This window comes from Streptosporangium oxazolinicum (genome assembly GCF_039537505.1).
Lineage (GTDB): Bacteria > Actinomycetota > Actinomycetes > Streptosporangiales > Streptosporangiaceae > Streptosporangium > Streptosporangium oxazolinicum.
Genome location: NZ_BAABAQ010000020.1, coordinates 1 through 109,323 on the forward strand (window position 1 = coordinate 1; position 109,323 = coordinate 109,323).

The 109,323-nt window shown below is 70.4% G+C and carries 130 protein-coding genes and 1 pseudogene (1 of these 131 only partly in view); 83 read left to right on the forward strand and 48 right to left on the reverse strand.

All coding sequences use genetic code 11. From position 1 onward, the window contains the following. A pseudogene (locus ABD817_RS36775) lies at nt 1-1,190 on the forward strand (hypothetical protein); the annotation flags it as partial. A gap of 4 nt (nt 1,191-1,194) precedes the next feature. Here ABD817_RS36775 and ABD817_RS36780 read toward each other — a convergent pair. The 15 genes from ABD817_RS36780 to ABD817_RS36850 form a co-directional block, all read right to left on the reverse strand. After that, on the reverse strand, nt 1,195-1,773 hold the full coding sequence (locus ABD817_RS36780) for a hypothetical protein (protein ID WP_344923055.1): 579 nt from the start codon (nt 1,771-1,773) through the stop codon (nt 1,195-1,197). A gap of 49 nt (nt 1,774-1,822) precedes the next feature. Then, on the reverse strand, nt 1,823-2,266 hold the full coding sequence (locus ABD817_RS36785) for a hypothetical protein (protein WP_344923056.1): 444 nt from the start codon (nt 2,264-2,266) through the stop codon (nt 1,823-1,825). A gap of 73 nt (nt 2,267-2,339) precedes the next feature. Further along, nucleotides 2,340-3,359 carry a tyrosine-type recombinase/integrase gene (locus ABD817_RS36790; RefSeq protein WP_344923057.1) on the reverse strand — a complete coding sequence of 340 codons (1,020 nt, stop codon included), beginning with the start codon at nt 3,357-3,359 and terminating at the stop codon, nt 2,340-2,342. Then, the gene (locus ABD817_RS36795) at nt 3,356-4,027 is read right to left on the reverse strand and encodes a hypothetical protein (RefSeq protein ID WP_344923058.1); all 672 of its coding nucleotides are present in this window, start codon (nt 4,025-4,027) and stop codon (nt 3,356-3,358) included. Before ABD817_RS36795 ends, ABD817_RS36790 begins: the two co-directional genes overlap by 4 nt. Further along, complete coding sequence (locus ABD817_RS36800) at nt 4,027-4,662, reverse strand: hypothetical protein (RefSeq protein ID WP_344923059.1); 636 nt, start codon at nt 4,660-4,662, stop codon at nt 4,027-4,029. Before ABD817_RS36800 ends, ABD817_RS36795 begins: the two co-directional genes overlap by 1 nt. Beyond that, nucleotides 4,659-4,898, reverse strand: a complete 240-nt coding sequence (locus ABD817_RS36805; protein WP_344923060.1) for a hypothetical protein — start codon at nt 4,896-4,898, stop codon at nt 4,659-4,661. Before ABD817_RS36805 ends, ABD817_RS36800 begins: the two co-directional genes overlap by 4 nt. Then, entirely contained in the window at nt 4,895-5,158 is a 264-nt protein-coding gene (locus tag ABD817_RS36810) for a hypothetical protein (protein ID WP_344923061.1), read from the reverse strand. The genes ABD817_RS36805 and ABD817_RS36810 overlap by 4 nt, the downstream gene beginning before the upstream one ends. After that, a complete protein-coding gene (locus ABD817_RS36815; RefSeq protein ID WP_344923062.1) occupies nt 5,155-5,850 on the reverse strand; it encodes a DNA translocase FtsK in 696 nt (231 codons plus the stop codon). Before ABD817_RS36815 ends, ABD817_RS36810 begins: the two co-directional genes overlap by 4 nt. Then, nucleotides 5,847-6,233, reverse strand: coding sequence for a hypothetical protein (locus ABD817_RS36820; protein WP_344923063.1), 387 nt, complete (start codon nt 6,231-6,233; stop codon nt 5,847-5,849). The genes ABD817_RS36815 and ABD817_RS36820 overlap by 4 nt, the downstream gene beginning before the upstream one ends. Further along, on the reverse strand, nt 6,230-6,724 hold the full coding sequence (locus ABD817_RS36825; RefSeq protein WP_344923064.1) for a hypothetical protein: 495 nt from the start codon (nt 6,722-6,724) through the stop codon (nt 6,230-6,232). Before ABD817_RS36825 ends, ABD817_RS36820 begins: the two co-directional genes overlap by 4 nt. Nucleotides 6,725-6,792: 68 nt before the next feature. Next, a complete protein-coding gene (locus tag ABD817_RS36830; protein WP_344923065.1) occupies nt 6,793-7,296 on the reverse strand; it encodes a hypothetical protein in 504 nt (167 codons plus the stop codon). A gap of 59 nt (nt 7,297-7,355) precedes the next feature. Next, nucleotides 7,356-7,478 carry a hypothetical protein gene (locus tag ABD817_RS36835; RefSeq protein WP_344923066.1) on the reverse strand — a complete coding sequence of 41 codons (123 nt, stop codon included), beginning with the start codon at nt 7,476-7,478 and terminating at the stop codon, nt 7,356-7,358. Beyond that, nucleotides 7,475-7,849, reverse strand: coding sequence for a hypothetical protein (locus ABD817_RS36840; RefSeq protein WP_344923067.1), 375 nt, complete (start codon nt 7,847-7,849; stop codon nt 7,475-7,477). The genes ABD817_RS36835 and ABD817_RS36840 overlap by 4 nt, the downstream gene beginning before the upstream one ends. A 2-nt stretch (nt 7,850-7,851) precedes the next feature. Next, on the reverse strand, nt 7,852-8,184 hold the full coding sequence (locus ABD817_RS39710; protein ID WP_425583450.1) for a DUF6907 domain-containing protein: 333 nt from the start codon (nt 8,182-8,184) through the stop codon (nt 7,852-7,854). Continuing rightward, complete coding sequence (locus ABD817_RS36850) at nt 8,177-8,725, reverse strand: hypothetical protein (protein ID WP_344923069.1); 549 nt, start codon at nt 8,723-8,725, stop codon at nt 8,177-8,179. Before ABD817_RS36850 ends, ABD817_RS39710 begins: the two co-directional genes overlap by 8 nt. Before the next feature lie 401 nt (nt 8,726-9,126). Here ABD817_RS36850 and ABD817_RS36855 point away from each other — a divergent pair, with 401 nt between their 5' ends. The 18 genes from ABD817_RS36855 to ABD817_RS36940 all read left to right on the forward strand — a co-directional run bounded on the left by ABD817_RS36855 (nt 9,127) and on the right by ABD817_RS36940 (nt 20,254). After that, nucleotides 9,127-10,392 carry a DUF6884 domain-containing protein gene (locus ABD817_RS36855; protein ID WP_344923070.1) on the forward strand — a complete coding sequence of 422 codons (1,266 nt, stop codon included), beginning with the start codon at nt 9,127-9,129 and terminating at the stop codon, nt 10,390-10,392. 69 nt (nt 10,393-10,461) lie between these two features. Beyond that, nucleotides 10,462-10,902, forward strand: coding sequence for a hypothetical protein (locus ABD817_RS36860; protein ID WP_344923071.1), 441 nt, complete (start codon nt 10,462-10,464; stop codon nt 10,900-10,902). A 170-nt stretch (nt 10,903-11,072) separates the two neighbouring features. After that, entirely contained in the window at nt 11,073-11,612 is a 540-nt protein-coding gene (locus ABD817_RS36865) for a hypothetical protein (protein WP_344923072.1), read from the forward strand. After that, a complete protein-coding gene (locus ABD817_RS36870; RefSeq protein ID WP_344923073.1) occupies nt 11,612-11,995 on the forward strand; it encodes a hypothetical protein in 384 nt (127 codons plus the stop codon). Before ABD817_RS36865 ends, ABD817_RS36870 begins: the two co-directional genes overlap by 1 nt. After that, the gene (locus ABD817_RS36875; RefSeq protein ID WP_344923074.1) at nt 11,992-12,591 is read left to right on the forward strand and encodes a hypothetical protein; all 600 of its coding nucleotides are present in this window, start codon (nt 11,992-11,994) and stop codon (nt 12,589-12,591) included. Before ABD817_RS36870 ends, ABD817_RS36875 begins: the two co-directional genes overlap by 4 nt. Further along, nucleotides 12,591-12,989, forward strand: coding sequence for a hypothetical protein (locus ABD817_RS36880; protein WP_344923075.1), 399 nt, complete (start codon nt 12,591-12,593; stop codon nt 12,987-12,989). The genes ABD817_RS36875 and ABD817_RS36880 overlap by 1 nt, the downstream gene beginning before the upstream one ends. Nucleotides 12,990-13,073: 84 nt before the next feature. After that, nucleotides 13,074-13,367, forward strand: a complete 294-nt coding sequence (locus ABD817_RS36885; RefSeq protein WP_344923076.1) for a hypothetical protein — start codon at nt 13,074-13,076, stop codon at nt 13,365-13,367. After that, the gene (locus ABD817_RS36890) at nt 13,364-13,783 is read left to right on the forward strand and encodes a hypothetical protein (protein WP_344923077.1); all 420 of its coding nucleotides are present in this window, start codon (nt 13,364-13,366) and stop codon (nt 13,781-13,783) included. Before ABD817_RS36885 ends, ABD817_RS36890 begins: the two co-directional genes overlap by 4 nt. Further along, nucleotides 13,780-14,400 carry a hypothetical protein gene (locus ABD817_RS36895; protein ID WP_344923078.1) on the forward strand — a complete coding sequence of 207 codons (621 nt, stop codon included), beginning with the start codon at nt 13,780-13,782 and terminating at the stop codon, nt 14,398-14,400. The genes ABD817_RS36890 and ABD817_RS36895 overlap by 4 nt, the downstream gene beginning before the upstream one ends. After that, complete coding sequence (locus tag ABD817_RS36900; protein ID WP_344923079.1) at nt 14,397-15,053, forward strand: hypothetical protein; 657 nt, start codon at nt 14,397-14,399, stop codon at nt 15,051-15,053. Before ABD817_RS36895 ends, ABD817_RS36900 begins: the two co-directional genes overlap by 4 nt. A gap of 47 nt (nt 15,054-15,100) precedes the next feature. Beyond that, nucleotides 15,101-15,679 (forward strand): hypothetical protein, encoded by a 579-nt coding sequence (locus ABD817_RS36905; RefSeq protein ID WP_344923080.1) that lies wholly within the window; start codon nt 15,101-15,103, stop codon nt 15,677-15,679. A 127-nt stretch (nt 15,680-15,806) separates the two neighbouring features. After that, complete coding sequence (locus ABD817_RS36910; protein ID WP_344923081.1) at nt 15,807-16,250, forward strand: hypothetical protein; 444 nt, start codon at nt 15,807-15,809, stop codon at nt 16,248-16,250. After that, on the forward strand, nt 16,247-17,203 hold the full coding sequence (locus ABD817_RS36915) for a hypothetical protein (protein ID WP_344923082.1): 957 nt from the start codon (nt 16,247-16,249) through the stop codon (nt 17,201-17,203). Before ABD817_RS36910 ends, ABD817_RS36915 begins: the two co-directional genes overlap by 4 nt. Further along, the gene (locus tag ABD817_RS36920) at nt 17,200-18,240 is read left to right on the forward strand and encodes a hypothetical protein (protein WP_344923083.1); all 1,041 of its coding nucleotides are present in this window, start codon (nt 17,200-17,202) and stop codon (nt 18,238-18,240) included. The genes ABD817_RS36915 and ABD817_RS36920 overlap by 4 nt, the downstream gene beginning before the upstream one ends. Next, on the forward strand, nt 18,237-18,578 hold the full coding sequence (locus ABD817_RS36925) for a DUF6221 family protein (RefSeq protein ID WP_344923084.1): 342 nt from the start codon (nt 18,237-18,239) through the stop codon (nt 18,576-18,578). Before ABD817_RS36920 ends, ABD817_RS36925 begins: the two co-directional genes overlap by 4 nt. Beyond that, complete coding sequence (locus ABD817_RS36930; RefSeq protein WP_344923085.1) at nt 18,575-19,072, forward strand: hypothetical protein; 498 nt, start codon at nt 18,575-18,577, stop codon at nt 19,070-19,072. Before ABD817_RS36925 ends, ABD817_RS36930 begins: the two co-directional genes overlap by 4 nt. Nucleotides 19,073-19,100: 28 nt before the next feature. Continuing rightward, complete coding sequence (locus tag ABD817_RS36935) at nt 19,101-19,676, forward strand: hypothetical protein (protein ID WP_344923086.1); 576 nt, start codon at nt 19,101-19,103, stop codon at nt 19,674-19,676. Nucleotides 19,677-19,681: 5 nt separating this feature from the next. Further along, the gene (locus ABD817_RS36940) at nt 19,682-20,254 is read left to right on the forward strand and encodes a hypothetical protein (RefSeq protein WP_344923087.1); all 573 of its coding nucleotides are present in this window, start codon (nt 19,682-19,684) and stop codon (nt 20,252-20,254) included. Here ABD817_RS36940 and ABD817_RS36945 read toward each other — a convergent pair. The 10 genes from ABD817_RS36945 to ABD817_RS36990 form a co-directional block, all read right to left on the reverse strand. Next, the gene (locus tag ABD817_RS36945) at nt 20,242-20,490 is read right to left on the reverse strand and encodes a hypothetical protein (RefSeq protein WP_344923088.1); all 249 of its coding nucleotides are present in this window, start codon (nt 20,488-20,490) and stop codon (nt 20,242-20,244) included. The genes ABD817_RS36940 and ABD817_RS36945 overlap by 13 nt on opposite strands. Nucleotides 20,491-20,564: 74 nt before the next feature. Then, entirely contained in the window at nt 20,565-21,248 is a 684-nt protein-coding gene (locus tag ABD817_RS36950) for a GntR family transcriptional regulator (RefSeq protein WP_344923089.1), read from the reverse strand. Between the two features lie 293 nt (nt 21,249-21,541). Beyond that, complete coding sequence (locus ABD817_RS36955; protein ID WP_344923090.1) at nt 21,542-21,859, reverse strand: hypothetical protein; 318 nt, start codon at nt 21,857-21,859, stop codon at nt 21,542-21,544. Nucleotides 21,860-21,876: 17 nt separating this feature from the next. Continuing rightward, nucleotides 21,877-22,605: a hypothetical protein gene (locus ABD817_RS36960; RefSeq protein ID WP_344923091.1), complete on the reverse strand. Its 729-nt coding sequence runs from the start codon at nt 22,603-22,605 to the stop codon at nt 21,877-21,879. A 162-nt stretch (nt 22,606-22,767) separates the two neighbouring features. Further along, nucleotides 22,768-23,355 (reverse strand): hypothetical protein, encoded by a 588-nt coding sequence (locus tag ABD817_RS36965; protein ID WP_344923092.1) that lies wholly within the window; start codon nt 23,353-23,355, stop codon nt 22,768-22,770. 699 nt (nt 23,356-24,054) lie between these two features. Beyond that, the gene (locus tag ABD817_RS36970; RefSeq protein ID WP_344923093.1) at nt 24,055-24,960 is read right to left on the reverse strand and encodes a phosphotransferase family protein; all 906 of its coding nucleotides are present in this window, start codon (nt 24,958-24,960) and stop codon (nt 24,055-24,057) included. 136 nt (nt 24,961-25,096) lie between these two features. Then, nucleotides 25,097-25,711, reverse strand: a complete 615-nt coding sequence (locus ABD817_RS36975; RefSeq protein WP_344923094.1) for a hypothetical protein — start codon at nt 25,709-25,711, stop codon at nt 25,097-25,099. Then, on the reverse strand, nt 25,708-26,064 hold the full coding sequence (locus tag ABD817_RS36980; RefSeq protein ID WP_344923095.1) for a hypothetical protein: 357 nt from the start codon (nt 26,062-26,064) through the stop codon (nt 25,708-25,710). The genes ABD817_RS36975 and ABD817_RS36980 overlap by 4 nt, the downstream gene beginning before the upstream one ends. A gap of 157 nt (nt 26,065-26,221) precedes the next feature. Then, on the reverse strand, nt 26,222-26,674 hold the full coding sequence (locus tag ABD817_RS36985; RefSeq protein ID WP_344923096.1) for a hypothetical protein: 453 nt from the start codon (nt 26,672-26,674) through the stop codon (nt 26,222-26,224). A gap of 98 nt (nt 26,675-26,772) precedes the next feature. After that, a complete protein-coding gene (locus ABD817_RS36990; protein ID WP_344923097.1) occupies nt 26,773-27,954 on the reverse strand; it encodes a helix-turn-helix domain-containing protein in 1,182 nt (393 codons plus the stop codon). A gap of 371 nt (nt 27,955-28,325) precedes the next feature. Here ABD817_RS36990 and ABD817_RS36995 point away from each other — a divergent pair, with 371 nt between their 5' ends. From ABD817_RS36995 to ABD817_RS37125, 27 genes are all read left to right on the forward strand, one after another. Further along, complete coding sequence (locus ABD817_RS36995; protein ID WP_344923098.1) at nt 28,326-29,141, forward strand: 3'-5' exonuclease; 816 nt, start codon at nt 28,326-28,328, stop codon at nt 29,139-29,141. Between the two features lie 76 nt (nt 29,142-29,217). Then, nucleotides 29,218-29,523, forward strand: coding sequence for a hypothetical protein (locus ABD817_RS37000; protein WP_344923099.1), 306 nt, complete (start codon nt 29,218-29,220; stop codon nt 29,521-29,523). A gap of 370 nt (nt 29,524-29,893) precedes the next feature. Beyond that, nucleotides 29,894-31,138, forward strand: coding sequence for a hypothetical protein (locus tag ABD817_RS37005; protein ID WP_344923100.1), 1,245 nt, complete (start codon nt 29,894-29,896; stop codon nt 31,136-31,138). An 84-nt stretch (nt 31,139-31,222) separates the two neighbouring features. Beyond that, nucleotides 31,223-31,723 carry a hypothetical protein gene (locus ABD817_RS37010; protein WP_344923101.1) on the forward strand — a complete coding sequence of 167 codons (501 nt, stop codon included), beginning with the start codon at nt 31,223-31,225 and terminating at the stop codon, nt 31,721-31,723. A 70-nt stretch (nt 31,724-31,793) separates the two neighbouring features. Continuing rightward, the gene (locus tag ABD817_RS37015; protein WP_344923102.1) at nt 31,794-32,513 is read left to right on the forward strand and encodes a hypothetical protein; all 720 of its coding nucleotides are present in this window, start codon (nt 31,794-31,796) and stop codon (nt 32,511-32,513) included. A 271-nt stretch (nt 32,514-32,784) separates the two neighbouring features. Further along, nucleotides 32,785-33,096, forward strand: a complete 312-nt coding sequence (locus ABD817_RS37020) for a hypothetical protein (RefSeq protein WP_344923103.1) — start codon at nt 32,785-32,787, stop codon at nt 33,094-33,096. After that, nucleotides 33,093-33,344: a hypothetical protein gene (locus ABD817_RS37025; protein ID WP_344923104.1), complete on the forward strand. Its 252-nt coding sequence runs from the start codon at nt 33,093-33,095 to the stop codon at nt 33,342-33,344. Before ABD817_RS37020 ends, ABD817_RS37025 begins: the two co-directional genes overlap by 4 nt. Further along, nucleotides 33,341-34,045, forward strand: a complete 705-nt coding sequence (locus tag ABD817_RS37030; protein WP_344923105.1) for a hypothetical protein — start codon at nt 33,341-33,343, stop codon at nt 34,043-34,045. The genes ABD817_RS37025 and ABD817_RS37030 overlap by 4 nt, the downstream gene beginning before the upstream one ends. Next, entirely contained in the window at nt 34,039-34,329 is a 291-nt protein-coding gene (locus ABD817_RS37035; RefSeq protein ID WP_344923106.1) for a hypothetical protein, read from the forward strand. Before ABD817_RS37030 ends, ABD817_RS37035 begins: the two co-directional genes overlap by 7 nt. Before the next feature lie 54 nt (nt 34,330-34,383). Next, complete coding sequence (locus tag ABD817_RS37040; protein WP_344923107.1) at nt 34,384-34,770, forward strand: hypothetical protein; 387 nt, start codon at nt 34,384-34,386, stop codon at nt 34,768-34,770. Then, a complete protein-coding gene (locus tag ABD817_RS37045; RefSeq protein ID WP_344923108.1) occupies nt 34,770-35,921 on the forward strand; it encodes a glutathionylspermidine synthase family protein in 1,152 nt (383 codons plus the stop codon). The genes ABD817_RS37040 and ABD817_RS37045 overlap by 1 nt, the downstream gene beginning before the upstream one ends. A 67-nt stretch (nt 35,922-35,988) precedes the next feature. Next, complete coding sequence (locus ABD817_RS37050) at nt 35,989-36,120, forward strand: hypothetical protein (RefSeq protein WP_344923109.1); 132 nt, start codon at nt 35,989-35,991, stop codon at nt 36,118-36,120. A 39-nt stretch (nt 36,121-36,159) separates the two neighbouring features. Beyond that, the gene (locus ABD817_RS37055; RefSeq protein WP_344923110.1) at nt 36,160-36,705 is read left to right on the forward strand and encodes a hypothetical protein; all 546 of its coding nucleotides are present in this window, start codon (nt 36,160-36,162) and stop codon (nt 36,703-36,705) included. Then, complete coding sequence (locus ABD817_RS37060) at nt 36,702-37,661, forward strand: DUF4326 domain-containing protein (protein ID WP_344923111.1); 960 nt, start codon at nt 36,702-36,704, stop codon at nt 37,659-37,661. The genes ABD817_RS37055 and ABD817_RS37060 overlap by 4 nt, the downstream gene beginning before the upstream one ends. 114 nt (nt 37,662-37,775) lie before the next feature. Then, complete coding sequence (locus ABD817_RS37065; protein ID WP_344923113.1) at nt 37,776-38,204, forward strand: RusA family crossover junction endodeoxyribonuclease; 429 nt, start codon at nt 37,776-37,778, stop codon at nt 38,202-38,204. 135 nt (nt 38,205-38,339) lie between these two features. Next, complete coding sequence (locus ABD817_RS37070) at nt 38,340-39,452, forward strand: hypothetical protein (RefSeq protein WP_344923114.1); 1,113 nt, start codon at nt 38,340-38,342, stop codon at nt 39,450-39,452. Nucleotides 39,453-39,565: 113 nt separating this feature from the next. Continuing rightward, a complete protein-coding gene (locus tag ABD817_RS37075; RefSeq protein ID WP_344923115.1) occupies nt 39,566-39,706 on the forward strand; it encodes a hypothetical protein in 141 nt (46 codons plus the stop codon). Further along, nucleotides 39,703-41,466: a hypothetical protein gene (locus ABD817_RS37080; protein WP_344923116.1), complete on the forward strand. Its 1,764-nt coding sequence runs from the start codon at nt 39,703-39,705 to the stop codon at nt 41,464-41,466. Before ABD817_RS37075 ends, ABD817_RS37080 begins: the two co-directional genes overlap by 4 nt. A gap of 265 nt (nt 41,467-41,731) precedes the next feature. Further along, nucleotides 41,732-42,013, forward strand: coding sequence for a hypothetical protein (locus tag ABD817_RS37085; protein ID WP_344923118.1), 282 nt, complete (start codon nt 41,732-41,734; stop codon nt 42,011-42,013). An 85-nt stretch (nt 42,014-42,098) separates the two neighbouring features. Beyond that, nucleotides 42,099-42,278, forward strand: coding sequence for a hypothetical protein (locus ABD817_RS37090; RefSeq protein ID WP_344923119.1), 180 nt, complete (start codon nt 42,099-42,101; stop codon nt 42,276-42,278). Continuing rightward, complete coding sequence (locus ABD817_RS37095; protein WP_344923120.1) at nt 42,275-44,620, forward strand: phage portal protein; 2,346 nt, start codon at nt 42,275-42,277, stop codon at nt 44,618-44,620. The genes ABD817_RS37090 and ABD817_RS37095 overlap by 4 nt, the downstream gene beginning before the upstream one ends. 76 nt (nt 44,621-44,696) lie before the next feature. Beyond that, nucleotides 44,697-45,251 carry a hypothetical protein gene (locus ABD817_RS37100; RefSeq protein WP_344923121.1) on the forward strand — a complete coding sequence of 185 codons (555 nt, stop codon included), beginning with the start codon at nt 44,697-44,699 and terminating at the stop codon, nt 45,249-45,251. Next, entirely contained in the window at nt 45,221-45,454 is a 234-nt protein-coding gene (locus tag ABD817_RS37105) for a hypothetical protein (RefSeq protein WP_344923122.1), read from the forward strand. The genes ABD817_RS37100 and ABD817_RS37105 overlap by 31 nt, the downstream gene beginning before the upstream one ends. Nucleotides 45,455-45,519: 65 nt before the next feature. Then, complete coding sequence (locus ABD817_RS37110) at nt 45,520-45,690, forward strand: hypothetical protein (protein WP_344923123.1); 171 nt, start codon at nt 45,520-45,522, stop codon at nt 45,688-45,690. A gap of 218 nt (nt 45,691-45,908) precedes the next feature. Continuing rightward, complete coding sequence (locus ABD817_RS37115; RefSeq protein WP_344923124.1) at nt 45,909-54,677, forward strand: hypothetical protein; 8,769 nt, start codon at nt 45,909-45,911, stop codon at nt 54,675-54,677. Then, nucleotides 54,677-54,886, forward strand: coding sequence for a ribosome modulation factor (locus ABD817_RS37120; RefSeq protein WP_344923125.1), 210 nt, complete (start codon nt 54,677-54,679; stop codon nt 54,884-54,886). The genes ABD817_RS37115 and ABD817_RS37120 overlap by 1 nt, the downstream gene beginning before the upstream one ends. After that, a complete protein-coding gene (locus tag ABD817_RS37125; RefSeq protein ID WP_344923126.1) occupies nt 54,883-55,134 on the forward strand; it encodes a hypothetical protein in 252 nt (83 codons plus the stop codon). Before ABD817_RS37120 ends, ABD817_RS37125 begins: the two co-directional genes overlap by 4 nt. Nucleotides 55,135-55,183: 49 nt before the next feature. Here the strand turns inward: ABD817_RS37125 and ABD817_RS37130 are convergent, their stop codons facing one another. Next, nucleotides 55,184-55,594 carry a hypothetical protein gene (locus tag ABD817_RS37130; RefSeq protein WP_344923127.1) on the reverse strand — a complete coding sequence of 137 codons (411 nt, stop codon included), beginning with the start codon at nt 55,592-55,594 and terminating at the stop codon, nt 55,184-55,186. Between the two features lie 312 nt (nt 55,595-55,906). Here ABD817_RS37130 and ABD817_RS37135 point away from each other — a divergent pair, with 312 nt between their 5' ends. The 5 genes from ABD817_RS37135 (at nt 55,907) to ABD817_RS37155 (ending at nt 60,211) form a co-directional block, all read left to right on the forward strand. Beyond that, the gene (locus ABD817_RS37135) at nt 55,907-56,374 is read left to right on the forward strand and encodes an IPT/TIG domain-containing protein (RefSeq protein ID WP_344923128.1); all 468 of its coding nucleotides are present in this window, start codon (nt 55,907-55,909) and stop codon (nt 56,372-56,374) included. Continuing rightward, entirely contained in the window at nt 56,371-57,807 is a 1,437-nt protein-coding gene (locus tag ABD817_RS37140) for a hypothetical protein (protein WP_344923129.1), read from the forward strand. The genes ABD817_RS37135 and ABD817_RS37140 overlap by 4 nt, the downstream gene beginning before the upstream one ends. Beyond that, a complete protein-coding gene (locus ABD817_RS37145; RefSeq protein ID WP_344923130.1) occupies nt 57,804-57,974 on the forward strand; it encodes a hypothetical protein in 171 nt (56 codons plus the stop codon). The genes ABD817_RS37140 and ABD817_RS37145 overlap by 4 nt, the downstream gene beginning before the upstream one ends. 129 nt (nt 57,975-58,103) lie before the next feature. After that, nucleotides 58,104-59,867, forward strand: a complete 1,764-nt coding sequence (locus ABD817_RS37150) for a 2'-5' RNA ligase family protein (RefSeq protein WP_344923131.1) — start codon at nt 58,104-58,106, stop codon at nt 59,865-59,867. Beyond that, on the forward strand, nt 59,864-60,211 hold the full coding sequence (locus ABD817_RS37155; RefSeq protein WP_344923132.1) for a hypothetical protein: 348 nt from the start codon (nt 59,864-59,866) through the stop codon (nt 60,209-60,211). The genes ABD817_RS37150 and ABD817_RS37155 overlap by 4 nt, the downstream gene beginning before the upstream one ends. Here ABD817_RS37155 and ABD817_RS37160 read toward each other — a convergent pair. After that, the gene (locus ABD817_RS37160; protein WP_344923133.1) at nt 60,208-60,792 is read right to left on the reverse strand and encodes a hypothetical protein; all 585 of its coding nucleotides are present in this window, start codon (nt 60,790-60,792) and stop codon (nt 60,208-60,210) included. The two genes, ABD817_RS37155 and ABD817_RS37160, sit on opposite strands and share 4 nt — an antisense overlap. Nucleotides 60,793-61,023: 231 nt before the next feature. On the opposite strand from ABD817_RS37160, the gene ABD817_RS37165 reads away from it, so the two are divergent. From ABD817_RS37165 to ABD817_RS37180, 4 genes are all read left to right on the forward strand, one after another. Further along, nucleotides 61,024-62,349, forward strand: coding sequence for a phage major capsid protein (locus ABD817_RS37165; protein WP_344923134.1), 1,326 nt, complete (start codon nt 61,024-61,026; stop codon nt 62,347-62,349). Between the two features lie 90 nt (nt 62,350-62,439). Continuing rightward, on the forward strand, nt 62,440-63,027 hold the full coding sequence (locus ABD817_RS37170) for a thermonuclease family protein (RefSeq protein ID WP_344923135.1): 588 nt from the start codon (nt 62,440-62,442) through the stop codon (nt 63,025-63,027). A 45-nt stretch (nt 63,028-63,072) separates the two neighbouring features. Then, the gene (locus ABD817_RS37175) at nt 63,073-63,552 is read left to right on the forward strand and encodes a hypothetical protein (protein WP_344923136.1); all 480 of its coding nucleotides are present in this window, start codon (nt 63,073-63,075) and stop codon (nt 63,550-63,552) included. Next, nucleotides 63,539-64,027, forward strand: a complete 489-nt coding sequence (locus ABD817_RS37180; protein ID WP_344923137.1) for a helix-turn-helix domain-containing protein — start codon at nt 63,539-63,541, stop codon at nt 64,025-64,027. The genes ABD817_RS37175 and ABD817_RS37180 overlap by 14 nt, the downstream gene beginning before the upstream one ends. Here the strand turns inward: ABD817_RS37180 and ABD817_RS37185 are convergent. From ABD817_RS37185 to ABD817_RS37210, 6 genes are read right to left on the reverse strand one after another with little or no spacing between them, the layout of a single operon-like run. Continuing rightward, nucleotides 64,024-64,281: a hypothetical protein gene (locus ABD817_RS37185; RefSeq protein WP_344923138.1), complete on the reverse strand. Its 258-nt coding sequence runs from the start codon at nt 64,279-64,281 to the stop codon at nt 64,024-64,026. The two genes, ABD817_RS37180 and ABD817_RS37185, sit on opposite strands and share 4 nt — an antisense overlap. Beyond that, nucleotides 64,281-64,871: a hypothetical protein gene (locus ABD817_RS37190; protein ID WP_344923139.1), complete on the reverse strand. Its 591-nt coding sequence runs from the start codon at nt 64,869-64,871 to the stop codon at nt 64,281-64,283. Before ABD817_RS37190 ends, ABD817_RS37185 begins: the two co-directional genes overlap by 1 nt. Next, on the reverse strand, nt 64,868-65,305 hold the full coding sequence (locus tag ABD817_RS37195) for a hypothetical protein (protein ID WP_344923140.1): 438 nt from the start codon (nt 65,303-65,305) through the stop codon (nt 64,868-64,870). The genes ABD817_RS37190 and ABD817_RS37195 overlap by 4 nt, the downstream gene beginning before the upstream one ends. Before the next feature lie 32 nt (nt 65,306-65,337). Continuing rightward, nucleotides 65,338-66,306 (reverse strand): phosphatase domain-containing protein, encoded by a 969-nt coding sequence (locus ABD817_RS37200; RefSeq protein ID WP_344923141.1) that lies wholly within the window; start codon nt 66,304-66,306, stop codon nt 65,338-65,340. A gap of 3 nt (nt 66,307-66,309) precedes the next feature. Continuing rightward, on the reverse strand, nt 66,310-66,999 hold the full coding sequence (locus ABD817_RS37205) for a nucleotidyltransferase domain-containing protein (RefSeq protein WP_344923142.1): 690 nt from the start codon (nt 66,997-66,999) through the stop codon (nt 66,310-66,312). Continuing rightward, entirely contained in the window at nt 66,996-68,183 is a 1,188-nt protein-coding gene (locus ABD817_RS37210) for an RNA ligase (RefSeq protein ID WP_344923143.1), read from the reverse strand. Before ABD817_RS37210 ends, ABD817_RS37205 begins: the two co-directional genes overlap by 4 nt. A gap of 200 nt (nt 68,184-68,383) precedes the next feature. Here ABD817_RS37210 and ABD817_RS37215 point away from each other — a divergent pair, with 200 nt between their 5' ends. The 3 genes from ABD817_RS37215 (at nt 68,384) to ABD817_RS37225 (ending at nt 69,927) form a co-directional block, all read left to right on the forward strand. Next, on the forward strand, nt 68,384-68,893 hold the full coding sequence (locus tag ABD817_RS37215; RefSeq protein WP_344923144.1) for a hypothetical protein: 510 nt from the start codon (nt 68,384-68,386) through the stop codon (nt 68,891-68,893). Between the two features lie 108 nt (nt 68,894-69,001). After that, nucleotides 69,002-69,607 (forward strand): hypothetical protein, encoded by a 606-nt coding sequence (locus ABD817_RS37220; RefSeq protein ID WP_344923145.1) that lies wholly within the window; start codon nt 69,002-69,004, stop codon nt 69,605-69,607. Further along, entirely contained in the window at nt 69,598-69,927 is a 330-nt protein-coding gene (locus tag ABD817_RS37225; RefSeq protein WP_344923146.1) for a hypothetical protein, read from the forward strand. The genes ABD817_RS37220 and ABD817_RS37225 overlap by 10 nt, the downstream gene beginning before the upstream one ends. A gap of 71 nt (nt 69,928-69,998) precedes the next feature. Here ABD817_RS37225 and ABD817_RS37230 read toward each other — a convergent pair whose 3' ends face one another. The 5 genes from ABD817_RS37230 to ABD817_RS37250 are packed head-to-tail and all read right to left on the reverse strand — an operon-like array spanning nt 69,999 to nt 73,046. Further along, a complete protein-coding gene (locus ABD817_RS37230; protein ID WP_344923147.1) occupies nt 69,999-70,919 on the reverse strand; it encodes a hypothetical protein in 921 nt (306 codons plus the stop codon). 50 nt (nt 70,920-70,969) lie between these two features. Next, entirely contained in the window at nt 70,970-71,686 is a 717-nt protein-coding gene (locus ABD817_RS37235) for a hypothetical protein (RefSeq protein ID WP_344923148.1), read from the reverse strand. 12 nt (nt 71,687-71,698) lie between these two features. Continuing rightward, on the reverse strand, nt 71,699-72,064 hold the full coding sequence (locus ABD817_RS37240; protein WP_344923149.1) for a hypothetical protein: 366 nt from the start codon (nt 72,062-72,064) through the stop codon (nt 71,699-71,701). Next, on the reverse strand, nt 72,061-72,432 hold the full coding sequence (locus ABD817_RS37245; RefSeq protein ID WP_344923150.1) for a hypothetical protein: 372 nt from the start codon (nt 72,430-72,432) through the stop codon (nt 72,061-72,063). Before ABD817_RS37245 ends, ABD817_RS37240 begins: the two co-directional genes overlap by 4 nt. 44 nt (nt 72,433-72,476) lie before the next feature. Further along, the gene (locus tag ABD817_RS37250) at nt 72,477-73,046 is read right to left on the reverse strand and encodes a hypothetical protein (protein WP_344923151.1); all 570 of its coding nucleotides are present in this window, start codon (nt 73,044-73,046) and stop codon (nt 72,477-72,479) included. A gap of 232 nt (nt 73,047-73,278) precedes the next feature. On the opposite strand from ABD817_RS37250, the gene ABD817_RS37255 reads away from it, so the two are divergent. Next, nucleotides 73,279-74,403: a ParA family protein gene (locus ABD817_RS37255; RefSeq protein WP_344923152.1), complete on the forward strand. Its 1,125-nt coding sequence runs from the start codon at nt 73,279-73,281 to the stop codon at nt 74,401-74,403. A gap of 65 nt (nt 74,404-74,468) precedes the next feature. After that, a complete protein-coding gene (locus tag ABD817_RS37260; RefSeq protein WP_344923153.1) occupies nt 74,469-75,266 on the forward strand; it encodes a hypothetical protein in 798 nt (265 codons plus the stop codon). A 63-nt stretch (nt 75,267-75,329) separates the two neighbouring features. On the opposite strand, the gene ABD817_RS37265 is transcribed toward ABD817_RS37260, so the two are convergent. The 5 genes from ABD817_RS37265 to ABD817_RS37285 all read right to left on the reverse strand — a co-directional run bounded on the left by ABD817_RS37265 (nt 75,330) and on the right by ABD817_RS37285 (nt 80,114). Next, on the reverse strand, nt 75,330-76,769 hold the full coding sequence (locus tag ABD817_RS37265; RefSeq protein WP_344923154.1) for a hypothetical protein: 1,440 nt from the start codon (nt 76,767-76,769) through the stop codon (nt 75,330-75,332). A gap of 114 nt (nt 76,770-76,883) precedes the next feature. Further along, nucleotides 76,884-79,226, reverse strand: coding sequence for a hypothetical protein (locus ABD817_RS37270; RefSeq protein WP_344923155.1), 2,343 nt, complete (start codon nt 79,224-79,226; stop codon nt 76,884-76,886). 45 nt (nt 79,227-79,271) lie between these two features. Next, nucleotides 79,272-79,568 carry a DUF7739 domain-containing protein gene (locus tag ABD817_RS37275; protein ID WP_344923156.1) on the reverse strand — a complete coding sequence of 99 codons (297 nt, stop codon included), beginning with the start codon at nt 79,566-79,568 and terminating at the stop codon, nt 79,272-79,274. An 18-nt stretch (nt 79,569-79,586) separates the two neighbouring features. Further along, a complete protein-coding gene (locus tag ABD817_RS37280) occupies nt 79,587-79,745 on the reverse strand; it encodes a hypothetical protein (RefSeq protein ID WP_344923157.1) in 159 nt (52 codons plus the stop codon). An 18-nt stretch (nt 79,746-79,763) separates the two neighbouring features. Continuing rightward, on the reverse strand, nt 79,764-80,114 hold the full coding sequence (locus ABD817_RS37285) for a hypothetical protein (RefSeq protein WP_344923159.1): 351 nt from the start codon (nt 80,112-80,114) through the stop codon (nt 79,764-79,766). A gap of 176 nt (nt 80,115-80,290) precedes the next feature. On the opposite strand from ABD817_RS37285, the gene ABD817_RS37290 reads away from it, so the two are divergent. Next, entirely contained in the window at nt 80,291-80,962 is a 672-nt protein-coding gene (locus ABD817_RS37290; protein ID WP_344923160.1) for a GntR family transcriptional regulator, read from the forward strand. A gap of 197 nt (nt 80,963-81,159) precedes the next feature. On the opposite strand, the gene ABD817_RS37295 is transcribed toward ABD817_RS37290, so the two are convergent. The 3 genes from ABD817_RS37295 to ABD817_RS37305 all read right to left on the reverse strand — a co-directional run bounded on the left by ABD817_RS37295 (nt 81,160) and on the right by ABD817_RS37305 (nt 84,519). Beyond that, entirely contained in the window at nt 81,160-81,684 is a 525-nt protein-coding gene (locus ABD817_RS37295) for a hypothetical protein (protein WP_344923161.1), read from the reverse strand. Between the two features lie 35 nt (nt 81,685-81,719). Next, complete coding sequence (locus tag ABD817_RS37300; protein ID WP_344923162.1) at nt 81,720-81,974, reverse strand: hypothetical protein; 255 nt, start codon at nt 81,972-81,974, stop codon at nt 81,720-81,722. Between the two features lie 76 nt (nt 81,975-82,050). Beyond that, nucleotides 82,051-84,519, reverse strand: coding sequence for a hypothetical protein (locus tag ABD817_RS37305; RefSeq protein ID WP_344923163.1), 2,469 nt, complete (start codon nt 84,517-84,519; stop codon nt 82,051-82,053). Between the two features lie 507 nt (nt 84,520-85,026). On the opposite strand from ABD817_RS37305, the gene ABD817_RS37310 reads away from it, so the two are divergent. Genes ABD817_RS37310 through ABD817_RS37320 form a run of 3 tightly spaced genes read left to right on the forward strand, consistent with a single transcriptional unit; the run spans nt 85,027 to nt 86,063 of the window. Then, nucleotides 85,027-85,335, forward strand: a complete 309-nt coding sequence (locus tag ABD817_RS37310) for a hypothetical protein (protein ID WP_344923164.1) — start codon at nt 85,027-85,029, stop codon at nt 85,333-85,335. 57 nt (nt 85,336-85,392) lie between these two features. Then, nucleotides 85,393-85,626, forward strand: a complete 234-nt coding sequence (locus ABD817_RS37315; protein ID WP_344923165.1) for a hypothetical protein — start codon at nt 85,393-85,395, stop codon at nt 85,624-85,626. Continuing rightward, nucleotides 85,626-86,063, forward strand: coding sequence for a hypothetical protein (locus ABD817_RS37320; protein WP_344923166.1), 438 nt, complete (start codon nt 85,626-85,628; stop codon nt 86,061-86,063). The genes ABD817_RS37315 and ABD817_RS37320 overlap by 1 nt, the downstream gene beginning before the upstream one ends. A gap of 54 nt (nt 86,064-86,117) precedes the next feature. Here the strand turns inward: ABD817_RS37320 and ABD817_RS37325 are convergent, their stop codons facing one another. Beyond that, nucleotides 86,118-86,672, reverse strand: coding sequence for an HNH endonuclease signature motif containing protein (locus tag ABD817_RS37325; RefSeq protein ID WP_344923167.1), 555 nt, complete (start codon nt 86,670-86,672; stop codon nt 86,118-86,120). A gap of 156 nt (nt 86,673-86,828) precedes the next feature. Here ABD817_RS37325 and ABD817_RS37330 point away from each other — a divergent pair, with 156 nt between their 5' ends. The 10 genes from ABD817_RS37330 to ABD817_RS37375 all read left to right on the forward strand — a co-directional run bounded on the left by ABD817_RS37330 (nt 86,829) and on the right by ABD817_RS37375 (nt 102,662). Then, the gene (locus tag ABD817_RS37330) at nt 86,829-87,416 is read left to right on the forward strand and encodes a phage tail tube protein (protein ID WP_344923168.1); all 588 of its coding nucleotides are present in this window, start codon (nt 86,829-86,831) and stop codon (nt 87,414-87,416) included. A gap of 85 nt (nt 87,417-87,501) precedes the next feature. Next, a complete protein-coding gene (locus tag ABD817_RS37335; protein WP_344923169.1) occupies nt 87,502-88,185 on the forward strand; it encodes a hypothetical protein in 684 nt (227 codons plus the stop codon). A gap of 14 nt (nt 88,186-88,199) precedes the next feature. After that, nucleotides 88,200-88,361, forward strand: coding sequence for a hypothetical protein (locus tag ABD817_RS37340; RefSeq protein WP_344923170.1), 162 nt, complete (start codon nt 88,200-88,202; stop codon nt 88,359-88,361). 72 nt (nt 88,362-88,433) lie between these two features. Next, nucleotides 88,434-93,629: a hypothetical protein gene (locus tag ABD817_RS37345; protein ID WP_344923171.1), complete on the forward strand. Its 5,196-nt coding sequence runs from the start codon at nt 88,434-88,436 to the stop codon at nt 93,627-93,629. Nucleotides 93,630-93,637: 8 nt separating this feature from the next. After that, entirely contained in the window at nt 93,638-95,884 is a 2,247-nt protein-coding gene (locus ABD817_RS37350) for a fibronectin type III domain-containing protein (protein ID WP_344923172.1), read from the forward strand. A gap of 58 nt (nt 95,885-95,942) precedes the next feature. After that, nucleotides 95,943-98,762 carry a fibronectin type III domain-containing protein gene (locus ABD817_RS37355; protein ID WP_344923173.1) on the forward strand — a complete coding sequence of 940 codons (2,820 nt, stop codon included), beginning with the start codon at nt 95,943-95,945 and terminating at the stop codon, nt 98,760-98,762. 74 nt (nt 98,763-98,836) lie between these two features. Then, nucleotides 98,837-101,374 (forward strand): fibronectin type III domain-containing protein, encoded by a 2,538-nt coding sequence (locus ABD817_RS37360; RefSeq protein WP_344923174.1) that lies wholly within the window; start codon nt 98,837-98,839, stop codon nt 101,372-101,374. A gap of 10 nt (nt 101,375-101,384) precedes the next feature. Then, complete coding sequence (locus ABD817_RS37365) at nt 101,385-101,810, forward strand: hypothetical protein (protein WP_344923175.1); 426 nt, start codon at nt 101,385-101,387, stop codon at nt 101,808-101,810. 70 nt (nt 101,811-101,880) lie between these two features. After that, nucleotides 101,881-102,210 carry a hypothetical protein gene (locus tag ABD817_RS37370; RefSeq protein WP_344923176.1) on the forward strand — a complete coding sequence of 110 codons (330 nt, stop codon included), beginning with the start codon at nt 101,881-101,883 and terminating at the stop codon, nt 102,208-102,210. Between the two features lie 80 nt (nt 102,211-102,290). Continuing rightward, on the forward strand, nt 102,291-102,662 hold the full coding sequence (locus ABD817_RS37375) for a hypothetical protein (protein ID WP_344923177.1): 372 nt from the start codon (nt 102,291-102,293) through the stop codon (nt 102,660-102,662). A 162-nt stretch (nt 102,663-102,824) separates the two neighbouring features. On the opposite strand, the gene ABD817_RS37380 is transcribed toward ABD817_RS37375, so the two are convergent. Then, nucleotides 102,825-103,367 carry a hypothetical protein gene (locus ABD817_RS37380; protein WP_344923178.1) on the reverse strand — a complete coding sequence of 181 codons (543 nt, stop codon included), beginning with the start codon at nt 103,365-103,367 and terminating at the stop codon, nt 102,825-102,827. Between the two features lie 316 nt (nt 103,368-103,683). Between ABD817_RS37380 and ABD817_RS37385 the strand changes: the two genes are divergently transcribed. From ABD817_RS37385 to ABD817_RS37425, 9 genes are all read left to right on the forward strand, one after another. Further along, nucleotides 103,684-104,880 (forward strand): ERF family protein, encoded by a 1,197-nt coding sequence (locus tag ABD817_RS37385; RefSeq protein ID WP_344923179.1) that lies wholly within the window; start codon nt 103,684-103,686, stop codon nt 104,878-104,880. Continuing rightward, nucleotides 104,877-105,434, forward strand: coding sequence for a hypothetical protein (locus ABD817_RS37390; RefSeq protein ID WP_344923180.1), 558 nt, complete (start codon nt 104,877-104,879; stop codon nt 105,432-105,434). The genes ABD817_RS37385 and ABD817_RS37390 overlap by 4 nt, the downstream gene beginning before the upstream one ends. Continuing rightward, a complete protein-coding gene (locus ABD817_RS37395; protein ID WP_344923181.1) occupies nt 105,431-105,724 on the forward strand; it encodes a WhiB family transcriptional regulator in 294 nt (97 codons plus the stop codon). The genes ABD817_RS37390 and ABD817_RS37395 overlap by 4 nt, the downstream gene beginning before the upstream one ends. Beyond that, nucleotides 105,721-106,095: a hypothetical protein gene (locus ABD817_RS37400; protein ID WP_344923182.1), complete on the forward strand. Its 375-nt coding sequence runs from the start codon at nt 105,721-105,723 to the stop codon at nt 106,093-106,095. The genes ABD817_RS37395 and ABD817_RS37400 overlap by 4 nt, the downstream gene beginning before the upstream one ends. A gap of 440 nt (nt 106,096-106,535) precedes the next feature. After that, nucleotides 106,536-106,769, forward strand: coding sequence for a hypothetical protein (locus tag ABD817_RS37405; protein WP_344923183.1), 234 nt, complete (start codon nt 106,536-106,538; stop codon nt 106,767-106,769). After that, nucleotides 106,766-107,896 carry a hypothetical protein gene (locus tag ABD817_RS37410; RefSeq protein WP_344923184.1) on the forward strand — a complete coding sequence of 377 codons (1,131 nt, stop codon included), beginning with the start codon at nt 106,766-106,768 and terminating at the stop codon, nt 107,894-107,896. Before ABD817_RS37405 ends, ABD817_RS37410 begins: the two co-directional genes overlap by 4 nt. Further along, nucleotides 107,893-108,750: a P-loop NTPase family protein gene (locus ABD817_RS37415; RefSeq protein WP_344923185.1), complete on the forward strand. Its 858-nt coding sequence runs from the start codon at nt 107,893-107,895 to the stop codon at nt 108,748-108,750. Before ABD817_RS37410 ends, ABD817_RS37415 begins: the two co-directional genes overlap by 4 nt. Before the next feature lie 5 nt (nt 108,751-108,755). Beyond that, nucleotides 108,756-109,310, forward strand: a complete 555-nt coding sequence (locus ABD817_RS37420; protein WP_344923186.1) for a helix-turn-helix domain-containing protein — start codon at nt 108,756-108,758, stop codon at nt 109,308-109,310. Further along, a protein-coding gene (locus tag ABD817_RS37425) for a hypothetical protein (protein ID WP_344923187.1) crosses the window boundary here: on the forward strand, nt 109,307-109,323 show its 5' end (the start). It continues 361 nt past the right edge of the window; 17 of the gene's 378 nt are visible here — the first part of the coding sequence; its start codon is at nt 109,307-109,309; the stop codon falls past the right edge of the window. The genes ABD817_RS37420 and ABD817_RS37425 overlap by 4 nt, the downstream gene beginning before the upstream one ends.

Here is a 109,323-nt window from a genome sequence, read left to right on the forward strand (position 1 = left end):
TCTACGACCTCATCCGAGACGCCCCCGCCCACGCCGCCAACCTCACCAACCTCATCGCCCAGGAACAGGCGACCCTGGCCGCGATCGCCGCCACCCACAGCGCCCGCACCACCCCCGCCCCCACGCCCTCCCCCCACACCGCCACCCCAGCACGACGCGTCCTGCGCCGCGTCGCGCAATCGGCCAGCGCCATCCTGCCCGCCTGGCTCGCAACCCACCTCCTGCCCGACACCACCGCAGTCGGCACCACCACGGCGGCAGCCGGAAGCGTCAGCGCCGGCGGAGTCGGCGCCGCTGCAGTCACCGGAGGCGGAGCAGCCGCCGCCAGCGGAAGCGGAGTCGCCCTCACCGGGGGAGGACTGTCCCTCGGCTCGATCGGCACCGCCAGCCTCTCCGGCATCGGCCCCACCGCAATCATCGCGAAAGTCGCCACCGCGGCAGGGACGTCCTTCGCCACCACCACGACCGCAGCTGCCGCCGCCGTCGGACTCGTGGCCGGCCCCGTGGTTCCCCCAGTGGCCGAAGCCCTCGAACCGGTGACCCCGTTCACCATCCCGCTCTTCCTCTACGAGCGCCCCACCCCCACCCCGACTCTCAGCGTGGAGCCGACGCCTGCGCCGATGGCCACGCACACGACGCCCCCCACCGCCCCCACCGCAACCCCTCACCACCGGCCTGCGCCCGCCCACACCGCAGCAGCCAACCCGCCACAAGCGCCGGCACCGACCGAGGCCCCGGCCAAGCCCGCCCCTGAACCTGCCCCCTCGGCCGCCGCCCCGCAACCAACCCTGGCGACGTCCGAAGCCCCACCCCCCGAGCCCACCCAGGCCCCCGCCGAACCGCCCGCCGTGGTCTCCGCCGAACCGACACCGGAGCCCTCCCCACCGGTAGATCCCCTCCTGAGCGAACCACCCCTCCCTGAACCAACACCGGAACCGGACTCAACCAGCCCAGCACCGGAACCCACCGGCACCGGCTCTGCCGAACCCACCCCGACACCGACCCCGACGCCTGACCCCCTGGACGGCATCGCCGACATCACCACCAGCCCCGCCAGCCAGGTCACCGGCCTCATCCGCGTCACCCCCGCCTGGACCATCCCCCACGTCCCCGACCGCAGCAGGCCGTACCAGCTCGCCGACTACCTGGCCAACCCACCCGTCCCGTGGATGGGACCGGCGTTGCTGTAACGCGCTACTTCTCCAGTTGCTCGATGATCGGGCCCACCACCGCGTTGAGCTTCTTCACGAGCGCGGCCACCGCGACCCGTGCGGCCTGCTCGGCCCACGGGCCCGGCTCGGCCGGCACCGGAGGCAACCCGCCCGCGTCCAGTGTGAACAGCGCCTGCGACGTGGTCAGAAGGTAGGGGGAGCGCGTCAGCTCCTCCTCACCCGGCCCGCGCAGAGTGCCGCTGTAGGACACCGCGCTCCAGCTCCGCCAGAACCCGCGCTCACCGCGCCACGCCCGCTCATCCCTGGCGAGCGCCGCTGGCCACTCCGTCGCCAAGGTGACCTCCGCGGTGAGCGACCCGTCCCACCCGGAGGCATGCACCCGGGAGCCGAGCACCCGCCCACAAGGCTGGACGTAGCCCGGGGTCATGATCGGCTCATTCGCGATGCTCCACGCGATCCCCGCGAACCTGACCGGATCGGAGGTCCCCCACCCGTCGGCGAACATCTCCTCGTTCCGCCGCAGATAATTGCCGTACCGGCTGATCTTGCCGTTGCTGGCGTGGTCCCCGTCGTGCTCCTCGTCGATCCTGAAAGCGATCACCACAATGTCCTCTCGCTCGAACCATCCGTCCCGCGCGGGCGCGCGGAACCTACCGCGAGGGCTTCGGCCGGCCGAGCGCCTCGATCACCTGATCGCCCGCGGCCCACGACTTGTCCATCAGGGCGAACGTCGTGTCCATGCGCTCCAGCCCGGCCTGGACGATCTGATGCCCCTCAGCGATGCCCGCCTCCGAGACCTGGTCGAAGTCCGCCTTGGCCTGCTCCAGCTTCCGGTGCGCCGCGGCGATCTTCTCGGCATCGCCGTCCTTCTGGGCCCGCGTCAGCTGGCCGCGCATCGAGGAGATCTTCCGGTACGCCTTCCGGCTCGCCTCGGCGAGCTGGGTCACCCGGGCGCTCGCCACGACACCTTCAGCAGTGGTGACAGTGATGTGCTCGGCGATCTCCCGGTGAGCCGCGTCCGCAGCCTCCCGTAAGACGTCGAGCTCACGGTCTCCGGGACGGTACCCGCCAGGGGGTGAGGGGTCTTTCGTCACAGGATGTCCTCCCAGCCAGGCGCATTCGAACACCTGTCCCGACGTATGTATACGGGTACGGTTTTGCGTCCCCTCAGCGTGGCAGACGCGCCGCCGCCGGGGTGGTCAAACGGTCCACCGCCTCACGCCGCTTCGCGTGCGGGCGCCGGTCGTAGCGGGCCGTCGTCGTGGGGGAGGCGTGGCCCACGAGCGCCTGCGCGGTAGCCAGGTCCACCCCCGCGTCCAGCAGCTCTCCGATGAACGTCCGCCGGAAGTCGTGCGGCGTCGGTGTCGCCTTGGCCCCCGTCTCCCGCAGCCGCCGGTTCAACATCTTGCGGATGGCCTGGCCGCTCATGTGCCGCACCCGGCCGCCGTTCATCCAGATATGCCCGCCCCGCCTGAGCGGTGCGAACAGGCCGCCCGGCGCCCGGCCGCGCACCTCCAGCCACGCCGCCATCCGCCGGTTGGCCTCCACCGTCAGATACACGACCCGCTCCTTGTTGCCCTTCCCGCGGATCCGTAGCGAGCGAGCGCCGCCGTCGTAGCCCGCCAGCGTCGCCCCGGCGAGCTCCTCACGCCGCGCCCCCGTGGAAAACAGCGCGCCGAGCAGCGCCCCGTCACGAAACCCCAGCAGGGTCGGGTCGTCATCACACGCGGCAAACAGCGCGCCGATCACCTCCGGCTGCACGTGAGCACCCGCAGGCTCCCGCGCCCCCTTCACGTCCCGCACGTCCGCAGCCCGCTGATACTCCTCCGCCGTCATCAACTCCAGCCGCCACGCCTCCTGCAGCACCCGCCGCAGCGCCGCCAGGTGCTGGTTGGTGTAGGTCAGCGACAGCTCCAACTCGACCAGCCGAGCCCGAATCCGCGAGGTGTGCTCGTACCGCAGCAGATGCCACGGGAAGTCCGCGCCGCTCACCGTCGCGTCGCCCAGCTTGACGCCCTGGATGAGCCGGGCGATCCGATCCAGCGCCGAACCCATCTTCCGCCGGGAATCGCCCACCTTGAGCTGATCGAGGTAGGTGCCGTACGGGTTCCGGATCGGATCCACCCGGACGGTGAGCAGCAGCTCGTCACCGGGCCCCGACAACACCGCAGGCAAGTTCTCACTCACAGCCTGGCCGCCGCCACGCTGATCACGCTGAACCCCTCCACCGCAGGCTGGAAGCACAGGAACCCGACGGCCGCCGCGACGGCTGCCGCCCGGTCCCGCCTGCCTGGAGTCGGTCGCAGTGCCCCGCCGAGCAGGTACAGGTGAAGGCCCGCAGGCCCCTGCACCGCAGCGTCGTCGTCGAGCGGCCCCGCCAGGACCAACCCCACCCGGTCGCTGTACTCGTTCACCGCGCGCACGAAGACGTCCGGCAGCGGCTCCGGCGTGCCGAAGCGCACCATGACCTCCATCAACGGCGTCGGCCGCGACGCCCAAGGCTCCGTCTCCTGCGCCTCCCCGATCAGCTCCCAGAAGCACTCCGAGCACCCCGAGCGCGCATCCCGCTCGTGCGGGCACGCCCAGAACCCCGCCGGACCGCCGGGCGCCCGCCGCGCCGCGATCTCCAGGAGCTCCTCCGCCGTCATGTCCCTGAGGTCACGCGGGAGGACGTCGCGCGGCAGGCTGTTCTGCCAGCCCATCAGATCGCGCGCGGTCACCTCCTCGGCGTCCCGACCGAACACGGCCCGGCACACCACGTCGAGGTCGCTCGCCCGCCGCCGCGGCCGTCGTGCCCTCCTGCGCGCGGCCTCCTCATCCAGGTCCCTCGGGTGCCACTTCCAGCCGCTGTTCATCAGACGCTCTCCCCGTGGTAGGTGACGAGCGGTCCGTCGTCGATCTGCCGACGCCGCTCCAGTTCCTTGGCCCACCCCTCGTCGGAGTTGCGGACTCTCACGGCTTCGGCGAGCGCCGCATCGAGCGCGTCCTGGGCGGCCTGCTCCCGGAGCCGGGTGTACTTCCCCTCCAACTCGGCGAGGCGGGCCAGGCCCTCGGCGTCGGCGACGAACGGAGCGACCTGCGGAGACAGGACGCTGTAGTCCAGCGGAGACTCATACCAGCCGAGCAGCTTGTACGTCTTCCCCTTCGCCCGGCGCCCGACCTCCAGGCGGGCGTTCCTCAGATCCCGCAGGCTCTGCCACGCGGCCTGCTGCTCGCCGGTCAGGGCGTCGTACCAGCGGTCACGCTCAAGCGGCTTCGCCGGGATCGGCGAGGGCAGCAGGACCTTGAGCCGCTGGATCTCCGCGGTCAGGGGAGCCCGCACGGCCGTGGACAGCGCCACGTACAGCGCGTCCATCTCGGCCAGCTCCTCCGCGGTGAGGTAGTGCTCGTGCCCGGCCGGGACGCGCTCCAGCGGCAGGCAGAAGCTCCGCACCGAATGCTCAGCGGCGGCGGCCCACTCCTTGCGGGTGGACCAGGCGTGACGGCTCACCGCTCCACCCCCCATTGCGGAAGGGCGCCGGGCGGGCGGGGCGGCAGCGTGTACCCCTTCGGTAGGCGCCGACGCATCTCGGCGACCAGCTCCCGCAGCGCCGCGTTGATCATCGCGACCTGCTCATCACTGCGGTCGTCGGTCAGGTCGTCCAGCGCCCAGCCCGATTCGATCGTCCCGATGATGACGTCGGCCGCCGCGGCGCGGGCCCGCCGCTTCGCATCCCGCCGGTTCACGGCCGACCCACGAGCGGGATGTACGGGCACCCTGGGAAGCAGTTCTCCGGCAAGTGGCCCTCGAACGGCTGTCCGGCCAGCGCGGCCCTGGCGTCGTAGTGGCCGCCAGCGAAGATGGCGTCCAGCTCGGGGCCGACCCAGAAGTGCCCGCCGCCGTGCCCCTCCTCGGCGGCCCACCCGGACGGGATGGTTTTGCTGCACGGCAAGCCGTTGGGGCTCGGCACGGGGCAGGGCATGGTGCCGTCGCTGATGAGGCTCATGATGGGGATCCTGCCTCGGCGCCGGGCCTTGTGTCCGTGCCGAACTGGGCGCTGGTGATGCCGAGCTTCTCCAGCACGCCGGGCAAGTCCTCAACCTTCACCAGGACGTCCCGAAAGCGCGGCTCCTGGGGCGGGCCGACGATGCCACACCGCTCCAGCAGATCCAGCAGTCTCTCGGCTCTCGCCCACCCGACCCGCGCCTTCCGCTGGATCAGCGATATCGATCCCTTCTGCGCTTCGACCACCGCCCTGGCCGCCGAGATCAGCAGGTGCCGGTCATCGCCGATCTCGGCCAGCAGGTCGTAGGGGATCTCCGCGGCGCGCTTCTCGACCAGGGCCAGCCACTCCTCAGGCAGGTCCTTGGCCGCGCGGGGCGAGTTGATCGAGGGGAAGTAACCGGCAGCGAGCCGCCTCAGGGGCGGCGGAAGGTAGCGGGCAAGCCACCGCAGCTGAGCGCTCTGCCGTTCGAGAACGGCGAACTGTCGGCGCAGCTCGACGAGGAGGTCTTCGTGGCGCTGCCGCTCGTAGGTGAGCGTGCTCTCCACCTCAGCGACCCGGTCGGCGGCTTCCCGCTCGGCCTGGGCGATGCGCGGAGCGGCGATCTCCTGCGCGCGGTCCTCGATGTGGGCGTTGAGGTCGGCGGTGACCATGCGGAGCGAATCCACGAGGTCGTGCGCGAGGGTGTCGGTCATCGATCGGTCACCTCGCCCGGACGGTCCACGGCGTGCCTGCCGCTGATCGTGAACCTCACCTGAAGAAAGGCGTCCGCAGGCGAACGCCCGAGGAGCGTCCGGTGAACCTCAGGGCCGATGACGACCTCGGGCGCCTTCGCGTGCAGCCAGCCGAGCGCCTCGACGGCGGAGATCGCGTCCTCGGCGACCTCGTACAGGGCGCGGCGCGCGGTCGTCGGTCCCGCCTCGACGTCCTCGGCGCTGGGCAAGGCGTAGCCGACGACCTCGGCCGAGCCGCCGAGCGTGGCCGTCCAGGTGACACCCCTCAGGATGCCCTCCAGCGCGCCGAGGAGATCACGCACCTCGGACGGCATTCCCCAGGTGATGGTGTCGAACTGGGTCATCGGGTGAATCCGTCCTTCCCGGGGTTCACGGGGGTGGCCGCCGAGAGCTGCGCGACGTGGACGAGCTCGCGGTTCTCAGGCACCTGCTGCCAGGGCCCACCGAGGTTGGAAAGGATGGGCATCATGCGCGCGTTGGGCCGGTGCAGCCACACGTGCTCGTCGTCCTCGTACTCGTGGACGATCCACACGCCGTCGCGCCCCTGCCAGGTCACGGTTTCACCATCGGCCGGGTAGAACGGGGCGACGGGCAGGGCCAGCCTGACGCGGATGCTCTCGAACCACGCCACGGGGTCGGCCGGCGGCGACACCATCCCGCCGAGCACCCGCTGGTGCGCCTGCTCCACGGTGTAGTCCATGGCGTCCAGGTGGGCGCGGTCCTCCAGGACGATGGCCACGGCCAGCTGCTCGCCCGTTGACCACGCGCCGGACGGGTGTCCCTCGTTGTGCTGCCGCGCCCAGAGGCACCGCCGCAAGACGTCATCGGGAGTCAAGGGATCGGTCCTTCCTTCTCGGCGGTGCAGGTCGTTGAGGGCTTGCGCCCATTGGGGCTGGTCGGTAGTCACTCGTCTTCGTCCTCTCCGTCCTCCAGCTCGTACAGGCCCTGGCCGAGGTCCCTCAGGTGCCCGGCCTCGGCGAGCGTGCGAAGGTCGGCTTTCACCCGCTGGGGGGTCGGCCACCAGTCGAGCCTGGCGTAGAACTCCGCCGCGTGCTTCGCGTCCCAGGTGCCGCCCTCCTCACGGATGGCGGCCAGGAGCTGCCCTCGCTTGCCGAGCACCGGGGCGACCTCGCGGACGACGACGGTTCCGGCGTAGTCGCTGTAGCCGGAGGGGCTGGTTTCCTTCTGGATGTCGCCGCTGACGATTTCGATGATCGCGCGTTCGCCGAAGAAGTCACGGCCCTGGGTGAGCGCGTCGTAGACGACGTCGGAGGCGTCCGTACCGCGAACTTCGACGCGAAGCGTGATAGGCGGGACCGATGTCTGCAGGCGGCGTTGCGCCTCCGCCCTGATCTCCTTCATCGGGGTCCCCGCCTTGTAGGCCGCGATGACCTCGGCGTCGCTCATCTGTCTCTGCGAGGCGGGAGCTTCTGGCTCCTGCGCCCGAACGAGGCGGGGCTTGTCGTTCATTGGGAATCACTCCGGGGAAGGACGAAGACCTCCAACCGGCCCAGGGGGCAGGTGGAGGAGTGCGGGGGATCCATCGGGAACAGCCGGTACTGCTCGGGGCAGCGGCATTCCTCGCTCATGCAGTGGCCTCTTTCTTTTGCCCCTGGGCGTCGAGGTGCTCCTTCGTCTCTGTTCCGGTTTGCGTGGTCACGAGGGCCGGGCAGGTGTGGCCGGTGAGATCCTCCTCGTTCCTCGTGGTCACCTGTCCGGCGTGGCGCGAGTGGTTGTTCACCCGAACCCTAGGAACGCACCCGCACGGGTACCGGGTGATGTAGACGCCATACCTCCCTGACTGGACGAGTTCCTCGGCGCGGTCCGCGACGAGCCGCCGGTGCGCGGGGTCGTGGATCGCGGCGGACGTGATGCCCATGTCGGTTCCGGCGACGATCGAACGTCGCGGAACACCCAGAGCCGCGATGGTGTCCTTGATGTGCTTGGTCGCGGGGTTCACTGTCAGTCCTCCGCTTTCTTGTCGGTGGCGAGGGCTGCGGCCTCGCGCAGCCTGACGGAGAGGATGACGGTGGGGCCGGGGCCGTCGGGCTCCAGGGCATCGAGCACGTCAGCCATGACGACCGCCTCCTGCGGCGACAGGCGAGCGCTCTCGGCGCTCGTGAGGAGCCCCACCGCGACGGCGGGTTTGCCGATCTTCGCTGGCTCGTCCACGCGACTCACGCTGATGAGGACGACGGGGCGCCCGATCGCCACGCTCTCGCTCCGATGGATGCGGAAGTAGTCATCGTGCTCGTGGCCACTGACACACCATGGCGGGCAAGGACTATCACTCATCGTGGTCGCGGCCTTCCTGTGAGGGGTGTTCGCCGCGCTCGACCATGCGGTCGCGGAGCGCGCGGCAGGCGGTGGAGATCGCCTCGTCGTAACGGGTGAGGAGCGCCGCCAGGTCCAGACCCAGGGTTCGCTGGATCACCTCGGTGAGGATGTCTCGCCGGTCGGCGAACAGCGGGTTGGGGTCAGAGGGGAAGCCGTCCGCCTTGATCTGGTCGCGCCAGATGAGCGCGGACGTCTCGACGTAGAGGTTCTCGGCCTCGCCGATCGTGGCGATCGTCTGCTGGCCGCCCGTGGAGGAGGGGATAACGACGGGGGAGCCGTCCGGCATGGTGATCTCGCCGTAGTGGCCCCAGTCGAGGGCGGCGCGCCCCCTGCTGCTGACGTGCCACTCGTCGTAGTTCGCCCCCTGGGCGAAGAGCAACCCCCGGGAGGAGAGCCAGTTGCGGGTGTTGCCCTTCACCCAGCTGACGTCACCGTCGGCGGAGACGGATTCGAGGGCGGCGCGCTGCGCGTCGCTCAGCTTCCGGGGTTTGTCACTCATCGTGGTCGCGGCCTTCCTGTGAGGGCTGGTGGGATCATCCTACGGTAAATAGGTTCTGGGAAGTGCGCTTCCCGTTACCTATTTCCGTGAGATCGAGGAGCCGCCTGCCGGACCCTGCCGGACCCTGCCGGACCCTGCCGGACCCTGCCGGACCCTGCCGGACGCTGACGAACCCCTGCGAACCCTCCCGGAACCTCGCGGACGCCCCAAACTCCGGATGGATCCGGATGACCCGGAGCTGCTCCGGATCGTCCGGGATGGGGTGGGACGGATCCGGATGGATTTCCGGACGGTTATCCGGATGATCTTGAAGCCGCCAAATCGTTGCCAACATTAGAGAACAACGCTAGTATCTGTGGTGTGGGGCGGTGAGCGGCGCCACCCCCAACGGAAGGACCCCCATGCACAACGACAGCCCCCTGCACGCGGAACCCACCACGGTCGTCATCGTGCCGTGCGGCGGCAAGAAGCTCGACGTCCCCGCACCCGCCGGGGAGCTCTACACCGGCTCCTACCACCGCGCCGCGCGCCGCGCCGCCGACGCCCTCACCACGAACGGCGGCCGAGTGCTGATCCTGTCCGCCCTGCACGGCCTCGTCCCCCTCGACCAGATGCTGGCCCCGTACGAGCTGCGCGCCGGACAGCCCGGCACCGTCTCCGCCGAGACGCTCCGCGCGCAGGCCGCCGCCCTCGGCATCGACGCATACGCACACATCACGGTCCTCGGCGGCCGGGCCTACGTCGAGCTCGCCGCCCAGGTGTGGCCGACCCTGACCGCGCCGCTCGCAGGAACACGCGGCATCGGCGAGCAGATGGCCCGCCTCGCCGCCATCTACAAACCCACCCCCGCCGCCCCCTCCGGCATCGACCACCAGGCCGCCCACCAGAAGCTCCAGACCCGCCGCGCCGAGCAGGCCGACCGCGAAACCCGCCGCCGCGCCGCGTACGTCGTCGCCGACACCCTCCGCATAGACCACCACGGCCGCGCCTCCGCCCGCTTCACCTTCCCCCAGAGCACAGGCAAGACCCGCACCGCCGCCCGCGCCGCAGCCGCCCACCGCTTCGCCGCCGCCTACAACATCGCAACCGACCAGCTCGACCCCGCCACCCTGGAAGCCTCCGGCACCCCCGAGCAGGTCGCGCGCTTCGCCTCCGCGCTGCCCCGCCTCATCGAGCTCGCCGAGGGGTACGCCACCCTCGCGGGCCGCACATACGGCCGGTGGGAGCGCCACTCCTCCGCCCAGCCCCACCTCGAAGGAGTGGACGCCACCGAGCGCCGCGCCCTGACCCGCCGGTTCCGCGCCGAGTCGTTCGACGTCGTGGTGTCCGCCCTCCTCAACCCGACCCGCCCGGTGCCGCAGCCCGACGAGGCGGCGCCGATGTGGGAGCAGGCCGACACCGTCGCCGCCGCGATCACCTCGTACGGATGGTTCGACATCACCAGCGAAGCCGACCCCGCCGAAGTCACTCACCTGCTGGAGACGGCCCTGATCGACGCCGCCCCCGCCCCTGGTGCGCCGGTTCCGGTCGCGCTGAACGGTGTGCGCCTGCTCGCTCCCCGGCCCGCTCACCGCACGACGACGCACCGGACCTCCCGCCCCGCGCGACGAACCACCACCCGACCCGCGCCGAAGCCCGACCAACTCCACCTCTTCGCGGCGGCATAACCCACGCCTGCACCTGACCAACCCCGCCCGCCCCACCCCCCCGGGGCGGGCCCCACAGGAAGGACCCCGATGACCTCCCGCCCCCTCCCCGTCGCCATCAAGCTCATCACCGAGCAACGCAACTGGACCTACAACACCCCCGGCGCAGCTCGCCCCACCGCCACCGCCCACCTCGCCGTCTGGGCTCCCACCCACCCCTTCGGCCACCTCGCAGTCGTCGCCGACACCCACACCGGTCTCACCATCACCAACGGAATAGAACACATCTGGAACGCCCTCACCCCCCGCTACAGCACCCACCTCACCCTCATGGAGTACTGGGCACCCGGCACCGGCGCAGACCCGGCCGAGCACCTCGACGAGGCATGGATCCGCAACGGCCAACCCCACTGGCACCGCATCTGGCCCACCCCACCCAGCAACCCCCACCACGCCGAACTCGAACAGTGGATCCACGGCACCACCGGCATCGAAGTCCTCGAAACCGCGCGCCGCCTCACCAACCCCTGACCCCTCTCACCAGACATGATTTCTCTCCGTTTTCGGAGTTATCGGAGGGGATCACGCGTGCGCGCGGGAGGGTTCGCGACATGCTGGTCGCTGCAGGGCACGTGATGACCGTGCCCTGCGGCTGCTCCCCTCTCTTCCCTGTTCGCTGATCAGAAAGGAGCCCTTCGGCGATGTCTGCTTTGCCGGCGCATGTTCACAGTGCCGACCTGTCCGGGCCGAACGACAGGAACGTCCCGGTGTCGTTGTTCGTGGTGTGGGCTGATCGCCCCTACCGGCTGTGTCCCGTCTGCGGGGAGGGTGTGCAGGTGGAGACCGGCTGCCCCGCGGTGATGGACCCGTCCACGGGGGAGGCGGAGAGCCTGGACCAGAAGCACGGGTGCGGGGAGTGGTTGATCACCCGGTGGATCGGAGTGGATTCCCTCGAGGGAATTCCTGAGGCGGCGGAGCAGCTGGCGGCCGAGCACGCGGACGACGTGGCCAAGGGCCGCGCCGAGGCCGAGGCCGAGCTCGGCGACGAGCTGCGCGAGGCGATGGCCCGGCTCGCTGAACCCCTGGACGAAGGGGAGACGATCGCGGACCGGGAGGCGGAGATCACCACCGGCCGCGATGACATGCCGGGCATCTACAAGGAGGACGGGCAGTGGGTGGCGTGGGCGTACGACGTCCGCGACGAAGAAGTCATGATCACCGTGCGGCAGGAGGACCTGTGATGGGTGGCGTGTTGGAGCAGACCCCGGAGATGCGGCCGTACTTCGTGGAGATCCGGGGGGAGGGCTTCTACCTGTACACGCCGGAGCTCGGGCGGCTCGTCGTGGACAGGCCGACCTGGAGTATCCCGGCCGGTGACGCGCCGATGGTGCTCGCCGCCCTGGAGCAGGTGCGGGGGCACCTGGCGGAGGTCGCGGGCGCCGACGACGACGAGGACGCCGACGGCGAGTTCACCGTGACCGCCCGCGGGGACCGGCTCGTCGTGGACGGGCCCGGCGTCCTGTACGCCAACGAGACGGTCGAGGCCGGGGCGAAGACCACGGTGGAGATCGAGTACCGGCACCTGGACGCCCTGTACGACGCGTTGGAACTGGAGCCCGTGTGAACAGCAACGACAGCGCCCGTCTCATCTCTGAGAGCTCGTCTCGTCTGGCCCGGGTGCTGGGTCTCGGCCCCCGCGAGGTCACCGACGAGGTGCGTGCGGTGGAAGCCGCCTTGCAAGAGAAGGAGGGCTTCGACCACGGGGTGGCGTTCGGGGAGTTGCTCCTGATCGCTCTCGGCAACCTGGTGAAGGAACGCGCCTCCGCTGCCCCTGCCGCGCCTGGGGGGGACATGATGTGCCTGGTTCGTGAGCCCGACGCGGATGCCGTGGAACCGCACGGCGGATTGGATTGGCTCGCCTACGTTCGTCGGGAACGCGACGACCAGCTCGTGATGCGAAGTGCCGGCACCACGTGGCAGGTCGCGCTCGGCAACACCCGGGAAGTGCTCGCCGAGCTGAGCGAGCCGTGGACGCTCACCCTGAGCGGCATGGTCAGAGAGATCGCCACCGGCGAGCCCCGGAGTCTCCAAGCGGGGTTCACGACGCTGGCCGGGGTTGAGGCCGCCGCCGCCGCGGTGACGTGGCACGGGGTCCGTGACGCCGCGCGGCAGGAGCTGGACGCTCGCCTGGAGCAGAACCTGGCCGGCGGGGGGCAGTGATGCACCGGTTGGAGCGGGAAGCCGACCGGGCCCGCCGCTGGCGGCAGGGAGCGATCTACGTGCAGCTGTCCGGGGCGTTCACCTCGGTGATGACCTGGTTCAACACGCACGAGGTGCGCCTGGTCTGGGCGGCGCTCGGCGCCCTCGCCGGTGCGGCTGTCTCCTGGTGGGCGGCCCGCCGGTGGGCTGCTCGCACCCGCTGGTACGCCGCCACCCCGGACTGGGCGGAGCGGATCGACGAGGCGCCCACCGTCCGCCTGTTCCCCGCCCTGGATGAGTGGTTCAACGCACAGACCCGCACCTGGGGTGGTGTGGCGCGGATCGTGGCGGTCCCGTTCGTGCTGCTGGTGCTCGTGCTCATCTTCGGCGACACCATCCCCACCATCTACCAGCCGTGACTGTCTGACCTGCGGAAACGGACGCAGACGCAAGCGTCATCATGCTTCTAGGGTTCCTCTCCCCACACCGGAGAGGAACCCTCCTTGTCTTCCCCCGACACCCCCGGCAGCCTGCCGTGCACGTTCTACATCGTGCCGTTCCTACCGGGCGCCCGCCGTACCCTGCGCCGGATCCTGCTGACGGCCAAGGCCCACCGCCTCGACACCGTCGTGGAGCACGACCACGGCCTGCTGTTCCGCATGGTCGTGGTCACCGCGACCGGCCGGGCCGCGGACCTGCGCCGCTTCCAACGACGCGTCGGCCGAGCCCTGAACAAGCGGGAGGCCCAGCAGTCCAGCAGCTTCCTCGCCCGGCTCATCCTGCGGGGTGCCCGGTGAGCGACGGAACCCGGGAAGCCCGTACCGCGGCGCGCTGGTGGGCCGACAAGCTCGCCCAGGGCGCCGCCGGCTCCATGGGTGAGGTGCGCCCCGACGCGCTCCTGCGCTCCACCCGCAAGCTCTTCCCCCCGCCCGGCCCGGAGCAGGTCGAGGCATTCCGGGCGGCGGTGGAGGGCGCGATCCTCGGCTGGTGCCTCGGCGAGAAGTGGGCGGCGGCCGTCGCCCTGCACGTGGCCACCGACTACGGGCCGGACCTGATCCTCGCCGCCGCGCTGGCAAACGCGGGTATCGCTGACCGTAGCCCGGTGGGGCCGCTGCCGATCAAGACCCGCATGTGGGTGCGCCCCGGCCAGGTCCAGGTCTCCTACGGCTACGGAGGGGCGATCACCGCGCTGGAACTCGAGGCCGCGCCGTGAGCGGCCCCACCGCCCCCGCCGGCGGCGGTTCCATGCCGCCGTACGAGCCGGGCCCCGACGCCGAGCTCATCGACCCGACCCCACCTCAGGGCATCACCTTGTCCGTCGCGCCGCCCGGCACCCCGCTCAGTGGCACGACCGCGTGGAAGGACATCGGCTACTTCCTCCCCGACGAGGTCAGCTTCTCCAACTCCTGGGAGGCAGCCCGCCCCCCGGCCGGGCTGCCTGACTTCCGCCTCCTGTCTGAGCTGCCCGACGGCCAGGGCGAGGAGCCGGCCACCGCACCCCGGGTGTGGACCAGCGAGCCCCGCACCATCCACTGCGACTTCAAGGCCTCACCAGGGGCGGACGCCAACCTGCGGGCGTTGATCAGCCCGCCCCGCATCATCCTCACCATCCCCCTGACCGCGTTGAAAAACCGCGAGCACTCCTCCTGGGGCCTCTACCGGTGGTGGCTCGGCCGCTCCCACTCCGACCCGTTCCAGATCACGGGGTTCAACCCGGCCGTGTGGGAGAACCACGTGCGCTCCTCCTGGCGCCTGCACCTGTGGTGGTTCCGCCGCACCCACCCCGCCGCGCGCCGCGTGAAGACCACCTACCACCGGAGACGCCGATGACCAGCCCCGAGCACAACCACACCACCGACCCGGAGCCGATCGACGACCTGATCGCGTCATTCCGGGAGAAGCTCGACGAGCGCGGACGCCTGGCCCGCGAGGTGCTCAAGGACCCTGGCCACCCGCTGGCCCAGCAACTCCTGCCGGACCCCCGCTACCTGTACAAGACCCGGGCTGTCGGGGGGTTCCTCGCAGGCGCGCCGTTCGAGATGCTGCGCGCCCTGGCCGCGACCTACGCTCTCCTCGACCTGCTGGACGCCGCCCGCCGTCGGCGAGACGCCATCTGGGAGGGTGTGGCGGCGCGCGCAAGCGGCTCGACGCAGGAGCAGCCCCCGCTGCCGGACGGCCCGAACTCGGAGCTCATCCCCGGCCTGGAGGCGGCGGTGCGCGTCCTGGCCGCCCAGTACGACGACCCGGAGCCCGCCATCCGGAAGTGGCTGGAGACAGCCGCCGACCAGTGGAAGACCACCGGCACCATCCCGCCGTCGCGCCTTTCCGAACTCGTCGATGAGGTGTGGATCAGCCTCCTGGACCAGGAGATGAGCATGAGCCCGCCGGAGGACCCGATCCGCCACGTCGTCCGGGCGACGGTCGAGTTCAGCGCTGAGTTGTTCAACGGGGAGACCGTCTCCATCACGCGGAACGTGCGGTGACGGCCCCCGCCGTGGGCAGGGGCGAACGAGACAAGGAATCGCTTGCCGTGATCTGCGCCTTCGGGTCGCGCGAAGCCGAGCAGGTGCGCCGCCGCGCCGGCCTGACCCCGGGCAACAGCGTCCTGGTCTTCTCCCAGGAGTCGGCCCAAGGCCTCTGCTCTTCGGAGTTCCGGGTGATCGAGACGCCCCGCTTCCGGCGCCGCCCCGATGCCTTCAGCGTCCGGCTGCTGCTGCAGATGAGCAGTACCCGGCTGGTACGCATCCCTTACGAGGACGTGATGACCGGCCGGTACCGCACCCAGTTGGAAGCCGACCGGGCCGCGGTGTTCGTCCGGGCGCGCCTGGAGGAGGCCGAGCGTCTGGTCGGTACCCGCCGTGGCCGGGTCCACGCGGTCGCCTGCGACGCCTTTCTCCAGGACGGGGGGGTGGAGAACTGCACCTGTGGTGGCGCAGACCGGGCCCGGATCCGGTTCCGTGACGAGGGGGAGCTGCTCGACGAGCTCGTCAAGCACCTGCACCACGTTGGCAAGCCCGGCGAGCTCGGCGAGCTGGTCTGGTATCAGCTCCGCTTCCTGGCCGCCCCGTTCGCCACCCACCCCGAATGGAGCCTGCTGTGGCGCCCCTGAACCCCGGAACGGGTGATCTGACCGTGAGTAACCAAAACCGGGGGTGGTGGGGGTCTCGGCCCGGGAATCCTGGCACCCACACCCCCAATCCAGTGACAGACCGTGACAGCGCGGGGTGGGTGAGCTGATGCCCCTCCCCTTCCACCAAGGCGTCAGCGCGAGCAGCACGTTCATCGTCGTGGACGAAACCGTCCGGTACGGCCCCGCAGGGCTGGACCCGATCGTCGCGGCCTACCGGCAGGTGGTCGAGGACGGTAGGCAAGCGCTCCTCGACCACCTGCTGAAACCAGAGCCGGACCTGCCGAGGATCACGAACACCTCGCGGCCCGTCTACGCCCACCGGGACGAGCTGATCGATGCGGGATGGACCATCCTGGCCGACGAGCCGCGCCTGGTCGCGGCCTGGGATGCGGAGGTCACCGACACCTACCGCATCATCCGCGACCATGTCAGCGCCCTGCGGCTGCTCTACCAGACGGGGCTGGTCGGCGCCCCGGCCGAGGCCCTCGCCCCGACCCTCTCCACCCCGCAAGTCGCCAGGGCCCCGCTCGAAGGAGTGCTCGTCCCATGACGTCCCTGCATGACCTCATCGACAACCTCGAAGCGAATCAGCGCATCGCTGACCTCGGCGCGAAAGCGGCCGCGTTTACCGTCGTCCACGACCACCCCGTCCTTGAGCTGATCCGCGACCGCAGGCGCGCCGCCCAGTACGCCGACCCGGTCCCGTCCGGCGCCGCGGTGCAGCAGACCATCACCCTGGCTGAGGCGCACGCCCTGCGCGAGCACCTGGAGAAGATGCGCGAGCAGCACGAGCAGCGGGAGTGGCAGCGGCCGTGGCTGCGAGTGGAGATGCCCACGATTCCCGAATCGGCCATCGCCCCGGGCAGCCTCCTGGGCGCCGTGTACGGCGTCCAGATCACGATCGAGAACCCGCACCCGGTGATCGCCGAGACCCGGGGCGGGGACGGCCTGGTCGGCCGGAACGCGATCCTCACCCGGCTCCTGCCGGTCAACACCCACCTGCACAAGCACCTCGCGCGTGTCCTCACGCCGTGGTCCGCCGCTGACCGTGCGGCGGTCCGGGCCGCGAAGGAGAGCCTGGCGCGCCTCCTCGGCGAGCCGCACATCCTCGCTGACCTCGGCGCCGAGGACCTCCTCCCCGATGAGGCGCCCGTGGGGAGCGAGAGCTACCCGAAGGGGTGGCGGGTGCTGTGCGCCGCCACGTTCCGCGCGATCCCGTGGGCGACGGAGTACATCGTCACCCGCCCCTCCCCGTCCCTTCCCGCAGGGTGGCTGCCCCCCAGATACGACGGCCAGTGGATCACCCGGCCCGGCCCTCACTCCGTCTACGTCCACCTCATGCGCGGCACGGGCCTGGAGATGGAGTTCGTGGTGGCCACCGCGAACCCGACCGGCCGCGTCGAGATCCGCGACGACGGCGCGACCGCCGAGGTGTACGAGATCACTGCCCCACCCTGGCCCACCCCCGGGTGGATCCCATCCGAAGGAGAACCCCTCTCATGACGTACGACCTCGACTCGTTCGGCCTCGACTCGTTCGACGCGTTCGGCTGGACCCTCTCCCGAGACACCGCAGGAGATGTGTGGGAGACCTGGGCGCTGCACGACCACCCCGTGCTCCAGCGCATCCACGCCAACCGGGCGCGGGGCTACTGGTGCTCGATCCCCGGCATGGAGACCCGGGCCGGGACGGCGCTCCAGCAGACCGTCACCGAGGAAGAGGCGCACGCCCTGCGCGCGCACTTCGCCCGCGTGTGGGAGCTGGCCGAGGTGCAGCACGCGCGCCGCCCGTCCCCAGGGAGCGGGAAGATCACGGCGGGCGGGCACCTCGCCACCCTCTACGGGGTGCGGATCCTCGTTGAGGACCTGGCCCCGCTGGTCGCTGAAGCCCAGGGGCCGGGCGGAGGCGGGTTCCCCGGTGTGCACGCCTTCCTCGGGGGCCTCCTGCCGGCCGGGACCCGCCTCGAAGCGGTGTTCCGGCCCGAGTCCGTCACGTTGGAACTCACCCAGGACTCCGGGGTCTTCAAGATGGTGAAGGAGCAGCTGGCGCGCAAGGTCGGTGAGCCGCACGTCCTGGCGGTCCTGAACCCTCAAGATCTCCACGTGCCGGGCGAGGGCATCGACCTTCACCACCTTCAAGATCTGGGGGCGCGGGTGCGGGTGCTGTTCGCCGGCACGTTCCGCGCGATTCCCGGGGCGACGACGCACATCGTCCTGCGGCCCGCCGCCGCGCTGGAGGGCGCGTCGTGCTGGGTGGCGGCGGACTGGGACGGCCGGCGCATCGAGCGGCGCACGCCCAGCCCCGCCGCGCTGGGGGTGCCGCTCGTGCAGGAGCGGAAGGTGCAGCTGCCGGACCGCCAGGCGGCCGACGCCGTGGGCCGGGCGCCGTCCGAGGCGTACGAGCTGGTGCGGAAGACGGGCGTGGCCACGCCGACCGGCCGCGTCGAGGTCAGCGAGGACGGGACGGTGGCCGAGGTGTACGAGGTCGCCCTGCCGCCCGAACCCGCGCCGGTCACCGGTGAGGGAGCACCCGTCTCATGACCGACCTCACCGACGCCATGGTCGCGTTCTACCGGGCCCGGCTCGACGAGCGGGAGGCCGCGGCCAAGAAGACCAGCGACGACGAATACGCCTGGAACGTCGGCTGTTCCACCTCCTACGACTCCGTTGCCCATGCCGAGCTGCACCCTCCGTCCTGGGCGCTCCTGGACGTCGCCGCCGAACGAGAGCTCCTCACGACCTACGAGGAGGCGCGGGCCTTCTACAGCGCGCGGACGAGCGCGCCGGCCGGGGAGCTGTACGGCCTGCACACCGCGCTCGCTCTGCGCGTCTCCGTCCACGCCAGGCACCCGGAGTACGACAGCAGGTGGAAGCCATGACCTCCCGCCGAGGCGGCTCCGTGACGAGCGTTTTCCAGGACGCGGTGCTGCATCTGGAGTGGAGGGAGCAGCTGATGAAGATCGAGGCGCTCCAGACGCAGCTGCGCGCGCTCACCGCTCCCTCGCACCGCGACGCCCCGGGGGCGGCTTCTGCCGACCCTAAGGAGGTCTGGGAAGCGGTGAGGAAACGGCAGGAGGTGCTGGACCGGCTGGCGAAGCTCGAACAGCTCAAGACGCGGCTGACCGCGCTCCGCCCCGCTCCGGCGCCGCCCCGCGCGCCCCGGGCCTGGAGGAGATGGTTCTGGCCAGTCCTTCCCCCCAGGCATCGGCGGGCCCGCCGACCGGCCGGCGCCGTCCGGTGCGGCCACGACAACACCGCCGAGGTCGAGCTGTTCACAGGTGAGGTCGTCGCGGTGCTGTGCCTGGACTGCGACAAGCAACTCCCCCCGGACTGGGGGAGGCGCGAACCCGCCATCCCCCTCTCCTGGCTCTAACCCCCTCTCTCTTCGAAGGACGTACGTCATGGAATCCGCTGCTGCTTCCCGGTCCCTCGCCCGCGCGGCCGACGCCGCGTCGAAGGCCGTCCCCCCGCAGGGGCTGCCCATGCAGGTGGCCGAAGCCGTCGCCCGCGCGGTCCTGTCCAGCCACGACCAGCTGTTGAGCCACCGGCACCTGTCCCACCGGCACGAGTGGCAGGAGCCCGACTTCCAGGAGTACCTGCGCAGGCGCATGCGGCTCGACCTGTTCACCCATGCCGCAGACGAAGGGGTGGTGCCGGCCGCGCTGCCGGTGGAGAAACTCCGCTACCTGGCGGACGCCTACCCCCTCACGCCGGGCGGCGGCGGCCAGGAGGTGCCAGCGGCGCTCGCCGAGTCCGGGGCCGCGGTGTGGGAGGCCGTCGAGGTGACCTTGACCATGCCCGTCCGCCACCCCCTCCCCGCCGCCCCCGCCCGGGGTGAGGGGGCGGTGCTACCGGCGGGACGCCGCTGTCCATGTCACGGCCTGGTAGCCAACGACACCGGGGCGCACAAGGCGGTGTCCGCCCCGTACGTCATCGATGACGAGGCCGCCGCGCGGCGCCGCCACGGAAGGTGGTGAACGGGGTGAACGAGGTGAGGGTGGGGGTGCCGCGCTACGTGGACTCGCCGGGGTTCCGGCCGATCGGCACCCGCGACGGCGGCACCCTCTACTACGACGGGCCCGCCCAGCTGCACCGCACCGGGCAGCCGCAGGACCCGCAGAACGTCACCGCGGCGCTGATCATCTGGGAGGAGCACGACCCTCACGACTGGGTGCCCTGTACCCTGCGCTGCTCCACCCGGGTGGTGTGCTGCACCACCCGGTACGGGCCGCGGATCGTCATCCGTATCACCCCCGACCGGAAGCGCCGGCCCTTCCGCGAGCGGGATATGCGGTACCCGTTCTTCCCGGACGCCGACGCCGACGGCATCATCCGCATCCCGGCCGCGACCACGGCGCGGCAGGAAGGGGAGTGGACGGTGGTGTTCCCCCAGGGCCCCGCGCCGCACCGGCCCTCGCCGGTGCGGGCCGTCGCCTCCCCCGGGGTCGGCTCGTTCCAGCTCAGCCCGAACGACTGGCAGCAGTGGAGCAACGACCTCACCGTCCACGAACTCCACTGGGAACTCCCCGAAGCCGAGGAGGCTCATTCGCCGTAGCGAGCCGACAACCAGTGCTCGGCGAACGCCGCGGCGCGGTCGTCGGGGTGCTCGTCGTCGCCGAGGAAAAGCGGGTCGTCGAACTCGTAGGGCGGGTCGAACGCGCTGGCCTGGTAGCAGGGTTGGCAGATGTCCCAGCTCCATACCAGGGGCCGGACCTGCCCGCAGTTGTCGCACGGGCCGGGGCCGGGGTCGGCGAAGGCAGCCGAGGTAGCGAAGGGATCCGGGGAGGGCACCCCGCTATGAGGGGGTTGCCCAGCCGAGTCGTTGCCCATCTTGATTCTTTCGCCGGAGGAGGGTGCGCTGGCTGTCAGAACGGCGGGCCGTCCGGGTCGTACTGGCCTCGCTCGGGCCAGATCCGCAGAATGACGTCTTCGTCGTCGGGTTCCGGCCCGCCCAGGTAGGCGATGGCCTCCTGGTCTTCGGGGCGGCGCCCGCAGTCACGCAGGATCGCCCGAGCTGAGGCGATGAGGTGGCGGTCGGCGTCGCATGGCCCGTCGGCTACCAGGCGGCGGGCCGCGGTCAAGAACGCTTCTGACATCCAGCGCAGGATGTGCCGGTCCAGGGCGACCAGGGCGGACGCATCGACCTGCCGCGGCGGCGAGTGCTTCTCCGGGTCGTAGTCCGGCGTACCCCAGTAGGGGTGCCCTCCTACATCGACCGTCGGGGTGGCGTCCGGGCGGTACGACGTCGAGGCGAGGTTGCGGCAGAGGGCGGAGGCGTCCAGCACGTCGAAGATCGGGTTGTCCCGGAACATCGAGTGGCGGAGCCGTTCGTCGATGACGGCGTAGGTGCCGCGGCCGGGCTCGCCCACGGTGAGCCCGGCGGTTTGCAGCTTGGCCAGGGCGGAGGCGGCGGTGCCCATCGCGACTCCGTAGGAGGCCATGAGTTTGGTCTGGGACGGGAGTTGCTGGCCTGCGCGGATGCTGCCGCGGTGGATGGCGATGGCCAGGTCTCCCGCGATCCGTGCGGCGGGGGTCTCGGTATCAGTCACAACCCCAACCTATCTAATCAATCTAGATCGATCGGTAGGATCGCCGAGATGGCTCAGTCCACGTTGCTCCTCGCGCAACCCGGGCACACTTCGACAGCCTGATACGCGTTAGGCCGCCGCAGCCGCCACCCGGCCTTCTCGTACGCCCGCCGGTGAATGAGCCCCTCCCCGTCCGTCTCGGCAACGCCATCGCTCCACGTCGCGCCGCACCCATCGCAGGTGATCGTGCCAATCGGGCGCTCCCCCAGCCCCACAAAGCTCGTTGCCATGGTCCCTCCTCCCCTCGCCCGCGCTCAGGACCGTCCACGGCCCGGCGGCAACTCCCGGCGCGGCGGCGGCAACTCCCGCCGCGGTGCGCTCGGCCCCCGCCGCACCGGCGGGCCCGGCGCCGGCCCCGTCCGCTCGGCGTCCGCCCACTCGGGGCCCTGGCGCGGCCAGTCGCCGACCTGCGCGCCCGGGGGCAGGGACACGTCGAACGAGATCCGGATGCCCACCCCTTCGCGTTTGCCGTAGCTGCTCGCGTCGCCGACCTGCACCACGTCGGGGTAGGCCCGCAGGATCCACAGCATCCGCTCGGCGATCTCCCGGGCGTAGGGCTCGTTGTCGTCCATGAGACGGTTCCACACCATTAGGAATCCACCTCCGCAGAGACCGAGGGGAGGGCGGCCAACAGCGACGGCCGACCCGCCGGAGTCGCGCGCACCGCCTCCCAGTCGATCCCCCGGTCGGAGGCCAGGGCGTGGAGGTCGCCTGTCCGGTACAGCGGCACCTCGGGGACGTCGCGGCGCCGCTGGTACGGGCCTCGCCCCCATCCTTTCGGCTCGATGCGCCCGGCGCGCACCAGGTGGTCGAAGTCGGTACGGCGGATCAACAGTTGCTTCGCGGCCTCGTCCGCGGTGTGCATCTCCCCGTCCACGATCGCCCGCAGCAGCGCGGTCCGGTCCTCGAACGCTTCTAGGGCGCGCCCGCAGTACAGGACGTGGTCCTTGTACTCGGCGGGGTTGCCGTCCTCGTCGAGCGCCTGGGGCAGCAGGCCGCGGCGGTGGAGCTCCACCACGGCGTTCGCTGTCACCGTCACCTCCAGGTCGTCGAAGCGCTCGGTGAGTGCTTCGGCCGCGCGGTGCGCGCCGACGTCGGGTATGGCGCCCGCCCCGGCGACGATGGCCTCCCGGCGGGTCGCGGCGTCCTCGACCACGGCGGCCGGCCACCGGCGGGTCGCCTGATCCGCAGGGGGCAGGAGCCCGGCGGCCACCGCGCGCGCGACCTGCCACTCGGTCAGGTCCAGTCGCCTGGCGAGTTGGAGGGGGCCGTAGCTGGTGAGCTTGCGCGGCGGCGGGCTGGTGGGGGTGTCCGGCATCGGCGCTCTCCTCGTGGTGGGGCCGCCCGGCGGCGGCCGTATCGGGCCGACCGTACGCCCTTCCGCCCGTCCCCGCAACCACCTCGAATAGGCGCTGACCAGGGAGTTTCAAAGTTTCAACCTTGATTTCAAGGTTGAAACCTTGCAGGTGTCCGGATGCGGTCACGCCGAGCGAAGAACCCTGTCGAGGGAGGCCCGCCATACCTTCCCGGGCACGGTCACCTGCTTGGCCAGCTCCACATACCCCTCCCACAGATCGGGGGCGTTCACCTGCGTGATGATCCCGGGGTTGTTGTCGCGCCAGGCCCGCAGCGCCTCGATCGCGTCCTTACTGGTGTGCCAGCACGCGGCGTGCACCCGCTGCGCGAGCTCGGCCGGGATCCGGGTGCGGATCTGGACGGTCCACCCCTTGTCGATGCTGCCCGGCCACCGGCCCGCCTTCGGCGCGGTATCCGGCACCGGCGGCCAGTCGTGGTTCCAGCCGCGGCCGACCAGCTCGGCCCGCACGGCGTAGGCCGCCAACGCGGTGAGGGTGTCCAGCAGCTCTCCGCGCTCGCGCAACCCGGCCAGGTGGGCGCGCAGCTGGGCTTTCAGCCGGCGGCGCTCCGCCGAGGGCATGCTCCAGGTGATCGCCCACCGGTCCTCGGCGAGGACCTGGAGCAACTTGGCCTGCTCGGCGGCCAGCCGCTCCTTGAGCGCCTGCTGGGTGTGCGGGGTGGTCCAGATCGTGATGGGAGTCGTTCCTGCCATGACGCCCATCATGACATCTGACCAGGGACTTTCAAGGTTTCAACCTTGAAAAGAAGGTTTCAACTTTGGATGCGCCGGGTCCGCCGGTGCGGTCGCGGCCGAAACGAAATCCGGCCGGGAGACATCCGCTCACGCCTCCCGGCCGGGACCGATTGCGGCCGACTGTTCTACGCCTTCACCGTCCGGCAGGCGTACGGCCGCGTCTGACCCCACGAGCAGCCCTCTGATAGCGCCTCACCCGCGAGGGCTCTTCAATGGAGAGGGTGGGCTGTCACTCACTCGTACAAGGGCACGTGACTTCCTTCGGGCCCTCATCATCATCTCCCTCCACGATGAAGACTCCGTTGTCGTCGCAATTGCTGCAGTAGGACATTTCTTCTCCTCTGGTAGGTCGTGCATGACGAGGTCCGGCCAGGAGACGAGGGTGAAGCCTCCCGGCCGGACCAGTTACGGCCGACTGTTCTACGCCTTCACCGTCCGGCAGGCGTACGGCCGCGTCTGACCCCGCGAACGGCCCTTCACCGCTCGCGGGAATTTTCAGGCGGGTTCCCAGCCAGCACGGGGATGGAGCCGGCCGCGTGAGGGATTCTGCCGGGGCCGGGAGCCCGCAAGGGGCGGGCGGGCTTCCGGCCCGCTCACCCCTTCGGAGTCAGAGGACCGGGGAAGGTCTGACTCCGAAGGGGTTTCTTCCGGTGGTCATCAGGTGCTGCGGTACGCCACCCAGGACCGGCCCGCCGCGGCGACGCGAGCACGGCCCGCGCGTTCGTCGGGCGGCGCGGACTGAGCCCTGGCCAGCCGAGACAGCGCCCACAGCGCGGCCAACGCGGTCACGGTCTTTTCGGGGGCCTGCCGCCAGACAGGGATCTTGCTCAGCAGCTTCTCGACACGCTCCGGCGGGTGGCCCGCCTGCACGAGCCGGGGGGCGAACATGCACAGGTCGATCCACGCGGCGCCGCAGGCCGCGAGCGACCAGCCGATGATGTGCGCCCGGCCGTCACCGGGGATCCGGAAGGCGTTCCGATTAGGGTCGTAGTGCGCCAGCGTGTCACCGTGCAGCTGATCCAGGCTGAAGCCGCGCAGCGCCTCGTCGAACATCGCCCGGTGGCTGGCCTCGACGATGGCGCCATCGAGGAGAGGGGCGGCCTGGGTCTGAAGGAGGGCGACGTTGTCGGTGATGTCAGGGGCCTCCCCGGAGGCCCCCGGGCACGGTGTGAGCGCTTCGGCCATGTCGCCCAGCGTGTTCAGCACGAGCCCCACGTCCGGCGAGCGAGGCGACAGGTCAACGCGGCGGCCACCGAGGTGCTCATGCACCAAGACGAGCCACCCGCTCTGGTCGCCGCCCCAGTGCAGCCGCGGCGTCGGCAGGCCGTCCGGCAGCACCTGACACGCCCACCGCTCACGCACGTACCGATACGCCGAGGGGTGGGAGGCAGGCACGGCCTTGGCGAAAAACTCCCCGCGCTCGGTTTGCAGATGAGCAGACACCCCCGCGACCAGACCCTGGCCGGACGAGGCATGGAGGACCTGGCCGATCTCCCTCTCCACGGATCTACGTACGTCGAAGGGCAGGCTCTCCCAATGCGAGATCGTGACGCGGTCTTTCACAATCGGTCTCCTTGTGAGGGGCCCCGGTAGCAATGAAGAAATTTCCAGCGAAGTAGCCTCTGACCTGGGGTAACAGTGGCATTTGACGACTTGATGATCTGTGAATGCCGTGGCGTACCCGGTCTGACGGTGAACTTCAGCCCCGGCCCGCGGGCCGCAGGTCCGTGACCTGGACGATGAGCTGGGTGGCCAGCGCCCGCCCCAGCAGGGGGTGCTCATCCAGGCGAACAGGGACCTGGTGGTGGGTCTTCACCACCCGGCCGCCGTCGTCCTGGCCGTACAGGTTGGCCAGCACCCCGGTCGGGGTGTAATCGCCGACCGTGCACACGACCGGCTTCTCTCGGCGCAGGTACGGGCAGGCGGTCAGCGCCTCGTCCACGTGCGCCGCGCAGGTGGGCGGGTGAGCCGTGGGCCAGGGAGAGCGGAGATCACCGGCCACCGCGGCGGGCATGATCCAGCTGACGCGCCCGGTGGCGGGGTCGGTGGCCGACTTCCCGCACACCCGGCACAGCCCCCTCAGCATGCACCGGCGCTGGCGCAGCGTGTGAACCATGTTCCATTGGATCTTCCCGGCCCGCGCGGTGCCGCAGCGGGCCCACAGCGCGCCGAACATCCACTCCTGCGGGAGCGCGTCGCGGTAGGTCAGCCGGGTGGCTCCGTCCGCCCACTCGAAGGCCAGCGGCGGCAGATCCAGGCTCTCCTCGGCGTACGGCGTGATGTAGGGCTTGACGAGCCCCACCGCCACCGTCATGAGCCGCCACCCGGTCGAGCGGCGAGGATCAGGTCCGCGGCCTCTTGTGCCTCCCGCGCCGTGTGCACCGGGCCGCCCCGCAGGGACACCAGGTAGCACCCGGAGCGCTCCCCCATGCTCACCGTGGCGGTCACCGCCCCGTCGCCCCGCACGACCAGTTCGGGCTCGTGCATGTCGGGCAGCCCGTAGGTGATCGGTCGGCCGTTGTCGGACAACTTCAGGGTGATGGTCTGGACGGGGTACGAGCGGAATCCGCGCTCTTCCAGCAGCTGGCGCACGGCGGCCAACGCGCGGCTGGGCTCCTGCGCAGGTAGCGGTATGGCGCCTGATCGGCTCGCTGTGGCAGTGCTCACGGATACCTCCTCTTATGGCAGGGGTTCGCGGTGCGGGCCTGAGGCGGAGGTCAAGCCCGCACCGCCCTGTGCACCCTTCACCCGGCGTGGTTGGGGCGCACGGGTAGTGCAGCGCGGCGACCCAGGAGTGTTCCCTCCGCAGGCCGCCGCGCTGGTCTCATGGCGTCAGCTGTTCATCCGGCAGCCTGCCGAGGGCAGCGGCGATCTGGCCGGCCACGGCATCTATCTCGGTGGCGGGCGCCTTGTGTTTTTCGCGGCCCTGGCCTCGCCTCATCAGCGACCAGTGGTAGGACAAGCCTTCCTCGGTGACCTTGAGGTGGACGATCGCGTCGTTTCCCAGGTGCATCTCGGGATCCCCGCCGTGGTAGGTGACGGCCGGGTAGAGGCCGTACTCGCGCAGGCGGCCACGAAGGCGGTCGAGAGCATTGCTGGCCCGGACGATGCCCAGGGCCTGGTCTGGTGGGCGGTCGCGGCCGTTGCATCGCAGACTGACGCTGGGGGCGGCGGATACCGCGGCATGGCCGAGAAGCTCCTGCTGCCCACCGCTCGGTACAGCGCTGGGCAGCGTGTGGGGCGCCACTCCAGTGAGCGGCGGGGTGATTGAAGTCACATCACGACGGTAGATCGCTTATCTCTGCGCGTCATTGATACTTTCACTGGCGGCCCAGTGAAAGTATCAATTTGAGTGGCGTAACCGCAGGTCAGACTTTAAACCGGGACGCGAAGAGCGATGGCGAGTTTCCTTGTCTTGGGCGGGAGAGAACGGCTGCGGTCCAGGGTGTCAATCATGATCTGCTTGGCATATCGCTGAGCTATCAGCCATTCCGGTGAAATGCGGTATATGTCCTCCAAGACCGCCACCGCTTCGTGGGGATGGCCTGTGGCGCGAAGCGCATCCGCTACGTCCAGTTTATGACGATTCCTTCCAGCGGAGTCACCGTTGAGGAGCCGCGGGGGAATCCGCTCGGCGATTTTCAGCACCGTGTCGTACTTGTTGAGAATCCCCGCGTTTTCCGCGACGACCATGGTTACCGTGACCGGGCCGAACGTCCGGTGAGTGGAGGTATCCGATTCGACCTCGTACCCGATTCGCACCGCTGCGGCCCGCGCGAGCCGGATGGCGTCCTCTGCCTCCCCGGGCCGGTTGTCCCGGATGGCCGCGCTGCTGACACTGATCAGCATCCGCCCCCACATCGCGAGCTCCGCGCTGGAGGCGCGAGAGAACCGCGGCTCGATGTCGTCAGCAGTACGGATGGCCAGCTCCCTGGCCTCGGTGAGCATGCCCTGACGCAGGTACATCCACACCAGGGTCGCGGTCGCCGCCGCAGCGTCCAACCGGTCCTCGGCGGCATCCATGGCCTGGCGGATCGGCGCCTCGGCGCGGTCCCACTGGCGCAGCTGCACGGCCAGCCAGCCCACACCGTTGAACAGGCGGGAGCGAGCCGTACGAGCTTCGGGGCCCAAAGCATCGACGTCCCGGATCAGGAAAGGCAACAGCGTGGCGACCTCCCCGTACCGGTTGGCCGCCAGGAGCGGCTTGAGGCCGTCGATCTGGGATCGCAGATCGGTCAGAGACGGCGGCTCCTCAGGCTGAGGAAGCTTCCCGTGAAGGGCCTCCTCGACCGGCTTCCACAGCTGGGCGTCGATCGGCGGCTCCTCCTTGGGGACCGGGTTGCCTTGCAAGAGGATGCTGGTGTTGGTGCGCAGCGCCCTCGCGAGCTTGTGAAGGGTCCCCGCCCGGGTCTCGCCCGCGCGGTCCTGCTCGATGGCGCTGATGAGGCTCTTGGACACGCCAGCGAGGTCGGCGAGTTCCTGCTGGCTGAGCCCGCGCAGTTTCCGCATGTTCCGAAGCCGTTGGGGCAGACCGGCACGCGTGCTAACTTCTGACATAGCCCTGCTCTCCTAGTCTGACGATTCGACACCTTCAGGCTAAGGGGGCAGGGCTCACTTATGTGAGCGTTGGATTCAAGATCCTGGCACGGTAGATCTTCGTAACCCCCGGCGCGAGAAGCAGCCCCCGCACCCTTGCACCGTTTGACCTCGGCAAACAGCGCTCAAATTGATACTTTCATGGTCGTCCCCGCAAAGTGTCACTGACGGCCTGTATGGGGAAGCGTGCAATGCGTTTGTCAGTAAGTCGCACGCCGGGAACCGGAAGCCGATGCCAGAAGCAAGTGCTTCTGGCATCTCCGTCCCCTCGCTAAGCAACGAATCCATCACCCGGTGTCCGAAGCGGCGGCGCTCCTGATAGATCATCAGGTATGGGATTCCCAGCAGAGGCGAGCCTGGACGCTCTTCCCCGGGTCACCTGGAAGCAGGCCATGAGCAGCGGCCTCGACACCTACAGGCGCCTCGTCAACGCAGGCCTCCAGCCCGTCCGGCCGCCGGTGGCCATCACCGAGTTCGAACGGCGCCAGGTCAAGCTGTTCGCCCGCGCTGACGCGGTCAGCTTGCGCGAGGTCACCGGCCGGGCGATCGACTGGGCTTCTGCCGTCCTCGCCTCCGGCGCGGTGATCCTCGACACCGAGACGACCGGCGTGGACACCAGCAACGACAGGGCCGTGCAGCTCGCCGTCACCGACATGACCGGCCAGCCGCTCCTGGACACCCTCATCGACCCCGGCGTGACGATCCCGGACCTGGCGACTCTCGTCCACGGCATCACCGACGAGCACGTCTCCGGCCACCCCACGTTCGCCGAGGTGCTGCCCGAGCTCGATGACATCCTGGGCGGCCGGGACGTCGTCGTCTACAACGCGGCGTTCGACGGGGCGCTGCTGCGCGCCGAGGTCGCCCGAGTCCACGGCGACGAGTACGCCCAGCAGTGGACGCGGGCCCGCTCGTGGAAGTGCGCCATGCGCGTCTACAGCTGGTTTCAGGCGCAGTGGAGCGTCACCCAAGAGGACTGGAGGCGCCACAAGCTCCCCGGCGCGTCGCACGGCGCCCTGGGCGACTGCCAGGCCACACTGGAGCTGATCCGCTCCATGGCCGCCGCCGGGGACCCGCCGGAAGGGTCTGAGGATCCGGTGACCGACTCGCGCGGCAACCCTCTCGGCTGGCCGTCTCAGGTGGAGTAGGGCCCGGATCTCCGGTTACGACACGCCGCCGGAAGTGTTCCCCTGATTTTCTGATTCAGGTATAGGGTCAGCGACCATGAGTAGCCGTGGAAAACGAGGACGCCCGTCCAAGGGCGGCCACCGGATCCCCGTGCGGTTCCTGCACGACGACGTCTTCACGAGAACGTCAGACGTGGCCGGGGACCTGGGGTTCGACTCCTTCTCGTCCTACGCCGACTTCGTTTTCGCCCTCGTGCACGGCAAGTGGAAGAAGCTCGGCTTCACGAGCGAGGACGCCGCACGACAGTACCTGGCCGACCTCGGCCGCGGGGTCTTCCGCACGCCGCCTGACAGGGCACTCCAGATCCAAACGGGGCTGCTCACCGAAGACGCCGCGGCGTAGCCCCTCGTGGCTGACGCTCGAAGGGAGCTGTACCGAACGCTGTGAACCGCCGCGAGGTCGGCGGACCCTGAAAAACAAGAAGGACCCCCGCGCCGTTCTACCGCCAAGCAGAACGCAGGGGCCCTTCTTCACCTGACATCCGGCCCGGCTCGTCTCGGCTGGAGCGCTTTTGCGTGCCTGGCCGGTGTCGTGACGTCTGGAGCCCACGATAGTGGATGCGACCCAGGCTCGGCCACTCATGTCCGAAAGCGGCGTGTCGCTTTCAGGTGATACTGGCCTTGCCTCACACAATGATCACAACCGCGGACCATCGCCCCTGCCGTACGGCAAAACGCCCGGCCGGAGCCGTCGCGCGGTCTGCTACGAGGATGTGGACCGGCTGCCCGCCGTCCCCAGGACGACGTGGTTTCGGCTGGTGGCACTGGCCTGGTGGCGCGGCACGCTCGCCGATCGCTGCGCTCACCGCATGGCGCGCCATCTGACCCACCACGCGACCAAGAGCGGGCACCTCACCAACCTGCCGAAGGTCATCGGCCTGTACGCGTCCCAGCACCGGGTGGGGCGCCGTACGGCGTGGAAGGACCTGGGCCGCCTGGTCGGGCTCGGCATGCTGCGCAAGACCCTCGGGGCGGCCCCCGGCCAGTCCGCCCAGTACGTCCTGTGCTGGGACCTGGCCCGCCTGCCTGAGGACTTCCCCAAGAGCCTGGGCCGGGCCGTTGAGATGGTCACCGACAGCCCGAAGGCGTTGGCCGAGCGGCGGCCGACCCTGGCGGGGATTCACCGCGCTCTCGCTGACTGTGTCACGGTCCGGTACGGCTCCGCCTCGTGCTCGACGCCCATCCGAAGTCGTGGCTGTGGACTAGTGCACACGTCTCTCTATACGCACGACGGTTCACCCCCTCCCGCGACCGACACCCGTCTACGCGATCCCTCAACCGGTAACCGGCGAAGGTCCCAGGGGGAGAAAACACTCGACGAGAGGATGGAGGAGGCCCGGGAGGTGCTGGAGCGGTGCCGGGCACTGTGGATGATGCAGCGGGCCGGGCGGGTGCCACCGGGGACGGAAGTGCCGTCGAAGGCGGGCATGGCCTCCCTGGAACACCTGGTGGAGCTGCTGCTGCGGCACCTGCCGCCGACCGAGGTCGAGGAGCTGCTCTCAGATCAGGTTCGCTCGGCCCGGAGCATGGTGGGACTGGTGCAGTGGCGCATCGGCCGGCTGCTGCGCGGGATCCGGCGGCGCCGGAAGATGCGGGTGGACGACGCCGGGGTGCGGCACGCGGCGTGGATGGCCGAGCGGGCGGCCCGGTGGGAGGCGCAGTACGCGGGATCGGAGAACCGGCGGCGGGCGATCGCCGAGGCGCGGCGAGTCCAGGAGCAGCACGGGACATCGCAGGCGGTCGCGCGGGCGCGGCAGGCGGACACGGCGGCGGCCGCGGTGCGGTGGGTGACCGAGGAGGACTTCCCAACCGCGGTGCGGGATCTGGAGGACGGCGTGGACGAGGCGGCGCAGGCCCGGGAGGTGAAGCGGCTTCGGGCGGTCGCCCGTGCCCGGCAGGAGCGGCAAGCCAGGGCATTAGCGGGAGTTTCCGGGGGCGGGCCTTCTGCGGGCCCCTAAATCTGTGGATTCCTGCGCGGCGTGCTGCGCCCGTCGTACGGTTGATCAATGTCGTCAACCTCGCCTGCGGGACAGGGCAGTCCTGTGCCGACGATCACCGCTGACCAGGCCATCGCTGCGTTGGCGGCTCTGGGCGTTTCTCAGGCCGATGATGCGGAGAAGCCGAGTACGGCTTTCTTAGTGGGCAGCCTGCTGGCCCTCGTCGAGGGCGCTTTCTGGCAGGACCTGAACCGTTCGGATCTGCTCGACGCGCATGTGGGGTACATGGCGGTCGTGTCCGCGCTGGCCAGTAGCGAGGAGGGGGCGGCCCGGGGTTGGGCGGTGTTGCTCAACGACCGGATCAACCGCACCGCCATCGAAGTGCAAGAAGCCACCGAGGGAAACGGGCGCGCGTTCATCGAGGTGGCCGGGCCCGCGATGCTGGTTGCCGCGAACCTGCTCAACGTGCTCAACCACCACGCTCTCACCCAGGAGCTGATGGCCGAGACGATCGCCACCGCTGATCACAATCTCAAGGTCGCTCGTCGTAACCTCGGCGCTCTCCGGGGGTCGTTGCGCGGCGATGGTTTTGATCTGCCGTCTTGACAGGTCGCTGATCAGGGGATTTTCCTCCGATCGGTAGATCGTCGGCGGGTGATCACCGTACCGTTGACTTATGTCCGCCGAGGTGTCGCCGCCCGCACTGTTTCCGGTGCTCGACCCGACCGACGCCCGTGATGCCGCGCAGCTGCTCACCGAGCGGTACGCGGTCGGCGCCGACCTGGAGGCGTGGCGGAGCCAAGGGGTGACGCTGCCGTTGGAGCGGGCGGTGCTGGCCGTGTTCGCCGATCCCTCCCCCAGCAGGGACGCCCTCATCGCCGTGGTGGCGCTCGTTCCCCGCGGCCAAGCCGCGTGGGGTCTGTACGAGCACCTGGCCATGACGCTGGCGCGGGAGATGAGCCCGCCGGTGCCGTGGGAGCGCCTGGGGCCGTCGAAGCAGGCGGCCAAGCAGAAGTTCGAGCGGCGCGAGCGTGACGCCCCCCGCCCGGATCTGGGGCAGCTCGAACTCGAGCGGGCCCGGCCGCCGGCGGGGCAGCGGGCGTGGCTGGACGAGCACGCCGCAGAGCTGCGGCACGTGGTCAGCCTGTTGCAGGCGCATCGACCCGAGCTGCTGGACATCGACTCGCCGACGGCGTTCGCCGTGCATGACCTGGGCCGGGTGCAGTACCACCTCGGCGACCAGGAGGTCCTGGCCGCGGCGCGCCGGGTGGTCACGGCGATCCAGCACGCCGTGACCACCCGGGCCGCTCTGCCGGTGTGGGATCAGGTGCGGTTGCCCGAGGGCGCGCGCACGGCCGTGGATCGACTGGCGGCGCTGGTGGCCACCGCCCCGTAGTTCTCCTCTCTCTCGAAGGCCCCGCCCTCCCTGGGCGGGGCCTTTTTGGCTGTGCTCCTGACCTGCAGAAACGGAGGCAGACACAAGCGTCGCGATGTGCGTAGCTTCCGCGTTGCCCGCCTCTGCATGGCATGACCCAAATGCCAAGTGGACATCATTACAGAAGTAGCGTTATTCTGTAGTGGTTGACGGGTGGTGAGCGGCATCGCCTGTTGACGTACCGGAAGGAAACCGCTGTGAACAGCACAAACACGTGGAAAGGGGGTGTGAGATGGCCCGCGAGAAGCTGAGCGCCCCCGACGTCGTACCGGCGTACTCCGCGCTCATCGCCCTGGTCGCCGGAGCCCGCGCGGACATGGACGTGGACCAGGTCACCGCCGAGATCGTCAGCTGCCCCTGGAGCAAGACGCTCGTCCTGGAGGCCGCCCGCGCGATCTGGGAGGAGCCCCTCCCCCGACTGAACATCGCCAGCAACGTCGTCCCGGTGGCCTCCCACCGGGTGCCCGTCACCGACGTCCAGAAGGCGGCCTACGCCGACCACGCCCGCAAGCTCATGGCCCGCAGCCGGGGGGACCGGCCGTGACCACCACCTACCGGGCCGGATGCGGCACGTTCCTCGGGCTGCGCCTGCACCAGGCCAGCGGAGAGACCCCCTGCTCCCTGTGCCTGGAGGGCGAGGCCGACCGGCTGCTGGTCGCGAAGCTCGTGAACGAGTCGCTGCCCGTGCGCCCCTCCCCCATCAGCCGAGCGATCACCTCCGAGCAGGCGGCCCTGAACCGCGAGGTGCTCGCCGCCGCCCTCACCCCCGCCCGCCACCTGGACGCGGCATGACCGGCCCCCAGCCCCCTGCGTGGGTCGCCGACGCCTTCCCCCAGCCCGGCCGCCACTGGCCCGACTGCGAGCGCTCCCACCCCGCGTGCGCCTACCAGCTCGGCCTCACCCACGGCCGCGCCCTCACCCCCCACACCGCGAAGGACCCCGCCGTGCCCAACACGCTCGACCCGCTCAGCGTCGGCGCCGCCGCGCTGAACCTCACCGTGCACATCGGCTACGCCGTCGCCGCCCACGTCCAGGACCAGAACCCGGACCTGCCGCTGGTCGTGACCGCCAACCACTTCCAGCTGCTGCGCCCGCCGCCGAACGCCTCCAACGACATGGAGCGGGCCAACCCCTCCCACGGCCGCCACCACTCCCAGCACGGCCTCGCCTGGACGTACTGGATGATCGCCCGCCAGGAAGGCATCACCATCGGCGCCTACGGCGCTCACGCCCCGGGCACCGAGCAGGTCGTCCCGCGACCGTACCCCGCCCCGGTGGCCGAGCCGATCTGCGTGGTTTACGAGTACGGGATCTACACCGACCCCTCCGCGATCGCCTACGCCGACTACGTCGAGCGCGTCCAGGCCGAGCTCCGGCGGCTGCAGGGCGTCGTCATCAACGCCCACCAGGCGTGGCTCGATGCCGAAGACCAGAAGCTGCTGCGCGCGATCGTCACCGACGACGTGGCCGAGCGGGGCGTGCCGACGTGCTGACCGCCCCCGCCGAGAACCTCACCGTCCTCGCCGAGGGCGTCGCCGACGCGTTGCCCTCCCCGCTGCCCGGCGGCATCTACCCCCGGGCGTGGGCGACCTGGGCGGCCGTCACCGCTGGTTCGTTCGCCGTGCTGGAGGTCGCCGCGCTGCTGTCGGAGCCCGGCCCGAAAACGCTGTCGGCCCAGCTTCGCCGCCAGCGCCACATCAGCGGTGCGGCGATCGCCATCGGCGCCGCCTGGCTGGTCCACCACGTCGTGTGGTGCGGCAACGACACCACCCCCTGACGTCCCTCACCCCGCCCACCCGGGCGGGGCCCTTCTCTCACCCGAGGACATTCCGTGAAGGAAACCCCGAGCGGCACCGCCGCTCCCCGCAAGGCCTCCCGCAGCATCACCGTGTTCGCCCTGGCCGCCCTGTCGCTGTCGCTCGTCGCCGCTTGCGCCGACGAGCCCGAGACGCCGCCCGTCACCGCCGACTGCGTCGTCAAACAGCCCGACGGCTCCTACAAGGCCGTGGACGACAAGCTGTGCGACAACCCCGGCGGCGCCCAGAGCGCTGTCGGCTTCTGGCCCGTCTGGATTTACGGCGGCTCCTACGACTCCCGCACTCACCGCGTGACTGGCGGTTCGAAGTTCAGGCCGCTGAACACGAACATCAACGCTCGCTCCGGCCGTGTCATCACCAGCGGTTTCGGCAGCAGTGCCAAGGGCGGAGGCGGTTCCTGATGCTGCGCCTCCAGGGCCGGGCCCGGCCGAACTGGCAGGAGATCGTCGAGTCCCAGGGGCTCGGCTTCCACCGCAACGTCCCCCAGGGGCAGCACGGCCGCCCGTACTGGGACGAGTCCGTCCACTACTCCTTCGCCCTCGCCGAGGTCGAGGACCTCGAAGGAGTGGTGGAGGAGCTCCACCAGATGTGCCTGGCGGTCGTCGAGCACGTCATCACAACGAAGCGGTTCGCTGACTTCGGCATCCCCGAATGGCTGCACGCGCCGATCACCGCGTCATGGAAGCGCCGCGACCCGCACCTGTTCGGCCGGTTCGACCTCTGCTACGAAGGCAAGACGCACCCCAAGCTGCTGGAGTACAACGCCGACACCCCCACCAGCCTGGTGGAGTCCGCGGTCATCCAGTGGGAATGGATGACCGCCGTCCACCCGGACGCCGACCAGTGGAACAGCCTCCACGAGCGGCTCATCGACCGGTGGAAGCAGATCGACCCCGGCCCGCTGCACCTGGCCTACACCGCGACGGAGGAGTCCGGGGAGGACGCCCTCAACGTCGCCTACATGGCCGAGACCGCCACTCAGGCGGGCCTGGCCACCCAGGTCCTCACCATGGAGGAGATCGGGTGGGAGACCGGCCTCCAGGCGTTCGTGGACAGCCAGCACCGCACGCTCGGCGCCCTGTACAAGCTCTACCCGTGGGAGTGGGTCATCGCCGACCAGTTCGCCGGCGGCGCCATCGAGGCGCAGTCCTCCGGCACCCCGTGGGTGGAGCCGCTGTGGAAGATGCTCCTGTCGAACAAGGCGCTGCTCGCGCTGCTGTGGGAGCTCAACCCCGACCACCCGAACCTGCTGCCCGCCTACCTCGACGGGCCCCGGGACCTCATCTCCTACGTGTCCAAGCCGCTGCTGGGCCGCGAGGGCGCGTCCGTGCGGATCGTCACCCCCGCCGGCGTCACCGAGAACGCTGGCGACTACGGGACCGAGGGGTACGTCTTCCAGGAGTTTTGGCCGCTGCCGGAGTTCGACGGGTGGCGGCCGGTGCTGGGGGCGTGGGTCGTTGGCGATCAGGCCGCCGGGCTCGGCATCCGCGAGACCGCCGGGCTGATCACCGACAACACGTCGTCGTTCGTGCCGCACCTCATCGTCGGCTGACACCCCCGCCTGGTGGGTGCGAGCCGGACGCCCCGGCTCGCACCCACCCCATCGAAGGATCCTCGCCATGCTCCCCCAGGGCTTCGCCGCCTGGTTCCGGTTCTGCGCCGCAGCCGCCCTCAAGGTCGTGCTCACCACCGCCGCCGCGGCCCTCGCGATTTGGGTCATCGCCACCATCGGCGACGTCATCACCCGCTGACCCTCGCCCTTTCCCCTTCTCCCTTGAAAGTGAGTGCTCATGACCGCCGAGCTCTACACACACCGCGACGCCGACGGCGACGAACTGCAGATCCAGAGCACGCCCAGCGCGGGCAACACGATGGCGGTGCTTTTGACGGTGGTGACAGGCCACAGCAGCGGCTCCGTCGGAGCCGCCGCCGAGGACGCGCCGACGGTGGCTACGGAGATCCTCCGCGCCGCCGGTTGGAAGCAGCCGATCGTGCTCGAAGGCCTCGACCTGAACCCCGCCGACCGGACAGTGACCGCGTTCGGCGCGCTCCAGCTGCACGGGCAGACCATCGTCTTGAGGACGCTCTGCGACAACTGCGGCACCTTCAGCCCGAAGGAGGCGTCGCCGGCCGGGGCCAGGGACATCGCCGGCCACCTGGCCGTGATGAGCGAGTACGCGATGCGCGAGCCGGACCCGGCGGCGGTGGCCGAGCTCGTGGCGGCCATGGAGGAGATCTCCCGCGGCGTCAGCGGCGACTACGCCGCGACCGTCGGCCAGGAGCGGCTCGCGGTGGAGCTGCTGCGCCGCTTCAACCTGACCGAGCGTGCGCAGTGACCGCCCAGGCGGTGACCCCCAACGCGTACAGCCCGTACGCCACGGCCGACCCGACCCAGCGGCACGTCTTCGCCTCGTTCTTCGGCGCGGACCCGCTGCCGAACGTGCTGGCGTTGGCCGGGTGTGAGGAGTTCGCGGTCGTCCCCAGCGAGCCGCTCACCGACACCGACCCGGATAACCCGCACGCCGGTCTGTGCCTGGACTGCGTGGCCGCCATGCGCGGCAAGCTCCGGCGGGCCGAAGGTAAGGTCACCGACTGCCGGTTCTGCAACATGGGGACCACCCACGACGGCCTGTGTGCTCTGTGCCGGCAAGAGGCCCATGACGAGTGGTGGCCGATCCGCCCGGTCAGCGACACCGTCCCGGCCGGGGCGGTGCCGCAGCGGATCGTCAAGCCCCGCCCCGGCGACGTCCCCGCCGACGTACGGCTGCCCGACGGTGCCCGGATGGTGGACGACTCCACGGTGTTCGCGAACCCGCACACCACCGAGTGGGCGATCGACTCCGAAATCACCGTGGACGAGGACGACGCCCGCTCCTACGTCGTGGACGTCTACCGGGAGTGGCTGACCGCGCCGTACGCCGACACCGAGTGGCCGCATTTGGCCGAGCAGCGCCGCAAGATCCTCGCCCAGCTGCCCGCCCTGAAGGGCCGCTCCTTGGTGTGCTCGTGCGAGGCCGACTCGCCGTGCTGCGCGGACGTCCTGCTGGAGTTGGCCAACCCGCGCCCGCAGCCGAGGCACCGCGACCTGTACTCGACGATCGACATCGGCGAGGAAACCCTCCGCTGGTGCGAGAAGCCCGATTGCGACCGGCTCGTCCGCCAAGGGGTGAAGAACTGCTGTACGGCGTGCGCCGTCGCGGCCGATGGCCGCTACGAGATCCACGCGCACAGCGACGGGTGTGACCAGCGGTGGGAGCAGCGCCGCTCCCACCTGCCTCGCCTCGGCTCCTGAACCCGTCCGGGGCGGCGCGGCGCGCGAGGCCCGCCGCCCCGGGCGCACCAACGTTGAGCACCCCTCGCGCCAGCGAATTGAACTGATCAAACACGCTTCTGGAAGGAACCCGTGGTGGATCCCCTTGACGAGTTCGGCGGCACAGGCGACTGGGTCGTCGAGATGCCGTCCGGCACGAAGGTCCTGAACGCCAACGACCGCGGCCGCCACTGGGGGCCGAGGCACAAGCTGACGAAGCAGTGGCGGGGGGTCGCGCTGGTGATGGCCAGGAAGGAGAAGCTGCCCCGCCTGGAGCGGGCCCGGATCGTCGGCGTGTACTACCCGCCGACCCGGCGTCACCGCGATGAGGCGAACCTCGCGCCGACGCTCAAGGCGATCGTGGACGGCTTCGTGGACCACGGGTTGTTGCCGGATGACAACACCCTCTACCTGGAGGGCCCGTACCCGAAGATCAGCGACGAGCTCCGCCAGGGCGGGCAGATGGTCATGCACATCTACCGGCTGTCGCCCCTGGGCGCCGACGGCGCCGATCCGGCGACGTAGATCGGTATTTCGTCGCCCCCCGCCCGAGCGAAATTACAGAACAAGCGCTACTCTTTTCCATAGCAGGCGTGTGCGCGTCTGCGTGCCCGACGTCGAGCTGGAGGAGGGCACCCCCCGTACCCGTGAGGAAGTCCCATGGCAACCGCAGATGAGCTTGAGCGCCGGCCGCCGGGCATGGCCCGTATCAAGGCCGCCCACCAGATCGTTGTCGATGAGGCACCCAAGGTCAGCGAAGCCAGCGAAAAGCTGCGCGAGGCCGCGTGGGTGCTCCACCACCGACACGAGTGGTCGAAGTCGCGGGCGGCCAGCGGTACCGGCATGGCCCTCACAAGCGTGTTCCCCCCTCCCAAGTTCGTCGAGCCCAGCAAAGAGGACATCCTCAAGAAGCTGCCCGACTGGGACGAGATCATCGCCCGAGCGACCATCGCCCTGGAGGCTAGGAATTACCGGAACGCCAAGGCCGAGGGAGGCAAGGCACGCGACATCCGGCGCCGCGACATCGCCGCTCTCTACCAGGGGCACCTGGACGGGAAGCTGTGGGAGATGGCCGACATCGGCACCGAGGCTGAGCTCGACACCACGGTGGTCAAGGCTGATCTGAAAGCCCTCAAGGTGGCGATCCGTCCCGGGCAGAAGCGCAAGGCGGCCGTCCTGGGCGGGCCGCCCGCCCCGATCGGTGACATCGCCCGCCTGGCGAAGGTCTCCCCGCTGTACCTGCGCCAGCAGGTCGGCTACTGGTCGGCTCCGGAGCGGACCCCAGGTAAGCACGCATTCCCGGGCGACGCCGCCGTTGGAGACGGCCTGTTCGACCCTGACATGGTGCTGGCGTGGTTGAAGAAGCTGCCGACCGTGGCGTCCGCCCCGGCTGGCCTCACCCTGCGGGCCTTCTCCGGCCGGATCGGCGAGAACGAGGAGACCGTCAAGTCGGCGATCGCGAAAGCCGCTGACCGTGGCACTCTGCCGTCGGGCGCCGTCCTGCCCGACGGCAGCGTGAACGAGGCCGTCACGACGAGCTGGTGGCAGCAGCGCAGCGCCGCGAAAGCCGAAGCCGCCTCGCCTGAGCCGGGCGGCCCGGTGCTGGTGCTGATGCAGGATGTCGCGGCCGACCTGGAGGTGCCGGTGCACACCTTCCGCTACCAGGTGCGCAAGGCCACCACCGCGGGGACGCTGCCGCCGGCGGTGCGGCCGGACGGCAAGAAGTTCGACCTGCCGGCCGCCCGCGCCTGGTGGGCGACGCTCGGCGTGTAGCCGGCCCCCGGGCCCCGAAGCCCCCGCCCTGATGATCAGGGTGGGGGCTTCCTGCTGTCCGGCCCTTGATCGGGAGCGGACGCTAACCCCCTCGTGGCGCCAAGGTGCGCGGCGTGGACGGGGAGAACGCGGGGCTGGTGGAGCGCTGGGCGGTGTGCCCGGCGTGTGTTCGGATCCTGCATCTGTGGGTCGCGGACGTCGCTGACGTGCCCCGGGCGGTGGGGTTGCACGAACGCGTCGGGTGCGCGGCGTGAGCACGGCGCTGGCGGTCCCCAGAACGCATGAGCTGCCCCGCGGGAACTCCAAGATCGCCGCCGGGATGCTGTCCACCCTGATGGGGATGGCGGTGCCGGTGCGCCGCCGCACGCTCGGCCGCCTGGAACACGGCGACCTGGTGCAGGTCCTCGCGGTGGCCGGCAAGGAGCTCGGCACCCCGTACGGGATCTGGCTCGGCGACCCCGTCGGCTTCACCGAGCAGGTGCTGGGCGAAGCGTTGTGGAGTAAGCAGCGGCAGATCCTGCACGGCATCACCACGCACAAGACCGTCGCGGTACCGGCCGGGTTCGGCCTGGGCAAGACCCACCTGTCGGCGCGGGCGGTGGCGTACTGGGCGTGCGTGTACCCGGTGGGGACCGCGCTGGCGATCACCACGGCGACCCGTATGCGGCAGGTGCACCGGCAGATGTGGCCGCACATCCGCCACGCCGTCGCGCACGGCGCGCTGCCCGGCTCCTGCGATGCGGTCCAGTGGAAGATCCCCGACTCCAAGGGCGTCGAGGTCGTCGTTGCCTACGGTTTTACGGCGGTTGAGCACGACGAGTCCGGAATGCAGGGCATTCACGAGAACAATCTTCTGCTGATCGTGGACGAGGCCGGCGGTATCGGCCCCGTCATCGGCCGCTCCACCCGCAACCTGATGACCGGCCACAACGCGAGGTTGCTGGCGATCGGCAACCCGCCGACCGACCAGGAGCGCAGCTGGTTTGAGCAGCTGTGCACCGACGGCCACAGCGACAAGTACCCCGAGACGATCACGATCAAGCTGGCCGCGACCGACTCGCCCGCGGTGACCGGCGAGGTCACCGCGGACAAGGTCTGCTCGTGCCCCGGCGGCGACCCCGGGCACCTGGTGTCGATCCACCTGGTCAACCAGGCGTGGATCGACGAGGCGATCCGCGACCACGGGGAGAAGGCGCCGTACGTCATTGCGAAGGTGCACGCGGAGTTCCCGCGCGGGACGAAAGACCAGGTCATCCCTAGCGATTGGGTGGATGCCGCCGCCGACCAGGAGGAGCCCGAGGGGGAGGGCTGGGTGCGGCTGGACGCGCTGGGCCTCGACGACGAGGACGGGGAGTGGCTGGTGGCGCCGGGCCCGCACACGTGGGTGCGGCTGGGGGTGGACGTGGCCGCCGGTGGAGGTGACGAGCTGGTGGTGGCGCGCCTGGTCGGGGACCTGGCCACCATCGAGCACACCTCCAGCGGGGCGGAGAACGGCGACGGCCAGGCGGTTGTCGCGAAGATCTTGACGCAGATCCGCCGCGCGGACCGGCTCCGGCGCCGCCTGGGCAGCCGCCACAAGGTGCGCGTCAAGATCGACGGCATCGGGGTCGGGTGGAACGTCGCCCACCAGCTGGCGCAGCTCGGCCGCGACGGCGTGCACCAGGCGGAGATCGTCATCGTGCTCGTGTCGGAGAACCCCGAACGGGAGGCCGACGCCACAACCATGCGTCCGCGTCTTAAACGAGACGAGATGTGGCTAGCGGGCCGATCCCTGATCCGGCCGGACAGCAACGGTGTCAGCCGGTTGCGGCTGCGCGTGGACAAGAAGACGAAAGCGCAGCTGGGGGCGCCGCGCAAGAAAGAGGACTCGGGAGGCTACACCGTGGTGGAGTCGAAGGAGTCGATGAAGAAGCGTGGCATCGACTCGCCCGACCGGGCCGAGGCGCTGCTGCTGGGAGCGTACGAGATCGGGGTGAAGAAGCCCAAGAAGCGCGGCCGTCTGCTGTCCGGGTGAGGTGGCCGTGCAGATGCACAGTCGTTCAGGGAGGGGTTCCGGTTTACCGAAACACAACAATCGGCGGAAACTTTCTGTTCGGGAGTGCGGAAAATCCGGGCGCCGCCACGTCCGCTATGCCGTTTACGGTGCTGTTAACTGTGGTTACTCTTTGCGGGCGGATCAAGTACTACAAGCTTCAACCGATCCGTTACGCCTGAGAGTGCTCCCCTGCCCCAAAAAGGGAGGTTGACCCCCTTTGCCCATAGAAAATCCCGGATCCGGCGTGCACGACTACGTGGCCGGAGCCAACATCCCGGTCACACACAACCAGGCACGCATCATCTCCACCGTCCGCCGTAGCCTCCTGGTGGAGGAACGGACATGGGTCATCGCTCATGAGGCCTGGTGCCAGTGGTGCAACATGGGGTGGGCTCGGGCCGTCGGGCTCCCCTGCCCCGGCTCGCACGCCGATCACCTCATCGGAGGAACTCCGGGTGAGCGCCTCCAACGCGTACAGATCCCCGGCACCTACCGCAAAGCTCGCATCGGCGGCATGTCCGGGTAACCCCCGCCAGACGTAGCCGTACACAAACTCTCCCGTCCTCCTAGCGTGCCCGGCAACCCATCGCCGGGCAGCTAGGAGCAGCAGGTTGACACCACACGATCCGGTGCGGCGCCGCCGCGACCTGGCCGCGCTCGCCATCATCATCGTCGGGCTGATCGGCCTGCTCGCCGTCGCGTTCATCGCGCACCCCCTGCCCGCCCTGGCCTCGGTGGTTGTGGTCGCCGCGGGCCTGGCGCTCGGCGCCGAGTGGGGCGGTGCCCGATGAGGTTCCTGCCGTCCCTGCGCACCAAGGCCACCGGACCGTCCGAGACGAAGTCGTGGGACCTGACCGGCGCCTCCCTGGGCGGGATGCTCGCCCAGCTGCGCAGTCCCCGCAGCTCCTGGACCATCGAGCGCGCCGTCGCCGAAGGCATGGAACGCGTCATCTGGGTCTTCAAGTCCGTCAACGCCATCGGTGGCCACAGCAGCGACCTCCGTCTTCAGCGGGTCCGTCATCTGCCCGGCGGGGACAAGGAAATCCTGGACGACGACGCGTTGACGTACCTGCTCAACCAGGGCCAAGCCAACGAACTGGAGAAGGGCACGCAGCTCACCAAGCGCCTCTCGGCGCAGGTGTCGCTGTCGCCGCGCGGCGCGTTCGTCGAGCTCACCTTCTCCCGGCGGGGGGAGATCGTCGGCGCGGACCTGCTGCCGCCGGGCCGCACCCGGCCGGTTCCCGGCCGCAATGGAAAGTTGTTGTCTCACTACGAGACGGTCAGCCCCGACGGGCGCATCGTCGCGATCCCCCCGGAAAAGGTCCGCTGGTTCCGCGACCCGCACCCGCTCGACCCGTTCCGGGCGATCAGCCCCATGGAAGCCGCCGGCTTGTCGGTGGATCTGGACTTCCTCGCGCGCCTGTACAACACCACGTTTCTGAGGAACGACGGCCGCCCCGGCGGGGTGATCGGCATCGACGGCGAGGTCGAGGACGCCGAGATACGCCGCATCGAGAACGCCTTCGGCAAGGGCGCCCACGAGGCCGGGAAGATCACCGTCCTGGAAGGCGACCTGTCCTACATCGATCTCGGGGCGAAGCCGCGTGATCTCGCGTACAAGGACCTGTCGAAGATCACGAAGGATGAGATCCTCGCGGCTTTCGGCACGCCGGAGTCGATCATCGGCAACGCCTCGGGGCGGACGTTCGCGAACGCCGAGCAGGAGGCCGACAACTTCTGGCGCATCACGATGCCGCCCCACCTGAAGATCCTCACCTCCGGGTGGGACTACAACCCCACCGACGACGTCGTCTACGAGTTCGACCTGTCGGGGGTGGAGGTCCTCCAGCGCAGCGAAGCGGCCCGCCGCGCCGAAGCGCGCGAGGAGTTCAAAGAGGGGCTGATCACTCACAACGAGTACCGGGCCAGAGCCGGATACCCGGAGTGGAAGATGCCGCACGCGCGGGCGGCCTACATCGGCCAGTCCAGGACGCCGATCCCGACGCAACCGGAGGATGCGGTCGCCCTCGGCCTGGCGCCGGTGGACGGCAGCGGGGTGCCGGCCGCCGGAGGCGACCCCACCGCCGCGGCCACGGCTGCGGGCGCGGGGGGTGCGGTGGCCGGTGAGCAGCCGGAGGTGCCGGCGGGTGAGGAGCTGGCGCAGTCCAGCGGCGCGCAGGCCGCGATCGCCCGTCTCCAGGCGCTCCTGGACGACGAAGCCGGGGCCTCTTCCTCCTCGGTTCCTCCTAACGAGGAGGACATCGAGGAGGAAGAGGCCCCGGCAGAGGAGGACGACAGCGACGAGGAGGAGGACAAGGTGGTGCGGCCGGTTGGGACGCGGGAGCGCAAGAGCGGCCAGGTGCTGCCGATCGTCGCTGCCCGCCAGGAGGCGGAGACCGTGTTCGCCGAGGTGTTGGGGCAGCTGGGGACGCGACTGGTGGGGCGGACCGTGGCCCGGTTGAAGTCGCCCAAGCTGCGCAAGGGCAGCAGGCACTTCACCGCGGAGTACGCGATGGACACCCGGGTCGGCGCCGACCCGCTCAATGTCGGCCGGATCGTGCCTGCGGACGCGTGGCGGGCCGAGGCCGAGCAGGCGATCGGGCCGGCCGTCGATCAGGTCGCCGCTGCGGTGGTGGCGTTGACGGCCACCGGCGATGGGCTGGAGTCCAAGACGGTCATTGGCCGGTCGGTGCCTGAGGTTGGGCAGGTGTCGGCCGAGGTGACCGCGTGGGCGGCATCGGCGTTCGAGGCGCTGGCCGGGCATGCGCGGTCCCTGGTGGCTGGCCTGGACGCCGACGGGGTGGACATGCCGCAGATCATCGCCGCGGTGCGTGGCCTGGATGTGAAGGCGTGGGCGGAGCGGCTCGCGGTGCAGGGTGCCACCGCGGTGGTCAACGGGGCGGCGGGCGCGGTGGCCGAGCAGGCGATGCCGGGCGCGGTCGTGGTGCGTCGCTGGCGGGTCGGCGATGGTCCCGGGGAGCCGCACCAGGGGGTTGAGGGGCAGGTGCAGGCGGACGGGGATCCGTTCGTCGTGGGTGGGGCCGAGGTGCGGTGGCCGGGTGACGTGCTGGGGCCGGTGCAGGAGGGCGCCGGGTGCCGGTGCTGGGTGTCGCACGCCCTCATCCCCGCCTAGACGTCATTAGAGAAGAACGCTAAACTTTGTATTGTCGGATGGTGGAGATGCCGCCCCGGCCGGAAGGAGAAACACGATGGTCAGCCCCAAGAAACTCCGGTGGGGGAACGGCGCCCCCACCGGCCACCAGGCAATCTTCGGGCTCACCGGGTTCGGCCACTACAACGCGTTCGAGATCAGGGCGATCGCGGGCGGCGCCGCCTACGAGCTGACCAACCCGCTGCCCGGCCAGCCCCGCTACCACGATGTGGACCTGGACGGGCTCAAGGCCACCGCGCAGGAGCTCTACGACGCGTTCCTTCAGCAGGCCCGCGTGCTCCTGACCGGCGATGAGGCGATGCGCAGCATCGACAACGTCTCCGAGTTCTGCTTCCCCGACGCGCTTCGCGTCCACGCGTGCATGGTGCCGTGCGACCCCCGCGACGAGCACGACTACCGGCGTGAGCCGATCACCGTGAAGCACGTTGGTGACGGCCAGTGGGCCATCGCCCGCCTGGACGGGCGCCACGCCATCCACTCGCAGTACTGGCAGCTCCCGCCCGCCGACGCCCCCTACCCGCCGGAGTTCCTGTACGAGCGCGACGCCGCCCTTGAACAGGCATGGCTCCTGACCGACCACGACGACAACTGACCAGCCGCCCGGGGGCGGGCGCCGTCTGGAGTGGGCGGACGGCACCCCCACCACTCGCCGAGCACCCGTTCGACCCTGCCACGGCCACGGAGGACGAGGCCAAGCAGTGGGCCGACGCCTTGACCGACGAGTTCGAGTTCGGCAACGACCACCTGTTTGTCGCGGTCACGGCCAACGACGTGGAGACCAGCACCCGCACCTGACCCCCGCACCCCCGGTGTCTCGCCCGAGCGGCGGGCGGGCACCGGCCCCACCGGAAGGAACCTTCATGAACGCTCCGTCCAACGGCCTGAACGGCCGCGACTGGGACCGGCACGACGAGGACGGCACCGGCATCAGCACGCCCTGCGCCGAGGGCCGCCACACCGGCTGCCAGGATCTGCGCTGCGCCTGCCCGAACTGCACCCAGCACGCCGCCGCCCGGCAGGCGCCGAAGTGACCCGCACCGCCCGGCGCGCGCTGCGTGAGCTCCTCGCCACCTACGTGTGCTTGACCTGCGGCGCCGTCAACCACGCCACCACCGTGTACTGCCGCCGCTGCAACGCCTGACCCGCCACCTAAAAAATCTTGGCCGCCGCCCAAACGGAGGCGGACAGTAACCCTCCTCGCCGTGTTCCCTCGCTGCCCGGACAACGCGACGGGCAGCAGGGGGCACGGGTGACGATCACACCGCAGCAGGCATGGACCATCGGCGGGGTCACCTACACCACAGGGCTGGCGGAGAAAGCCCGCCGGGTGACCTTCAACGAAGACCAGCCGCGCGACCGTAAGGGCAGGTGGATCGAGACCGGCGCCGAGGTCAGCATCTGGGGCGGCGGCCGCGGTGTGGTCGAGCGCAACGTCGGCGGCGGCCGACTGGAGATCCGCCGCGAAGATGACTCCCTGGTGCGGGTGCACCGCAACTACCTGACCGTCACCAAGAGCGCCGCCGGAGGCAAGCCCGGCGGGGAACCCGGCGCGAACAAGCCCGCGCCGATGAAGGTCGCCCCGGCCAGCGCGGACGCCGAAGACTTCACCCCCGCCCAAGACGGGCGCGTCGCGGTGGCCGCCCTGACCCCGGGTCAGCCGGTCCTGGTGTACGGCACCGACCAGTTCGGATCGTCCACTTCGGCGGTCGGCTGGGTGAAGTCGGTGGAACCTGAGGACGACGGCGGCCACGGAGTCGTCCTGGACGTCGGCGGCGGCAACACGCGGCGGGTGGAGACCGACCCCGACTCGGTGGCCCGGCCGATCCCCGAGGACGCGCTCGCGCGACTGGTTCAGGCCGAGCAGGACGGCAGCCCGGACGCCAGCGCGATCGCCCTGGAGGTGTTCGCCGCGATCCGCGCAGGCGACGACGAGGAAGCCACCACCAGCGGGGGCGACCGAGGAGCCGGGCCCGCAAGCGCCGAGCCGCAGCCCGCAGCCCCCAAGCCGGACGCGCCCGCCCCGGATGCTGCACCGGCCTCGCCGATCACCGAGATGACGGACCGGCCGCGGCTCCCGAACAGGTGGGGAGGGATGCCGACCGCCGACAGCTTGGTCCACTATCACCCCTCCAGCGAGATTGGGCAGACGGTCAGGCGCCTGGGTGAGGACGCTCAGCTGGACGTGGACGGCGAGTCCCTCGCCAACGTCTTGGAGATGCTGGCGACCGACGCGACGCTCGGGCGTCGGACCTCCCAGGAGGTCCTCGATCGGGTCAAGGGCATTCGGGATCGGCTGCCCGAGGGGTCAGCGGCCCGCCGCGTGCTGGACTTCGGGCTCAGGGATCTGGACGCGCCGGACACCCCGGCGCCCCAGGTGCCGGACGGTGTGCCGGAGCCGTTGCGGCGGCTGGTGGCCGACCTGCACGCGGTGCCCGTGGTCAGGCGAGAGCCGGACAGGGAGATGACGCCCCTGCTCGCCATGGTGGGCAATGCTGCCCAGGGGCGGCTCGCTGGGCGGCGCCTGGCCAGGGAAGTCCTCAAGCTGTTCAACCGGCGCCACGAATCCGGCGAGGGCAAGGAGGAAATCGATCGGGCGGTCCGCCGCGCCGTGCAGGCGCTGGAGGCGCCCCAGAACGGCGACGGAACGGCCCCGGCCCCTCCGGCGAGCGAGCCCGCCGCCCCCGCTGCGCAGCGTGATGAACCTGCCGTGCCAGAGCCCGCCGCTCCGGAGGTTGATGAGCCTTCCCCGACGGGCCCCGCAAGCAGCGGGGAGATGCCCGACGCTGAGGCGGAGCAGATCATCTTGGAGGCGGTGGGGGCCGTCAGTCCTGGTGAGGGCCGGTGGGCGACCATGACCGCCCTGCGTGAGCGGCTTGGTGACCTGCCCCGCGAGCAGCAGGACCGGGTGCTGCGGAACGTCTTGCTGGCCGGGCGGGTGGACCTTACGCCCACTGCGATCCCGGGGAACCTGAGCCCGGAAGACCACGACGCCGCCATCATGGTCGGCCCCACGCCGAACCACCAGGTCCGGCTGACAGGGCAGCCGAAGCCCGACCTGGCCCCGGACACGAACCAGGAACCCGCCGCACCGGTCCCGGCTCCGGAGCCCGCGCGGACGCCGGCTCCGCCCGCACCGGCCCCTGGCACACCCGATCCCGTGCCACCCGCGAGCAGCGGTGAGGTCTCCGACGCTGAGGCGGAGAGGATCATCTTGGAGGCGGTGGGGGCCGTCAGTCCTGGTGAGCGCCGGTGGGCCACCATGGCCGCGCTCCGTGAGCGGCTCGGTGATCTGCCTCGCGAGCAGCAGGACCGGGTGCTGCTGAATGCGATGCTGGCCGGGCGGGTGGACATCGAGCCCGTGGCGATCCCGGGGAACCTGAAGCTCGAAGACCATGACGCCGCCATCATGGTGGGCCCCACGCCGAACCACCAGGTCCGGCTGGTAGACGGGCAGTGGGCTGCGACCCCAGAACCTGCTCCTGCTCCAGAACCCGAGCAGACGCCGACTCCGCCCACAGTGGCGCCGGAGCCCGCCGCATCGCAACGAAGCGGTGAAATCTCTGACGCCGAGGCGGAGAGAATCATCCTGGAGGCAGTGAGGGCCGTTAGTCCTGTTCAGGGCCGGTGGGCTTCCATGACCGCCCTGCGCGAGCGGCTCGGCGACATGCCCCGCGAGCAGCAGGACCGGATCCTGCTGAATGCCATGCTGGCGAGGCGGGTGGACCTTGAGCCCGTCGCGATCATGGGTAACCTGAAGCCCAAAGACCATGACGCCGCGATCATGGTCGGCTCCACGCCGAGCCATCAGGTCCGGCTGTCAGCTGAGGAATGGGCGGCTTCGGCCACGAACCCCGAACCCGCCTCGGCGGGTCCGCAGCGCGGGGAGCGGGTACGGCTCGCCAACGGCGCCGAGGGCGAAGTCACCGAGACCGGCGCTGACGGGGCTCTGGTCGTCCAGCTCGACGGCAACGGTAATAGGCCCGGTAGCCGCGTCAACACCACCGCGGCGTCGGTCACCCCGCTGGGTCAACCCGACGTTGACCGCTCCGCAGAGGCGCCGTCTGCGGCTGAGGAGGAGTTCCCGCAGCCGAACGCGTGGATTACGACGCCTGCGTTCGCTGACCCGGTCCGGGTGGAATCGGTGCAGGACACGTTGACCGGGATGGACGTGAACGTCCGTACGGTCCGCGGTGACGAGCGCACCGTCGCCCTGGCCGATCTCGGCGATTGGAGCGTCACCGAGGATCCGGGCAACACGCTACGCCGCCGCGAGGACTACAACACAGAGAGCGGCGGCCAGCAGGAAGGCCTGTTCTCCGACGTCGGCCCCCGGGGCCCGGACCAGTCAGGCACCACGGACCTGTTCGCCGCGCTGGAAGCCGACGACGAACCTGAGCAGGTCACGCCGGCGCCTGCCCCGGAGCGTGTGCTGCCACCCCCCGCAGGGATGAGCGACCGCGACCGTGACCGGCTGGCCGCGATGGTCGAGGAAGAGGCCGCGAGCTACGCGTGGACGGGTTCGCCGGGCCGGTACATCGCCGAGGTCTACGCCAAGCTCACCGGCCGCGCGAGGTTCGACGGCGACTCCGACCCAGCGGTGCAGCAGTGGGTGGACGACTACATCGCGGCCCACCCTGAGGTCCTGCAACTGTCTTTTGGTGCGCGGCAGGACCGTCGTAGGCGGCGGGAGGCTCGGGAGCAAGCTGATCAGCGGCGGGCGGAGGAGTTGTCGAGCGAGGCGTTCGGCGCCTACCAGGGCGGCGACTATGACCGGGCGCTTGAGCTGATCGACCAGGCCGAGCAGCTGTCCCCGGGCAGCCAGCAGTGGGACAGGATCCGGGAGAAGATCAACGAGGCCCGGCCAGAGCCGGAGCAGGCTCTTTCGGACGCTGACCTGGACGCGCAGGTCGCCCAGGGTCAACGCCGCGTTGACGCTGCCCGCGCCGCCGGAGCCCGTAACCGCGACGACGGAGACAGCGACCTGGCCGAGGCGCTGAACGCGCCGCTGGTCGCCGAGCAGGAAGCCCGCCGCGCGCAAGCCGATCAGGAGGAGCCGCGGGCCGCCGCGCCGGAAGGGCAGGTGTACGCCGACGAGGTCCAGGTGGGCGACACCCTCGCCGAGGCCCAGTGGCGCACCCCGGCCAGCGACGGCCGGTTGCGCCAGGGCAGCACCGCTTACCTCAACCCGGGCGGGCCCGCCCGGCTCGGCGAACCTGACCGTGACTCGCGGCGCGTCACCGACATCGAGCAGACCCCCGGCGGCCGGGTGAAGTTCGTCTTCGACGACGGCACCAGCATCACCCGCCCGCCGGATGAGCTCGTCACCCGCGGCGAGCCGGCCGAGGTCGTCGAGGGCGGCCAGCGCGTGGGTGAGTGGGTGCCCAATAAGGCGATCGGCGCCGGGGACCGGGTGCGGTTCGAATCAGGGTCGCCGACGCTGCCGACCCGGTTGGACCGGGCGGGACTGGGGTTGACCCGCACCGAGCGGCTCACCGTCGAAGGCCGGGTGGTGCGCAGGCAGCCGGGGCAGCCGACCGCCGCCTTGGCCGAGGTGACGCTGATCCGCTCTGACGGCACCCGGGTGGCGGTGGACGCCGAGCACAACTGGCGGATGCCGCGCCGCGTGGTCCGGTTGGACGACTCCGAACCTGCCCCGGCTCCGGAGCAGGTGCCGGCCACCGGGTTGCACGGCGGCGACCGGATCGCCACCCCCGGCGGCCCGGACGTCCAGGTGGATGCGGTCGAGAAGTTCGACGGCACCGACGTGGTGCTGGCGACCGTCCGCGACGACGACGACCGCCGGCAGCTGCGCGCGCTCGGCGGGAACCGGCCGGTGCAGCTCGCCCCCGCCCCCGAAGGAGAGGCGGGCAGCGACGACGTGGAGGTGCGTGACCTCTCCTTCGGTGACTGGGTGCTGCTCGACGACGCCGTGGTGCGGGTGGCCAGCGACCCGACCCATGAGGGGGAGCGGGCCCGCTTCGACATCGCCGATCAGGACGGCCGGATCAGCGAAGTCGAGATCGACCGCCGCCAGGTCGTGGCCCGCCTCACCGCCCCCACCTCTGCCCGCACCCCGCAACGGGTGATGGAGGAGGCGGTGTCGGCGCTGGTGGTGCTCGCCGAGCCCGTCCCGCTGCGCGAGGGCACCCCGGCCGGGAAGGTACGGCTACGTACCGACCAGCGGCGCCGCCTGCTGGAGCTGAACCTCGACGACACCAACGGCGACGCCACCGAAGGCGTGCGGCGGGCCGCCGCGAGGCTGCGCGCCCGCCAGGACCTGTCACCCGACCAGATGCAGGTGCTGGCGAGCCACCTGCGCCGCATGGCCGCCGACCCCGAGCAGCCCGGCGCGACCCGCCGCTCCCTGGCACGCACCGCGTCGTGGATCGACGCCGCGTACGCCCGCCTGGCCGGGTTCCCCGTTCCGCCGCACGACCCCGGCCGCGACGCGCCGGAAAGGGCCCACGCCCGCAACCTCGTCATGGGCGACGTCATCGCCCTGCCCGGCGAGAACGGCGACGTGACGTTCGGCCACGTCACCGCGCTGCGGCCGATCAAGGGGTTCGGCCTGGTCCAGGTGCACGTCCGCGACGGCGACGGCACCGTGACCCAGCGGGTCCTGCCCGATGGGGTGGACCTGTGGGTGATGCCGGACCTTCCCCCGGACCGGCCCACGGCGCCAACCCCTGCGGTGCGTGAGCACATCCGCATGGACACCCTCAACATCGGCGACACCATCACGCACGACGCCGGGTTCACAGAAAGCGTCACCGGCACCGTGACCGCCATCGACCGCGACAACCGGGCGTTCTCCGAAGTCGAGTGGTATTCGGTCACCGTCACCGATCCAGACGGCGCTGAGCACACCGTCAGCATCGGTGACCGCGGCTGGCCGTCGGTGGTCCGCACCCAGCGCGGCAACGCGTCGGCCGGACAGTCGTACGTGGGCACCATGCCCGAGGAGACGCCCACCAGCGTCCCGTGGCAGGAGCTGCGTGTGGGTGACCGCGCCCGCGTGGACGGCGTCAGCGGCACCATCACCAACATCATCGAAACCCGCACCGGGGACTCGGAGCTGGCGATGCTCGACGATTCGGGCACCAGCCGTACCATCCCGCTGTTCGTCGGCGACGCCGACGAACGCGACGTGGTGCGACTGGTGGCGGCCGACGACAACGCCTCGGCTCGCATCCGCGATCGGGTCCGCTACCGGGAGACCGTCACCCAGGAGCGGCGCCTGACCGCGTTCCTCGCCGACGTCGAATACCGGGCCTCCTCCCGCAGCGCCTACGACGTCGCCGACGCCATGAACGGTCTGGGCGCCGACACCAGCCGCGACGCGGCGCTGGCCGCCGCCCTGGCCCGCCTGGAGCGAGTCGAGGCCGGAGACGACAGCGCCGCCGGAGCGCTGGCGTTCCGGCTCGGCGCCCGCGACGACGAGGAGCGGGCCGCGATGAACGACGCCGTCCGCGAAGTCACCGCCGGGCTCGCGCGGCGCGCCACCAGCCGGGTGCGTGACGCCCTGGACGAGGCGGACCTGCTGCCCGGCGAGGGGTGGCCGGACGCGCTGGCCCGTACAGCCGCCGCCTACCGCGACCACCCGCCGGCCGCCAGCATCACCCGCGCCGGCCGCGTCCTGGACGGGGTACGGGCCCGGCTGCGCACCAGCCGTACCACCCCGGCCGAGGCTCCGGAGCAGGCGCCGCTCCCGGAAGGCGCCGACCTGGCGACCCGGCTTGCCTCCTACCGGGCCGCGCTGCCCGAGGACCCCGGCAACTTCGGCCGGGTGGCCGTCACCCGGGCCGTGTTCGACCCGGTGCCACTCGACCAGTTGGAGGCGGGGGTGGTGCCGGAGGTCCGCACGATCACCACGTGGGCCGACGACGTCGCCGCCGACGACGGCCCCGGCGAGCAGGCCATGGAACACCTGGCCGCCGTACGGGCCGCCGGCCGCGATACCGACGTGCGCTACCAGCGGCATCTGGGCGGCCGAGACGTGGCGCTCGGCGCTGAGCTGGACGCCGTGGTCGGCGAGCGGGGCGGGGCGTGGAAGGCCGCCAACACCGCGACCACCCCCGACGCGCGGCGGGCGGCGGTGCAGCGGTGGCAGAACGCCGCCACCCGGGAAGCCGAGTTGCGGCGCCTGCTCGCCGAGGCGCGCCGCGACGCCCTGGCCGCGACCCTGGCCGAGATCCGCCCCATCGGCGGTACCGGCCTGACCTACACCGACCGCACCGGCAAAGCGTTGACCAGCCGCAAGGGGTCGAACACGGCGGCGCTGCGGCACGTCGAGCAGCTGCTGCCCGCCGACTGGTTGGCTGCGGCCCGCCGCAACGGCCCGGTTACCGTCGTGACCGGGCCCGGCCAGCACAACCACCACCGCGGCGGCACGACCATCAGCCTGCCCGCCGACAACAACACCGCGCTGGCACCCGATGGGGCGGTGGCCGTACCGACCTCGCAGCCCGGCGGGGTGCCCAAGACCACGGTCGCCGCGCACGAGCTCGGCCACCACCTGGAGGCCACCATCCCCGGCCTGCGCGAGGCCGTGCGGGCACTGTTGTGGGACCGCACCAGCCACGGCCCCGTCGGCGAGCGGGAACGGCCCGCACCACTCGTCGGTGAGGACCGGGGGCGGCCGTTCGAGATCTACCCGGGTGACTTCCCCGACGCGCGCACCGGCCGCGTCAACGGCGACGGCACCCACGAGGTGTTCGCCAACGTGCTGGAGTCGCTGGCCGGTAACGGCGACTACGCCGACGACGACCTGCGCCAGTGGGGGCTCGGCGTGCTGGCCCTGCTCGGCACCGGTCCGGGCGGCCCGTCCGGCGGCATCCCCGCGCAGGTACGGCAGATCGACCCGCTGCAGGGGGTGAACTACACCTCCCTGAGCGACACCCGGCTGAGGACGCTCACCTCACGCCTCCCCGACCCGGGCGCCCAGCAGAAGCTGAACGCCGAGCTGGAACGGCGCGCGGAGATCGGCGCCCGCGCCGGGCTGGAGCGGCGCCCCGCCGAAGCGCAGCGCACCCCGCAGTCAGAAGCAGAGGCGGACCTCGATGTCACCGCGCTGTCGGATGAGGACCTACTGGACCTGCTGATCTCCGGATGGGAGGACTACGGCCGCGACCCAGAGGCGACCGCCTTGCAAGATCGAGTGATCGCCGAAGCCGACGAGCGAGAACGCGAGCGGGCGCGGCGCGGCGGCGACCTCGGCGACACCTCCGCCTCCGACCTGCTGACGATGGAAACCGACGACCTGGCCAACCTGTTCGCCCGCAACCTCGGCCAGTACGGCGAAGACGCGAGCGTCACCGCGCTGCTCGATCAGATCAGCGCCGAGCTGGAGGGCCGCGACCAGGCCCGCCGCGCCGGGCCGGACCCGTACGCCGGCCAGGATCTGACCGGCTTGTCGGACACGGCCCTGATGGCGTTGAGGAGTCAGCACGCGGCCGTCTACAACGACGACCCGCACTCGGCGAATCTGGTGCGGCGCGTCTTCGCTGAGCTTGACACCCGTGACCGCCAGGCCGGGAGCGAGGACACCCGCACCCCGCAGGAGCGGGAGATCGACGCGCTGATCGCCGGCGGCTGGGACCCGCGGGATGCCTACGCCGAGGTGCACGGTCTGGACGCAGGTGAGATGGACCGCCAGGAGCGCGAGGCGCTGATCGACGCCCAGCGCGAGGCTGGGGAGCGGCGCGAGGCGACGGTGCGGCGCATGTACAAGCAGTGGGTGCATGAGCAGTGGCTGGAGGCCGAGCGGGCAACCCGCGGCTACCTGCTGTCGCGGCTCGGCGTGCGGGCGGGCATCGACCCGCAGAAGCTGTGGGGCGGCAACCCCACCCACGCCGCGGCGTACGCGTCGGAGGAGTTGAAACGGTGGTGGGCCGAGCAGCCGAATGGCGGCAGGATGACCTACGCCGAGTGGCGCGCCCAGTGGCTGGGGGATGCCCGTGACCGGCGGGATGCCCGCGAACGCAGAAACACGTCCGGCAACGGGAAGGACTTCAGCTGATGATGGCCGCGCGGGGGCGCACCCCTACCGATGAGGAGCTGGCGGACGCGCGCCGCTCCGCCCGGCTCGCCGCCACCCAGGGTTTCCCGCCCGGGGTGTGCCCGTACGACCCGCGCGACCCCGGCCAGTCTGTCCTGGCGCGGGTGTGGGCGCAGGCTTACACCACCGCCAAGGACAGCGACGCCGACGACGGGGAGAACAGCCGATGATCGTGCACGGTTACATCGAGGGCGTCTACTACGCCGTCACGGTCGGGGCTCTGCGGCCGGAGGCGGCGGCAACCGTAGGTGTTGTGTCGGGTGCCCGCCACGCGGTGCTGCTGTTGGAGATGCATAACGGGCGCGAGCTCCCTCGCTCGGGCACGATCCTGGACGTCAACGACCCCGACAGCGTGCTGACCGCGTTGCAGGAGCTGACCGAAGGGGTCCGCACGGAGGATCTTCCGCCTTCGTCGTGACGTACGCGAGCGGCCCGGCACCTGCTGGTGCCGGGCCGCTCGGTGGGTTCTACGGCTGCTCGTCTTGCCCGTCTTCTGCGTGGCCGGCCGCGGCCTGGAGGTAGGCCGCGTCGCTCCGCAGGCCCGGCACGGTGGCAGCGGTCTTCCTGCGGGCGCTTTCGAACTCTTCGCCATCGACGTCCTTCAGCGTCTCCGCTGCCTGCTTGGCCACGTCCGCCGCGCGCCCGACTACGTTCCCCAGCCGTGACAGCAGCTCAGCGAAGTTCAGGTCCGGGGCGCCGTCCTTGCCGCCCTGCATCAGGGTCAGCAGGTCGCCCAGCGCGTCGTGGGCGGTGAGGAGCAGGCGCAGCGCCGCGGCGTCCACGTCGGCCGGCTCCGAGGCCGCCTGCGGGGTGGCGGTGCGGGCGGGGGTGATGACGCGGGGGCAACCGCGGGTCTCGTTGAGCAGCTGAGCGAGCATGGGGGTCCTTCCGGTGGTTGGGGTGGCGCCGCTCGCCGCCCCAGCAATTAAAGAATACAGGTTGTTCTCTAATGTTGTCCAGGGTGGTTTTGGCGTATTGGGGCCGCCCGGAAACGGAGGCTGACGCTAACCCCCACCGGCCCTCACTCTGTCGGGCGTGTGGGGGTTTCGGTGCCGGATCGGGTTCGCAATCGGAGTGATCACAGCGCTCATCGTGGGGGTAGCGCTGATGGGCTCCTGCGGACCCGATCCGGTCACCGTTGATCTGGTGTTCGAGCCCCCGCCGCTTCATGCAGCGTCGGAGGGGCAGCCATGACCATTTACCGGGCCGGCAAGGTGCAGGCCAACAAGACCACCGTCAACACGCTCGTCACCGAGGTGCCCGTCACCGACCCGCTCGTGCAGGTCTCAGAGCACCTGTGGGAGTCGGTGCCCGGTGCGGGGATGCCGTTCCCGTACACGCGGCGACGGCTGAAGTTCCGGGCGGGGCAGATCGTCCGCCGGTCCGAGATCGACGAGTGTTTCCCGGCGCCGACGATCGACACCGTCAGCCCGGCCACCGGCGGAACCGGCGGCAACACCCTGGTCACCCTCAAGGGCACCAATTTCCAGCCCGGCCTGGCCGTGACGTTCGGCGGCACGACCGCCACCAGCATCACCGTGATCAGCGAGACCCTCGCCACCTGCCGGACCCCGGCCAAGACGGCGGGCGCCGTCGCGGTCGCCGTCACCAACGACGGCTCGACCGCGACCAAGAACAACGGGTTCACCTACGCGTGACGGGCGTTGTCCGGTGGCGGCGGCTGGGAGTCCAGTTCGCCGCCACCCCCGTTCCTGGCCACGACGTCAAGGCCGACCGGCGCCTGCCGGGCGGGGAGTGGCAGCCGCGCGACTGGCACGGCAAATGGGTGCGTGTCGGCTACCGGGTGCGTGTCGCCGGTGTGGGCCGCATCGGCACCGTCCACCGGGTGGACGGGCCGGGTATCGTCACCGTCACCTGGGACGACGGCGCTCAGACCCAGATCGGCTCCTCGCGGCTACGCGTCGTCGGCAAGCCCGGCGTCGCCGCCCGGCCTCCGAGCCCTGCCCGGTACCCGGTACCGGCCCCCGAGGCAACCCCGGACGGCGCGGACACCTACTTCGCCCGCGACGGCGGCACCTCGGACGCGTGGCTGCGCCGCGAGGACGGCGGCATCGCCGGCTACATCCGCTACAACACCGCCGACCCGAACAGCATCAGCCGGTACGAGATCGGCCGCGGCGGCGACCCCTTGGACGGCAACGCCTGGTGGGAGCAGGTCGAGGCGCTGCGCCTGGCTGAGCGGCAGCCACCGCCGGTCAAACTCCTCCCGCCACCGCGGCGCACTCCGCCGCCCGTCGAAGACCTGCCCGACATCGACGACCTAGTTCCCCAGTTCGACACCAATTTCGAAGACGACGGGGACCAGCACGAGGAAAATGCCCACAGGGTGCTTTCTGACCTTCTGCCGGGGTTGGAGTTCGCCGGGTTCACCCTCGGCGAGCTGACGTGGGTGGACGCGCAGTTCGAACCGGACCCCGATGACCCCGATGGAGAGTTCATGTCGGCGCCGTACTCGCTGGCGTGGTCGGTGCCGATCTTCCGGGGCAGCGAAAAGGTCGGGCTCACCACCCGCATGTTCGGCCGCGACATGGACAGCGGCAACCTGTACGTCGAACACAAGGTTTTGCAGTTCGACAACGCCAGCGACCAGGGCAACGGGTTCGCGCCGGCGTGGAACAGTTGGCTGGAGAAGTGGTATCGGGCCAACGACCTGGAACGCATCCAGGTGAACACTGGGTACGACATCGGCGGCTACGCCTGGGCCCGGTTCGGGTTCGGGTTCGCCGATGAGCGCAGCTTCCTGCACATCATGGACCGGTTGAGTCACCAGATCGAGGAGTACAAGCAGTGGCTCGCCGACACCGAGAACGACCCCGACGTCACCGACGCGGAGTATCACGCCCGGGTCGCCGAGCTGAACGAGGCGCTGCAACTGATCAGGGACGGCGTGTCGGCGCTCATGCGGTGGCGGGCCAGTGACGCGGAGTGGGATGAGGAACTTCTCCCATCGGCGTATCGTTTTTCTCAAGTCGGCCGCCGAAGTGCCGACCAGGACCCGAAAACCGATCCGTGGATCGGAGCGAAGGCGATGTTCGGATCCCAGTGGCGAGGAAGGAAGTGGCTGCGATGAGCAGAGAGCAGTCGGTCGCGTACGGCCAGCTGGCCACGCAGGCGGAGGCTGACGGCACCCTGGACACCGAGGAGTTCCACGCGCGAGCGCGGGAGATCCTCGGCGTGCCCGAGCCGGGCACCGCCCCGGCCCGGGTGCCCTACACGCGGGCGGGCCGCCCCGTCTGACCTGACACATCCCGAAGGGGGCGTTGCGCCGTACGGCGCAACGCCCCCTTCGGCGTCTCCTGAGCGGAGACGGACACTAACCCCTTCCGGCGCTCACGCTGACCAGCCAACCGACGTAAGGGGGCCGGTGTGGCTGGTCAGGCAGTGCTGGAGCTGGAGCGCAAGAACGCGGTGGCGACCGTGCCCACGGGGGTCATCGCCGCCCTGGACGAAGGCGTCGTCGAGGCCATCGTCTCCATCACGAACCACGTCGATAACGTCGGCGATCTCATCCTGCCCGGGGCCTATGAGGAGTCGCTGCGCACCCGCACCCCCAAGGGCCTGTTCTCTCATGACGACAAGGTGTGGGTGGCGCGCACCGAGGAGATCGTCGAGCTCATGCCCGGCGATCCGCGACTGGTCGCGGCGACCTCCGGCGGCAAGCCCTGGCCTGCCGGAGCAGGCGCGCTGTGGGTCAAGGCCCGCTTCAACCTAGACACCGTCGCAGGCCGGGAGGCATTCTCGAACGTCAAGTTCTTCGGCCGTGAGCTGGAGTGGTCGATCGGCTACCGGGTGCCGACCGGGGGGTCCAAGCGCGGCCGTGACGGGGTGCGCCGCATCAAGCAGGTTGACCTGTTCGAATACTCGCTGGTGATGTTCGGGGCCGCGTCCGAGACCCGCACCCTGTCGGTGAAGTCCCACCCGTGGCAGGAGAGCAAGGCCGACCGCTCCGACGCCGGGCCGGGGGTGATGGTCGCGTTGATGCTGCCGCCGGAGCTCGCCGAGCAACTGGCCGTCGCCGACGGGCTGCCCGCCACCGACTTGCACGTCACCCTCGCCTACCTCGGCAAGGGCCTGGACGAGGAGCAGCTGACGCTGGCGGCCGACACGGTCAGCGCCGTCGCCGCAAGCGCGGCGCCGCTGGCCGGGACTATCGGAGGTCTGGGCGCGTTCCCGCCGGGGGATGACGGGGTGCCGGTGTTCGCCACCGTGGACGTGCCCGGCCTGGAGGTCCTGCGTCAGGCCGTCGTGGACGCCCTGAAGGCCGCCGGGTTGCCGGTCGCTTCCGAGCACGGCTTCACCCCGCACACCACCCTCACCTACCTGAAGCCCGGCGAGCCGTTGCCGGCGCCGCTGCCCGCCCGTGAGGTGTCGTTCGCAGAGGTCGTGCTCGCCCAGGACGACCAGCGCACCGCGTTCCCCCTCGGCGCTGCTTCCCCCGGTGTGGGCAGCGAGTGGGACACCCTCTTCAACGAGACGGCCGAGGAGGCGAAGAACTACGGGTTGGACGTCGCCCGTGCGGCTGGCTACCCGATCCCGATGTCGTTCGAGGAGATCCGCGTCGCCATCTGCAGCGCGTTCGACGCCTGGTCGGGCGGCTGGATCGACGGCAAGTACGTGTCAGTGCTGGCGACGTTCTCCGACGTGGCGATCGCGTGCGTGAAACATCCTGACGACACGGAATCGTTCTACCGGGTGCCGTGGTCCTTCACTGAGCAGGGGTGGGTGCGGATCGGGGAGCCGATAGTGGTGACGGTGTCGGTCACCGGTATCCCGGATGGAGCCCCGCTGGCGGCGATGCTGGAGGACGCCGCCGCGGCCGTCAAGCATTCGGGTCTGGAACTGGAGGTTAAGGCCGGGCGGGTGCTGTCGGCGCCGAACGCGAAACGGCTGAGGGCGGCGGTGGCCAGCCTGCTGGCCGTGCTGCGCGGTGCGGGCCTGGGACTGGACGACCTGGAGGAGGAACGCGACCAGTCCCAGGACACCGAGGAGTTGCCGCTGGAGGCGACCATCCACCCGGACTCGACCGCCCCCAGCGCCCTGCCGTCGGAGATGAAGGGGTTGGTGTTGACGCAGGAGGAGCTGGACGCCGCCGCCGACATCGAGGCCTTCCTCCAGGAGTGCGCGGCATGAGGTGGTGGACGAGGCGCTCCCGCCGCGCCGGGCCGTCCCGGGGGCTGCTGGCCGAGCAGTTGGCCGCCACGAGGGAGGCGTTGGCCGATGCCGAGGCCGAGGCCGCGCTGATGCGCGGGGAGCGGGACCGGGCATGGGAGCAGGTCGCCCGGCTCACCGCGCGCCTGGACGCCGCGGACGCCGACGCGCTGCGCGCTGAACGCGACGATCTCGCGTTGGCCAACGCCGTCCTGCGCTCTGGCCTGGCGTCCGGGAGCCGTGAGGAGCTGCTGCGCGAGCGGGAAACCAACGCCCGTCTGACCGCGCGGCTGGCCGCTTTGCAGGACGGCGTGGTCACCCTCTAACGGCGGGTGTAGGCGATGACGTCGCGCAACCCCTTGCCGAGGGTGCGGGGAGGCAGATCCCACTGGGCCTGCTGGCCGGCGGTGTCGGTGTAGACGAGGACGCCGCCGGCCGCGGGCACGTCGAACGTCTCCACGTACACGACGGAGTTCTCAGGCTGGATGTCGGTGTCGGTGACCGTGGGCACGTTGCCCGACCACGGCACGGCCGAGGTGTTGCCCTGGATGCGGTTGACGGTCTGGCCGTCGCCCTTCCAGGAGAAGCCGCCGCCGTCGCCGAGCGACGGCACGTGGTCGGGGGCGGTGGTGGAGGCCACGCGGATCGCGACCGCCAGGAACCACTTGGTGTGCGGTCTCACGTCGCCGGTGCCGCGCCAGTAGAACACCCCCGTCGGGGTGGCCATCAGCAGGGAGCCGTTCGCCCCCTTGACACCTGCGGTGCTGCCCCAGGGCAGCGTCGCGGCGATCGCTGGCGCGGACGCTGCGGAGGGCTGCGTAGTTGGAGCGTTCCCGGAGCCGGTGGCCTCGGCGGCGCATCCGGTGGTCAGCAGGACGGCCAGCAGGGCGGTGGCGGTGCGGCGCATGAACTCCCCTTTGGTGTGGCGGAACGGGCGCGTTGGGCGTCCCCCGACGATCACCGAGCGCACCTCGGGACCCTAGCTGACCTGCGGTTGGAACCGCACGAGAACCCCTGAAGTGATCGGAGGCTGACACAAACCCTCACCGAGGCTTTCCATGCTCCTCAGATCGGACGTCCCGGTGCTGACCGGGCGAGCGACCGCAACGTCAATCGCATCAGCACCCGGGGGGGCACCGTGCCTACGGTCACCGACATCAACAAGCGCATCAACGAGTACACCACCCAGCTTCAGGTGAAGACCGCCCGTCTGAATGACCTGTCGAACTCGATTCCCGACGAGACCGGCAGGGGTCACCTGGTCGTCTCCAAGGAGCAGGGCGACGACTACCGAAAGACCCTCGCCGAGGCCAAGGAGCTCAAGCAGCTCATCGAGGACACGAAGGCTCACCTCGACATCGAGCAGTTCCTGGATGCGCCCGACTCCGTGCCGTACGCGGCCCGAGACGCGGCCATGACCGCGTCCGGCACCCAGTACAAGTCGCTGTCGGAGGCGTTCTTCGCGTCCGAGGCGTGGGGGGAGATGAAGGAAGGCAACTTCCGCCAGCTGGGCGGTGTCGCCGACTTCGAGCAGGGCCTGTTCTCGTTCGAGCGCAAGGACATCTTCAGCCTGTCCGCGGGACAGCACACCACGACCGCGTTCGGCAACGCCGAGAACGTGGGCCTGGCCGAGCGGCAGCGCCGCCCCGGCCGGGTGCGTGACCTGTTCCCCGCTGAATCCACGCAGGCCAACATCCTGTACGGCATCAGGCAGGTCGGTTTCACGAACAACGCCAAGATCGTGCCCGAGCGTGAGCAGCCCAACGGCGGCCCCGCCCTGGGCAACAACAGCGACGTGTTCGGTCTCGCGCCGAAGTCCGACATGCAGTTCGTGCCGTACACCGCGCCGATCGTGGAGATCGCGCACCTGCTGCACGTCCACAAGAACACCCTCGCCGACGAGTCGCGCCTGCGCGGCATCATCGACCGCGACATGGTGGACGGCATCAAGATGAAAGAGGATCTTGAAATCCTCTACGGCACGGGCACCGGCGACACCCTGACGGGCCTGTGGAACCAGTCCGGCGCGCAGGAGTTCACCGGCGCCGCTCCCGACATCGCGATCAAGTCGCTCCAGCTGCGCCGCTCGGCCACGATGGCGATGCTCGCGTTCTACGAGGCTACGGGCGTGGTCCTGCACCCCAACGACTGGGAGCAGATCGAAACCGAACGCGGTTCGGACGGCCAGTACACGATCGCGGTGTCCGTCGCGGTCGGCGGCGAGAAGAAGGTCTGGCGGATGCGGGTGGTGGACACCTCCGCGATCAACCAGGGCACCTTCCTCACCGCCGCGTTCGGCTACGGCGTCAAGCTCTACGACCGGGAGAGCGTCTCGGTGCAGGCGAGCACCGAGACCGGCGACGCGTTCAGCCGCGGCTACGTGGTCCTGAGGGGTTCCGAGCGGATCGGCATGGCCGTGGACCGTCCCGAGAGCCTCATCTTGGGCACCTTCGCCACCCCGTAATACGTGCCCGGGGGAGGAGATATTCGGGGGGGTGTCTCCTCCCCCTGGGCGCCCACGTCACACCGTCAGCGCGACCTGAGGGGCTTCGCCGTGCCGGACCACGACCTCATCTACCGGGCCCGGGTGCTGCACGCCCCGAAGTACGGTGCGACCGCGCACCTCGATCTCGGGTTCGGCGTGCACCACTCCACCCGCATCCACCTGTCGGCGCCGGGCCGTCCCGGCTGGCGGCCAGTGCGTGAGTGGCTGGAAGAGCGCGGCGGGAACACCCTGCTGAGGATCCAGTCGTGCGGTGGCCGCAGCCGGCCACGCGCGGAGGTCCTCGACGGAGAGCCGCCCTACAGCTACTTGCTGCGGGAGGCTGTGGTGGTGGACGGCGACACCCTCCAGGTGGAGGTGATGTTCGGGTTCGGCGTGACCTTCAGTACGAGGGTGCGGCTGGCCGGGCTGAACGTGGAGGAGAAGAACACCCCGCGTGGGGCGGAGGTCGCCGACTGGGTGCGCTCTTGGGTGGAGGCGCAGGGCTTCGGGCTGGTGATGTCCACGGTCAAGGACCGGCGGGAGAAGTACGGGCGCCTCTTGGCGACCTTGCACGGCTCCGACGGTGGGCCGTCGTTGAACGAGGCGCTTTTGGCGGGCGGGATGGCGCGCCCGTATGACGGTGGCCGCCGCTCCTGAAACGGAGCCTGACACTAACCCCCTCGCACCTGCATGGTGCGCGGCATGGATGACACCTCACCGATCACTCTCGACGAGGCCGCCCGCTTGTACACGGAGGAGGGGTGGACGCTGCGGCGTCTGGCTCCCCGGGCCGGGTGCGCCCATCAGACCCTGCACACCCGGCTGAGAAACGCGGGTGTGACCATGCGGACGCTGAACGCCCCGCGGGCTAAGCGGTTGCCGGAAGCCAAGCGCGAGCAGATCCGCCAGGAGCTGCGCCGCCAGCCGATCGCTACCTGGGTGGCGCGCAGCACGGGGGTATGCGCTCCCAGCGTGCGCGCTCTGGCCGCCGAGGACGGCACCGCGCTGGCCGATGGCCGGCTGTGGAGTCCCGTGGACCGGCCTCTGGTCGTGGCGATGCGCGGCGACGGCATGACCATCCACGAGATCGCGCGCAGGACGGGCTGGCACTGGAACACCATCTGGCGGACCCTGGACCGGGCCGGCCTGACGCGGAGGATCGCGCGCCGTGCCACCGCGTAAACCGCTGGATGAGGCGGCCGTCATCCGTGGCTACAAGGCCGGGGCGTCGGTGCGCGCCCTCGCCGCCCAGCACGGCGTGTCCTACACGCTGATCCACCGGCGCCTGGTCGCCGCCGGGGTGAAGACCCGCAGGGTAGGCGGCGTCGCGGGGGTACGCGCTCCCCGGGCCGTGCAGAACGCGATCGTCAGGGACTACGTGGGCGGCGCGCTGATGGCCGACATCGTCGCCACCTACGGCCTGTCGGACGTGACGGTCCGAAAAATCGTGGCCGCCGCGGGCAAGCCGATCCGGCAGCAGGGCGCGCAGCAGACCCTCGACCGGGGCGTCATTCGCCGCCTGGACGGCCAGGGGTGGCCGGCGGTCGCGATCGCCATGCTCATGAAGGCGAGCGCCAGCCACGTACGGCGGATCCTGCACGACCTCTACGACGCCGAGGACGCCGCAGCCGAGCAGGAGCTGGGGCTGGTGGCTTAGGCGAGGTCGAACAGCGGGATGTTCTGCACTTCGAGGCCGATCTCCACGTCGGTGACCTCCTCGCGGCGGCGGGCGGCGGCGATCCACGCCTGCACCTGCTTGCGGGTGAGGATCAGCGCCGCCTCCAGGCCCGCCCCGTGGTTGGCCCGGTCACACACGCAGTCGCACGGGGTGTCCTTGCGCGCGGTGTAGCAGCGGGCGTCACACCGCAGGGTGCGACCGCCCGCCCACGTGATCACCAGGAGCGTCGCCATCAGGACGGGTCGGCCGCCGAGTCCGGGTCGAGCGGCAGCGGCAGCGCGCCGCCCGCTGCGATGAGCCGGTCCCGGCGCTCCTTCCACGCCGCGTCAACCCGGGCCCGGTCCCATCCGCTGATCTGGACCACCCACGGGTAACCGTCGCTCTGGCCTGGCCACCAGTCGATATCGAACGCGTCGGCGTTGCCGTCGTAGTCGCGGACCTCGGAGTAGCCGTCCGGGTCGTAGTAGTTGACGGTGTCGAACATGGGCTCGGGGGCGGCGGGGTCGTAGATGTTCCACAGGGCGCGGATCCACGTACGGGTCTCCACGGGCTCGGTGTCGATCTTCCACTCCTCCACCCCATCAGCCCGCTTGTACTCGTCGGCGTGCTCACGGCTGGCGAACACGCGGCGCACACCGCGAGCGTCATAGTCGCCGCCGAACGCGAGGAACACCGTCCCGGACTGTTCGGGCTGGGCATCGGCCCAGCTACGAAGTTCAGCAAGTTCCTGGACGAGCCTGTGCGTGATGAGGCGCAGCTGCATGGGGTCACGCTTGGCGAGCTCGCCGAGCTCGTTCCAGCCCGGCAAGTCCTGGGCGGTCATGATGATGCCTTCCTGGCAGGTGGGGTGAGGGGGGCGCCGCCGGTGATCTGCTCGCACAGCTTCACCACCTCGGGGTGGAGCTCGGCGCCGGGCGGAGCGACCGCCGCCTTGACCAGCTCGACGACGCGGGCCCGCTCCTCGGCGAGCACGAGCGGGAGGACGCGCGCCAGGCCGTGCCGGACGGCGGTGTAGCCGCTGGCGTTCGCCGGGGCGTCGAACTCGCCGTCGAGGTGGGCACGGACGTGCGCGTCCCGCACGTCGGCCGGTTTCATCGTGAGCCTGCTCTCCTCGATGGCGGCCAGCGCCGCCGCCGTAGCGAGCCTCGCAACGGCGGACGGGCTGACCGGGATGGTGCCGTCGGCGCCTCGGTAGTTGGTCTCGATCGTCTCCTCGATCTTTAGATAGATGGCGTCTTCGAACGGGTCAAGCGGCATGGTCGGTCTCCGTGGTGAGGTACGGGTGGGGGTCAGAAGCTGCCGGGCGCGACCTGGAAGACGGTGAGGCCGAGGGACCTCCACATCTCGACGACCTGGTCGCGGTCGTCGAGGACCAGGCGGACGTCGTAGGTGTCGCGGACGTAGGCGTTGAACAAGGCGGCCTTGACGCGGTTGTCGGCGCGCTGGTCGCCGACAGCGCGCATGAACGGGCCGACGAACGGCACACCGAGGTGCAGCTTCAGCCACCCGACGGTGGCGTCGTAGCAGCCCTTCGTGCGGCCGGACATCACGATGATCGTGTGCCCGCTCGCGTAGCGGTCGCGGACGGTCTCGATGACCGGCCAGTTGGGCAGGTCCTCGATCACGCGTGACTCGTCGTACGGTGAGCGGTCGCCCATGAGGGCGGCGGTGCCGTCCACGTCGAGCACGACCGCCTTGGGCGCGCCCGGGGGCGGCGTGTACGGCCTCAAGGGTAAGAGGGCGGGCTTGGTGGTGGGCAGCGGCAGCGGGGTGGGGCGGCGGCGCAGGTATCGGGTGTGCATGCCCCGGATGACGTCCTCCCCCACGGGGGTGGGGCGCAGGGCGTCGCGCCAGAGGCACTCTTCCAGGGAGACGTGGGTGAGGTCGTGGACGACGTGGTCGGAGCCGCACTGGGCAGCCAGGGCCAGCAGGCGCCGTACGGTGTGCTGGGGCAGGTTCGTGTCGTCACAGAACACGTCGATCCCGGCTTTGAGCAGGGTGGTGATGGCCGCGTCGCGGACCTGGACGATCTGGGGTTCGGTGGCGCCGCGCAGGTGGACGCCGTCGTGCATCATGACGCGCGGGTCGTTGCGGTTGACGCGGGTGCCGCGTAAGAACTCGCCGTTGTGCATCATCGCGCGCAGGTCGTCGCGGTTGATGCGGGCCCGCCCGCCGGGGTCGCCCGCGACCCATTTCTTGGCGAGCGTCGTCTTACCGGAGGCGGGCAGGCCCCGGGTGAAGTGGAGGATGCCGGGCATGGTTCAGGACTCCCAGTGGGTGGTACGGACGGCGGACAGCCACTCCAGGGCGGGGCCCTTGTCGGGCTCGTCGGGCAGCGGCGAGCGGGAGGTGTCGAATACTTTCCTGGCGGCGATCAGCAGGCTCGCGGCTTCGTGGGTGCGGCCGGAGGCGACGCGGTCACCGAAGGCGCGGATCCACTCGGGGTCTTCCACGCGTACCTGAAGGTGGCCGGTCTTGTAGAGCTTGATGCCCTGGCCGACGAGGCGGGCGAGGTGGCGGGCGTGCTTGGCCGAGCGTCTGCGGGTGCGGTGCTCGACGTGGGGGCCGCACCGGCCGGTGAGGCGGCGTAGCTGTTGGTCGGCGAATCCGAGGTAGGCGTCTCGGACGCGCGGCGCGGACAGGAAGCAGGTGCGGATGGTGAGGAGCTGCTCGCCGAGCGGGGTCCGCGCGGTGTAGAGCTCCTCGGGCAACCACAGCAGTTCCGAGACCGAGGGGTTGCCCTTGAGCGCGAGGTGGCAGTACTTGGCGGCCTCGTGGAGCTGCTGGTCGGGGTTGGTGGTCGCGATGGTCTGCTGAGGCTGCTCCAGGCCGACCAGGTCGCGGGTGGGGGCGGCGAACACGCCGAGCGTGTCGATGTCGAAGCCGGGGGTCGCCAGGCCGTAGGCGACAGAGCCGACGGTACCAGCGAGCAACACAGCGGGATTGTTCATGCGACGTCCTCGGAGATGGTCATCCACGGCTTGTCGTGGGCGGGGTAGAAGCGCAGCCAGGCGTAGGCCGTCATGGGCTTGTCCTCGGCGACGGCGAAGACCGCGCCGTAGTGCGGGTGGGCGAGGACCTCGGCGGCCATGGCCTTGCGGTCGTCGCCGTACACGTAGGTGGCGAGGTCGGCGTAGGCGGTCACCTCGTCGGTGAGTGCGGCCACGTTGGCGTTCAGGCCGTCGATGATGTTGCGTACCCAGGCGTGGAACTCGTCGGGGACGTTGTCGAGGATGCGCGGCAGCCAGTCGGGGCCAAGGGCCAGGGCGCGGGCGGCGCGGGCCGGGTCGAGGTGCAGGACAGCCTCCCAGTCCTTGGGGCGGCTGATGAGGCCCTTGCAGGCGTTGACGGCCAGGTACTCCCACAGGGTGCGGGCGCTGGTCCTGGTCAGGACCGCGTGCAGGGCCTTGTAGTCGGCCTGCTTGAGCTTGAGCCTGAGGTCGAGATCGGGCAGGTGCACCACGAACCCTTCGGCGCCGGGGCGGGGCGGTGCGGCGAGCGCCTCGCCGAGCGTCGCGTACTCGAACCTTCCGGCGGTGCGGCCGGGCCAGTCGAACCAGAACGGCGTCTCCATGCAGCCGGTGGCGATCTCCACGGCGCCGAGGAACACCAGATCGTCGAGGTCGCCGTAGTCGCAGACGACCCGCCCCTGCGGATAGATGATCTCGAACAGGTAGGTGAAGCCGGGCTTGACGGTCACCCGGTCGGCGTACCGCTCGCGCCAGACCTTCGTGGCGTGTACGGCCTGCGCGCTGGTGAACGAGCCCCGGGTGGCCACCGCATACTGGCCGTCGCCGGTGGGGTAGAGGATGCCCAGGGACCCGTCGAGCTTGTCGGTGACGACGGCGCGGGCCTCCAGAGGCAGCTTCTTCCCGTCCGCGATGAGCTCGGAGTAGTTGAAGAACTTGGGGAACGGGCGGGCGACGATGTTGCCGTCCTGGTCGATGATCAGGCCCCGGCACTGCCGGGTGACCGGCGTCCAGTGCCATCCGTACTGCGTGAGCTGCGTGTAGTTGAAGATGCTCAACGGCAGGTCCGGGTGGACCTGCTCGCGGACGTAGCCGTCGTGGACGGCGTTGATGAGGTCGTCCACGTCCAGCAGGTCCGACAGGTGCGGCGCGGTGAGGGTGCTCATGAGGAGCCTTTCAGGGGGGAGGGGCGAGGAGCTGGGTGGTGCCGCTCACCGCCCTGCCAACATTAGAATACTAGCGTTTTTCTCTAATGTCGTCTATGGGGTTGCGAGACTGGTCGGCCCAGCGGGCGCTGACAGTAGGGGCGGGCGGGCCTTACTGTCCGGCTTCGTCAGAGCAGGTCGTCACGACGTTGGAGGCCCATATGCCGCCCCGGAAGCGCGCCACCCCCCCTGAACCCGCCCCCGCCGCTGATCCCGTCCTGGAGCCCGTCGAGACGGCCCCGGCCGCCGAGTACGACGCCGCGCCGCTCACCCCGCCCGACCCCGAGCCCGCTCCGGAGTCGGATCCGGAGGTGATGTTCGACGTCGTCAGCGACGCAGCCCCGCTCATTCCGCCGATGCCGCCGGTTCAGGAGGAGGAACTGGTAGAGCCGGTGCCGGTCGCGCCGCCGCCCGCGCAGATCGACCCCGACCCGGCGTTCCTGGATCTGCGCTTCGCCGACGGCACCCCGGCCACCTACGACGAGATGTTCGCCGACCCGGGCCCGCGCTACACCCATGTCGTCGCGCGGCGCCGGATCAGCGAGCTCCACTACCCGCTGGGGGCGACCACGCCCGCGCGCAGGCTGTTCTACGACGAGGGCGCGATCGTGCCGAAAACGGAGGCGGACCGTATCCGCCGGCTCATGCCACCATCGGCCGCCGCCGAGTAACCGGGCGGCACCTGGCGGCGTATCGGAGGGTACGGGCACGACGGTGGGGACCCTGCCCGTACCCTCCGATACGCCGCCAGGGCTATCCACCACCGTAGGAGGGCCCCTGTGCCGGTCGTAGAGCCCGAAGACGTCGCCGACCTCGCCGGGATCCCTCTTCCCCTGGATCAGCCCGCCCGCACCGTCCTGGAGCGGGCGATCGCCAAGGCCCTGGCTGCGGTCACCGCCTACCTCGGGCGCCCGGCCGTGCCGGCGACGTTCACCCAGTCCGGCGCCCGCTCCCTCGATGGCGTCTGGCAGCTCGACTACGGCCCCGTCATCTCCATCACCTCCGCTACCCCTGAGACCGACCCGCTATCGGGGCAGGAGACCGGCGCGTACACGGTCGTCTACACCGCGGGCAAGGACCCGGCGGCCGACCCGGTCTACGCCGCGGCGCTCGCCGAGTACGTCACCGCGCACGCCGCCGCCGCCTCGCCCACGGTGCGCCTGGCGGACGAGGCCGGGGTGGCGCGGCGGGCGAAAAGCCTGTCGGTCTCCGGCGATACGCAGTCGATCACCTACGCCGACGAACCCGCCTCGTCAGCCGACGGCGCGGCTGGCGCACCGCCCACCCTGACCACGCTCAAGCGGTGGAAGCGGCGCGGCGTCCACCAGCAGCCGGGTATCGCCCCGCATCCGCTTCAGGTCCGCCGGGTGGACACATGGTGGTGATGCTGGCCGACACCGCGTTCGGGGTCCGCCCGCACGTTCCCACCACCGACGGGCACGGCACCGTGTCGGTGAGCTCCTGGGCGCCGGCGAAACCCGCCCGGCCGGGACGCCTCGTGTCCGCGCCGGCCGAGGACGGCGAGGCCGACGGGCCCGGCGTGTGGGTGCTGGCGCTGGATCCGGGACTGTGGCCGGTACGGGCCCGGGACCTGGTGGTCGAGCCGGGCACCGGCCGCGAATGGATCGTCACCCTTGCGGTCGAGCGCAAGCACGCCGTAGCCCCGGTCATGAACTGGATCAACGTCACGGCTTACCTGCGGTAGCGCTCATCACGGGGGGGCGATGGCGGAGCGGAAGCCTGCGGCGGCCTCGTACGCGGGGCCGCCGCAGCTGCTCAGCTGATCGCGACGAGCGGGACGTTACCCGTGGAGGTGCCGAACGTGGCCGGGTTGAAACTGCCCGGCAGGCTGGTCGTGGAAGGCTGACGCATCGCCCGCCGACTGGTGATGCCGTTGCCGAGGCCGACGTAAGCCGCGGACGCGTCCGTACCGGACGCCGGTACGGCCATCTGCGCGTTCGTCATGCCACCGGCCAAGAACCCGACGTAGACGAACCTCCCGGCGGACTCGGCCGCGACAGGGGCGGCAACGTCCAGCCCGCGCCAGCCGGCCACCGTGTAGAGCGTGGCATCGGCGGCGGTGGTGGTGATCTGCACCCCGGCGTGGGAGTAGAGCCCCATCTGGTTCGGGGCGTTCCCGCCGAGCTGGGTGCCCGCCGTACGGACCGCGACCCACAGTTTGTTGATCGCGACTCCGGCGGGTACCCATACTTTCGCCAGGTAGAGGGTGTCGTTGGCGATGCCGATCGCCATCATGAACATCAGCGGGTCGCCTGAGGCGGCGGAGAACCCGTACCCCTCTGCCAGCGGGAAAACCGGGCCGCTCGACGCTCCCCCGCCGCCCCCTCCTCCGATGGCGGCGTAGCGGGCATCGCCCTCGGTCTGGGTGAGGTACTGCGGGTGCGGGTCCCCGGCCGCCGTGTGGGCGCTCACCGCCGCGTCGGCCTTGGCCTGGGCGCCGGTGGTCGTCTCCAGCGTCCCAGCGGGCAGGCCGCCACCGGTGAGCGTGCCCACGACGTCCAGGTCCCCGGTGACCTTGAGAGATCCGGCCCCTGCGGCGCCGTCCGTGGTCTTCAGGACTCCCGCGGACTCCCGGGCAAGGCCGGTGTCGGCCTCGCCCGTGGCGGCGTCGCCGTCCTCAGCCCACACGATGTGGCCGTCGGAGGCCAGCGCGAGCGCGGCCTCCTCACCGGACAAGATGACCGACCGGCCTGCGGATGGGGAGTCGATCGGGTGGAGGTGGCGGCTCATCCGGCGGCGCGGGCGAAGATGACGACGCGGTAGCCGTCCTGGGCGAGCGTCACCCCGGCGCTGATGGTCAAGATGTTGTCACTGGTGGCGACCTTCTTGACGTCCACCTCTTCATCGGTGGCGACCTCCCACACCTGCGCGACGATCGCCCTGGTGCCGAGGCCGTGAGTCACGGCCCACGTGGTTCCGGCAGCGGGCGGGCCGACCGCCTCGAAGTCGTTGCTCTGCCCGCCGCCGGTGACGAGCGGGAACTCCGCGAACGTCAGCGCGGTCGTGCCGACCGTGATGACGCCGTCCGTGGTCAGCCACCACGCCGTGTCCGCGTTCGCGCTGCCCTCTTCGACGGTGACCCACAGGCCGGGGGTGACCTCGGTACCGGTGTCGGCGTCGGCCGCCCTGGTCAGCGCGGCCCCGGCGGAGGTGAAGACGTAGATGCCGTTCTCGGCCGCGGCGGTCTGGTGCTTCAGCAGCACCCGGTTGCCGTTTGCGAGGGTGACGCCGTCGATCGTGGACGGCGCCGTGCTTACCGACACGTTCGCCGTGGAGGCGACGCGCACGGAGCCCTTGTAGTCGAGGTTGGAGACGGCGCTGCCGACGAGGGCCTTGACCTGCCCCCAGGACGGGACGCCGGTGTCGGTCGTCGCGTCGCCGATGTTCAGGATCTTGCCCTGGCCGTGGTCGTAGTCTCCGGCGATGTTCTTCTTCGTAGGCATGGTTCCCCCTGGTCAGCTGAGGTGCGCTCGGCCAGCGGTCGCTGGGCCGAAAGTGACGATCACGGTGTGGTTGTTCGGACAGGACACGCCTGCGTCGAGCTCGTTGCCGTCCTCGTCTTCCACCGCGACGCCCGGCCGCCGGCCGAGGGCGTGCACGATGGTCCACACCCTGGCCGCGGTGGTCTGGGTGTGGGTGTGGAAGCCGCCTCCGCCGGGGCCCGGCGGCCCGGGAGGGCCCTGGATGCCCGGTACGGCGATGGTGAGCTCGACGTCGCCGGTCTGCTCGATGACCAGTTGGTGGCCGCCGGGCGGGGTGAGGGTGATGTCGATGCCGCCGACCGGTTCGACGGTGAGCTCGTAGTCGGGCAGGCCGGTCACCGGGTGACCTCCGGATCCACGTACGCCGCGCCCTGGAGCAGCCGCTCCGGTTCCCCGTCGGGGTCTACGAGCTCGAAGTCGTAGACGCCCTGGAGCCACAGCCACAGGGAGGAGACGGCGCCGGGGATGGTCAGAGTGATTTTCCCTGCGGTGCCGTCGATGACGATCGACCCGTTTTCGGTGGTCATCTCGTGCAGCACCGCAGTGTCACGGCCGTGGTTGGGCCGGATCTGGGAACGGGCGGTGAACCCGGTCAGATCGAGCGGCCCGGGGTTCGGCTGGGACTCGGTCGGTTTGCTCCTGAGGGTCATCGGTAGCCGGTACCGCGAACCCTGCGTGATGTGGAGATCGAACTCTGCCGCGCCCATGGCGGACACCATGGGCGCGGCCCGGGGTTTGTGTCAGGCTCCGATCAGGCCCGGCGGCGGGCGACGACCGCAGCCGCGGCGATCGCCATGAAGTGCGTCCCGGAGTCCTGGGAGGAGCCGAACTCCGCTTCGCCGACGCGGTGAAAGACGCATTCCACTCCCCCGTGAACGCGGGTGCCGGTGACGACGGTGGTCGTGGAGCGGGTCGCGGCTGCCAGGGCGCCGGGGATCGTACGGGACTGGCAGTCGCAGTTGATGCGCTGCTCTACGGGCAGCGTCGGATCCCGGGGCGTGCGGGCCAGGTCCACGCCGTCAGTGACTTTCCACCCGCCCACGCGGTTGACCGCCTTACCGGAGGCGTCACGGCCTTTCCGGACGTACTCCATGGAAGGCAGCTGGTAGGAGAGATTCTCGGGGATCGTCTGCCCATCCGCATGAGCGTGGGAGGGGCGGACGTTCTCGCCGCCGTCGGTGACCCACGTCTTGGCGGCGGGGGCGCGGTCTTTCGCTTCTCGGCTGATGGCGTCGGTGAGGTTGCCTACCTCGCGTCGAACGGGTCCGGCGGCGAGGCGCTCAGCGAGGCCTGGAGACAGTCGTACTCGGGTGCGTGCCATGGGCCGGGAGTGTGGAGGTGCGGGCGGCCTAGTGTCCGTGTACGGCGCGTACGGTAGCCGGTGCGACGGACGGGGTGTGGGACCGACACGTTCTTAGATTCTTAGATTCTTACGTTCTTAGAAACCGGGCCGGTGGTGTTCGGCGTGGCGTGGCTGCAGTTCCTGCGCGCTTATGTCCGACCCCGCTACGATCAGCGCCGTACGACCGCCAAGCAGACTCCAGAGGTCTCATATGACAACCACAACCCCACCCTCCACCGCCCCCGACGATCAAGACGCTGTAGCCGAGGTCGAGCGCATCGTCTCCGAGTGGATGCGCCAGGGCATCACCAACGTACGCAATGTGGTCGCGATGATGATGCGCAAGGGGGGCGCGGGCAAGACCACCACGACCCTCCTCATCGCCGACGCTCTCATCCGGTTCGGCCTCAACGTTCTCATCGTGGACGTGGACCCCCAGGGCAACACTTCCCTCGGGCTCGGCCGGAAAGTCCTGCTGCGCGCCGTTGAAGCCATCATCGGCAAAAACACTCAGCAAGTGCCCGATGTTGTCACGGTCGTCGAGGTCATCAACTTCGCTGAACCGGGGGTCGCCGACGAGGCGATCCAGATAGTCGAATGGGGCTACGACCCTGACGCCGCTTTCAACCGCGGTGGCCCCATGTACCCGGGCAAGGTCGGCAAGATCGGGCTCATCTCCGCGTACGAGGCGCTCGAAGACCTTCCACGGAACTGGACGTCGGCCACCGACTACGAGAGGTTGGCATCTGCCCTCCTTCTGCCCGCAGAGCCGGGCGGGATAGCGCCGAACGTCCGCTGGGACGTCGTTCTCCTGGATTCGGCTATCGCCAAGCCCATCGGCATCCAGGTGGCCAAGAGCGCCCACCACGTGCTGTTCGTCACCACGGCGCAGATCTTCGGCACAGACGCCATCCCCAAGACGATGCGCCTGCTCAAGGACGTCCAGGCCAACTACAGGCACGAAGACCTCAACGTGATGGGGCTCTTGTGGAACGAGTACGACGATCGCAAGTCCACGGAGCAGAACCTCTCCGAACAGGCTGCTGACGCTCACTCCCAAGGCGTAGAGCATTGGGAAGCGCCTATATGGCCCTACAAGCTCCCAAACCTGACCGTGGTCAGTAACTCGCACGCGGCGTTCGCGCCGCTCTCAGCGTTTCTTTCTACCTCTGCCGAGCGTAAAACAGCTCGCCGAGTGTGCCAGGTCGCTGAAGCGGTCGCCTTGCGCGTGCTCGACAACATCCAGCACCCGCAGGCCAGTGCACTCCGCCAGGCGTGGCACGAGGCATGGATAGGCAACGAGAGGACAGCAGTGATGCGCGAGGACGTGGCCTGATGGCGCAGAGATCGCCTCGTCTTCAGCCGCAGCCCGTTATCGGATTCGGGCAGCTCGTCCCGCCGGTGACTGAGAAGAAAGCTGAGCCCACGAACGGTCAGGGTTCCGGGCCGGAGGACAACAAGGAGGAGCGCGAGCGCGTTGAGCGGGAGCTCGCCGAGCAGGCGCAGGCCGAGGAGCGCGAGCGCGTCGAGCGGGAAGAGCACAAGCGCCAGGAGCAGGAGAAGCGCGAGCGCGTCGAGCGGGAGCTGGCCGAGGAGGAAAAGGCCGAGCAGCGCGAGCGTGAGGAGCGGGAGCAGGCTGCGCGGGAGCAGGTCGAGCGGGAGCTGGCCGAGCAACAGCGGATCGCGCGAGAGCTCGCCGAGCAGGAGGAGCGGCGCGAGCGCGAAGAAGCGAGGAAGACCAGGCGGGCAGGAAGGTCCCGGGGCCGGGCGCCGGCGGCGGTGCGGCCGACGACGGAGAAGGACTGCAAGGGCGACCCGCGGGTCAAGCACACCCTGGCGGTCCTGGATGACGTCCAGGCGCGCCTGTTCGCGCTCCAGCTCGACGAGACGATGGCCACCGGCCGCGAGAGGCCGATGTGGCCGCACGTGGACGCCGCGCTCGCCGAGCTCCACCCGGACAAGAAGCCCGACCTGTCGGCGTGGGCCGAGCGCGCCGAGGAGCTCCTGGAGCACGACTCGGACCGCTTCACGCCGTTCGGGCCGCTCATGCGGACCTCCACCCGCACCGCCATCCGTACCTTGCGGGTGCGGTTGAAGGCGGCCGGGGTCCGGCCCTCCCAGCATCATGTGGTGACGGCCGCGATTGTGGCTTACCTGGACGCGTGGGACGCCCAGGGCAGGAAGGTGCCCGACGCCTGAGACCTCGGGCAAGCAGAAGGGGCCGGCCACCATGATGGTGGCCGGCCCCTTCGTGTTCCTGGTCTAGTTGGGATCACCGCCCCCCACGGGGGCGTACTCGTACTCGGTCAGGTCGTTCACCGCCTGGCGACTGATGCTGCGGGGAGGGGGGATCACCCCCTCTGTCGTTGAGGTGTAGCCGTGCTCCTCGCGGTACTTGCCGGCGTACCGGCTCAATGTGGCCGGAGAGACGCCGATTTCTTTCGCGAGGGACCGGACGGGCACTTCTCCGGTCGGGCTGATGTTCGCGGCGATGGCGGCGTGGATGTCCTCTCTGGTCGGCTTGCCGTCGCCGTTCTGGTGGGGCTTGCCGGTGTTTCGGCCGTTCGCGCCGTTGGTGTTTCGGCGCTCTATCCGAGGGGTGTTCCGGCCGTTCCGTGCGGGGTGTTCCACCGGGTGTTCCACTGGGGTGTGAAACACCATCCGAGTGGTCCGCACGGGGTGTTTCACCGGCTGTTCCACGACCGTTTCGTGAAACAGGATGCGGGTGTTTCGCACCGGCTGTTCCACGGGGGCGTGGAAGATCATGCGGGTGTTTCGCGCTGGCTGTTCCGCAGGCTGTTCCACGTCGGGGAGTCCCAGGTCAGCGCGTGTTGCACCCGCGAGGGTCGTGAGGAGAACGGAGCCGCTGCGCGAGGCGATGATCTGTTCCAGCAGGGCGCGCCGGTCGGTGTTTCGGGTGAGGTCGAGGTCGCGTTCCGCGGCCCGGTACACCCGTTCCATGCGCCACCGGCGGAAGGTGTTCCACCGGGTGTCCCACCAGGTGTTTCGCCGGGTGTTTCGCTGGGCGGCGCGGGCGTACCGGATCGTCGCGTCGGCGACCTTGGTCAGCCTTATGTGGACCTCGGCGTCTTCGGTCGCGGAGGCCCGCGCGGTGAGCAGGCCGAGCCGCGTGAGGAGGTACTCGGGCGTCCACTTCCACCGGGATTCGGACTGGGGCCGATCGGCCTTGCCGCGCTCGTTTTGGAGGGCGTAGTGCCACAGGATCGCGCCGACGATCGGGGTGATGGCCCGCACGAGGGAAACGCCGGGGTTGCCGGAGGCGAGGGTGCTGGAGGAGGCGATGACGGATGACAATCCGGCGAGCAGCCACGTCATGCGGATGGCCGGGCCCGGGTCCTGGTCGTTGTCGATGGCTTCCTTGGCGCGCAGGGCGAATGCCAGGAGCGGCCCTTCGAGCAGGCCGACACTCAGCCAGGGTAGCCAGGGCACGTCAGGGGCGGCCTGGTGGACAACCTCGAAGACGCCCTCGCCGGAGACGATGAGGGCGGCGCCGGCGCAGATCCGGGTGACGAGGTCGGCCAGGGATCGGCGCGGCTTGTCCACCTGCCGTTTCTTGGGGAACAACATGCGCTTGACCAGCAATAACACCCCGGACAGCAGGACGACAGCGCCCGCGCCGACCGCAGCCCAGTGGTACGGGGTGAGGTCGGGGAGCAGCGTCAACCAGTCCACTTCAGTCACTTTCTGTCACCTTTGAATGTCCAACGGGATGTCCACGAGATGTCCACGGGGGGTGTCCAAGAGGGGCTGTTTGGACACCCCCTCCCCTACGCGCGTGCGCGTGCGCGTGTGGAGTCAGGGGGTGGGAGGGGGCGGGCCAGGGGCAGAGCAGCTATCACGGGATGTGACCGAGGGGGCGGGAGGGGGAGCCACTCCCCCACTGGATCCGTCTTTCTGCCGGGGAGCCTCGGCGGGACTCCCCTGGTCGCTGGAGGGGCTCTGAGGGGGGATCCGCAGGTCGGGGTCGGTGTCGGCGGGGTGTGTGTCGGCTGGGTCTCCCCCGCCGGTTCGCCTGTTGCGGATGTCGGCCTCCCCCGCGCGAACGCCCAAAACCATGTCCCGCTCCCCCGTCACCAGAGTTCGCCATTTGCCGTGGCCGTCCGATTCGATGAGCCCGCGGTCCACCCAGGCATTGCGCCGGTAGGTGGCCCACTGGCGGGCGCGTGGCGCGGCGGCCTGGTTGGAGGCGGAGGTGGTCACCATGGGGGAGGAGAGGTGGAGTTCGGCCATGGTGCGTAGCGACTCGTCGGTGATGCTGGCCAGGGTGAGCTCGACGGCGGGGGCGGCGGGCGTCTGGTCGTCGTCGAGGTGTTCGACGACGACCACGCGGCCGGTCTTGGACGTCGCGGCGGCGGCGCGGGCCGGGGTTTTGGCCGCGTGGAGGCGGGCGCTCTCCAGGCGGGCCCGGGTGGCGTAGACCTGCCCGCGCTGCTTCTCGGTGGCGTACGGCATGAGGTGGTCTTCCATGTCGTCCCACCGGTCGCCGTAGTGCGGGAGGGCGGCGGCGGTGCTGGCCTCCATGACGGGGGTGAGGTGGGCGGTGTCGGCGGCGGCCTGGCCGAGCATGGCGTCGGTCACCTCGGGGGTGTAGAGCAGCTCGGTGTGGTTGCTGCCGGACTGCTGGGTGAGGAACACGCCGGTCGGCAGGAGGGTCGTGTCGTAGCGGTTCCACCGCTTCAACAGGTGCTGGGCGTCGGCGGGGGAGGCGGTGCGTCCGGCGTAGCGGCGGTTGAACAGCGGCAGCAGGGCCGGGTGCAGGGAGTCCTGGGAGAGGTACTGAGCGGCGGCCTCCATGCCGACGCCGAGTGCACGCCCCTTGCCGCCGATGTTCTTGGCCGAGGCGATGGCGTCGGCGTTGGCCGGTGCTTTGCCCAGCAGGGTGGAGACCTCGTCGCCGATGATGAGGATCCCGGGCCGCTTCGTGTTGAGCGACAGCAGCTGGTTGTCGTCGGCGGTGAGCAGGCGCCCGCGCAGGGGGATGGCGGCGGCGCCGTCGGCGAGGATCCGGGCGGCGGCCTCGGGGGTGGTGGCGATCGGCCGGTCTAGGCGCGGCATGAGGTGCGCATACGTCAGGCCGTCGTTCTTGAGGTCGATGCACCAGATGAGGACGTCACCGCAGTAGGCGCGCATGTAGGCGATCAGGCGCAGCAGGTTCGACTTCGCCGAGCCGGACTCGCCGCCGTACAGGCCGCGCGTCATGCCGTGGCCGGGCGCGTACTGGACGACGTAGACGTCGCTGCCCTCGTCGTTGATGCCGACCCACACCGCTTCGTAGATCGAGGTGGGCATCTGGGGTGGGGCGAACTTCACCTTCCGGGCGGCGATCTTCCCCTCTGACCAGACCAGCAGCACCCGCCCGGCGGACGTGCTGGTCGGGTCGGGGATGACCTCGCGGACGCTGTTTTCGGGCCACTGCATCTCGACCTCGATGCCGGTGCGCAGCTTGTCCAGCTTGGCCCGGGTGGTGCCCGAGACTCGCAAGGGAAAATCGACGCGGCCGTTGCCGTGCACGATCGGCCGGGCGGCCAGGGTGATGCTGGCGGCGCTGAGCTGCGCTACGACGCCGGGCAGGGTCGCCGACCAGTTGCGGACCCGCAGGCGCAGGTGGCGCCAGGCCCGCGCGGGCTTGGACAGGCCCCACACCGTGTGGATCACGATGAGCAGCACCGCCCATGTGATCGCGACGGGCTGGCTGATCGGGCCCGCCGTGGCGGCGGCCGTGGCCCACGCCGCCGCGGCGGCGGCGGCGCCGGTCACGGCCAGGCGGTCGTAGGGGAGCGGGTTGGTGCGGCCGAGTTGCTGGTACAGGCCCGCGACGACTCCGGCGCAGGCGGCGCCGAGCGCTAGGACGCTCCACCAGGCCATGCCGGTCAGGCCGAGCAGCAGCAGGTGCATGACGGTGGAGGTGACGTACAGGGCGAGCGCACCCCACCACGTGACGTGCAGGTCGCGGTGGCGGAGCAGCCGCCGGGCGAGGCGGCGCAGCAGCGCGAGCAGGAGTTCAGCGATCTTGCGGGCGATCCACCGCAGCAGCCACCGCAGGGCCCGCGCGAGCAGGCCCGGCGTGGCGGGCTCGCGCGTGGCCAGCGCCGTACCGGCCGGGGGCGGCTCGGCGGCGGGGGGCTGCTTGGGGGACACGCTCGGGGAACTCCTCGTCTCAGGTGCGGGGTGGTCGGGGCGGGGTCAGCCGATGGTCCAGGGCTTGCCGGAGTCGGCGGCGGCGCGGGCGTCGGCGGCGATCTGCTCGGCGACGCGGCGCTCATCGCCGCGCAGCCGCCGGGCGGCCTGGGTGAGGGAGGCGGCGGCCTGTTCGGCTTCCTCACCGCGCAGGGTCCGCGGGCCGGTGCCCTCGCGCATGGCCGCCAGCAGCTGGGCGGCGCCGGTGGAGTTGTTGCCGCCCTTCTTCGTGATCTTCTCGGCGAGCTGGGCGGTGAAGCCGCAGGGTCGGGTACCGGCGTTGTCGCCGAAGCGAATCCCCATGATCTGGGTCCTTCCTGGTCAGGGGGAGTCGGAGGAGGGGGCGGGCGGGAAGGAGCCGAATGCCTGCTCCATCTCGGCGTTCACCTTGCGCGAGCGCTTCACGGTGAAGGTGAGCAGCGCGGCGAGGATCAGGAGCAGGGCGGCGGTGATGAGGACGACGACGCCGGTGGGGGACATGGTGGGGGGCCTCCGGGTTCAGGCGGGGACGGGGGTGAGTTCGGGGGAGGGGGCGGGGCGGCGCAGGGCCAGGCGGTCGATCTGCCAGGCGAACGCGAGCGTGGCGATGGCCAGGGCGCCGCTGGTGTGCGCGATGGCCCACAGCCCCCAGGCCACGACCATGAGGCCGACGACGACGAACGCGCAGACGGCGGTGATCAGGGCCCAGCCGTAGCCGATGGAGTCGAGGGCTTCGGAGATGTCGTCCAGGTCGTAGGCGTCTTCGTAGTCGCGGGCGGGCCGGCCGGAGGCGATGAAGACGACCAGCAGCCCGGCGAGGTAGAGCCACAGGGGGTGAGTGCCGGTGAGGTGCTGCAGGAAGGCGTTCATTGGCAGGTGCCTCCTTCGGGCTGGCCGCTTGTTGCCGTCTTGTCTAACCTGTATAACGTGTATAACCAGACTGAATCATGGAAGGCGAATCTGTGTCAACCTCAACCCTTGCTGGCACACTGGCGGCGGACTGTAGCGATGGCCCGCTGGACAGCGGCGCGATGGAGGTGTGCTCAGTGGCGCAGGGAGCCCAGGTTTTCCGGCAGATCGCCGATGATTTACGCGATCAGATCCGCCGGGGAGGGCTGCAAGCTGGGGCCTCGATGCCGAGCGAAGCCGACGTCGCCGAACGGTTCGGCGTCGCCCGGGGCACCGTACGGCAGGCGTTCACCCTCCTGGAGATGGAGGGCTTGATCGTGGCGCAGCAGGGCACCACCCGGGTGGTACGCGCGTGGGCGCCGGAGCCGGTCAACATCGCGTTGACCAGCGCGGCGGAAGTGGCTGCGCGCCTGTCGGTCACCGTGACGCAGCCGCCGCCGTTGGTCGCCGAGCTGCTCGGCGAGACGGGGGAGATGGTGCGCCGCCGCATGACGGGATCGGCGATCACCGACACCTGGTATCCGGCATGGGTGAGCGAACACGTCCCCGCTCTGGAGTCGCCCAGGCCGTTGGCCGGGCAGGACCAGGCGCTGATCGAGCGGGCCGGTGTGTCGCTCGCCGGCCGCCGCCGCGGGCAGGTGCGCGCGGTGATGGCCGGCCCTGAGGAGCGCGACCTCCTGAGCGCCGCGGTGGGGACACCGCTGCTCGTGCACGTCGTGCTCGCCGAGGGCGAGGATGGGCGGCCGGTGCTCGCCCGCGTCCGCACGATGGCGGCTGACCGGCACTTTCTCTCGCTCGATTTCGGCTGAACACCTGGGGGGAAATTCTCCCCTACGATGATGAACCCGATGAGTGGTCTCCTAAGGTCCCACTCGTCGGAAATGACGGCCTCCCGTGCCCTCGGGAGGCCGTTTCCTTTCGTGGGTCACGCCAAGGGCCCTCGGAGGGCGATAAGGCGTTCTTGTCTTTCTACTTACTACGGATGGACGAAGCCGAGACGGCCTGGTCAGGCGCGTACATCGGCGCGCTCCCGTACGAGGACGGCGGTGTCGGGGTACAGGTCGTACAGGGCTTTCAGCGCGATACCGGCCTGGTCGTCGGTGATGGGCGAGTCGAGCTGACGTTGCACCGTGGCGCGGACGGCGTTGGCGAACTCTGGCGGCCACGTCAGGGTGCGGAGGACCTTGATGATGCCGGTGTTGGCGTCCACCAGGAGGACCGTCACGATGAGGTTCTTGTCTCCGGCCTCGATGGGGCCGCTTTGGTCGCTCGGTGTTACGTCTCGGGCTACCTGGTAAGGGGTGTCGGCCCATCGGAGTATGCCGAACCGGAAGGCCAAGACGGCGATGCCGTCCAGCTCGGTCCATGCCCACTGGGGGACGCCGCGGCGGATCTCGTTGGTCTCCTTGGAGGTGGGGCTGGGGTAGAACAGGGCCAGTTCGCACCCTTCCGGGGTGAGCCGCAGCCGCGTGGTCTCTGGCCACTGCCTGCGGTTCTGGCTGTAGGGCTTGCCGACTTCGTAAGCGTGCATCTGTGATCACTGTCCTTGGGTAGAGGGCCTGGTCTTCAGGGCCTGGTCTTCAGGGTCGGGTTGCCGGGGCCGGGCTGGGTCAGGAGCCAGGCCCGGAACGGTTCGGGCAGGAATTTGCGTCGGCCGGTGTGGGGGTCGGTGACGTGCTCAGGGAGGGGCTCCCCGCGGCCCTCGGCCCGGATGATCTTCTTGTAGAGCGTGCCCGCTGGCTGCTCCAGCCAGCGGGCCAGCTCGGCGACAGTACAGTGCCCGGCCGGGGCGGCGTGAGGTGTTTGGGGGTGGCCGGTCAACGGTGGTGCTCCTCGCGGGCGGTGCGGGCCTCCCCGGGGGGGCCGCACGGTGGTGCGGCCCCCCGGGGAGGGTGGGTTATCGGAGTTTGACCGCACGGTAGGCGGCGCGGGCGCTCTGCTCGTCCCGGTACAGCCAGGAGGTGACGGTGACGTCGGCGTCCTCGCCGCGATACCAGTCGTCCTCGTCCATCTGCCACAGGTGCTCGTCCGGCTGGCCGGGGCGGGTGATGGTGTGACGGTAGAGGGTGGCCCCGCAGCCGCCGTTGTGGCGGTCGTTGCGCCTCTCGTCGATCTGCTCCCGGGTCGTGGTGGCGTCGCGCGCCACCTGGAGCCAGTGCAACTTGTGCGGGCCGAAGATCTCGCGGCCGTTGCGGGCGCCGAGCAGCAGGTCGATCAGGCGCTCGCCGTCGTCGGTGAAGGCATGCGGCCACGCCGGGTCGTCGTGGTAGACGATCTGGGAGGAGTTGCCGGTCTCTTCGGTGTGGGAGGGGCGGGGGTGGGCCCAGTAGGTGAGGGTGACCGCGTTGTCGTCCCACACCTGCCAGTTGCCGGTGCGGGAGACGTGCACGGGGTGCGGGCCGACATCGGCCTGGATGCGCCACTGCCACTGCTTGGGGGAGGTGGCGAGGCGCTCGGTCATCTGCGCGGCGGTCATCGCGGCCAGCGGGTAGGGGGAGCTGCCCCGGTGCCCTGCGGGGGCCAGGACCAGGACGCGGGTGGCGTCGGCGGGGATCTGCGGCGGCGCGGCGGCGAGGATCTCCTCCACGGTGTCGCCGCGACCGGCCGCCTTGCCCGGGGAGATCCCGGCGTCGGCCAGGCGCGCGGCATCGGCAGGGGCGAACTTGCGCTGGCCGTACCAGAACTCATCCCACCAGCCTGCTTGCTCCCACTGGGTGGGGGTGCGGGTCGCGAGGGCGGCGCCGTCCCCGGCCTCGGTGAGGCGGAACAGCCTGCGGGTGCCGCGGATCTGCTGGCCGGTCCATCCGGCGTCCAGGAGCGCGGTGATCTCGGCTTCGGTGGAGCGGAGTTCGGCGGCGAGCGCGGCCGGGGCGTCGTACTCGGCGCGCAGGTCGGCGATCAGCGCGGCCCGCTCTGGGGTGAGGGGGTGGCGCGTGACGATGCCGCCGCCGGAGTTGTTGCTGCTCCAGTCGTCGCCGTCGAGCCCGTTGTGGACCCAGGTCCACACGAGGCCGGTGGCCTGGTTGACGTGGACGGTGGTGGGGTAGTTCCGCCCGGCCACGCTGGAGGGGAGCGGGACCTTCTGCCCGAGCTCGACGCCTTCCAGCTCCTCGCGGCTGGGGTGGTGGCTGTCGGCGATCGTCTTGTACTTGGTGACGCTGAGCAGGTCGCCCGCGCGGCGGGCGAGCTCGGCGCGGCGGGCGCGCTTGGCTTCGGCCGCCAGGACGGGGGCGGCCTCCTCAGGAGTGGCGACGCGCAGAATCGTTTTCCGGTAGGTGTACCACTCGTCGTCGTCGTAGTCCTTCTCCCGGTAGGCGGTGTAGGCGACCGAGACCGCGACGAACGTCACCCGCTGCTCGTCGAGGCGCGCGTAGCCGGGGACGGTCTCGGCGGGCAGCTTCTCGGCGGGCGTGTTCCACAGGGTGGCGCGGAACACCGTACCGGCCGCCCATCCCTCCTCGCGGAACCCGTGGGTGGGCGAGTTGCTGCTGGTGATCCGCCAGGTGGGGGCGCCGGTCGGGTTGAGCGGGTGCGGCGGGCAGGACCCGCGATGCTTGACCGACCAGTTGCCGGGACCGCCGTGCAGCTCCCCGGTACCGGCGGGCACCTCCTGAAGGCAGGAGGTGCAGGGGCCGGGCTTGCCGTTGACCCGCGCGGCCGGAGCCGCGGTGGTCGTCTCGGACGGGGGCGGGCAGACGCCGTCGTGGATGACCTCCCACGGGCCGTGCTCGTAGGGCTTGGACCGCAGGCCTTCCCCTGCGGGGACGTTCTGGCGGCAGCGGCGGCATGGCTGCTCGTAGGTGTTGCGCTGCGGCGGGGGCAGCGGGCAGGCGGGGGAGTGCTGGACCCGGGTGCGTCCCTCGACGCGGGCCAGGACGCCTTGCCCTGCGGGGACGTTCTGGTAGCACAGGTGGCAGTCCTCCTCACGGCCGTTGAGCTGCGGCGGGGGCTCAGTGAGGGTGATGTCGGCCAGAGCGCCGATGCGGGGAGGACCGCCCTTGGTCTTCTTGACCTGGGTGGTGATGCCGTTGAGCATCTGCTGGCCGAGGATGCCCTGCTTGTTGGCCCACTTCTTGACCACGCTCAGCGGCTCGTCGCCGTCGATGACCTTGTAGAGGATGACGGTCGCCTCGTCGCCGACCTTGTCGTAGGCGACGAGCAGCACGCCGGGCTGCAGGGCGTAGGTGCCGGCCCGCTCCAGGAACACGCCGTCGAGGGCGGCGCCCTTGGACCGGTGGGAGGCGGCGGCGTCGGGGGTGACGCCGTACACGGCCTTGATCCAGGACTTGGCGGAGCCCTCAGCGCGGGCGGGGAGCTGGACGGGGCGGGCGCCTGCTGGCCAGAACTGTTGGTGGGAGTGGCCCATGGGGTGGCCTTTCGCTGTGGGGATGTCTCGACGGACCAAGCATGGCACCCCCCACCTCCAATTGTCTAGAAAAGTGGACAATTGGCGGAGAGGAAAAGCCCGGTCGGCGGACTTCTGTGGGCTGTTGTCGAGACATCCCCAGCCCGCCGACCGGGCCCACCTGGATAATCGCACGTCGAAGCCCGGCTACCTGCACGGGCACCCGCATTCCGGCTGCGCGCTGCTCGATCGCGGGGTACTGTGACATCTCGTCCCTGCGCATGCGGGGATGAACCCACTACGATCGGCCCGTGGCATTTCGTTCCCGCGTATGCGGGGATGACCCGCTCAGCGCCTGCCGCGCAGCCGTCAAGATCACTCACCCCGCGCTTGCGGGGATGAACCGAATGAACTTGCTGTTGAACGCTTGTCCCCGCCTAGGCGGGGACAAGGGACCCCGCCGTTCGGTCGAGCGGCGGGGTTTCGCTTTCCCTGGTTTTTGTCAGTGGCTTCGCTCACCATGGGCGTATGTCCTCACGCCTGGCCGTCGCTCGCCCTGCCCCGCCGGTGCTCGACCTCTTGGAGGTCAGCGAGCACACCATGGTCGTGGGAGAGCGGCTGGTCGTCCTGCGCGCGGAGGGGTGGAGCCGGAACTGGCGGGCTGAGTCCAACCCCTACCGGTCTGCGGACGGCTCGTGGCGGATCCGCGCGTTGCCGGAGGCGGCGTGGTACGTCCTGAAGGAGACGGGGTTGATCCCCGGGGAGGTGCGGGTGGAGGACGTGCCCGTGGCGTACGCCCTGGTGGAGATGATCCGGCGGCCGGGAGGGCTGTTCTGATCGGAGGCTGACGCTAACCCGATCAGCCCTGCACGCTCCGGGCCCATGAATGGACTCGTGAGTTTCAAACTGGCTAACCCGCTCGGCCCGAAGTCGGCCGCCGAGGTCGGGCTGGAGCCCAAGGAGTACCCCACCGGCTCGACGGTGGTCCTGCCGTACGGTCAGGCGATGCGCCTGGTGTCGGCCGGGTGGGTCGCCGACGCCGAGCCGCAGAACCTGGAGTCGGTGCGCAAGGCGCTCAAGCCGGTCAAGGCCAAGGCCCCCGCGCCCGCCCCGGCCCCGGCCCCGTAGTGGGGATCGCGGAGGACCTCGCTCGTACCGACCCGCTGCCGCGCATCCTGGACTGGGTTGGGTCGCACCCGGCGGTGCTGGGGGTGTTCGGCGGGGCGCAGGATCGGGTGGGGGCCTACTCCAAGCGGCCGTACCCGCGGTTGCGGATCACGGACGTTCCGGGCGGCACCGATGACATGCTGACCCGGCTGATGGCGGTGCGGGTGCAGGTCGAGGCGCTGGGGGAGGTGGACGGCGGCCCCGGCAAGGAGGAGTTGCGCCGCATCTTCTACACCGCGGTGGGCGCGCTGGGGGAGCTGCCGGCGGCGGAGCCGACGGTGGAGGGGCCGGTGATCGTGCGGATCCGGCCGGCGCAGGCGGGCGGGTATCTGCCCGAGGCCGACGGGCGGCCGCGGTATCTGGGCCAGGTCACCGTGTGGTGCCATCCGGCCTGGTAGCCGAGGGGAAGTGGGGGCTGCGCTCGTGGGGCGCGCAGCCCCCTCATCCGTGTCTCAGTCCAGGAGGCTCATCTGGCCGGCCTTCTTCATGGCGATGTGGGCGAGGGCGCGCTGGGTGCGGGCGAGCTTGTCGCGGCGGCGCTCGCGGCATTTGACGCACTCGCGTTCGTGGGGCCGGGACGGGCGGACGTAGACGTTGTCGTCGTCGGTGAGGTCGTCACCGTAGTCGCACACCACCTTGCGGGCGTTGATGCCCGGCGGCGCTCCGGAGCGGACGGTGTTCTCGCGGCGGGTGACCGCCTCCAGGTGGGCCAGGACGGTGCACCGGCGGTGCGGGCAGGCGGGGCCGGGCTCGCAGTAGTCGGGGTCGTGACATAGATGGTCGGGTTCCAGCCCTGCGGGGATGGGGCCGTGCTCTTGTTCGTACAGCCAGTGGGCGACGAACAGTTTCTTCTTGCCGATCCAGAGGATGGCGTAGCCGCCGTCGCTTTCGGGGCCTCGCCAGCCGGTGCATGAGCCGAGGTCGGGCTTGTGTGCGGGCACGTCGCCGGGGGTGAGGTTGTCCAGGACGCGCTCCATGATGCGGCCCGCGTCCAGGGTCGTTTTCATGTGCTTCTCACCTCCCCGACCAGTCTGACATTAGCCCGCCTGGTCGGAGGCGGACACAAACCCCTTCCGGCCCGGATGCTCTGCGGCTGGGTCCCCAACCCGTGAGCTGCCCTCGCCAACGCGGAGGCGGCGCCTGAAGGTTTGGGGGTTCCCTCGATGGGTGCCGAGAACATCTTTACCGCGCAGATCGCCGCGCTGTACCTGGGGCCGGTGGGCACGACCGCGCCCGACGGGCCCACCGTGGCCCTGGCGCCGGCGTGGAAGAACGTCGGCCTGTTCACCCCGGACTCGCTGGCCTGGTCCGGCGACCCGGAGTTCTCCGAGACCGAGGCCCACCAGTCGCCGAACCCCGTCAAGGTGTGGCAGACCAAGGACGCCAACAACCTCGAAGTCGAGCTGTTGGAGTGGTCCGCCGCCAACTTTATGGCGGTATATGGAGGTGGCACGATCACCTCCGTGACGCCGTCCGGGGGCGGCGCGGCCTACTACAAGTTCACCCCTCCCAGCATCGGGACGCGCACCGAGGTGGCAGCGGTGCTGGAGCTCGGGGACGGCACCCGCAGGATGCGGCGCATCATCCCGCGGTGCATGCAGCGCGAGGGTGTCGCCCACGAGCTGGGCCGCGATGCCTCGGCGACGTTGCCGTTGAACCTGTCGCTGCTCGGCAACGACCTGGGCACGGCCCCGTTCTACGACGTGTTCAATGCCGCGTTCTCCAGTTTCGCGCCGCCTGAGGAGGACTGACCTGCACGGTCGGGCCAGGACGCAAGCCCTGGCCCGGCCGTAGCGTCCCGCCGTCGCATTCCGATCGACGACGAGGGGGCCCGCGATGGCGGCCGAAGAGAATGTGTTCGACAACGATGTGCTCGACCTGGACGTCGCCCGCGCGCGGAGGTCCTCGACGCAGGGCCGGCCGATCCCGCTGCGACTGGGCGGCAAGATCATTTGCAAGCTGCCGGCCGAGCTGCCGGTGGACGTGCTGCTGCCGCTGACCAAGCTGGGCATCGACACCACGGGCATCATCCGGATGGGGCTGGACGCTTGGAAGGCGGGCAATTCTCAGCGGGCCGGCATCGCGGTGCTGGACCTGCTGCTGGACCTGCTGATCGAGCGCCCGAGCCTGCCCCGGGACCTGCTGGCCGCCGTCCACGAGATGGGCCAGACCCTCATGGGGACGAACGGCTACGCGGCGTTTGTCGCCGCCCGCCCGTCCGTCGGCGACATCGTCGCCCTGGTCAGGGGCCTTGGGTCTCGGTATGCGATCCGCCTGGGGGAATCAACGTCGTCCACGGCCGACTCCGGCAGTGGCGAGACCTCGACGCCGACTTCGCCGACCACTACCCAGGACTCGACCTCGACGGAGTCTGGCTCCGCCCCGGAGATCGCGGATTCATCTCCGCCCGCCGACTCCTCGACCTCTGCGAGCGACTCCCACGCGAAGCTCGTGTCAACACCAGTCCCGAGCAGCGAGCCGAGCCCTGGGACGACCTCCGAGAGCTCCTCGCCCAGCTGATCGAGGAGGTCGGAGTGCTGTCCGCCGACTTCCGCCGCAAGAAGCCGCGGGAGGTGCCCAGGCCTGAGCACGTGCGGCGATCTCGGGCGGCGGCGCGGAAACGTCCCCAGGGCGGCGGCAGCGGCATGGACCGGGCGATGGCGCTGATGATGGCCACCACCCGGTCGGTGTCCTGACCGGATCGGAGGCGGACGCAAGCTCGTCCGTGGCGGCACCCTCACCCCCCGGGGTTCACGGGGGGTGGACGGGTGGCCGAGGAAGACAGCGTTTCAGCGGGGCGCCTCGAACTGGAGGTCGTCGCCGAGCTCGACGAGTTCGAGCGCAAGCTTCAGCGTGAGATCGACCGGGCGGTCAAGGACGCGCGGGCGCGGATCCGCGCGCAGCTGGACGCGCGCAAGCTCAACGCCGAGACCGTGGCCGCCGCGCGCGCGGCGGAGCGGTCGGCGACGCTGCGCATGCGCGTGGATCGCGAGACGCTTCGGCGGGACCTGGCCGAGGCGCTCACTGGCGCGGCTTCGGGGTCGGGGGCCGATGTTGAGGTCACGCCGAAGGTAGACGCGGGCCGTCTGCGGGCGGAGGTGCAGGCCGCGGCGCGCGGCAGCAACACCACCGTCGAGGTCAGCGCTGACACCACCCGCGCCCGTGATGAGCTCGGGCGGTTCGTCGGCTCCGGCGGCGGCGGAGGGTCGGACCGCACGATCGGTCTCGACGTCCGGATCAGCAACATCTCGCTGCTGGCGCAGCTGGAGCGGGCGATCAACCGGACCATCGTGGCCGCCGGCATGGCGGTGGTGAAGTACACCGCGCTGGGCGTGGCCGCCGGGGTGGCTGCCGGTGGGGTGCTCGCCCTGGCGGCGGCGTCCACGCAGGCGGTCGGCGTCCTCGGGGTGTTGCCCGCCGTGGCGGGCGCTGCGGCGCAGGGCCTGGCTGGTCTGATGGTGGGCTTGTCCGGCGTCGGCGCCGCCTACACCGCGCTCGGCAACGCCGACAAGGCCTCTGGTGCCAGCGCGCAGGCCGCCGCGGCGGCCCGGGAGGCTGCCGCGGAGCGGATCAAGGCCGCTGAGCAGCGGATCCGTGACGCCCGTCAGGCCGCCCGGGAGGCCGATGAGGGCGTGTGGGAGGCCATGGAGGCCGTCACCGAGGCCGAGGAGCGGGTCGAGGACGCCGTCGAGGCGGTGACGGATGCCCGGCAGCGGGCGGACGCCGTCGCCCAGTCCGTCGCGGACGGGGCCGAGCAGGCGGCGCGCCGGATCGTCTCAGCCGAGCGCAGCCACGCCGACGCGCTGAAGGCTACCCAGCGGGCCCGGGAGGCGCTGAACGACGCGATCAAGGCCGCCCGGGAGCGGCTGGAGGATCTCGCGATCGCCCAGGCCGGCGGGAAGCTGGATGAGGAAGGGGCGAAGCTCGCGATCGAGCGGGCGAAGCTCCGCCTCGAAAAGATCATGAAGGACCCGTTCTCGGGCGCGACCGCCGAGGGCCGGCTGGAGCGGAAGGAAGCTGATCTCGCCTACCGGCAGGCGTTGCAGCGGCTGGAGGAGATCAAGGAGTCCAACGGCGATCTGGCCGAGGAGAAGGCCGAAGCCGACGCTAAGGGTGTTGAAGGGTCTGACCAGGTCAAGGCTGCTCAGGAGGCGCTGGAGGCGGCCAACCAGCGGGTCAAGGACACCGAGCAGGCTATCGCGGACGCTCGGAAGGAAGCGGCCCGGCAGGGGGTGGAGGGGGCTCGGCGGATCAAGGAGGCCAACGACGCCATCGCCGATGCCCAGGAGCGGGTCGAGGACGCGCAGAAGGGGGTCGAGGACGCCCAAAAAAACGTCGCAAAAGCGTACGAAAGGGCACAAAAGGCTGTTGAGGCGATCGCTGAGGCGCAGCGGGAGCTGGCCAAGGCCAAGCGCGACGCCGCCACCGCCGGCCAGGGCGGCGGCGGTGGTGGCGCGGATCCTGTCGCGGAGGCGATGAAGGACCTTTCGCCCGAAATGCAGGATTTCGTCCGGTATCTGCATTCCGATGTGCGGCCGGCCCTGCGGGAGCTGAAGTTCGACGTCCAGGACGCCTTCGCGCCCGGCCTGAAGAAGGGCGTGGAGGAGTCCCTGCCCTTCCTGAAAACCCTGCGGGGCGGGCTGACCGAAACCGGGGAGGTGCTCGGCGACGTCGCCACGGAGCTTGGCGAGCTGCTCGGGTCGAAGGAGTTTCGCTCCGACTTCGCGAAGTTCATGGAGTCCAACAACCGGTCTCTGCGCTCGTTCGGCGGTGCCGGCACCAAGGGGCTGTCAGCCCTGCTGCGGTTCTTGGTGCTCACCGCGCCGTACGCCGAGATGATGGCCGAGAAGCTGGAGGACAGCGCCGAGGCGCTGGACGAATTCCTGGGCAGCGAGGAAGGCCAGAACAAGACGGCGGCGTTCCTGAAGGGCGCGTGGGAGACCGGGGCGAAGCTGTGGCGGATCCTGTCGAACGTCGGCAAGGCTGCAGCCAAGGTTCTCGGGCTCGCGAAGCCGGCCGGAGACACCCTGCTAGAAGACCTCGCGGTCGCCGCCGAGGATCTGAACGAGTGGCTGGACAAGCCGGAAGTCCAGGCGGCGTTCAAGCGGTTCTTCGAGGAGCTGGTGCCGCTGCTGCGGACCGCGGGTGGCCTCTTTGTGGACATCGTGGCCTTCGTCGGCAATCTGGTCGAGGCGGTCGTGCTGGACGGCACGCTGGAGGACTTCCTGGGCTGGTTGCGCGGGGTCGTGCAGTGGTTGGGGGCTCTGGCCGACAGCGGGGCGATCGGGGCGATCGCCGGGTGGGTGCTGATCATCGGCGGTGTGGTGCTGGCGTTCGCGAAGCTGTACCGGATGGTGAGCTCCACCTTGAAGGTGGTGAAGCTGCTGGGCAAGGCGGGTCAGGGCCTGGGGAAACTGGGGTCGCTGTTCGGCGGCGGGAAGGGCGACGGTGAGGGGGGCGGCGGGGGCGGGGACAGTGGGGGCGGTAAGCCCAAGACGAAGATCAGCCCTTCGTCGTGGCTGAGCAAGATCAGTCCGTCGAGCCTGTTCACGAAGGACAAGATCAACTCTTCGTCGTGGCTGAGCAAGGTCAGCCCGTCGAGCGTGTTCACGAAGGACAAGATCAATCCGTCGAGCTGGTTCACCAAGATCAATCCGTCCAGTCTGCTCACCGGCGGGGGCGGGTCTGGAGGCTCGGGCGGTGGTAAGCACCGCAAGCCCAAGGGCAAGGGCGGCGGGCTCGGATCGGCGTTGGACCTCGGGCTGCAGGGCGCCGAGCTGGGGTCGATGCTGGGCGGGATCGGCGCGCTGGCCGGGGCGGGCATCGGCGCCGGGGCGGGCGCGCTGCGCTCCTCGGGCAAGGACCCGCGCACGGACACGGCCACCGCGTTCCTGTTCGACCACCTGGACCGCAGCCTCGCCGGGATCGGCACGATCATCGAAGGGGTCGCGTTCCCCGACAAGATCGGCGAGATGATCAAGGGCGGGGCGCTGCGCGTGCCCGGCGCCATGGCCAATGTGAAAGAGGCGGTCACCAAGGCGTGGAGTGGCCTGTGGAGGGGCCTGGAGAACGGCACCGATGCGGGCGTGGACGGCACCTCGGCCCGGCTGGGTGGCTTCTTGAAGCAGACGAAGGGCAAGTTCGTCGAGCTGTCGTCCGGGGCGCCGAAGAGCGTCCAGTCCATGTGGGCGTCCATCCAGCGCGACATGGCCGCCGGTATCACCCCCAGCCAGGCGCAACTGGACGCGTTCGCCAAGGCGGGCGGCACCCCCTTCCTGAAACTGTCGAAGGACGCGCCCGAGTACCTGAAGACCGGGTGGGCCGCCGTGCAGGTCGGCGTCAACACCTTCACCTCGCAGGCGGCCAACAAGCTGGGGAGCTTCACGAACTCGGCCAGCGGCAAATTCCTGACCCTGTCGAGGGACGCGCCGGGCCACGTGCGCGGCATGTGGGCCGACATCCAGGCCAAGATCGCCGCCGGGGTGCCGGTCCCGCAGAAGGCCATCGACGACTTCGTCGCTCACGGCGGCGGCCGGTTCCTGGACCTGAAGCGCAACGCGCCGCAGGCGGCCCGGGACATGCTCGCTGAGATCAACCGCGACCTGGGCGCCGGGCTGGCCGCGGCGTCGCTGAAGCTGGGCGCCTTCGTCAAGGACGGCGGCGGGAAATTCCTGTCGCTGCGCAAAGACGCTCCGCCGCATATCCGCGGCATGTGGGCCGATATCCAGCGCGATATCGACGCCGGGCGGCCGGTCAGCCAGTCGAAGCTCGACGCGTTCGCCAAGGCCGGGGGGGTGCCGTTCGCCAAGCTGGGCAAGGACGCGCCCGCGTCCATGAAAAAAGCCTGGTCAGACATCACCGCAGGCGTCGATCCCGGGCTGGCCGGCGCGAAGAAGAACGTCGCAACTGCGACGAAGGCGATGGAAACCTCCTTCGGCACCGCCAAGGACGGAATCGGGAAATTCTGGGGCAAAATCCCCGGCGTTTTGCAGGGGCCGATCAAGTGGTTGATCGACAAGGCCTACATGGGCGGCATCAAGGTCGTGTGGGACAAGATCGCTGGTGCGGTCGGGTTGCCGCCGCTGCCCGGGGTGTCGTTCTCCTTCGCCTCGGGCGGCATCGTCCCCGGCGGCGGCGGTCATGGGGTGCTGCCGGGGTACGCGCCGGGCAAGGACAAATACCTTGTCGCGGCCGGGCCCGGCGAGGGGTTCTTGCGGCCCGAGCTCACCTGGGCGCTGGGCTCGCAGTGGGTGGATGACGGTAACCGGGCCGCCCGCACCGGCGGCGTCGGCGGTGCGACGGCGTTCCTGGCGCAGGCCGGGATCCCGGGGTTCGCCTCCGGCGGCGTCGTCGCCGGCAGCAACCCCGGCGGCGGTACGGCGAAGGCGCAGGGCACCGCGGGAGGCAAGAAGGCCAAGGAGCAGACGGCACTGGAGCGGCTGCTGTCGGGCCTGTCGGCCAGCGTCCGCGCCCTGTTTTCGAAGGGCCTCGGCGCGGGCGCCCGCACCATCCTCAACCCGATCAAAACCATGATCGGCTCAGCGATCGGTACCCGCACCCCGGCGCACCGGCTGATGGGGGCGGTGCCGGCCAAGATGATCGACAACGTCATCCGCCTGTTCGACCGCAAGGACAAGGAGATCAGCCGCGACCGCGGGGGGCCGCTGCCTCCAGGGCGGACGCTGGTGCGCAACGGCACCGGCCGCGACGAGTGGGTGCTCACCCCGGGCGCGGTGGACGCCCTCGGCGGGCCGGACGCGGTGGCCGCGCTCAACGACGGCGGCTCGTCGCTGTATCGGGCGTCGCGGCGGGCGAGCCGCGCGGCACCGGCCGCCGCTCTGCGGGGCGGCGGGAGCGGGGGCGCGCCGATGACGGTCAACGTCTACCCCCAACGCGGCCAGGACGAGTTCGTGATCGCCGGCCAGGTCATGCGGCGCGCTGGCGCCCAGGTCCGAAACTACTAGGGGGCGGCATGACGAACCGGATCGCGGCGACGTACAACGGCGGCGGGGTGCCGGAGGGAGAGGGGAACGAGCACGTCATCGAGTTCACCGCTCCCACCCCCGGGGCGCGGCTGATCTTGATGGTGTCCTCCTATAACGGGATTGACGCTCCCCTGGGGTGGCAGGAGGACCACGCGGGCACCGGCTACAACTTCGTGTACGCGTTCTCGCGGGTCGCTGACGGGTCGGAGACGTCGGTCACCTTGTACGGCGACGAAACAACGCACGCCGTGGTCTACGAGCGCGACGACTGCGCGCTGCTGCGGCTCGACGTGTCGGCGGCGTCGCCGAACTCGCCGGTGTCGGTGTCGGGCACCATCCCGGCCGCGCTGGGAGCTGGCCGGGTCTTCTTGGTGTTGAACGCGCCCAACGGGTTCCCGACGGTGACATACAACCAGGGGCAGGTCCAAAACCATTCGGTGGCCGAGACCTTTTCGAACTCCTACTTCGCTTCCGGGCCGCTGCCGTCGCCGGGGGCGCGTACCTGGAGTGCGACGGCGTCCGGGCTCACCGGCTCGCAGTTCAACGCGGTGCTGGTGGTCGCGTACGGGTCAACGGACACCGTGGCTCCGAGTATGCCGCCGGGCCTGCACACCACGGAGATCACCGAGACGGCGGTGTCGATCGCCTGGTCGGCGTCCACCGACAACACCGCCGTCACGGGGTATGGCCTGTACCGCGACGGCGTCAAGCAGGGCGGCGACCAGACCGGGCTGACGTACACCTTCGCCGGGCTGACGGGCGGGCAAACGTACCTGCTGGAGGTGGATGCTCGCGACGCGGCGGGTAACCGGTCGCCGCGCTCGACGATCAGCGTGCTCGCGGTCACCGATGTCACGGCGCCCTCGGAGCCGCCGAACGTGCACGTGGCGGAGGTGACGCACACCACCGCCACCCTGGCGTGGGACACCGCCGCCGACGACATCGCCCTAGCCGGGTACGGCGTCTACCTGGGCGGGGTGAAGCAGGGCGGCGACCAGGTCGGGTTGACGTTCACCTTCACCGGCCTGGGTCGGGGCGCGACCTACACGGTGGGGGTGGACGCGGCCGACACCGTCGGCCACCGCTCGGCGCTGGTCGAGGTCGAGGTGACGACGCTGACGGACACGCTGCCGTCGGCGCCGCCCGCCCTGACGGCCACCGCCGGGACCGAGTCCATCACGCTGGCGTGGGGGGCGGCCAGCGACGACCTGGGCATCGCCCGCTACGAGGTTCTGCTGGACGGCGAGCTGGTGGCGGCGACGACCGCCCTCGGCTACGTCATCGACGGGCTCGACCCGGCCACCTGGTTTGAGGTGGCGGTGCGGGCCGTCGATGACGGCGGAGGCCGCGGCCCCGAAGCGACTGCGGAGGTGACCACCTTGTCGGCCGGGTGGATGCCGATCGCCTCCCCGGTGTACCGGATCGGCTCTTGGGTCGGCAACGCCCGCGACTCCTACGGTGTGGACTGGGTTGTTTCCGACGAGGAGGGGTGGTCCACCTCCCCGGTGGTGGACGCGCTGGGCGAGGACTCCGACAATGCCGATGGCGGGTTCGACGGGCCCGGCGCCTACCGGCAGCGCACCATCACCCTGGAAGGGATTGCGACGGCCTCCTCCCGGGTGGAGATGCTCGCGGCTCAGGAGCGGCTGACGGGGCTGCTTTCCCCGCGTGATGTTGCGGTACTGCGGGTCAGCGAGGCGCACCTGACCCGCCAGGCGCGGGTGCGGCTGGCCGATGAGGTGCCCATCACCGACCAGGGGATGCTGGCGTTCGAGTGGACGCTGGTGGTCTCCGCCTCCGACCCGCGCCGCTACCAGTCGCGCGGCATCTACCAGGAGGTGATGCTGCCCCCCCTGCCCGGGGAAGCGTCGGCGACCATCACCCTGGCCGGTGACTATTTGACCATCCCGGCCAAGCTGCGCCTGTACGGGCCGATTCGGGACTTCACCCTCACCCATGAGGAGTCGGGGCTGGTCATCGCGTCTAAGCCGGGCCAGGTCCTCACTGACGCCCGCTACAGCCTGGAGATCGACCTGGCCACCCGTGTGGTGTGGGCGCACGTGCCGCCGGAGGTATGGCCGGAGCCGCGGCCCGGCCGCGGCGTGCTGCGGCTCCTGCCGTCGGCGTTCATGCTTCGGCCGGGGCCGAACACGATCACCGTGGCCGGCCAGGCGGTCGCCGGCCAGACGGGGCTGGCGCGGATGGTGATCGAGACGGCGGACGCGTGGACGTGAGCAGACCGTAACCCCGCCCGCCCTCCACACTCCCCGCGGGCTTTCCCGGGGGGTAGCGATGACGAACAGAATCGCGGCGACGTACAACAGCACCTCGTCGGTGATCAACCACGTGGTGAACTTCACGGCGCCGGCGCCGGGCGCCCGGCTGATCGTGGTCGTCTCCAGCTACAACACCGTCAACACCCCCGCGGGGGGATACGCCCAGGACTACTCGGCGACCGGCTACAACCACGTCTACGTCTTCTCCAAGATCGCCGCCGGCACCGAGACGTCGGTCACCCTCACCAACGGCGGCACCAGCGACCGCGTTCACGCGGTCGTGTACGAGCGCGACGACTGCCAGGCGCTGCAGTTCGTCAAGTCGGGGACAAGCGCCAACAGCACGTCGATCAGCAGCGGCGCGGTGACGGTGCCCACGCTCGCCACCGGCCGGGTCTTCGGCGTGCTGAACGTGCCCGGCGGGTCGGCGGCCGGGGCGACCTGGACCATGTCGATGACCAAGGACTACTCGCCGACCGGGAGCAACAGCAACTCGGGATTCGCCTCCGGCGCCCTGCCGGCCGCCGGAAGCCGGACGTGGAGCGTCAGCGGGCTGACCTCAACCAGCAACAACTCGGTGCTGGCGATCGTGGGCTACGGGTCGGCGGACGCGACCGCGCCGACCGTGCCCGGCAACCTGCGCACCACCGCGGTGACGGGCACGACCATCGACGTCGCGTGGGACGCCAGCACCGACGCGGTCGGCGTCACCGGGTACGGCATCTACCTCGACAACGTCAAGCAGGGCGCCGACCAGACGGGGTTGAGCCGGGCCTTCAGCGGGCTTACGGTCGGCCAGTCGTACACGATCGAGGTAGACGCCCGTGACGCCGTCGGGAACCGGTCCGCGCGGGCACAGATCATCGTCTCGACGGACGCGACCCCGCCGACGATGCCGGGCAGCCTGCACACCACGGCGATCTCTCACACGTCCATCTCGGTCGCGTGGAACGCCTCCACCGACGACCTGACCGGGGTGGCCGGGTACGGTGTGTGGCTGGGCGGAGTGAAGCAGGGCGCCGACCAGGTGGGGTTGAGCGCGGTGCTGGCCGGCCTCACCCCGGGGCAGACGTACACCATCGAGATCGACGCCCGCGACGGCGCCGGGAACCGGTCCGCGCGGGCGCAGCTGGTCGTGGAGACGACGCCGGACACGGTGGCGCCCACCGTCCCTGGCGGCCTGCACCTGGTGGCGGTGGCGCCGTACGGGCTGGCGGTGGCGTGGGAGGCGTCCACCGACGATGTGGCCGTGGCCGGGTACGGCGTGTGGCTGGGCGGCGTCAAGCAGGGCGCCGACCAGGTGGGGTTGAGCCGGGCCTTCACCGGCCTGGCCGCCGACACCTCCTATCTGGTGGAGGTGGATGCCGCCGACGCCGTTGGGAACCGGTCGGCGAAAGCCTCGCTGGACGTCGCCACCCCCCCGGATTTGCCGCCGGACGCTCCGGCCGGGCTGCACACCGTGGCGGTGACGTACACCTCCATCAGCGTGGCGTGGGCCCCTGCGACCGATGACGTCGGCGTGAGCGGTTACGACGTGGTGTTCGACGAGGAGCTGGTCGCGACCAACCAGGCCGCGACCTCAGCTGTCTTCCCCGGGCTGGGGGAGAACACCGAGCACGTGGTGCGGGTGCTGGCGGTCGATTCGAACGGTCAGCGCGGCGCCGCCGCCGAGCTCGTCGTGACGACGTTGGATGACACGCCGCCGACGGTGCCGACGTTCACCGCGGTGGCGGGGGAGGACTCCATCACGGTGGCGTGGGGCCCCTCGGGCGATGACTTCGCCGTGGTCGGCTACGAGGTCCTGGTGGACGGGGAAGTGGCGCATTCCACGCCGGGCACCGACTACACGGTGGACGGGCCGGTGGTTCGCCGGCACACGGTGACGGGACTGGTGGCGGGCGCCGACTACGACGTGCGGGTGGCGGCGGTGGACGCCGTCGGGCAGCGCTCGGCCGACAACACCATCAGCGTGGCCACCACGGCGTTGCCGTTCCTGCCGATCTCCTCACCGGTGTATCGGGTCGGGTCGTGGGCGGCCAACGTGCGCGACGACTTCGGCGTGGACTGGATCGTGGAAGATGCCGAGGGGTGGACGGGAACGCCGCCGGTGCGGCCGACGTCGGCGAACCTGGGCGGCACCGACGGTGTGCACGCTGGCGCGGGTCTGTACGGGGCGCGCGTCGTCCGGCTGAAGGGGACCGCGGTGGCGCCGTCGCGGATGGCGATGCTCGCGGCCAAGCAGCGCATCCTGGGCGCGGTGCACCCCCGGCGGCGGCTGCTGCTTCAGGTCGCCGACGCTCTCATGATTCGCCAGGCGCGGGTGCGGCTGGTTGATCGGGTGGAGATCACCGATGAGACCGACCGCGGGTTCACCTGGACGGTGGTGCTGCGGGCGAAGGATCCGCGCCGGTACGCGACGGTGGCGACGACGGCCACCGCGGTCATCGACTCCCTGCCGGGGGAGGCGTCCACGACGCTCACCTTGTCGGGCACTTACGCCACCATCCCGGCGCGCATCCGCTTGTTCGGGCCGATCCGGGATTTCACCCTCACCCATGAGGAGTCGGGGACGGTGATGCGGGCCATGCCCGGCACCACGTTGCCCGCCGACCCCGGCTACTCGCTGTCGCTGGATTTGGCGACTCGGCAGGTGTGGGCGCATGTGCCGCCGCAGGTGTGGCCGCAGCCTCGGCCGGGCCGGGGCGCGCTCGCGCACCTGCCGGCCTGGTTTCACCTGTTGCGCGGGGTCAACACGCTCACGCTGGCCGGCCAGCCGGTCGTCGGCCAGAGCGGGAGTCCGCGGATCGTGGTGGAGGCGTTCGACGCCTGGGTCTGATATCGGAGGCGGACGCTAGCCCCGCCCGGTCGTGATGCTGCCGCCCGCTGAACCACGACGGGCGGGGGCATCGCGTGAGCACCATTCGGCAGGAGAGGACCTACTCCGCGAGCGGAGTATCGGGCGGCCATACGATCACCTTCAACTCGGTCCTGCCGAAAAGCCGAATCGTGATCTTCGTGCATTCCTACGCCGGTGTCTCGGGCACGTCGAGCGGTTACGAGGAGCACGAGTGGGCGGCCCATACGCTGGGCATTCGCCTGTTCAGCCGGGTCAGCTACGGCGGTGAGACGACGTTCGGCGTCGGCACCTCCGATCCAACAGACCGCATTTTCATACATATGTTTGAGCTGACGGATTGTCCGCATTACTACGGGTCGGCGAGCGCGAGGACGACCGGGGCGGCGAGCATGTCGGTGGGGGACCTGCCGGACGGCTGTGTCGCGTTGGTGGGTTTGTCGCAGTACGTCACCGACGATGACGCGGCCCTGTCGTGGCCGTCCGGGTTCGTGTCCAACGGTGTGCTGTTTCGCAACTGGTCTGATCCTGGGAGCAGCCTGGTCAAGCAGGTGTACGCCGCAACCGCGGACCGGGCGGTGTCGGGGTCACTGTCGTTCAGCCAGCGGCTGATCAGCCTTAACTCCAAGGAGTACGCGTGGGCTGCGGGCGTGTTCGGGCCGTCGCCGGACGAGACGCCGCCTTCGGTGCCGAGCGAGCTGCGGCTGACCGGGATGACGCCGACGTCGGTAACCGTGGCGTGGGACGCCGCCTCCGACAACGTGGGTGTGGTCGGGTACGGCGTGTACCTCAACGGCGTCTCCGAGGGTGACCAGGGCGGCCGGACCAAGACCTTCACCGGGCTGACGCCGGGCCTGTCGTACAACGTGCAGGTCGATGCCTACGACTCCAAGGGCAACCGGTCGGAGCGGGCCGAGCTGACGGTCACACCGATCAACGACACCACTCCGCCGGACGTGCCGGTGGTGCGGGTCGCCGCGCTGGGGGCCGGCACCATCAGCGTGGCGTGGGACACCCCGGCGGATCAGTCGGTGGTGGTCGGCTACGGCGTCTACCGCAACGGCGCCAAGGTCGGCGCCGACCAGGTCGCGCGGTTGAAGACGTTCACCGGGTTGACGACCGGCGCGGTTTACACGATCGGCGTGGACGCCATCGACCTGCTAGGCAACCGCAGCGCGAAGGGCACGCGGACGTTGCGCGCCCAAGCCGACACGACGCCGCCAACGCTCCCTGGCGGTGTGCATGTGGTCGCCGCGACCAAGACGTCGGTGACGGTGGCGTGGACCGCCAGCAGCGACGACAACGCCGGGGTGGCCGGGTATGGCCTGTATCTGGGGGCGGCCAAGCAGGCTGAGATTCCCTCCACTGTGTACACGTTCACAGGGTTGACGCCCGGCATTCTGTACTCGTTCGGCGTGGACGCGGTGGACGGGCTCGGCAACCGCACCACCAAGGTGATGGTGCAGGCGGCGACACTGCCGGACCTGAGCGGGCAGGCGCCGCCGTACGAGTACGTCATGTACGACTGGTCCAGCCACGTGCCGCTGGACTCGCTGCCGCTGCAGAACGTCAGCTTCGAGATCACGTTGGGCGGGTCGGGCATGCTGACCGCCGACATCCCGCTGTACGACGAGGACTACACGGTGGGCCGGGTGTCGTCGGCGACCAGACCCGAACGAACGATGATCTTGGTTTATCGGGGGGAGCGGCTGGTCTGGGGCGGCCGGCTCATCGACCCGCAGGATTACGACTCCGAGTCCGGCGTGTTGCGCATCACCGCCGAGGAGGTCATCGGCGTTTTCGGGCGCCGGTTCATCGCGTTCACCGGGCCCAGAATGGCTACGTTGGCGCACACCGAGATCGCGTGGCTGCTGGAGCACGCCGCCTCGCCTGCGGACCTGCGGTGGCTGACCTACAGCGGGGTGCCGGGCACGGTGGCGATCGACCGCGAATACCGGGCCGAGGAGTTCGGGCGGATCCTCGACCAGCTCGGCGAGGTCGCGGCCGGGCCCGGCGGGTTCGAGTGGTGGGTGAAGCCCGCGTGGGACAACACCAACGACCGGCCCCGCTTCGAGCTGCGCCGCGTGAACCGCGACGACCCGCCGGACACCGGGCTGACGCTGGAGTACCCCGGCAACGTGCGCAAGTACACGCGCTCCACCAGGCGGGGGCTGGAGACGCAGACGTGGGGCAAGCTGCCGCTTCCCGACGGCGGGGTGATGCTGTCGAAGGTCACCCGGACGGACCTGATGGGCGAGGGGTGGCCGCTGCTGGAGGACGCTCACCAGTTCGACGGCCTCACCTCGCAGGCGGCGTTGAACGCTGAGGCGCAGCGGGCGAGCGCGGCGGCGGCCGGCGCCAAGCAGGTGTTCGAGTGCGTGCTGGCGATCACCCCGGATGTGCGGTGGTGGGAGTGGGAGCTCGGCGGTCACGCTCAGATGCTCATCACCGATCACCTGTATCCGGTGATGCCGGACGGCGGGCCGGGCCTGGACCGGGCGATGAAGATCGTCAGTTTGCGGGTGGAGCCCGACAGCGACGAGGGCGAGCTGGTGACGGTGACGACGGGCGAGCACACCGTGGCCGTGGACTAAGGAGGATGGGATGGCGGGAACGGGTGCGGGAGACCTGCGGGCGGCGGATCTGGTCGGTGTGGTGCAGAACCTGCTGAACCGGGTCAAGGCGTTGGAGTTGGCGGCCGCGGTGCGGGCGGTGACGTTCGTGGCGGATGCCTCCTCGACGTCGTCGGCGTCGTACGTGCGGATGGCGTGGTCGTCTTTTGCCCGGTCGGGGTCGCAACTCGCGGTGAATGTGTCGCTGACGTTGTCGGGCGCGACCAGCGTTGATCTTCAGCTTCGGGCGGACGGGACGCAGATCGGGGTGGCCAACGCCACCGGCTCGGGCACGGTGGTGTTGTCGGGTTTTCTGCCTGCGAGCTGGGATTTCGGGGCGCACAAGACGGTGGAGGTGCAGGCGCGCGTCAACGCCGGGTCGGTGACGGTCGCCGTGGTGGGGGCCTCGCACCGGTGAAAGCAGACACTGAGACGGTCGGCGGGTCATGATGCGCAGCCGTTGACATCGAGGTATCGCGGGGGCGGTCATGGGTGAGGCAGAGCAGGAGCCGACGCGGGGTGAGCTGTCGCGTTCGATGGGCCGCATGGAGAACATGATCACGGAACTTCGGTCGGAGTTTCGTGAGGTGATGGGGGAGTGGCGTACGCACATCGCGTCGGCGGCGCTGCTGTCGCAGCGGGTGGGGCAGATGGAGGCTAGTCACAGCGACCAGGAGACGCGGCTGCGGCTGGTCGAGCGGGACATGGCCGGCCGTAAGGAGGCCGGTGAGAAGTCGCGGCGGATGAACATGTGGATCGCCTCGGCGATCTCTATGTCCGGCGTGGTGATCACGCTGGTGTTCAACCTCGTGAAGTGAGGAAACGGAAGCGGACACTAGGTGCGGCGGGTGCTCATCCTGCGGAGCGGAGATCTTCCGAGCTGCTGGAGGGCAGAGCAATGTCGGACTTCCTGAAGAGTCACCTGCGGACGTATGTTCCGATCTGGGTGGGCGCGCTGGCTGCGTGGCTGGCGGCCAAGGGCATCGACCTGGACGTCAACGCGGCCGTGCTCGTCGTGACCGGCGTCGTGACGTCGGCGTACTACACGCTCGCGCGGGTGCTGGAGCGCTACCCGTCCACGGCGTTCCTGGGCAGGTTCCTGCTGTCGGTGGGTTTCGCTGCGGCGCCGGTCTACGGCGGGGCGGTCGCCGGCGCGGCCGGTTCGGCTGGTTCGGGCGGGTTCGCCTCGGGTGGTCTCCTTCCCGACGGCGGTGTGTCGTACGGCGGCGGGGAGGGCTTCGACTTCTCGTCGGAGCGGCCGAGGGGCTAACCTGACCGCGGAGAACGGCTGAGACTGCCATTGCAGGGTCTTGGGGGTTTTTCCGGTAGGTGCGTCGTCCCTGGTGTGGGTGACGGGCGAGGAGGCCGCTCCTTTCGTCCGTTGCGAAGCTCACGTCTGGGGGCGGCGCACTTTTTTGTGCCGCCCCCGGGGTTACAGGCCGGCGGAGACGGGGTGTCGGCCGGGGGCGGCTGCGGGGTCGTGTGGGTGGCGGGTGCGGGCCAGGTACCAGTCGTCGAGCTCGCGGGCGATTTCGGCGGGGTCGGCGTCGTCGGGGTAGGGGACGGGCGCGGGGTCGCTTTCGGCGATGACGGGCCATACGCCGTGCTGGCCATCGGCCTCGGCGAGGTGGGTGAGGTCGCAGGACTCTTCGAACTCGCGGCGGGCCTGGGCTTCGGTGCGGCGGAGCTTGGCGGCGATGGCCGGCCAGTCGGCTCCTTTCATCAGGGCCACGGTGACTGCGCGGTGCAGCTGTTCGGCGGCTAGGAGCTGGGCGCTGAGGGCGTGGTCGAGGAAGTCGAGGCCCGAGCGGTTTGCGTCGTCGCGGGTGGTGACCATGGACGTGGCGTGTTCGGCGGCGGTGACGCAGATGCTGCTGTAGCCGACGCGGGCGGTTTGGCGGCCGTCGAGCCGCAGGGGTGGTCGGTGTGTGCGGTCGTGTAGCACCGGGTGGACCTCCGAGGGTGGGGAGAGCACGGGGGCATCCAGCTGAAGTTGTGCAGATCCAACCTTAGGGATTGACAGGGTTGTTTCACAGCGGGACGACAGATGTTTCAGGCATCCGGGCGTGATCTTGGGATTTCTCGCAAGTTGCTTATGTCCTCAGACAGGTCTAATCTAACTACAGAATAACCTTTGTTCCGTAGTGTTGAAACGGATGCAGACGGTAGCCGGTCCAAGCGGGTTCCATGCCGCCAGATCGCTCCCTGCCCGTGACACCACGACGGCCACACCGTCGCGGATCGGGTGAGGAGCGGCCTCACCTGACCCGCCCAACCGGAAGGACATTTGCGTGACTATCGACTCCTTGACCCCCCTGGCCCCTGCGGGGCAGCCTCCGCTGATCTTCCAGCGGATGGCTGGCGTGATGGCTGACATCAAGCCGATCGCCATGAACGGTGAGAACAAAGAGGTGGGCTACAAGTTCCGTAGCATCGAGGACGTGATGAACGCCGTCCACGCGGCGCTGGTCAAGCACGAGGTCCTCCCGATCCCGCACAAGGTGGTGGAGCGGAACGTCTACGAACGGGGGCGTGAGACGGGGCGCCCGGCGGGCCGTCAGGCTCAGACCGGTCCCGTGGTCGTGGTGGCGCAGGCGGTCTACCAGTACCGCTTCTACACGGTTGATGGCTCGTTCATCGAAGCTGAGATCCCTGCGGAGGCCACCGACACCGCGGACAAGGCGACGAACAAGACGCTGACGGCCGCCTACAAGTACCTGCTGCTCCAGTCGTTCGCGATCCCGTTCGAGGCGACGATGCCGCGCGGCAGCGGCGGCATGTACGACGGCGACGCCGACCACATCGAGCGGCCGGGCGAGCAGTTCGCCGAGCAGCCCGCCGGGCAGCGTCAGGCCCCGGCGCCTGCTCCGGAGCCGCCGTACAAGCCCAACAACAAGCGCGCGGTTGCGGCGTTCGTCAATCGCATCGGCAAGGGCACGACGGAGCCGGAGCTGGACGAGGCCGAGCGGGACCTGCGCGAGATGTCGGCGAAGAGGCATCTCAGCGAGGGCGACAAGAAGTATGTGTGGAACCTGCTTGAGAAGCGGCGGGGGAACCTGGGGCTGCCGCTGGGCCCGGCGGAGAGCCGGGGGCAGGGCGAGGGTGGCCAGGCGCCCGCCGCCCCGGCTGCGCCGCCCGCTGAGCCTGCGGCGGCGCCTGCCGAGCAGGAGGAGCCGTCGGCCGAGCCGGACGCCGGGCCCGCCCCGGGCGAGCCGAGCGCGCCGCAGGGCGAAGGGTTCGTGCCGGACGACGCCGATGCCGTCGAGCTGTTCGGCCAGGAGATCGCCGGGGTGAGCGGTGAGGCCGCCGTCGCCCAGCTCGACAGCATCGAGACCACCCTCCACCAGCTCAAGAAAGACCAGGAGCTGACGGCTGGGGACCACGCGCACCTGATGGAGACGCTCCGGCTCAGCCGGGTGTCGCTGGGCCTGCCCGAGGGGTCGTCCTGGCAGCCGCCGGTTCTGGCGGGGGCGGGGGTGGCCGAATGAGCGCCGCCCTGGGCCGCACAGACGGCTCCCGGGTGTTCCTCGCGGGCCGCGTGCTGGAAGCGATCGCCGGGAAGCTGATCGCCCGGGGGCAGGCCGCGCTGAACGCCACCGGCGAGCACGACGTGCCGGTGCTGCCGGTCGGGGACCGCCAGAGCGGCTACCTCGGCCGTCACCGGATGGGCCGGGTCCTGATGGCTGACGGGAAGGTCACCGTGTCGTTGGAGGCCGATCACCCGGCGGCGGTGGCGTGGGCGCTGGGCCGCGACCACTACCGGGCCCACGTGATCACCTACCAGGCGCTCGCGCCGTCGCTGGTGGAGCAGCTCAAGGCCCACGCCAAGACCACCGGGGAGCCGGTGGACAAGAACGGCGAGATCGTGCCCGGCCTGACGATCCGCACCGGGCAGCCGACGCCGACCAAGGAGCTCGACGCCGAGTTCATGGAGCAGCTGCTCGCGGACGAGCAGATCGACGCCCTCGTGGAGGCGCTGCTGTCCGGCCGGGCGACCCTGCCCGGCCTGCCCGCCCCGATCCTCGAAGGGAGCTCGTCGTGACCGGGGAGTCGCTGGAGGAGCTCGCGGAGATGGCCGCGAGAGGGTCGTGGGCCGAGCAGGGGGTGTGCGGGCAGGTCGATCCGGACCTGTTCTTCCCCGAGCCGACCGAGCGCGCCCAGGCCCGGGAGCAGTCCCAGCAGGCGCGGAAGGTCTGCCGCCGCTGCCCGGTGCGCCGCAAGTGCCTGCGCACCGCCCTGAACCGCCGGGAGCGGTTCGGGGTGTGGGGCGGCGCCACGGAGCAGGGGCGGCGCAAGCTGGAGTTCGTCGAGGACCTGGGGCGTGTGGCATGAGCCGCCGCAACCGCCGGATGCGGCCGGGCACGATCCGCCACGCCCGCAAGCCCCGGTGGTCGAAGAAGTCGCGGTGCCCGGAGACGGGCAAGGTCCGCTACACCTCGAAGGGGGAGGCGGCCTACTGGCGGTCGCGGCTGCACCTCGGGGACCGCAAGCAGGTCTACGTGTGCGAGCACTGCGGGTTCCGGCACCTGGGCCGCCCGTTCTGGCGGGGCACCCGCCGCCACTCGTGGGGGCAGTGTCCGGTGGATCCGTCTCCGGCGTATCGGTCGGAGGCGGCGGCTGCTGCTCAGGTGATCCGGATCGGCGGGGCGATGGTCGCGCCGTGCCGTGGTCACTGGCACGTCACCCCCCTCCCCGTCGTGTGACACAGATCACACTGTTTGGGGCGAACGGAGACAGACGTTAGCCCTCGGCCCCTGGTGGTCTGCGCGGGCTCAACTCCGGGAGCGGCACCCGCCGCTCCCGGAGGAGGGCAGACCCGCCCGTCCACCGAGGGGACCTCCACATGATCGACACCTCCCCTGCCCCCGCCGGTCCCGGCGACCACACAGCCGGTTTGACCTGCGGAAACACCGCGAATGGAATGGCCGAACAGGTGATCAATCCACTAGACTCGGCTATAGAACACAATATCGAAAGCGACAACGGCGACCCCCGAGAGGATCGCCGTCGCGGGCAGGAACAGGACGCAGCAACGTCCCCCTGCCTGCCTCACTCATCTACTGCAACGCAACATGAGGAGGCCACCGTGAGCGTATCTGACGCTGCCCGTGGTTCTGGAGTAACCCGGCGTCCTTTTGTCTCGGTGATCCCGTCGGGGGTCCCCGCTGGGTTGTCGGCCCGCTCGTACGGCGTCTACTGCTACATGGTCGCGTCCGGCGCCGACTGGTTCACCGTGTCGTCCCTCATGGAGGTGTTCAGCGACCGGCGCGACGGGCTCAACACCACCATGAGTGAGCTGATCCGGGCCGGGCTGATTGCCTCCGTTGAGCGGCGCGAGAAGAACCTGGTCCGTCGTGGCTACCGGGTGGTGTCATGACGGTTGGGATGCGGCACCGCCGCCGCGCTGGCACCTACATGCCGCGCACGACCATCCGCGACACCGACCTGTCGTACCTGGCGCTGGGCCTGCTCACCTACTTGCTGGACCGCCCCAGGAACTGGCAGGTTCGCGGCGATGCGCTGGCGGCCGAGCGCGACGACCCCGAGGGCCGTGTGATGAAGGCGCTCGCGCGCCTTCGCGAGAAGGGCTACTACCGGCTGGAGCGGCGCCGTCTGCTGTCGGGCAAGTTCGCCATGGGTACCGCTGTGTCCGAGGACCCGGTGGAGGAGTGGATCGCCGACAACGCCGAGTTCGGCGGGAAGCCCGTTGACCTCGTGCAGCAGCCGGATGGCAGCTTCCTCGTGCTCCACAAGGACGGCTCGATGACGTCGGACGGGTTCGAGGATCTGGAGGACTTCGGCGACGAGCTGGAGGAATACGACGAGGACGAGGGCGATCCGGACGCCTATTCCCGGTTGTGGGATAACCCGGAGCCCGAGGATGCGGTTCCGGTTCAGCCGGAACCGCAAAAGCCGGACCCCGGTCAGCCGGACCCCGGTTCCCGCGGGCCCTTTAGAAGTACTGAGAAGAAGAACCGAGAAGAAAGTTCAGGTTCCTTCGCTAGCGCTCAGAAACCTGCGGGGAGCGCGCAGCAGCCGAGCCTTCTGGGTGACGACATCCCGCCCGCTCCAGCGGCCGAGACGCCGAAGAAGCGCCGCAACACCACCAAGGAGCGCACTCCCGAGGAGCAGGCACGTTTCGACCAGGCCGACGAGATCGCCCGTGGGTGGTGGGCGCGCTGCGACGTGCTCGGCATCCCGAACATCAAGCGCAGCAACAGCGGCGTCACAGGCTTCGTTGGGTTCCGCGCGATGATCGAGCGCACCCTCGCCGCTGACTGCGACGTCAACGAGATCAAGTGGGCGCTCGAAGACCTCCGCGACCCGTTCCCTAGCACCCCCCGGCTGACAAACGCCATTGGCAGGCGACGCGGCGCTGTCCCCCAGCAGAGCGGCTACGGCAAGCCCAACACCCGCGTCCACATCGACAACGTCCCCCAGGCCGAGCGCGACTTCGCCGCCGCCGCCTTCGGCGACACCCCCAAGAACGGAGTGTCCTGGTGAACCAGTCCCTCCGGCGGCCCAACCGCCCCGGTATCCCGGTCTCCCAGATCGAGACCACGCAGGTCGGCAACAACATGGCCCGCGTCGAAGCTGTCACCGGCCGCCCGCCCACGAGCCTCGCCCCCGTCCTGCGCGGCAAGGCCCAGCTCGACCCCGCCGAGATCGCCCGCATCGAAGCCCTCTACGCCGAAAGCGACCGCGCCTCCCACGAAAGCGCGCTCACCCGCCGCGAAGAAGGCCGCGCCCGCCTCTGGCACCGCCGAGTCCCGCAGAAGTACCGCACCGCCACCTACGACCAGTTCAAACCCCAGCAGGACCCGACCGGCATGCACCTGGCCACCCGCACCAAGACGACCAACGCCGTCACGGCGTGGCTCGACGGCCCCCACCAGGGCCTCCTGCTCAAGGGCCCCTCCCGGCACGGCAAGTCCTACGCCGCCTACGCCATCGGCCACGCCGCCCGCGCCCGCGGCCTGTACGTCTCCGCCTGGTCCATGCCCATCCTCAACAAGGCACTGCGCGGCGACCTCGGCGAGAAGGAAGGCACCGCCGCCTGGACCGACGTCCTCGACTCCGATCTCCTCTACCTCGACGACATCGGCCGCGAAAACGTCACCAGGTGGACGACGGAGCAGCTCCACATCATCGCCGAGCACCGGCTCACCACCGGCGACGACGACGGCGACGGCGGCACCCGCACCTGGCCGCGCCGCACGATCACCTCGACCAACCTCGGCTACAGCGACCTCATCGAGCTCTACGGCGACCCCCTCGTCGAGCGGCTCCTCGAAGACGCGATGGTCGCCGTCATCGAAGGCCAGAAGCTGTCGGCCTTCGCCACCGACCCCTTCTAACCCCCATGGCCACCGACCACGAGAAGTACCGGGCCGCGCTGCGTGATCAGCAGCGCGCCCGGCACCCGGGGGTGCCGGTCCCGTACCGGATCACGGCCGCGCTCGACAGCCGAGACATGGACGGCCCCGAAGTAGACCGCGCCCTGGGCGGCGAAGAACCCATGGTCGATGACTGGGAAGCGGGCAAGACCGTCCCCACCCCTGAGCAGATCGAGGCCCTCGCTCGCCTCACCGCCTACCCCGTCGAGTTCTTCTACCTGCCCGCCCCACCGCCCATGATCGCGAACCTGTGCCGCCGCAGCGGCCCCCGCAAAGACCGCTGCCAGAAGGTCAACCTCGGCGGCCCACCCGCACCGGCCGCCCCCGTCATCCCCATGACCGGCCGCAGCCACGTCTGGGCATGCCGCGTCCCGACCTGTCCCACCCGCGGCAAACCCCACCCGGCCGCCACCGCCCAAGCAGCCGCCGCCGGGTGGCGCCGCCACTACCTCACCGAGCACTACCAGGCACCCACCCCGAACCTGACCACCCCCCGACAACCCCCTACGGAGCTCTCATGACCACCCCCGCCCC

Bases quoted from the DNA above. Each gene is read 5' to 3' on its own strand.
- ABD817_RS37235 (WP_344923148.1), bottom strand. From the start codon at position 71,686: ATGCCTACGAAGAAGAACATCGCCGGAGACTACGACCACGGCCAGGGC.
- ABD817_RS36815 (WP_344923062.1), bottom strand. From the start codon at position 5,850: ATGACCGACACCCTCGCGCACGACCTCGTGGATTCGCTCCGCATGGTC.
- ABD817_RS36960 (WP_344923091.1), bottom strand. From the start codon at position 22,605: ATGCCGGACACCCCCACCAGCCCGCCGCCGCGCAAGCTCACCAGCTAC.
- ABD817_RS37000 (WP_344923099.1), top strand. From the start codon at position 29,218: ATGAGTAGCCGTGGAAAACGAGGACGCCCGTCCAAGGGCGGCCACCGG.
- ABD817_RS37275 (WP_344923156.1), bottom strand. From the start codon at position 79,568: ATGGGGATTCGCTTCGGCGACAACGCCGGTACCCGACCCTGCGGCTTC.
- ABD817_RS37125 (WP_344923126.1), top strand. From the start codon at position 54,883: ATGATCGTGCACGGTTACATCGAGGGCGTCTACTACGCCGTCACGGTC.
- ABD817_RS37325 (WP_344923167.1), bottom strand. From the start codon at position 86,672: ATGAAAACGACCCTGGACGCGGGCCGCATCATGGAGCGCGTCCTGGAC.
- ABD817_RS37015 (WP_344923102.1), top strand. From the start codon at position 31,794: ATGTCCGCCGAGGTGTCGCCGCCCGCACTGTTTCCGGTGCTCGACCCG.
- ABD817_RS36830 (WP_344923065.1), bottom strand. From the start codon at position 7,296: ATGAGCGACGCCGAGGTCATCGCGGCCTACAAGGCGGGGACCCCGATG.
- ABD817_RS36990 (WP_344923097.1), bottom strand. From the start codon at position 27,954: ATGTCAGAAGTTAGCACGCGTGCCGGTCTGCCCCAACGGCTTCGGAAC.
- ABD817_RS37030 (WP_344923105.1), top strand. From the start codon at position 33,341: ATGACCGGCCCCCAGCCCCCTGCGTGGGTCGCCGACGCCTTCCCCCAG.
- ABD817_RS36850 (WP_344923069.1), bottom strand. From the start codon at position 8,725: ATGAGTGACAAACCCCGGAAGCTGAGCGACGCGCAGCGCGCCGCCCTC.
- ABD817_RS36860 (WP_344923071.1), top strand. From the start codon at position 10,462: ATGACCTCCCGCCCCCTCCCCGTCGCCATCAAGCTCATCACCGAGCAA.
- ABD817_RS37375 (WP_344923177.1), top strand. From the start codon at position 102,291: ATGTCGGACTTCCTGAAGAGTCACCTGCGGACGTATGTTCCGATCTGG.
- ABD817_RS36855 (WP_344923070.1), top strand. From the start codon at position 9,127: ATGCACAACGACAGCCCCCTGCACGCGGAACCCACCACGGTCGTCATC.
- ABD817_RS37185 (WP_344923138.1), bottom strand. From the start codon at position 64,281: ATGGCGACGCTCCTGGTGATCACGTGGGCGGGCGGTCGCACCCTGCGG.
- ABD817_RS37365 (WP_344923175.1), top strand. From the start codon at position 101,385: ATGGCGGGAACGGGTGCGGGAGACCTGCGGGCGGCGGATCTGGTCGGT.
- ABD817_RS37155 (WP_344923132.1), top strand. From the start codon at position 59,864: ATGAGGTGGTGGACGAGGCGCTCCCGCCGCGCCGGGCCGTCCCGGGGG.
- ABD817_RS37310 (WP_344923164.1), top strand. From the start codon at position 85,027: ATGTCCTCACGCCTGGCCGTCGCTCGCCCTGCCCCGCCGGTGCTCGAC.
- ABD817_RS37175 (WP_344923136.1), top strand. From the start codon at position 63,073: ATGGATGACACCTCACCGATCACTCTCGACGAGGCCGCCCGCTTGTAC.
- ABD817_RS36925 (WP_344923084.1), top strand. From the start codon at position 18,237: ATGACCGACCTCACCGACGCCATGGTCGCGTTCTACCGGGCCCGGCTC.
- ABD817_RS37285 (WP_344923159.1), bottom strand. From the start codon at position 80,114: ATGAACGCCTTCCTGCAGCACCTCACCGGCACTCACCCCCTGTGGCTC.
- ABD817_RS36820 (WP_344923063.1), bottom strand. From the start codon at position 6,233: ATGACCCAGTTCGACACCATCACCTGGGGAATGCCGTCCGAGGTGCGT.
- ABD817_RS37370 (WP_344923176.1), top strand. From the start codon at position 101,881: ATGGGTGAGGCAGAGCAGGAGCCGACGCGGGGTGAGCTGTCGCGTTCG.
- ABD817_RS37215 (WP_344923144.1), top strand. From the start codon at position 68,384: ATGCCGCCCCGGAAGCGCGCCACCCCCCCTGAACCCGCCCCCGCCGCT.
- ABD817_RS37045 (WP_344923108.1), top strand. From the start codon at position 34,770: ATGCTGCGCCTCCAGGGCCGGGCCCGGCCGAACTGGCAGGAGATCGTC.
- ABD817_RS36975 (WP_344923094.1), bottom strand. From the start codon at position 25,711: ATGACGGTGGCGGTGGGGCTCGTCAAGCCCTACATCACGCCGTACGCC.
- ABD817_RS36915 (WP_344923082.1), top strand. From the start codon at position 16,247: ATGACGTCCCTGCATGACCTCATCGACAACCTCGAAGCGAATCAGCGC.
- ABD817_RS36880 (WP_344923075.1), top strand. From the start codon at position 12,591: ATGCACCGGTTGGAGCGGGAAGCCGACCGGGCCCGCCGCTGGCGGCAG.
- ABD817_RS36955 (WP_344923090.1), bottom strand. From the start codon at position 21,859: ATGGACGACAACGAGCCCTACGCCCGGGAGATCGCCGAGCGGATGCTG.
- ABD817_RS36795 (WP_344923058.1), bottom strand. From the start codon at position 4,027: ATGAACAGCGGCTGGAAGTGGCACCCGAGGGACCTGGATGAGGAGGCC.
- ABD817_RS37110 (WP_344923123.1), top strand. From the start codon at position 45,520: ATGAACGCTCCGTCCAACGGCCTGAACGGCCGCGACTGGGACCGGCAC.
- ABD817_RS37055 (WP_344923110.1), top strand. From the start codon at position 36,160: ATGACCGCCGAGCTCTACACACACCGCGACGCCGACGGCGACGAACTG.
- ABD817_RS37295 (WP_344923161.1), bottom strand. From the start codon at position 81,684: ATGCACGCTTACGAAGTCGGCAAGCCCTACAGCCAGAACCGCAGGCAG.
- ABD817_RS37335 (WP_344923169.1), top strand. From the start codon at position 87,502: ATGGCGGCCGAAGAGAATGTGTTCGACAACGATGTGCTCGACCTGGAC.
- ABD817_RS37105 (WP_344923122.1), top strand. From the start codon at position 45,221: ATGGCTCCTGACCGACCACGACGACAACTGACCAGCCGCCCGGGGGCG.
- ABD817_RS36865 (WP_344923072.1), top strand. From the start codon at position 11,073: ATGTCTGCTTTGCCGGCGCATGTTCACAGTGCCGACCTGTCCGGGCCG.
- ABD817_RS36835 (WP_344923066.1), bottom strand. From the start codon at position 7,478: ATGAGCGAGGAATGCCGCTGCCCCGAGCAGTACCGGCTGTTCCCGATG.
- ABD817_RS37195 (WP_344923140.1), bottom strand. From the start codon at position 65,305: ATGCCGCTTGACCCGTTCGAAGACGCCATCTATCTAAAGATCGAGGAG.
- ABD817_RS37390 (WP_344923180.1), top strand. From the start codon at position 104,877: ATGAGCGCCGCCCTGGGCCGCACAGACGGCTCCCGGGTGTTCCTCGCG.
- ABD817_RS37100 (WP_344923121.1), top strand. From the start codon at position 44,697: ATGGTCAGCCCCAAGAAACTCCGGTGGGGGAACGGCGCCCCCACCGGC.
- ABD817_RS37160 (WP_344923133.1), bottom strand. From the start codon at position 60,792: ATGCGCCGCACCGCCACCGCCCTGCTGGCCGTCCTGCTGACCACCGGA.
- ABD817_RS36810 (WP_344923061.1), bottom strand. From the start codon at position 5,158: ATGAGCCTCATCAGCGACGGCACCATGCCCTGCCCCGTGCCGAGCCCC.
- ABD817_RS36935 (WP_344923086.1), top strand. From the start codon at position 19,101: ATGGAATCCGCTGCTGCTTCCCGGTCCCTCGCCCGCGCGGCCGACGCC.
- ABD817_RS37205 (WP_344923142.1), bottom strand. From the start codon at position 66,999: ATGAACAATCCCGCTGTGTTGCTCGCTGGTACCGTCGGCTCTGTCGCC.
- ABD817_RS39710 (WP_425583450.1), bottom strand. From the start codon at position 8,184: ATGAGTGATAGTCCTTGCCCGCCATGGTGTGTCAGTGGCCACGAGCAC.
- ABD817_RS36900 (WP_344923079.1), top strand. From the start codon at position 14,397: ATGACCAGCCCCGAGCACAACCACACCACCGACCCGGAGCCGATCGAC.
- ABD817_RS37200 (WP_344923141.1), bottom strand. From the start codon at position 66,306: ATGCCCGGCATCCTCCACTTCACCCGGGGCCTGCCCGCCTCCGGTAAG.
- ABD817_RS37305 (WP_344923163.1), bottom strand. From the start codon at position 84,519: ATGGGCCACTCCCACCAACAGTTCTGGCCAGCAGGCGCCCGCCCCGTC.
- ABD817_RS37120 (WP_344923125.1), top strand. From the start codon at position 54,677: ATGATGGCCGCGCGGGGGCGCACCCCTACCGATGAGGAGCTGGCGGAC.
- ABD817_RS37420 (WP_344923186.1), top strand. From the start codon at position 108,756: ATGGCCACCGACCACGAGAAGTACCGGGCCGCGCTGCGTGATCAGCAG.
- ABD817_RS36920 (WP_344923083.1), top strand. From the start codon at position 17,200: ATGACGTACGACCTCGACTCGTTCGGCCTCGACTCGTTCGACGCGTTC.
- ABD817_RS37255 (WP_344923152.1), top strand. From the start codon at position 73,279: ATGACAACCACAACCCCACCCTCCACCGCCCCCGACGATCAAGACGCT.
- ABD817_RS37210 (WP_344923143.1), bottom strand. From the start codon at position 68,183: ATGAGCACCCTCACCGCGCCGCACCTGTCGGACCTGCTGGACGTGGAC.
- ABD817_RS37410 (WP_344923184.1), top strand. From the start codon at position 106,766: ATGACGGTTGGGATGCGGCACCGCCGCCGCGCTGGCACCTACATGCCG.
- ABD817_RS37250 (WP_344923151.1), bottom strand. From the start codon at position 73,046: ATGGCACGCACCCGAGTACGACTGTCTCCAGGCCTCGCTGAGCGCCTC.
- ABD817_RS37350 (WP_344923172.1), top strand. From the start codon at position 93,638: ATGACGAACCGGATCGCGGCGACGTACAACGGCGGCGGGGTGCCGGAG.
- ABD817_RS37130 (WP_344923127.1), bottom strand. From the start codon at position 55,594: ATGCTCGCTCAGCTGCTCAACGAGACCCGCGGTTGCCCCCGCGTCATC.
- ABD817_RS37070 (WP_344923114.1), top strand. From the start codon at position 38,340: ATGGCAACCGCAGATGAGCTTGAGCGCCGGCCGCCGGGCATGGCCCGT.
- ABD817_RS37135 (WP_344923128.1), top strand. From the start codon at position 55,907: ATGACCATTTACCGGGCCGGCAAGGTGCAGGCCAACAAGACCACCGTC.
- ABD817_RS37225 (WP_344923146.1), top strand. From the start codon at position 69,598: ATGGTGGTGATGCTGGCCGACACCGCGTTCGGGGTCCGCCCGCACGTT.
- ABD817_RS37145 (WP_344923130.1), top strand. From the start codon at position 57,804: ATGAGCAGAGAGCAGTCGGTCGCGTACGGCCAGCTGGCCACGCAGGCG.
- ABD817_RS37355 (WP_344923173.1), top strand. From the start codon at position 95,943: ATGACGAACAGAATCGCGGCGACGTACAACAGCACCTCGTCGGTGATC.
- ABD817_RS36965 (WP_344923092.1), bottom strand. From the start codon at position 23,355: ATGGCAGGAACGACTCCCATCACGATCTGGACCACCCCGCACACCCAG.
- ABD817_RS37190 (WP_344923139.1), bottom strand. From the start codon at position 64,871: ATGACCGCCCAGGACTTGCCGGGCTGGAACGAGCTCGGCGAGCTCGCC.
- ABD817_RS36995 (WP_344923098.1), top strand. From the start codon at position 28,326: ATGGGATTCCCAGCAGAGGCGAGCCTGGACGCTCTTCCCCGGGTCACC.
- ABD817_RS36870 (WP_344923073.1), top strand. From the start codon at position 11,612: ATGGGTGGCGTGTTGGAGCAGACCCCGGAGATGCGGCCGTACTTCGTG.
- ABD817_RS37330 (WP_344923168.1), top strand. From the start codon at position 86,829: ATGGGTGCCGAGAACATCTTTACCGCGCAGATCGCCGCGCTGTACCTG.
- ABD817_RS37095 (WP_344923120.1), top strand. From the start codon at position 42,275: ATGAGGTTCCTGCCGTCCCTGCGCACCAAGGCCACCGGACCGTCCGAG.
- ABD817_RS36910 (WP_344923081.1), top strand. From the start codon at position 15,807: ATGCCCCTCCCCTTCCACCAAGGCGTCAGCGCGAGCAGCACGTTCATC.
- ABD817_RS37050 (WP_344923109.1), top strand. From the start codon at position 35,989: ATGCTCCCCCAGGGCTTCGCCGCCTGGTTCCGGTTCTGCGCCGCAGCC.
- ABD817_RS37400 (WP_344923182.1), top strand. From the start codon at position 105,721: ATGAGCCGCCGCAACCGCCGGATGCGGCCGGGCACGATCCGCCACGCC.
- ABD817_RS37020 (WP_344923103.1), top strand. From the start codon at position 32,785: ATGGCCCGCGAGAAGCTGAGCGCCCCCGACGTCGTACCGGCGTACTCC.
- ABD817_RS37245 (WP_344923150.1), bottom strand. From the start codon at position 72,432: ATGGGCGCGGCAGAGTTCGATCTCCACATCACGCAGGGTTCGCGGTAC.
- ABD817_RS36930 (WP_344923085.1), top strand. From the start codon at position 18,575: ATGACCTCCCGCCGAGGCGGCTCCGTGACGAGCGTTTTCCAGGACGCG.
- ABD817_RS37280 (WP_344923157.1), bottom strand. From the start codon at position 79,745: ATGTCCCCCACCGGCGTCGTCGTCCTCATCACCGCCGCCCTGCTCCTG.